This is a genomic window from Klebsiella sp. JN_Kp121 (genome assembly GCF_040062145.1).
Taxonomy (GTDB): Bacteria; Pseudomonadota; Gammaproteobacteria; order Enterobacterales; family Enterobacteriaceae; genus Klebsiella; species Klebsiella aerogenes.
The window spans coordinates 56,896-171,676 of sequence record NZ_JBEAHX010000001.1 but is presented as its reverse complement, the minus strand read 5'-3'; the positions used below and the strand labels follow the sequence as shown (position 1 = coordinate 171,676).

Here is a 114,781-nt window from a genome sequence, read left to right as displayed (position 1 = left end):
CTTGCGAGATCGCCAGTCAGATTAATATTTACGTCACCGGTTTGCGCAATAATACGGCCAGATTCGTTATTCAGGCTCTTAGCCGTAATATCAACCCCTTCACCGCCAATTAGACCGCCTTGCTGATTCCCATAGCCGAAGTATTGCCCCACATAGAAACCAAATTTGTCACTGTCAGTACTGGTTATTTTACCAACCGCATTAAGCGCTAGTTTTTCATCCGCAACCATCATTGTATATTTCGCATCAATATCAGTGCCTGAATCAATACTGATATTTTTAGCTTTGATCACCGAACTGTCTGTACTGACTGTATCGGCTTTGATAGTTACGTCACCGTTCACGGAAGTTATTACGCCCAGACGGCTATAATAGTTGTTAAGATCGATATTAACACCCGCCCCGCCATTGATACCCGATTGACTGGTATTCATGTTGCGACCAGTAATTGACACAGTCTTACTGCTTTCAATTTTACCCATATAGTTATCAATATCACTGGTGGTTTGGATGCTCACATCACCATCTGAGGCAATTTCGCCAGCCCAGTTAAATAAGTAGTCAGCAGCAATCTCGATGCCATTACCTGAGACGATACCCAAGGATTCACCGCCCGTGGTATCGGCCGATTTGTTGTCGTTGTTTTTAACTGCTTTGGTTGTCGTTAATTTTACAGCACCAGCACTGGAGCGAATCAAACCAGTTACGTTTTCAATATTCCCCGTACTTTCAACTTCAACATTTCCAGTTGAATCAATAGTGCCGCCATTATTAGTTAACGATGTATTTTTCAGGCCAACATAGCCAGCATGAATCTGACCGTTGTTATTATTAAAATCACCTGATTCGATTGCAACGACACCCGCCTCAATACCCGCCGTTTTAGCTTTTCCGGTATTGGTAAAAGTATTACCGCTAGTATTGACAGCCAGCGTTTGTCCGGCAGCCAGTTTACCATTGCTATTATCGAATTTACCGCTGGTAATATAGTTATTAGTGGTTGCTAAAATATTGCCACCGTTGATATTACTAACTTTATTACCCGCGGTATCAATGGCGATCATTTTGTCGCTGTTGATTTTCCCTGCGCTATTTTCTAAAACACCGTTGGTGTTCAGGGTGATATCACCACTGGATTGAATAACCGCATTGTTGTTAAGCAGTTTACCGTTACTGGTAATCTTAATACCGCTATCCCCGGCAGAAATCGTCCCCAGATTACGCACGCCTACGCCATTTTCTGTGCTGACAAGACTAATTTTATTCGCATACATACCACCAAGCTTAGAAACATCCACGCCGTAGGTACTTGCGTTACCGGTAGGCGTTACGGAGTCGGTGACCACACCGTCGGCGTTGACCGCATTACTCCCTGCGACAATCTTAAGCTCACTGGCTGAAAGCGCACCATTCACAACGACACTACGCGCCAGAATTTCGGTCGGTGATTCGCTCTGAAAGCCACTTACATTAATCGTTCCGCCATTAACGGAATAGCCATTTAACAGCCCATCCTCACCTAATTTTGGCGTACCTGTCGTCAACGTCCCTTTTTCAGCGTTGATGAACCCGCCTCCCTGAGTCGTGATGCCATTAGGGTTGGCAATGATTAAGTGAGCGGAATCCCCGGCAACTTCCATCATGCCATTAATGGTACTCGCATTCGTTGAAGTCACTTCGTTAAGAATAACCATCGCGCTGCGGTCCGTAAGGTTCGGGTTGGCCGCAATCTGCCCAGCCAGCACGGACTGCGCCGCGCTTGTCGCGTTGTTAAAGATCACCCCTTCAGCGCCAACGTTCAGGGTGTCATATACGTTATGCGAAAGACCATTGCTATTCGGTTTCGCGATATTGACAATCGGCACACCATTTGAGGCTTCAGTAACGCTGCCATTTTTAATAGAAATTTCCGCTTGCGCCACTACAGGCATCAGCAGTAATAATGATGCCGCAATTGGGTTTAATTTCACGGACCTTTTTTTATTTTCGTGATATTTCATATGAACCTTTCTAAGATAGTATTGATTGAGTGCAGCCAGAAAGAATAACCTGCGCTTATGCAGCGATATTCACCCTGACTATTTTAAGTACGCGTCATGCGTACAAAATCCCTGTGAAAAGCACGTAAACTCATCAAACGTTATATGCAGTTCTATTCAACAAATTAATATTAAATAAGTTAAAAATTATATATTTCAGATCGTTTACGCCGAATGCATATACCTACATGGCACAAAGAAAGTTGATTTAATTCATACGAAATATGAGACATCCCCTGTCCGTGCATCGAGCGTAATTCCTCGTTTAAGCGTTGTTGACTCATCATTTTTCAAGCGCTAAATCACCTGTTCTCGTGATGCGTAATAAATAATGCCACGTACAACACCATATCCTTACTCCGTTACAGTTTCCCCGATCAATATAATGAACAAAAAGTGAATTCTTTCTATACATATTCAATTTTCTTCACTTCATGATTGAGATCACGACCCTCGCCTCTTCTCTCCCAGGGATTATTCATCCTTCAACTTCATCATTCATGCGTGAATTCATCTTTATGAATTTGTATTTGAAAGCAGATGGGCACAATAAGCCTGCGGCGGGTAATGAAGCCGGCATGATGAAATGTCTTGTGAAGGATTAAAAAGAAGTTCAGAAGAGATAGGTTATGAGGACTTAATTTGCCGGAGAGAGGCTTAATGCCTTCTCCGGCCTGGATATCAACACAATGCCTGAATCGCTTTGCGTTTTAATCGCGGAAGTTTTTGAACTGGAATGGCTGGCCAAGATCGCCGCCGCGAACCAACGCCATAACCGACTGCAGATCGTCACGGGATTTGCCAGTGACGCGAATTTCTTCGCCCTGAATCTGCGTCTGTACTTTGAGTTTGCTGTCTTTAATCAGTTTAACGATTTTCTTCTGTATCGCGCTCTCAATACCCTGCTTCAGCTTAGCTTCAACAAACCAGGTTTTTCCGCTGTGTACGAAGTTTTCCGGCACGTCAAGCGAGCTTCCCTCAATACCGCGCTTGAGTAGCTTTGCACGCAGGATGTCCAACAGCTGATTGACCTGGAAATCAGACTCGCTCAGCACCTTGATGGTTTTACTGGTTTCGTTCAGCTCAAAGGTGGCTTCAACATTACGAAAATCAAATCGTGACTCGACTTCGCGGCTTGCGTTTTCGACCGCATTACGCGCTTCCTGAAGATCGACTTCAGAGACAATATCGAAAGATGGCATCTTTTCCTCTCCTTCCGTTTCTTTTGCGTTGCATAATACCCACAACGCGGCATAACTCAACTTGTTATCCCGGAAGCTTAGCTGATAACGCTATACTTTAGCTACAAGCGCCTGGGAAGTCGCAGGTGAGGAGGAATAATGAAAGTAACCGTACTGGGATGCGGTGCATTGGGGCAACTATGGTTAACCGCGCTGTATAAAAACGGACATGAGGTTCAGGGCTGGTTACGCGTCCCGCAACCATTTTGTAGCGTTAATCTCATTGAGACTGACGGTAGTAATTTCAACGAATCAATGACCGCTAACGATCCTGATTTTCTCGCCACCAGCGATTTACTACTGGTGACGCTAAAGGCATGGCAGGTTTCCCAGGCAGTGAGAAATCTGGCTGCTATCTTACCGGCTTCTGCGCCTATCTTGCTCATTCATAACGGCATGGGCACTCTTGATGAATTAAAAAGCGTTAAACACCCACTGCTGCTGGCGTCCACCACTCATGCCGCCCGCCGCGATGGCAACGTCATCATTCACGTCGCGCAGGGAACAACTCATATTGGACCAGCCAAAAGCTATAGCGAAGATTACAGCGGTCTCGCCGACATTCTGCAAAACGTCCTGCCGGATGTCGCCTGGCACGACAATATTCACCCTGCTCTTTGGAGTAAGCTGGCCGTCAACTGTGTGATTAATCCCCTGACTGCGCTGAAAGATTGTAGAAACGGCGATCTGCGAGATTTTCCGCAAGAGATCGGCGCAATCTGTCATGAAGTCGCAGCGGTAATGCAACGTGAAGGCATTCATACATCTGCGGAAAACCTGTTATTGTATGTAAATCAGGTAATTGAAAGTACAGCAGACAATATCTCATCTATGTTGCAGGATATTCGCGCGCAGCGGCATACGGAAATCGACTACATCACCGGTTTTCTGCTTAATCGCGCCCGGGCCCATGGTCTGTCAGTGCCAGAAAATGCCCGTTTATTTGAACAGGTAAAGCGGAAGGAGAATACTTATGAGCGCGTCGGCACTGATTTGCCTCGCCCCTGGTAGTGAAGAGACCGAAGCGGTCACCACTATCGATTTATTAGCGCGCGGCGGCGTGAAAGTGACTACCGCCAGCGTCGCCAGTGATGGCAATCTGACCATCGTTTGCTCGCGCGGCGTGAAGCTACTTGCGGATGTGCCGCTGGTCGAAGTCGCTGATGGCGATTTTGATATCATTGTTTTACCTGGCGGTATTAAAGGCGCCGAGTGCTTTCGCGACAGCCCTTTGCTGGTAGAAACCGTGAGACAATTTCATTTATCCGGGCGCATCGTGGCGGCTATCTGCGCCGCGCCAGCGACCGTTCTGGTGCCGCATAATCTGTTTCCTATCGGCAACATTACCGGTTTCCCGGCGCTAAAAGAGCAAATCCCCGCCGAACAGTGGCAGGATAAGCGCGTCGTCTGGGACCCAAGGGTTAATCTGTTAACCAGTCAGGGTCCGGGAACCTCTATTGATTTCGCGCTAAAAATGATTGACCTGCTGGTCGGTCGCGAAAAAGCATACGAAGTGGCTTCGCAGTTGGTCATGGCTGCTGGCATCTATAATTACTACGAATCCTGATAGCCGGTCCGCGCAGCGGGCTGGTTTCCCCCTTATTGAGGAGCCGTAGCATGTCCCGTAGCGCAACCGATTCTCGTGACCTCGTCATCAGCCGCCTACTCAGCGCCCCCACGACAGCCCTCTGGCGCGCGTGGGCCGACCCGGCTTTACTCAAAACCTGGTGGTGTCCTAAGCCATGGTATACCGACGTTCTGGCCTTTGATTTGCGTCCCGGAGGGGCTTTTCACACCGTGATGCACGGCCCTGACGGTGAACGTAGCGATAATCCCGGCTGCTTTCTTGAAGTCATTCCGCAGCAAAAATTAGTCATGACCTCAATGCTGACCGCAGACTTTCGCCCTGCCGTTTCCCCGTTTGCCATGACGGCTATTATCACCTTTGCGGATGAAAACGACGGCTGTCGCTATACGGCAACGGTACTGCATGCAGATGATGAAACCCGCGAGCAACACGAAAAGATGGGATTTTTTGAAGGCTGGAATATCGTTATCGATCAGTTGAATGCCCTGGCGATGACACTACGCTAAACCCAGATGTAAAAAAGCCTTCCCTAAGGGAAGGCTTTTTCATCAGTACAGGTGAATTACGGGCGATACACTTTCACGTTAGTAAAGCCCTGCTCACGCAGGTACAGCGCCTGCAGACGGCTCATTACGCCGCGCTCACACCACAACAGCCAGGTTTTGCTCTGATCGAGGTTGCCGAATTGGGTGCTCAGTTTATAGAACGGCAGCGAAACAACATCGACGCCTTCCACTTTCAATGGCTTATCATCCTGCTCATCGACAGAACGAATATCGAGAATCACGTCGTTCGCGCTGAAGCCGCTGACGGTTTCGACTTCCACCACGTCCTGCTGCGTTTGCTGAGCGATGTCGCGAATGTCGATGTTATTCGCTTCCTCAACCACTTTATCCAGAATGCTAAAATCGAAGTTTTCTTCTTCCGCTTCGATCTTCGCTTTTACCGCTTTTATGGTTGGGCTCTTCGAGATAACGCCGCAGTATTCCGGCATGGTGCGGGCAAAATCTTCAGTGCCGATTTCGCGCGCAAGATTGATAATGTGTTCTTTATCGTGAGAAATCAGCGGGCGCAGGATCAGCGTGTCTGAGACATTATCGATAAGACGCAGGTTAGTCAGCGTCTGGCTGGATACCTGGCCCAAGGCTTCGCCGGTCACCAGTGCCTGCACGCCATAACGCTCAGCGACTTTCGATGCCGCACGCACCATCATACGTTTGAGCACCACGCCCATCTGGCCATCCTCAACTTTCTCAAGGATTTCGCCAACCACTGGCTCGAAATTGATTGCCACGAAGCGAACGCGATGGGAGCTGCCGAAGCGGTTCCACAAATAGTGCGCCACCTGACGAACGCCAATTTCATGCGCGGCGCCGCCGAGGTTGAAGAAGCAGTAGTGTACGCGGCAGCCGCGACGCATCAGCATATAGCTGGAGACGCCGGAGTCGAAGCCGCCGGAAATAAGCGACAGCACATCTTCCTGAGTACCAATGGGGAAGCCGCCAATACCTTCATAGCGCCCTTTCACCAGCAACAGACGATCGTTTTCGATTTCCAGGTTAACCGTCACGTCCGGATCGGTGAGCTTCACGCGCGCCGATTCGATATGCTGGTTCAGGCCGCCGCCAACGTAGCGCTCAACCTCAATTGAGGTGAATTCATGTTTACCCCGGCGCTTCACACGCACGCAGAAGCTTTTGCCTTCGAGCTGTTCGCGCCACAGCGGTAGCGTCTGTTCAAAAATGTTATGCAGAGAAGTGAAAGGTACGTCCTCCACTTCCAGAATATGATGAATGCCAGGGATACGGGTCAGCGCATCGCGAATAACCGGCCGCTGGTTTTCGTCTTTCGCGCGAACTTCGATATGATCCCAATGACGAACGACGGCGAGCGTCTCATCATAGTTTTTGAGAACGTTACGAATGTTCCCGGTTAAGATTTTAATAAAGCGCAACCGCACAGATTGGCTTTTGATGGTGATTTCCGGGAACAATTTAATGATAAACTTCATGGCGACAATAGTTCGTTGGCAAGCCCGACGGGGCTTTAAGCAAAAAAGTTGTACAGGCGCGATTCAGCGTCTGCATCCAGGGCGCGGAGTATACCATCATTGTTCGCTTTTCGCCTGGCATTGCGCATTTTCGCAAAAATGTATCCGTAGGGTGAATGCCGCGAGTTTGCTTAACCGCCCGACTCCGTTACCATACTGATAGCCATCGAGACATAACAAGAGTCTATATTCACTATGCCAAAGAAAAATGAGGCCCCGGCCAGCTTTGAGAGCGCTTTAGGCGAACTCGAGCAGATCGTTAATCGTCTGGAAAGCGGCTCACTACCGCTGGAAGAAGCGCTCAGCGAATTTGAACGCGGCGTGCAGCTCGCGCGCCAGGGCCAGACGAAACTGCAACAGGCCGAGCAGCGTGTCCAAATCCTGCTGGCCGATAGCGAAGATGCGCCGTTGACTCCCTTTACGCCGGACGCTGAATAAATGGACTTCCCGCAACAATTACAGACCTGTGTCACCCAGGCCAATGACGCGCTGCGCCGTTTTATCTCTCCGCTGCCATTTCAGAACACTCCGCTGGTTGAAGCCATGCACTATGGCGCATTATTAGGCGGCAAACGCCTGCGCCCTTTCCTGGTTTACGCCACCGGCGAGATGTTCGGCGTTAGCCGTTCCACGCTGGATGCCCCAGCCGCTGCCGTCGAATGCATTCATGCCTACTCGCTGATGCATGACGATCTGCCGGCGATGGACGACGACGATCTGCGCCGCGGTCAACCCACGTGCCACATCAAGTTTGGCGAAGCGAACGCTATTCTTGCCGGTGACGCCCTGCAAACGCTGGCATTTTCTATACTGAGTGATACGCCGATGCCGGAAGTACCGGATCGCGACCGTCTGGCGATGGTTTCCGAACTGGCCCAAGCCAGCGGCGTCGCCGGAATGTGCGGCGGTCAGGCGTTGGATCTCGAGGCGGAAGGCAAGCAGGTCGATCTACAGGCGCTGGAGCGAATTCACCGCCATAAGACCGGAGCGCTTATTCGCGCGGCGGTTCGTCTTGGCGCGCTGAGCGCCGGCGAGCGTGGCCGTCAGGCGCTGCCAGCACTCGATCGCTTTGCGGAGAATATCGGTCTCGCCTTCCAGGTGCAGGATGACATTCTGGATGTGGTAGGTGATACTGCGACTCTTGGCAAACGTCAGGGTGCCGACCAACAGTTAGGCAAAAGTACCTATCCGGCGCTTTTGGGTCTTGAGCAAGCCCAGCAGAAAGCGCGCGATCTGATTGCCGACGCCCGCCAGGCTTTAGATGAACTGGCTGCGCAATCGCTGGATACCACGGCACTGGAAGCGCTCGCGAATTACATTATTCAGCGCGATAAATAAACAATAAATGAGTCTCTGATGAGTTTTGATATTGCCAAATACCCAACCCTGGCGCTGGTAGATTCCACCCAGGAGTTGCGCCTGCTGCCAAAAGATAGCCTGCCCAAGCTTTGCGATGAGCTGCGCCGCTATCTTCTGGACAGCGTGAGCCGCTCAAGCGGCCATTTTGCCTCTGGCCTTGGCACGGTTGAACTGACCGTGGCGCTGCACTATGTCTACAATACGCCGTTCGACCGCTTAATTTGGGATGTCGGCCACCAGGCTTACCCGCACAAAATTCTCACTGGCCGCCGCGACAAAATCGGCACTATCCGCCAGAAAGGCGGGCTGCATCCGTTCCCGTGGCGCGGCGAAAGCGAATATGACGTACTGAGCGTTGGCCACTCTTCTACCTCTATCTCCGCGGGTATTGGGGTCGCTATTGCCGCCGAAAAAGAAGGCAAACAGCGGCGCACCGTTTGCGTCATCGGCGATGGGGCTATCACCGCCGGGATGGCGTTTGAGGCGATGAACCACGCGGGGGATATCAAACCAGACATGCTGGTGGTGCTGAACGACAATGAAATGTCGATTTCAGAAAACGTCGGGGCGCTGAATAATCACCTGGCGCAGCTGCTGTCCGGCAAGCTGTATTCCTCGCTGCGTGAAGGCGGCAAAAAAGTCTTCTCCGGCGTACCGCCGATTAAAGAACTGCTTAAACGTACCGAAGAGCATATTAAAGGTATGGTGGTGCCCGGCACGCTGTTTGAAGAGATGGGCTTTAACTACATCGGCCCGGTAGATGGCCACGATGTGCTGGGTCTGGTTAATACGCTGAAGAATATGCGTGATCTGAAAGGACCGCAGTTCCTGCATATCATGACCAAAAAAGGCCGTGGATATGAACCGGCGGAAAAAGATCCCATCACCTTCCACGCGGTACCGAAATTCGATCACACCAGCGGCGTGCTGCCGAAAAGCAGCGGCGGCCTGCCTTCCTATTCGAAAATATTTGGCGACTGGCTGTGCGAAACCGCGGCCAAAGACGACAAACTGATGGCCGTCACCCCGGCGATGCGTGAAGGATCCGGGATGGTCGAGTTCTCGAAAAAATTCCCCGATCGCTATTTCGATGTCGCGATTGCCGAACAGCACGCGGTGACCTTTGCCGCCGGGATGGCGATTGGCGGCTATAAGCCGATCGTGGCGATCTATTCCACCTTCCTGCAGCGCGCTTACGATCAGGTGATCCATGACGTCGCCATTCAAAAGCTGCCGGTGCTGTTTGCAATCGATCGTGCGGGCATCGTCGGCGCCGACGGTCAGACCCACCAGGGAGCGTTCGATCTCTCCTTCCTGCGCTGCATTCCGGAAATGGTGATCATGACCCCGAGCGACGAAAATGAATGTCGCCAGATGCTCTACACCGGATACCACTATAACGATGGCCCTAGCGCGGTACGCTATCCGCGCGGCACAGGTACCGGCGCGGAACTAGAACCACTGGCGCCGCTGCCGCTCGGGAAAGGCGTGGTGAAAAGAAACGGCGAGACGCTGGCGATCCTTAACTTCGGGACTTTACTGCCGGAAGCCGCTCAGGTTGCGGAAAAACTCAATGCGACGCTGGTCGATATGCGTTTTGTGAAACCGCTTGATGAGGCGCTGATCCTGCAGCTTGCCGCCGATCACGAAGTGCTGGTCACCCTTGAAGAGAACGCTATCATGGGCGGCGCTGGCAGCGGCGTAAACGAGGTGCTGATGGCTCATCGCCGCATGGTGCCGGTGCTGAATATCGGTCTGCCGGACTTCTTTATCCCGCAGGGGACTCAGGAAGAAGTTCGCGCCGACCTCGGCCTGGATGCCGCCGGTATCGAAGCCAAAATCCGCGACTGGTTGGCATAATTGCCCATACCGCTCCTGCTATGCTTAAAGGATACCTTTTAAAGTAGCAGGAGCGTCTTATGCACTACATTCCTCTTGGCGATACCCATCTTCGCGTTTCCCGACTCTGTCTCGGCTGCATGACCTTCGGCGAACCTGACCGCGGCAATCATGCCTGGACGCTGCCAGAAGAGAGTAGCCGTCCGCTGATTAAACGTGCGCTGGAAGGCGGAATTAACTTCTTCGATACCTCGAACAACTACTCCGACGGCAGCAGCGAAGAGATCCTCGGCCGCGCGCTGCGGGAGTATGCTCGCCGCGATTCGGTGATCGTCGCCACCAAAGTTTATCATCAGGTCGGCGATCTGCCGCAGGGGTTGTCTCGCGCGCAAATCATGCGATCCATTGACGATAGCCTGCGTCGCCTGGGAATGGAGTACGTCGACCTGTTGCAGATCCACCGCTGGGATTACTCCACGCCCATCGAAGAGACGCTGGAGGCGCTCAGCGACGTCGTACGCGCCGGGAAAGCGCGCTATATCGGCGCATCATCAATGCATGCCCGCCAGTTCGCCCAGGCGCTCGCCCTGCAGGAACAGAACAATTGGGCACGCTTCGTCACCATGCAGGATCACTACAACCTGATTTATCGCGAAGAAGAAAACGAGATGCTGCCGCTCTGCCAGCGCAAAGGGATTGCGGTCATGCCGTGGAGCCCGCTGGCGCGCGGCCGACTAACACGACCATGGGGAGAAACGACCGCGCGTCTCGTCTCCGATGAATTCGGCAAATCGCTGTATAGCGCCACCGACGCCAATGATGAGCAGATAGCACAGAAGCTGGAGGAGGTGGCTGAAGAATTAGATGCCAACCGCGCGCAGGTGGCGCTGGCCTGGCTATTAAGCAAGCCCGGCGTGGCTGCGCCGATTATTGGCGCCTCACGGCAGGAACAGCTGGATGAGCTCCTGCATGCCGTCGATTTAACCCTGACGCCAGAACAGATCGACAAGCTGGAGGCGCCCTATCGGCCCCACCCAATCGTCGGCTTCAAGTAACGCCGCAATTTAAACCCCGGCCGCGCCGGGGTGCAGATTTAGAGCAGACCTATCGGCCAGTGGTGGCCAATCAGATACAGTACGCCGGCGGAGATCACCCCGGCGACGATATCGTCGACCATGATCCCCATTCCACCATGGATGTTGCGGTCGAACCAACGAATTGGCCACGGCTTCCACATATCAAAGATGCGGAAAATAACGAAACCGGCGGCCACCCACTGCCAGTCCATCGTCGGTAACGCCATCAAAGTGATCCACATCCCGACAAACTCATCCCAAACGATGCTGCCGTGGTCATGAGTGCCCATATCTTTAGCCGTACGGTGACAAAGATAGACGCCGATACAGATGCTCATCATCACCACCAGCGAATAGAGCTGCCAGGGAAGAAAGGTCATCAGATACCAGAACGGAATCGCCGCCAGAGACCCCATCGTTCCCGGCACCACCGGACTCAGCCCACTGCCGAACCCGGTCGCCAGCAGATGCCAGGGATTGCGCATATTGAGGCGGCTTTTCGCCTCGTCTCTACTGCGTGCCAAAATGATCGTACCCCTTTAAATCCAATTTAATCGGCTTACCCTCACGGGTAAACTGCAGTCCATCCGCTTCCGCCACGATCTGGCCGATACAGGTAAAGCGTGCGCCAAGCTGACCAATCGCGACATCCAACGCTCCGCGGTTCAGCTCGGGAACGGTAAAGCACAATTCATAATCTTCGCCGCCGGCGAGCGCCCAGCGTAGCGCCTGTTCAGGATCAACCTGGCGCAGCATGGCATCGGAATACGGCATCGCATCGAGATCGATACGCGCGCCGCAGGCGCTGGCCTTGAGAATATGACCAAGGTCAGAGATAAGACCGTCAGAGAGATCGATCGCTGAATTAGCCAGATCGCGCAGCGCCTGCCCCTGCAGCACGCGGGGCATTGGACGCAAATGGCGCGCCAGCAGATAATCGGCATCCGCTGGCGAATCAACCGTTAGCCGGTCCTGTAAAAGCGCCAGCCCGGCGGCGCTATCACCGGGCGTGCCGGTGACATAAATCCAGTCGCCAGGCCTGGCCCCGGAACGCTTCATCGCGCGGCCCGGCGGCACAAAGCCGTGGATACCCAGCGTCATCGACAGCGGCCCACGGGTGGTGTCGCCGCCGATCAGCTGCATATCGTAATAGTTAAGCTGGACAAACAGACTGTCGCTAAAGGCTTCAAGCCACGCTTCGTCTGCTTCCGGCAAAGTGAGGGCCAGCGTCAACCATGCCGGTTCCGCCCCCATCGCCGCCAAATCGCTCAGGTTCACCGCCAGCGCTTTATACGCCAGGTCAGCAGGGTCGATGTCGGCTAAAAAGTGGTTGCCCGCCACCAGGGTGTCGGTGCTGATTGCCAGCGTTTTTTTCTCGGGGATATTCAGGAGCGCGCAGTCATCGCCGATGCCGGTTTCAACATCAAGGCGGGCGCTTTTAACGCGATCAAAATAACGGGCAATCAGGGAAAATTCGCCGCATGCCATACGTTATGCCTCAGCAAAGAAAAGAATAAGGCCGGGTTCGCAGGATCAGATCCTGCAAAGCCCGGCCTGCAGTTTACTTTTTGCGGGGACGGATTACCGGGGCCGCTTTATCCAGCACGCCGTTGACGAACTTGTGGCTATCTTCAGCGCCGAAGGTTTTCGCCAGCTCGATAGCTTCGTTGATAGCCACTTTGTACGGCACGTCGTCACGCTTCGACAGCTCAAACAGCGCAATACGCAGTACCGCTTTTTCTACCTGCCCCAGCTCTTCCAGCTGACGTGACAGGTATGGCTTCATCAGACCGTCGAGATACGCGCTGTTAGTCGCCACTCCGGACAGCAGTTCACGGAAATACAGAATGTCTACATCTTTTACATCCTGTTCCGCCAGGAACTGGTATTCAACATCAGCGATGTCGTTCTGGGACAACTGCCAGGAGTAGAGCGCCTGGACGGCACACTCACGGGCGCGGCGACGAGCAGCAGGTTTCACGGAATTCCCCTTACAAAAAATCAGGCCTTGATGGCTTTCAATACGTTAATCATTTCCAGCGCGGTCAGCGCGGCTTCTGCGCCTTTGTTACCGGCTTTAGTGCCAGCGCGTTCGATGGCTTGTTCAATACTTTCAGTCGTCAGAACACCGAAGGCTACCGGGATTTCACTGTCCTGAGCGACGTGCGCCAGGCCATTGCTTGCACCGCCAGCCACATATTCAAAGTGGGCGGTACCGCCGCGAATCACCGTACCCAGCGCGATTACCGCGTCATATTTACCGGTTTTTGCCAGTGCGCCAGCCGCCAGCGGCAGCTCATACGCGCCTGGTACCCAAACAACGGTGATGTTTTCATCTTTTACCTGACCAATGCGCTTGAGGGCGTCAATCGCGCCTTCCAGCAGGCTGTCATTGATAAAGTTGTTGAAACGCGCAATGGTGATGGCGACGCGAGCGTCCGGGGTAGCAACGTTAGCTTCAATAATGTTCATACTCTTCCTTCGGGTTCATGTGCCCCGCAAGGGGGGCGGATTTTATCATAATATTCTGGGCGCTGCTTCCTAATATTAGGAATACATCACGCAGTCGTTAAATGCAGGCAGACATCGGGCCCGACCTGACGTATCTCGTTGAATTTGAAATGGGGGGCCTGGCTCAGTTTCTCAAGCCCCGGCAGCGCGCATAAACCGCGCGCGTCACTGCCTAACAGTTTAGGCGCAATATAGACGATAAGCTCATCCACCAGCCCGGCCTGTAGCAAAGCGCCGGCCAGCGTCGGCCCCGCTTCCACCCAAATGCTGTTCACCTGCTGTTTACCGAGCTGCATCATTAGCAGCACGAGGTCGAGATGGCCGTTATGCTCCGGCACCAGCAGGGTACGCACGTTATCAGGCCAGGCACGTTCATCGGCATGGGTGCGAGCGAACAAGGTTTCACCTTGCTGCTGGATAATTCGATGCTCCGGCGTGACGCGGTTTTGGCTATCGATGACGATACGCAGCGGCTGACGCAGGTTCTCCTGCGGATAGAGCGCCTGCGTATCGGCGCTCAGCTCCTGCCAGCGCACGGTCAGCGCCGGATCATCCGCCAGCACGGTCGCGCTGCTGGTGAGAATAGCGTGGCTCTGCGCGCGCAGGCGCTGCACGTCGCGTCGCGCCTGTGGCGAGGTGATCCACTGACTTTCACCGCTGGCCATCGCCGTACGGCCATCAAGCGAAGCGCCCATCTTCAGCTGGATCCACGGAAAACCGGTGCGCATCCGCTTGAGAAAACCTTTATTCAGCGCTTCCGCTTCATTCATCATCAGCCCATGGCTGACGTCAATGCCGGCCTGCTGCAGGCGGTACAGGCCGCGACCGGCCACCTGTGGATTCGGGTCCTGCATTGCCGCTACCACGCGAGCCACGCCTGCGGCGATCAGCGCGTCGCAGCACGGCGGCGTGCGACCATGGTGGCTACAGGGCTCCAGGGTGACGTAGGCGGTCGCGCCTTTGGCTTTATCGCCGGCCATACGCAGCGCGTGCACTTCGGCGTGCGGCTCGCCGGCCCGATAGTGGAAGCCCTCGCCGACGATCTCGCCGTCTTTTACAATCACACAGCCGACGTTGGGATTAGGATGGGTAGTAAAGCGTCCGCGCGCGGCAAGCTTCAGCGCTCGCGCCATGTACATTTCGTCCTGCATGGCTTAGTCCTGTAAACGGGCGATTTCTTCGCCGAACTCTTTAATATCTTCGAAACTGCGATAGACGGAAGCGAAGCGAATATAGGCGACCTTATCGAGCTTCTTCAGTTGCTCCATCACCAGATTACCGATCATTTTACTCGCTACTTCACGCTCACCGGTGCCGCGCAGATGGGTTTTAATGTGATTTACCGCCATTTCGACGTCATCGGCGCTGACCGGGCGCTTTTCAAGCGCTTTCAACATCCCGCTACGCAGCTTGTCTTCGTTGAAAGGTTCGCGCACGTCGTTGCTTTTTACCACCCGCGGCATTACCAGCTCAGCCACTTCAAAAGTGGTAAAGCGTTCATTGCAGACCAGACACTGCCGACGACGACGCACGGAGGAGCCTTCGCCGACCAGGCGAGAATCGATGACTTTGGTATCCACGGCGAAACAGAAAGGGCAATGCATGGCGCGTCCTGACAGGTAGTTAATCTGAAGGATAGTTTACCCTGAAGTCAGCGGACTACAAAGAAAGAGCTTTTGAGACAAAGGATCTATGGTAGGTCAATTCAGTTTAGCTACCATTAATCATCCTCTGTAAACGGAATCCTGACCATGACAAGACGTTACCTACAACTGGCTATCATCGGCAGCCTGTTCACCCTTACCGCCTGCGCCCAGCAAAGCGAAGTTCGTCAGATGAACGAGAGCGTCAGTACGCTGAGCAAAGAGATGACCCAACTGAATCAGCAAACGATAAAAATCACCCAGCAAAACGCACTGAATGCTAAATCAACCCGCGGCGTTTATCTGCTGCCGGAGGCCAAAACCCCCGCGCGGCTGGAGAGCCAGATCGGCACCCTGCGCATGTCAGTGGGTAGCATTACGCCAGATGGCGACGGTTCGCGCCTGACCTTACGCATCCAGGGCGAGTCTAACGATCCGCTCCCGGCCTTCACCGCGACCGTCGCTTCCGGACAGATTACCGGCACCACCCACAGCTATCAGGAAGTCAACGTCCAGGATCAGCTGATTAGCGCCCCGGCCAGCATCCTGGCGCCCAGCGATGTGGATATCCCGCTGCGCCTGAATGTGACGCCTGATAAAGTCGGCTTTATTCGTATCCACGATATCCAACCCGCCAGCGCGCAGTAAGCGCTCACGCCGGGCAAAACGGCCCGGCGCCCGCTTTTCATCTATCGAAGTTATCCATTTACAACTTTTCATAAGAGTTCATTAGAAATCGCTCCTGAAGGCGATTTTCAGTAGCATTTTGTCAAGAAATGCATAGAATCGTGAACGCAATCGATTACGCATGTTCTGGTTATGTGAAACAACACGTATTTTTGTGAGCAATGATTTCTATAATAGACCCCCACAGAAAGACGAAATATTTAGCAACGCTTCGGCAATTTTCTTAACGCCTTTTGGCTTAATTTAAACAGTGGCATCAACATGAAAAAAACATTACTGGCAGCGAGCGCTGTTGTGGCGCTTTCCGCTTCTTTCACCGCTGGCGCGGCAGAAACTGAAAAACCGCAGTACCTGTCTGATTGGTGGCACCAGAGTGTGAACGTGGTCGGTAGCTACCACACTCGTTTTGGACCGCAGATCCGTAACGATACCTATCTGGAATACGAAGCGTTTGCTAAAAAAGATTGGTTTGATTTCTACGGCTATATTGATGCGCCGGTCTTCTTCGGCGGCAACAGCACGGCGAAAGGTATCTGGAACAAAGGCTCCCCGCTGTTTATGGAGATCGAACCGCGTTTCTCTATCGACAAGCTGACCAACACCGACCTGAGCTTCGGGCCGTTCAAAGAGTGGTACTTCGCGAACAACTATATCTACGATATGGGCCGCAACGACTCTCAGGAGCAGAGCACCTGGTATATGGGTCTGGGTACCGACATCGATACCGGTCTGCCGATGAGCCTGTCGCTGAATATCTATGCTAAATACCAGTGGCAGAACTACGGCGCCTCCAACGAAAACGAGTGGGACGGCTACCGCTTCAAGGTGAAATACTTCGTTCCGCTGACCGACCTGTGGGGCGGTTCGCTGAGCTATATTGGCTTCACCAACTTCGACTGGGGTTCTGACCTTGGCGACGACAACTTCTACGATATGAACGGTAAGCACGCGCGTACCAGCAACTCTATCGCGTCCAGCCACATCCTGGCGCTGAACTATGCGCACTGGCACTACTCTATCGTCGCGCGTTACTTCCATAACGGCGGCCAGTGGGCTGATGATGCTAAGCTGAACTTCGGCGACGGCGACTTCAGCGTTCGCTCTACCGGCTGGGGTGGCTACTTCGTTGTCGGTTACAACTTCTAATTGCTGATACAGCAAGACAGCGCCCGGGACGCGTTTTACGCTTACCGGGCGTTTTTTTATCGCTCCTCACATCTCACCTTACGTAAGAAATCGCTCAGTGAACGGTCGGCGCACTCGCTGAAACGACGTTCGATCACCTTCACCTCCAGACAACGATCGAGACGAAAGTTACGATAATCACTGCGCAGTTCGCACCAGGCCACCAGCAGCCAACGCTCCCCCCAGAAAAATAGCCCCAGCGGCAGCACTTCACGCCGCGTTACCTGACCGGATTCATCCTGATAGTGAAGCTGCAACACCTGCTGATTGGATACGGCCTGATGGATAACGTCAAAATGGGTTTTAGCATAACGATGCGCGCCAAAGTCAGGGGCAAACAGCCGGGTCTGCTCCGCTTTGCGCCGCCGGTCTTCCGGCAAAATCGCCAGCATTTTTTCCTGAGCTGACTCCAACGACTGCGAAAGCGCATCTCCGCCCCAGGTCTTCAGTAGTCGAATCGCGGCGATTAGCGCTTCGGATTCTTTGCTGGTCAGCATCAGCGGCGGCAGATCATAGCCCGCCAGCAGACGATAACCGCTCCCGGCCTCGCCCTCAACCGGTACACCGGAGAGCGAGAGGTCGCGGATATCGCGATAGACGGTTCGCTCCGACACGCCCAACCGCTCCGCCAGCAGCGCCGCGGTGGTTAGCCGCCTGCCGCGCAGGATCTGTACAATCTGAAATAAACGGTCGGCGCGTCGGGTCATTTCTCGTTTCGCTAAATAGTCAGGTTAAACCGGTTGATGCAAACCTACGCGGTTGCCTTCGCTGTCGGTAAACAGGGCGATGGTGCCAATATCATTCGGCAGCGCCAGCGGGCCAAATACGCACGCTCCTCCCGCCGAGGCGATACGATCCAGCGTGGCGGCCAGGTTGTCGGTATGCAGATAAATAATAGCGCCCTGCGGCGATGGCGCGATACCGTCAAATTTAGCCAACGCGCCGCCGGGGGCCGGATCCTGATGCGGGAAGACGGCCAGGTCCGCACAATCCATGGTTTCACGACGCAGCGTCACCTGCATTACCGGCTCATAAAACGCGACGGCGCGATCCATATCAGCGACCGGAATTTCAAACCAGTTAATCACGTTGTTCATACTTCCTCCTGCTCGTTAGTGAGTTCAGAAGCAGTGTACGAGAGGGCTCCTGACAGCATACTGTCAGCAGGTTTCAGGCAGGCAAAAAAATCCCGGCCATCGAGGCCGGGATTGCTTTATATCAACTGAACCGTATTACGGCAGAATGGACGGCTGATCCGCCCCTTCTTTTTCGACTTTCTGCTGGATCAGATGCTCGCGCTTCATGCCCAGTTTCAACGCCAGCGCGGACGCGACGTAGATAGAAGATGCCGTACCGATGGATACACCGATCAGCATGGTCAGCGAGAAGCCTTCCAGAATCGGGCCGCCGAAGAGGAACAGCATCAGGATCACCATCAGGGTGGTACCGGAGGTGATCAAGGTACGGTGCAGCGTCTGGGTCAACGACACGTTAAAGATTTCGTACGGCGTACCGCGACGGATCTTACGGAAGTTTTCACGGATACGGTCCGACACCACGATACTATCGTTCAACGAGTAACCAATTACCGACATCAGTGATGCGACGATGGTCAGGTCAATCTCGATGTGGAACAACGACAGCACGCCCATGGTAATGACTACGTCGTGCGCCAGTGCAATAACGACCCCTGCCGCCAGTCGCCATTCAAAGCGGAAGCCGACATAGATAAGGATACACACCAGCGCCGCAATCAGCGCCAGAGCGCCGGTTTGCGCAAGGTCCGCGCCCACGCTCGGGCCAACGAACTCAATACGTTTCACCGTCGCGCTTTGGCTGGTCGATTCGTTAATCACGTTAACGACTTTGCTGCCCAGCTCCTGGCTGCCGTTGGCATCGTGTACCGGCGGCATACGCACCATGATGTCGCGGCTGCTGCCGAAGTTCTGCAACTGCGGCTCCTCAAAGCCCGCTTTCTGCAGCGAATCGCGCAGCTGGTCCATATCAACCGGTTTTTCGAGGGTAATTTCAATCACCGTACCGCCGGTGAAATCGAGACCCCAGTTAAACCCGCGGACGCCGATGATGGCGATCGACACAATCAGCAGAAAACCTGAAATGCCGAAGGCCCAGTAGTCCCAGCGCATAAAGTCCCAGACTTTACGGCCGTGGTTCAATTGTTCAACAGTATATTCCTGTGCCACAACGCACTCCTCAGATAGACAGCTTTTTCACGCGCTTGCCGCCGTACAGCAGGTTCACGATGGCACGGGTGCCGACGATAGCGGTAAACATTGAGGTCGCGATACCGATACCGGTAGTAATCGCAAACCCTTTAATGGCACCGGTACCGACCGCGTACAGGATGATAACCTTAATTAGCGTCGTCACGTTGGCGTCGAAGATAGAGCTAAATGCGCCCTTATAACCTTCGTCAATCGCCTGCTGAACGGTACGTCCGTTGCTCAGCTCTTCTTTGATACGCTCGTTAATCAGTACGTTAGCATCGACCGCCACCGCAAGGGTTAAGACGATACCCGCGATACCCGGCATGGTCAGCGTTGCCCCAGGAATCAGGGACATAATGCCGACAATCAGCACCAGGTTAGCAATCAGCGCGGAAGTCGCAATCAGGCCGAACTTCTTATAGAAGAAGATCATGAACAGGATAGAGACCACCAGACCGGCCAGACACGCTTCCAGGCCCTGCTTGATGTTCTGCATACCCAGAGTTGGGCCGATAGTACGCTCTTCAACGATCTGAATCGGCGCAATCAGGGCGCCCGCACGCAGCAGCAGAGAAAGCTGACGCGCTTCGGTCGGGTTGCTGATACCGGTGATACGGAAGCTATTGCCAAGGCGAGACTGGATATTGGCGATGTTAATCACCTCTTCCTCTTTCGCAAGGATAGCGCGACCGTTGGCATCTTTCTTACCGCTGTCTTTGTACTCCACGAACAGGGTCGCCATCGGTTTACCGATATTGTCCTTGGTGAAGTTAGACATGATGTTGCCACCCGCGCTATCGAGCGAGATGTTAACCTGCGGCTGGTTGTACTCGTCCATGCTGGAAGTGGAGTCAGTGATATGGTCGCCGGTCAGGATCACGCGCTTATACAGCACCACCGGACGGCCTTCACGGGTATCTTTCACTTCCGAATCGCCCGGTACGCGGCCAGAAGCGGCTGCGGACTGATCGACGTTGGTGTTCACCAGACGGAATTCCAGCGTCGCGGTCGCGCCAAGGATTTCCTTCGCACGCGCGGTATCCTGGATACCCGGCAGTTCAACCACGATACGGTCGGAACCCTGACGCTGCACCAGCGGTTCGGCCACGCCGAGCTGGTTTACACGGTTACGCAGAATGTTGATGTTCTGCTGAACGGCGTATTCACGGGCTTCTTTCAGACGTTCGTCGGTCATCACCGCTTTCAGCGCATTGTTCCCCTGGCTTGAAATAACCAGATCGCGATGGCGCGGGCTGAGATAAGAGATAGCCTGGTCGCGCGCCGCGCTGTCGCGGAAGACGATGCTCAGACCGTAGTTGTCTTCCTTACGCACGGTAGAGTAAGGAATGCCTTTGTCACGCAGCTCGCTGCGCAGGCTATCGATGTTTTGTTCCTGCAGTTTGCCTAATGCGGTGTCCATGTCCACTTCCATCAGGAAGTGCACGCCACCGCGCAGGTCAAGACCCAGCTTCATCGGCTCGGCATACATCGCCGCCAGCCAGCGCGGGGTAGCAGGAGCAAGGTTTAGCGCCACGACGTATTTGTCACCCAGCAGGTTAACCAGCGCTTCACGCGCTCGCAGCTGAGTGTCGGTGGTGTCGAAGCGCGCAAGAATTGCGCCCTCTTCCAGTGCCACAGACTTCGCGGTGATTTTTTCTTCTTGTAAAGTTTTCTGGACCTGGATCAGCGTTTGCTCACTGGCGGCGACGCCGCGCGCGCCAGTGATTTGAACAGCCGGATCCTCACCATACAGGTTGGGAAGCGCGTAAATCAGGCCGACGATAATCACGACGACCAGCATCACGTACTTCCACAAAGGATAACGGTTTAACACGGCAGTTCCCTTAGGGAAAATGGTAATTACAGCGCCTTCATGGTGCCTTTCGGCAGAACGGCAGCTACGAAGTCACGTTTGATAACCACTTCGGTGGTATCGTTCAGCGCGATAGCGATGTAGCCGTTTTCCGCGACTTTAGTCACGCGACCAACCAGACCGCCGTTAGTCAGGACTTCATCACCTTTGGCGATGGAGTTCATCAGATTCTTGTGCTCTTTAGTACGTTTCTGCTGTGGGCGCAGGATCATGAAGTAAAAAATCAGACCGAACACCACCAGCATCAGAATCAGAGACATTGGGCTGCCCTGCGCCGGCGCGCCGGTTGCTGCTACCGCATCAGAAATAAAAAAGCTCATTGAAATTCCCTCATTATTAAAATTAATCAACGTTCAAAGGAGGAACGGAACGCCCCTGACGTTGGTAAAAATCGGTCACGAAGCTCTCTAATTTACCCTCTTCGATAGCCTTGCGTAAACCAGCCATTAAACGCTGATAGTAGCGCAGGTTATGAATGGTATTGAGGCGCGCGCCCAATATTTCGTTGCAACGATCAAGATGATGCAAGTAAGCACGTGAATAATTGCGACACGTATAGCAATCGCACTCGGCATCCAGCGGCGATGTATCGCTTTTATGCTTCGCGTTGCGGATTTTCACTACGCCATCGGTCACGAACAGATGGCCGTTACGCGCATTGCGCGTCGGCATAACGCAGTCAAACATATCGATGCCGCGACGTACCCCTTCCACCAGGTCTTCCGGTTTCCCGACGCCCATCAGGTATCGCGGTTTATCTGCCGGGATCTGCGGGCAAACGTGCTCCAGGATACGGTGCATGTCTTCCTTCGGCTCGCCGACAGCCAAACCGCCGACAGCGTAGCCATCAAAGCCAATCTCTACCAGACCTTTCACCGAGATATCTCGTAAATCTTCGTAAACGCTACCCTGAATGATGCCAAAGAGCGCGTTTTTGTTGCCGAGGCCATCGAAACGGTCGCGGCTGCGCTTGGCCCAGCGCAGAGACATTTCCATCGAACGCTTAGCGTAATCCCAGTCTGCCGGGTACGGCGTACATTCGTCGAAGATCATTACGATATCGGAACCGAGATCGTACTGAATCTCCATCGATTTTTCCGGATCGAGGAAAATCGGATCGCCGTTGATCGGATTGCGGAAGTGCACGCCCTGCTCGGTGATCTTACGGATATCGCCAAGGCTGAAGACCTGGAAACCGCCGGAATCGGTGAGGATCGGCCCTTTCCACTGCATGAAATCATGCAGGTCGCCGTGCAGCTTCATGATTTCCTGGCCCGGGCGCAGCCAGAGGTGGAAGGTGTTGCCGAGGATGATTTGCGCGCCGGTGGCTTCAACTTCTTCCGGCGTCATCCCTTTGACGGTGCCGTAGGTACCAACGGGCATAAAGGCTGGCGTTTCAACCACGCCGCGATCAAACACCAAACGGCCGCGACGCGCGCGGCCATCGGTGGTATCAAGTTCAAATTTCATTATTGCTCCTGCGTCAGAAAAACAGTCCGACGTTTAAATACTCGCCACGGAATGATTCCGTGGCTAAAAAATGCGTCAAGGCGTCAGAAAGCCGGCGTGCCGGCCTTTTTAGGGACGCTCAGAAATAGCCTGCGGATTGTACGTGATAAACATCGCGTCCCCGTAGCTAAAAAAGCGATATTTTTGTTCTACCGCAGCCTTATAGGCGTTCATGGTGTGCTGATAGCCAGCGAAAGCGGAGACCAACATAATCAGTGTGGATTCAGGGAGATGGAAGTTAGTCACCAGCGCATCGATGACTTTGTACTGATATCCCGGATAGATAAAGATCTGCGTATCGGCAAAGAACGGCTCAATCAGGCCATTTTTAGCCGCCTGCGCCGCGCTTTCCAGCGAACGCACGGAAGTGGTGCCGACGGCGATGACGCGGTTACCGCGCGCTTTCGCCGCCAGAACCGCATCAACCACATCCTGCGGCACCTCCGCATATTCTGAGTGCATGATGTGCTCTTCGATGCTGTCGACGCGCACCGGCTGGAAGGTCCCCGCGCCAACGTGCAGCGTCACAAACGCCATCTCAATGCCTTTAGCGCGCAGTTTTTCCAGCAGCGGGTCGTCAAAATGCAGGCCGGCGGTCGGCGCGGCGACCGCGCCCGGCTTGGTGCCGTAAACTGTCTGGTACAGCTCGCGATCGGCGTCTTCGTCCGGGCGGTCGATATACGGCGGCAGCGGCATATGACCGATGCTGTTCAGAATATCGAGCACCGGGCGCTCATCGTTGAACTCAACTTCAAACAGTGCGCCGTGGCGCGCCAGCATTGTGGCGTTAATGCTTTCATCATCGCCTAACAGCAGCTCCGCCCCCGGTTTCGGCGCTTTAGAGGCGCGAATATGTGCCAGAATACGTTTATCATCCAGCATGCGCTCAACCAGCACTTCAATCTTGCCGCCGCTGGCTTTACGGCCAAACAGACGCGCCGGGATCACCCGGGTGTTGTTAAAGACCAGCAGATCGCCAGGGTTGAGCTTATCGAGCAGATCGGTGAAAGTACCGTGCGTCAGCGCGCCCGTCGGCCCGTCCAGCGACAGCAAGCGGCAGCTACTGCGCTCCGGCTGCGGATAGTGAGCAATCAGGGATTCAGGTAATTCAAAGGAAAAATCGGTAACGCGCATGACGATGACTCAGACTAAATAAAGAGGCGGGTAGTCTAGTGCCGGGCGGGTCTTCCTGCAACCGTTACCCTATTCAACGCTGGATATAATAGCGGAATATCATGATTAACCAGCAAGAACGGCATGACCGTGTGAAGGATTGAAGTCGATATGAATTTTCTCGCGCATTTACACCTCGCCCATCTTGCGGATAGCTCGCTGCCGGGCAACCTGCTGGCCGATTTTGTCCGCGGTAACCCGCAGGGCGAGTATCCTGCGGATGTGGTTGACGGCATTTATATGCATCGGCGTATAGATGTAATGACCGACAATCTGGCGGAAGTTAAAACGGCGCGCGAATGGTTTCGCCCCGAGACCCGCCGCGTCGCGCCAATTTCCCTCGACGTCATGTGGGATCATTTCCTGTCGCATCACTGGGCGCAGCTGTCGCCGGATCTGCCGCTAAACGAGTTTGTGCGCTACGCCCACGCGCAGGTAGCGCAAATTCTGCCGGATTCGCCGCCGCGCTTTGTTAATCTCAACGAATATATGTGGTCCGAGCGCTGGCTGGAACGTTATCAGGATATGGAATTCATTCAGCGCGTCCTGAACGGTATGGCCAGTCGCCGCCCGCGCCTCGATGCGCTGCGTGATTCATGGTACGACCTTGATAACCACTATGGGCAACTGGAGCAGCAATTCTGGCGTTTTTATCCGCGAATGATGGAGCAGGCGAAAAAGAGAACGCTGTAAAACCTTGCGCTTTCTCACAAAACGATTATTCTGAAAGCGCTATTGAATAATTATCAATAGGCAAAACCTATCTCATCGATTGTCAGCGCCGCATTGAGTTCCTGCCCGCCTCTGCCTATACTGGCCCGCGTTGCGTTCCAATTAACCTTAGTAATAACAGGAGAATCATATGGTTCTGGTTACTCGTCAGGCTCCGGACTTTACCGCTGCAGCAGTATTAGGTAACGGCGAAATCGTTGAGAAATTCAACTTCAAACAGCACACCAACGGTAAAGCTACCGTCCTGTTCTTCTGGCCAATGGACTTCACTTTCGTTTGCCCGTCTGAACTGATCGCTTTCGACAAGCGCTACGAAGAATTCCAGAAACGCGGCGTAGAAGTGGTTGGCGTTTCCTTTGACTCCGAGTTCGTTCACAACGCATGGCGTAACACCCCGGTAGACCAGGGCGGTATTGGCCCGGTTAAATACGCGATGGTTGCCGACATCAAACGTGAAATTCAGAAAGCTTACGGCATCGAGCATCCGGACGAAGGCGTTGCGCTGCGTGGTTCCTTCCTGATCGACGCTAACGGCATCGTTCGCCACCAGGTTGTTAACGACCTGCCGCTGGGCCGTAACATCGACGAAATGCTGCGTATGGTTGACGCGCTGCAGTTCCACGAAGAGCACGGTGAAGTTTGCCCGGCTCAGTGGGAAAAAGGAAAAGAAGGTATGGCCGCTTCTCCGGAAGGCGTAGCTAAATACCTGACCGAAAACGTATCCAGCCTGTAATCGGCTAGACGTTTCCATAAAAAGGCTCGCAAATGCGAGCCTTTTTTGTGCCTGTTATATTCGCTGTGAGCCCGATAAGCGCAGCGCCACCGGGCAAAAGTATCAGAACGCGAAGCAAGAACAGCCTAATACGCCCCAGAAAGCCTGCTCATCCGCCACCGGAATCGACGACTTGCGCGCAATATCATGCTGATGTCCGTGCACGCCGCAGCTGCCGCAGCACTGGTGCATCTGCACCACCGCGCCAATCTTCGCGGCCGCAGGCGGCGCCGAGCGATAATGCCCTGGCACTTTTACCACCGGCGACCACTCCGGCAATACCGGAATTGGCGGCGGCGCCAGCGGCGAGAAATGGCCGGCCGCGTACACCACCTTGCCATCAACGACGGTCAATACCGACTCAATACCTTTAATTTCCTCTTCCGCAACGCTGAAGTAGTCTTTTGACAGCACCACCAGGTCAGCCAGTTGCCCTTTCTCAATGCGTCCTTTTTTACCCTGCTCGCTGGAGAACCATGCGCTACCGGCGGTCCATAGCTCAAGGGCGACGTCGCGCGGCAAACGGTTGTTATCGTCGTACATCGCCATGCCGCCGACGGTACGTCCGGAAACCAGCCAGTACAGCGCGGTCCACGGGTTATAACTGGCGACGCGGGTCGCATCGGTACCCAAGCCTACCGGTACGTCCAGTTCCAGCATTTTCGCCACCGGCGGCGTATGTTTCACCGCCTCTTTGCCGTAGCGATCGACGAAATACTCGCCCTGGAAAGCCATCCGGTGCTGCACCGCGATACCGCCGCCTAGCGCCTTCACGCGTTCAATATTACGTTCGGTGATGGTCTCGGCGTGATCGAAGAACCAGTGCAGGCCGTTAAACGGAATATCGCGGTTCACCTTCTCGAACACATCCAGCATTCGGCTAATCGACTCATCGTAGGTGGCATGCAGACGGAAAGGCCAGCGGTGTTCCACCAGATGACGCACCACCCGCTCCAGCTCATCTTCCATGCCTTGCGGCAGATCCGGCCGCGGCTGCAGGAAATCTTCAAAATCCGCCGCCGAGAAGACCAGCATTTCACCAGCGCCGTTGGCACGGTAGAAATCGGTGCCCTGCCCCGGCTTCAGCATGTCGGTCCAGCGCTCGAAATCTTCCAGCTCCTGCTTCGGCCGCTGGGTAAAGAGGTTATAGGCGATACGCACGGTCATCTGCTCTTTGGCGTGCAGTTGCTCGATAATTTCGTAATCTTCCGGGTAGTTCTGGAAACCACCGCCGGCATCGATGGCGCTGGTTAATCCTAAACGGTTCAGTTCGCGCATAAACTGGCGCGTGGAGTTGACCTGCAGCTCAAGCGGCAGCTTCGGTCCTTTGGCCAGCGTCGCATACAGGATCATGGCATTAGGCTTGGCGATCAGCATCCCGGTCGGGTTGCCGTTGTTATCGCGAACGATCTCACCGCCCGCCGGGTCCGGCGTCTCTTTGGTATAGCCAACGGCTTTCAGCGCCGCGCGGTTAAGCAGCGCGCGATCGTACAGATGCAGCACGAATACCGGCGTGTCAGGCGCCGCTTCATTCAGCTCTTCCAGCGTCGGCATGCGGCGTTCGGCAAACTGGAATTCGCTCCAGCCGCCGACCACCCTCACCCACTGCGGCGACGGCGTACGATCGGCCTGATCTTTTAGCATACGCAGCGCATCCGCCAGCGATGGCACGCCTTCCCAGCGCAGCTCGAGGTTATAGTTCAGGCCGCCACGAATCAGGTGCAGGTGGGAGTCGTTAAGACCTGGGATCACCGTATGGCCTTTAAGATCGACAATTTGCGTCCCCTCGGCGGCGAACGTCATGATTCGATCGTGGCTTCCGGTCGCGAGAATTTTTCCATCGGCGATGGCCACGGCTTCCGCCAGTGGGTTCGCGCGGTCGAGTGTATGAATCTGACCGTGGGTCAGAATCAGTGTGGCAGTTTGCGACATAACGCACTCCTTTAAGCGGGTTGAGCTAGTTTTTTTTCAACCAACCGGCAAACAGACGGGTCACGATAGGCATCCACAACCAGACCACCAACGCGACCACCAGGGCATCGTTAATCAGATGCAGTAACAAGCTTCCCCGTAACTCCGGTAGCGCCATGCCGGTCAGCCATGGTACCAGGTTGGTACTTGGGAAGATGACCAGCAGGGTTATCAGGAACTGTTTCCAGCGCAGCGGCTGGCGAATATTGGCCGCAGGCGGGGTAAACCAGAACGCCGGTTCGGTGCGGATTTCGGTACGATCGCCATCATTGAGAAACGGCGCGATTTCCGCGACTAATTCACGACGGGTTTCCGACTGCGTCCAGGCGTAGAGATGTTCAATGGTGTCGAAGCGAATTATCACGCTCCAGAGATTTTGCCCGGCCGCCGGACGGATCACGTTGGCGCCAAGATGGCCGGGAAACTCCGCCGCAACCGGCATGATTTTGCCCAACCATGCTTCATACCGCTGGCCGTTTTGTGGATCGAGATGATGACTGATGACCAGCGTCACTGATTTCTGTTGCGCCATTAAGAGTTCCTTGCTTCAGGAGAATGACGGGATTTCTCCCGCCATCAGCCATAAATGACAATACACAAAATCATTCATGCCGCATTGAGGCGGCAAGATTGCCCGCCCTCGAGCGCTGACATCAGCCAGTGACCGGGGCGGGCAAGCGAAGCCAACAAAGAGGCAGCTTGCAGGATGAAGTGTTTTAGGCTTTACGTTCCGGCGCGCCGTGCACCATGGTATAAGCATAATCCACGCCCATACCGTAGGCGCCGCTATGTTCACGAACCAGATCCATCACCGCGTCATAAGTCTCTTTACGTGACCAGTCGCGCTGGTACTCCAGCAGGACCTGCTGCCAGGTCACCGGTACCGCGCCGGCTTGCACCATACGGTCGATGGCGCGCTCGTGAGCGTCAACGGAGGTACCGCCGGAGGTATCGGTTACCACGTACACTTCATAACCTTCTTCCAGCGCCATCAGCGCCGGGAAGGTCAGGCACACTTCAGTCCACAGCGCGGAAATAATCAGTTTTTTACGTCCAGTGGCTTTCACCGCATTAACAAAACCGGCGTCTTCCCAGGAGTTCATAGAAGTACGTTCAATCGGTTTCACTTCAGGATGAACCGCCAGCAGTTCTGGCCAGATATAGCCGCTGAAGCTTTTGGTTTCGACAGAGGTATAAATAACCGGAACGTTAAAAATCTTGCCCGCTTTGGCCAACGCGACGGTGTTATTTTTCAGCGTCTGGCGATCGATATTGGCCACACCAAAAGCCATTTGCGGCTGGTGGTCAATAAAAATAAGGGTGGAATTAGACGGATCAATCAGTTCACGAATAGACATAACACATCCTATTAATCAATTAGTTAGGAAGATAATACACTGCCGTTGTGCTGTGCTGATTGTGGCCAATAACGCATGATGAGTATAGTCAGTAATTTCTAACGAGTTATTAAAGAAATCTTTCCGTTTTAATTCACTTGAGTAAAAATAGTGACCGTTTGAATAATTAAAAAAAGACTAATCAAAAAATTAATGGGAACTGTTCTAATTTATTCACTGGAATTGAACATCGGCCTTCGGTAAAACAACGTTATTATTAGACTGGCGGATCGAGACTAATGCGTTTAAACCTTGATGTACTTTTGATTCTTGATGCTCTGGATAGGCATGGCTCGTTCGCGCTGGCGGCGGAGTCGCTATTTAAAACCCCCGCCGCGCTGAGCTATATGATCCAAAAACTGGAAAACGATCTAAACATCAGTCTGCTGGATCGTTCCGGACACCGGGCGAAATTTACCGATACCGGTAAAATGATGCTGGAAAAGGGGCGCCTGCTGCTCAATGCCGCCAACGATCTGGAAAAACAGGCGCAGCTGCTGAGTTCCGGCTGGGAGCGGGATCTGGCGATTGCGCTGGACGACTCTTTTCCTTTCCAGGCCCTATTGCCGCTGATTGAAAAGTTTTACGCGCAATATCCGCAAACCCGGCTCAACTTTACCCACCATACCCTGGCGGGCTCATGGGAAGAGCTGACTCACAACGGCGCGGATATTATTCTTGGGGCGATTAACGAACCGCCGACTTCAGCGGAATGGTCGTGGAAAATGCTCGGCGCGATGGACAACGTGTTCGTTGTCGCGCCCGGCCACCCGCTGGCGGCAACGACCCAGCCGCTGACCAACAAACAACTCAGCCTGCATCGCGCGGTGGTTATTAGCGATAGCGCCCGCTACTGTCATCCACTGAACAGCAACCTGCTCGATGAGCAGGAGCAAATCCGGGTAGATGATTTCGCCACCAAAGTCGCGCTCCTGCGCGCCGGTTTGGGATGCGGATTCCTGCCCCGCCACATCGCCCTCCCGTGGCTGGAGAGCGGTGAGTTGCTGGAGAAACCGGTGATTTCGAGCCGTGAGAAAGATATAACCTATATGGCCTGGCGTAGCGGCAATAACGGTCTGGCTCAGCGCTGGTGGCGAGAGGCTATTCTCGAAGATAGCTGTCTGAGCCAGCTCTACCGTTAACGGCTACACCAGACGCTTGCGGAAATCGCGGGCAAACTCAGCACATCATCGTGCATCTCGCCCGCGCCTTCTTTTCGCTGCCACGTTTTCCCCTCCAGCAAAGGCGATGCGTCGATTACCACCTCGCAGGCATGACCGCGGTTTATCGCCACCAGCACCCGCTGCTGTTTGTAAACGCGAACAAAGACCACCACGTTATCTTCCGCATAGATGACCTGGCAGCCGCCATAGCGCAGCGCCTGATGCCCCTTACGCAAGGTGGTCATACGCTTATATAACGCCAACAAGTTTTCATCCTGCAGCGCCGGATCCCATGGAAAGGGTTTACGGCAGAAGGGATCGTTGTTGCCATCGACGCCGACTTCGTCACCATAGTAAATACACGGAACGCCCGGCCAGCAGAACAGCCAGACCACCGCCAGCGGCAGTCGCGCCACATCCTTACCCAGCAAGGATTTAAAACGCGCGGTATCGTGGCTGTTCAGTTGGTTAAACATCCGCAATTGCTGCTGATGCGACAGCCCGGCGCGATAGTTGTCCATCCACGCCATACAGGTTTGCGCATCGATGTGCTGCGGATCGTAGGAAATATCGGTATTGGCGAGGAAGCCCCACAGCGGGAAGGTAAAACCGCGATAGTTCATCGCCGCGTCTTCGGCATCAGCCTGCAGCCACTGACGCGCATCGCCAAAATGTTCGCCGAATACAAAAGCCTCCTGCTGCTCCCGCTTCGCCGCCTGGGTGATACCAGCAATATGACGCAGGTTATTACGCGCGCCGCCATCCTCGCCCAGCATATGCACCACATCCAGCCGCCAGCCGTCCATACTCCACGGCGCTTTTAACCAGTGGCGCACCACGCTGTCTTCGCCCGCATAGATTTCGTTAACCAGGCTCGATGAACGGTAGTCAAGTTTTGGCAGACTGGCGTAACCCAGCCAGTTATGCGCCACCCCGTCCGACGAAAAATTAAACCACTCACGCCACGGGGAATCCGGCTGATGGCAGGCGCCGTTGCTCGCCTGCTGGTGGCGATCGAACCACGGGTGCGAATCACCGGTATGGTTAAACACGCCGTCGAGGATCAGGCGCATCCCTTCACGCTGCGTATTGTGGCGCAGGCGCAGCAGCGCGGCATCACCACCGAACTGCGGATCGACACGGCGGTAATCAGCGGTATCGTATTTATGTACGCTGGGCGCGACGAATACCGGATTGAGATACAGCGCAGTCACGCCAAGCTGCTTCAGATAAGGAAGCTTCTCGCTAATACCGTCGAGGTCGCCGCCATAAAAGGTCGAACCGCCCGCCTCGCCGGTTAACGGCTCATCCCACGCTTTTAGCACAATATCCTGGCCGGCCGCATGGTGGTAATAAACCTCGTCCTGCCCGGCTTCTCGCGCCTCGCTACGGGCGAAACGATCGGGGAAAATTTGATAAAAGACCTGATCGGCGACCCACTGCGGGCCGCTATCCGGCACATCAACCGCAAACTGCTCCAGCCTCGCGGGCGGGAAACGCTGGAATCCCTGCGGCGTAAACCACAACTGACGGTCCGCCCACAGCAGCTTAAAGCTATAGCGGCGGCGCGGCTGGCCGTTCATCAGGTTTATCTCTCCACGCCAGGCGACGACATCGGCGTGTGGGGATTGGCGCAGGCGCTGCATGGGCAACGACAGCTCTTCATTGTCTTCTTCCGCGCGCAGCGTAATTCGCTGCGGCATTGTTTCGCCGCTTAGCCACAATGTGATAACGAGTCGTTCCTGCTGCTCTTTAATAAAAGGAGCAACCGGCAGGTGCCAGGCCTTCAACATCATCATTCCTCTTTTTGCGTAATGGCCACACCTTGCCACAGTGAACAGGCGTATAACTCATCATCAATAGAATAATTGGGGGAGGAGAAAGGAGGAGGATGTGATTTTCCGGGCCGCGGCAAAGCCGGACCCGGAAGAGTGGAGAATTACTGCGCCTGCGCTAACTGGCGATCGCGGCGGGTCTTAATTTTCCAGCCAACCAGCAGCAGCACGATCCACGCAAAGCCGACGTACAGCGAAATGCGGGTATCCGGATGGTAGCCGATAAGCGCGATGATAAAGACCAGGAACAGCAGGCCGACCACAGTGGTGGCCACGCCGCCCGGTACTTTAAACTTCAGCGCTTTCACCTCTTCCGGCGACAGGCGGCGACGGAAAGCGATTTGCGACAGCAGGATCATAATCCACACCCACACCGTGGCGAAGGTCGCCAACGACGCAATCACCAGGAAGACGTTTTCCGGCATGATGTAGTTGAGATAGACCGCAAACAGCAGCGCCACGGTCATCACCAGCACCGTCACCCACGGCGTACCGCGACGCGACGTTTTGGCGAACACTTTCGGCGCGCTCCCCTGCTCGGCCATTCCGTGCAGCATACGGCCAACGCCGAATACGTCGCTGTTAATCGCCGATAGCGAGGCGGTTAACACCACGAAGTTCAGGATGCCGGCGGCAAAGGTAATTCCCATATGCTGGAAGGTCAACACGAACGGGCTGCCGTTAGTCCCCACCAGGTTCCAGGGATAGATAGACATAATGACGAACAGCGTCCCCACGTAGAACACCAGGATACGCATCGGCACCGAATTAATCGCCCGCGGAATGGATTTTTCAGGATCCTTCGCTTCACCGGCGGTGATACCGATAATCTCAATCCCGCCGTAGGCGAACATCACCATCTGCAGCGACATCACCATCCCCAGCCAGCCGTTACTGAAGAAGCCGCCGTTACTCCATAAGTTATGAATACCGGTTGGCTGACCGCCGTTGCCGATACCCCAGATGATGATGCCGAAACCGGCAAGGATCATGATGATAATCGTGGCGACTTTAAAGAATGAGAACCAGAACTCCAGTTCGCCGAACACCTTCACGCTCATCAGATTGACGGCGCAGATAATCAGCACCACGCTTAGTACCCATATCCAGTGCGGCACCGCCGGGAACCAGACGCCCATATAGATACCGAAGGCGGTCACGTCGGCAATCGCGACGATCAGGATTTCAAAACAATAGGTCCAGCCGGTGATATAGCCGGCCAGCCCGCCGAGGTTCTCCTGCGCATAACGCGAGAAAGAGCTGGCGGAAGGGTTATGCACCGACATTTCGCCCAACGCGCGCATGATGATATACGCCGCCACGCCGCCGATAATGTATGCCAACAATACGCTCGGCCCCGCCATTTTAATGGCGTCTGCCGAACCATAGAACAGGCCGGTACCAATAGCGGAACCAAGGGCCATAAAGCGAATGTGCCGGGTACTTAGCCCGCGCTTAAGCTTGTTACTACTTTCCATCGTGTTCCATGCCGTTTTTCTCGTTTGTGCTTTGCGGGGGCAAAACGCAAAAGGGAATGACCAAAAAAACAAAAAACCACGGGACCTTAAGTCCCGTGGTTAAACACCTGCGTAAAGCATCGGTTAGTGGGCTTTTGAGACCACCGGGCTACCCGCTGCGCGATCGATGATCGCGGCCAGCACAGCCATCACCGCGGTTGGCAGCAACCATGCCAGACCTTGCGCTGCCAGCGGCAGGCTCGCGGTCCATTGCGGCAGGATATCTGCAAACGCCGATGCTTTAACACCGTCAATGATACCAAACATCAGGCTGATAAACATTGCCGGCGCGATAACGCGGGAGGAATTATGCCACCAACCGCGGGTAAAGCTTAATACCACCAGTGCGATACACGGCGGATAAATAGCGGTTAACACCGGAATCGAGATCTGAATCAGATGGCTGAGCCCCAGGTTAGAAACCGCCATGGAGAACAGGCCGAGAATAAACACCAGCGAACGATACGACAGCGGCAGATACTGCGCGAAGAACTCAGCGCAGGCGCAGGTCAGGCCAACCGCGGTGACCAGACAGGCGATAAATATCAATGCCGCCAGCAGGAAGCTGCCCGCGCCGCCGAAGGTATGCTGCACGTAGGAGTGCAGAATAGCCGCGCCGTTTGCCGACTGATCGACCAGCGTCGCGCTATCGGAACCCAGGCGGAACAGCGCCAGGTACAGCAGCGTCAGGCCCACGCCGGCCATCAGACCAGCCCAGACGGTGTATCGGGTCAGCAATCGGGCTTCGCTAACGCCGCGGGAACGCGCGGCATTGACGATAACGATACCAAAGACCATCGCCCCCAGCGTGTCCATGGTCAGATAGCCATTGACGAAACCATTAGAAAACGGCGCGGTACGATAGGCTTCCATCGCGTCGCTAATCGGGCCGGCCGGCCAGATAACCGCGGCCACCGCGAGCACGACCAGGGCGATAATTTTCAGCGGCGCCAGGAAATTGCCGACGGTATCCAGCAGTTTGCCCGGATAGAGGGAAACCAGAATCACCAGCGCGAAATAGATAACGCTATAGATAAGCAGCGGCAGCGCGCCGTCGCCGGTCAGCGGAGCAATCCCCACTTCAAATGAAACGGTGGCGGTACGCGGGGTCGCGAACAGCGGCCCAACCGCCAGGTAGCACACCACGGCCAGCAAAATGCCCGCAACTTTGCCGATTGGCGAGCTCAGACGCTCAACGCCGCCGCCGACTTTCGCCAGCGCGACTACCGTTAGCACCGGCAAACCCACGGCGGTAATCAGGAAGCCAATGGCTGCGGTCCAGACGTGTTCGCCGGCCTGTAAGCCAACCATCGGAGGGAAGATAATGTTGCCTGCGCCAACGAACAGCGCGAAGGTCATAAAGCCCAGCGCGATGATGTCGCGAGATTTTAACTGATGGGTCATAAATTCATTACTGCCTGTGGATGTGGTGTTGTAAAAAACGGAAAAATACCGTGCCTTCCTTTCGGGATGATACAGCGGCCATTGCCTGTAAACTCAGCGAGATATGCTCTCGAAGCGGCGTGGAAAAGAATTGTTTTTTGAATTACCACGCAAAAGCAGTCTTACCGGGACTGCATAGGGGGCAATTTAAACGCTTATAACGTTTTAAAGCAAGGTGGGATCGTAAAACCAGATGATTATGCTAACTATGATTTTGAACCTGGATTAATTGACCATGACGACGCAAAACGCGTGGCTAATCATGCGAACAATAAATAACCAGGCGTTCGTTTAATACGCAACGTAAAGTTGACTGCAAATGAAAATGACCAGCCGAAGCTGGTCATTGGCAAGGAAAGCTGACAGACGCCGCTTCAGGCGACATTTTTGGCAATTAAACGTTCCGGCAGCAGGAAGCTAAAGCGCGTTCCCTTCCCAACCGTACTTTCGATTTCCAGCCGGCTTTCGTGATGGCTAACCGCATGTTTCACAATAGCCAGCCCTAAACCGCTGCCGCCGGTTTGCCGGGAGCGCGCCTTGTCGACGCGGTAGAACCGCTCGGTCAACCGGGGGAGATGTTCAGGCCCGATGCCAGGACCGTTGTCCTCAACGCTAAACAGCGCGCCGTGTGGCGCCCGCTGCCAGCTAACGTGAATCTCAGTTCCCGCTGGCGTATGGTTAACGGCGTTGTACACCAGATTGGAAATCGCGCTGCGCAACTGCTCTTCGTTGCCCATCACCTGGAGCGTTTCGTCGACGCTAAAGTGCAACTGATGCTTACCCTGGCTGAGGGTTTGCGCCTCGCGCTCAACCACCCGCAGCATCATCGGGACGTCGATTTTATCATTCATCGCCAGCACCGGCGCGGCTTCAATACGCGAGAGCGTCAGCAACTGCTTCACCAACCCTTCCATCCGCTGCGTTTGCTCACGCATGGTGTGCAGCGCTTTTTCCCGCGTCGGCCCTTCCAGCACCTGCTCCTGCATCATCTCGAGATACCCCTGCAGTACGGTGAGCGGCGTGCGCAGCTCGTGGCTGACGTTGGCGAAAAAGTTGCGCCGCGCGCCTTCCAACTGGTGCATTTGCGTGACATCGCGCGCCACCATCAACCACTGTTTATCGCTATAAGGCATCACGCGAATTTCCAGATGACGGGCGTTATTGAGCACCAGATTAAGGGGCTTGGTGAAATCACGGTTTTTCAGATAGTTAGCAAACTCTGGGTAGCGCAGCAGGTTGAGGATATTCTGCCCGCTATCGTCCGGCCAGCGTAGATTAAGGATTTGTTGCGCCAGGCCGTTACACCAGAAGATGGCGCCCTCTTCGGTGGTCAGCACCACCGCATCGGGTAAGGACTCCGCCCCGCTGCGAAAGCGCTTGATGAGGCTTCCCAGTTCGCGACGACGTTTTTTATTACGCATCTGCATTTGATGCAGACCATACAGCAGCGGTTCCCAACTGCCGCTTCCCGGCGGCGGCGTCATACTGCGATCGACCCACAGCCACCACGACAGACGTAACAAATTCCAGAAATGCCAAATAAGCAATCCGGTCACCGCCGCCAGTAAAAACCACGGCAGATGACCGAAAAACGCCCCGAGGATCAGGGCCGGGATACAACATAAGAAAAGCTCAAGCGCCAGCCTTTTCCATGACAGCCGTTCCAGCACGGGTCACACTCCTGTCAAAATTCAGAAACGGGCGGAGAAACGATATCCCGTGCCGCGAACCGTCTGTACCATCCGGTCATGGCCGCTATGTTCCAGCGCTTTGCGCAGGCGGCGAATATGCACATCCACCGTCCGGTCTTCAACGTAAACGTTGGTTCCCCAAACGTGATTCAGCAGCTGTTCACGGCTGTATACGCGTTCCGGGTGGGTCATAAAGAAGTGTAATAATTTAAACTCGGTCGGCCCCATATCCAGCGGGTTTTCACCAGTCATGACACGATGCGAGGAGGGATCCAGGCTCAGCCCCTGCATCTCAATCACCTCTTCGACCGCCATTGGCGAAATACGCCGCATCACCGCCTTAATTCGCGCCACCAGCTCCTTCGGCGAAAACGGTTTGGTAATGTAATCATCCGCACCGGTTTCCAGACCGCGAACGCGATCTTCTTCTTCGCCGCGCGCCGTCAGCATCACCACCGGAATATCGCGGGTCATCGCTTCGCGCTTAAGCTGTTTAATAAACTGTAGCCCCGATCCGCCCGGCAACATCCAGTCAAGGAGAATCAAATCGGGCCAGGGTTCATTGAGTTGATTCACCGCACTGTCAAAATCTTCCGCCTCAACGGGCTGAAAGCCGTTTTGCTCCAGAACAAAGCAGACCATTTCGCGGATTGGAGCTTCATCTTCAACGACCAGAATTCTTCTCGCCATTATTTACCCTGTGTTTTTTAGCCATCAGTATAGAAGTGCGCGGCCATTATGCGTCAGATTTGTGACAGATTTATGAAAAAATGACCGTCTGATGAATGCGGATTTTGAATGATGACACGCACTTAACGCATCCAGTCTCGCGGTAATAGGGCAAAAGGAATACGGGCGGCGGGATCAACGTTATAATGGCCGCCTGGCTTTTATCGCAACGGAATTTTTATGCGCATCCTTCATACCTCCGACTGGCACCTCGGCCAGAACTTCTATAGCAAAAGCCGCGCGGACGAACACGCCGCCTTTCTCGACTGGCTGCTGGCGCGCGCGCAGGAACACGAGGTGGATGCCATTATCGTCGCTGGCGATATTTTTGATACCGGCTCTCCGCCGAGCTACGCCCGCGAACTGTATAACCGTTTTGTCGTTCAGCTGCAGCAAACCGGCTGCCAGTTGGTGGTGCTGGCGGGCAACCACGATTCGGTGGCGACGTTAAACGAGTCGCGCGAAATACTCGCCTTCCTGAAAACCACCGTGGTCGCCAACGCCGGCCACGCGCCCTTTATCTTGCCGCGGCGCGACGGCGCGCCCGGCGCGGTCTTCTGCCCGGTGCCGTTTTTGCGCCCGCGCGAACTGGTGGTCAGCCAGGCTGGCCACTCCAGCGGCGAAAAACAGCAGCAGTTGCTCACCGCCATCAGCGACTACTATCAGCAGCAATATCAGCAGGCCTGCGATCTGCGCGGCGAACGGGCACTACCGATTATTGCCAGCGGCCACCTCACCACCGTCGGTGCCAGCAAAAGCGACGCGGTCCGTGAAATCTATATCGGCACCCTCGACGCCTTCCCGGCCAACCGCTTTCCGCCCGCCGATTACATCGCGCTCGGCCATATTCATCGCGCCCAGTTGGTTGGCGGCTGCGAGCATATTCGCTACAGCGGTTCGCCGCTGCCGCTGAGTTTTGATGAAACCGGAAAAAACAAAAGCGTTAATCTGGTCTCATTCAGCGAGGGCAAGCTCAGTGAAGTCACCCCGCTAACGGTGCCGATCACCCAGCCTCTGGCGGTACTGAAAGGCGATTTCGCCAGCATCACCGAACAGCTTCAGCAGTGGCAGGATAGCTCGCAGCAGCCGCCGGTCTGGCTGGATATCGAAATCACCAGCGATGAATATCTGCACGATATCCAAAGAAAAATTCAGCAGCAGACCGAATCGCTGCCGGTGGAAGTGTTGCTGGTGCGTCGCAGTCGCGCCCAGCGTGAACGCATTCTGGCCGGCGTTCAGCGGGAAACGCTGAGCGAACTGCAGGTCGAAGAGGTGTTTGCCCGCCGCCTGGCGCTGGAAACTCTTGATGCTCCACAGCAACAGCGGCTGGAGCAACTGTTTACGGAAACGCTGCATAGCCTGAACGGTGAGGAACGCCTGTGAGAATCCTGAGCCTACGCCTGAAAAACCTTAACTCGCTGAAAGGCGAATGGAAAATCGACTTTACCGCTGAACCGTTCGCCAGCAATGGGTTATTCGCGATTACCGGGCCGACCGGCGCCGGGAAAACCACCCTGTTAGATGCTATCTGTCTCGCGCTGTACCACGAAACGCCGCGCCTGAGCAGCGTATCGCAATCGCAAAACGATCTGATGACCCGCGACACCGCCGAGTGCCTGGCGGAAGTTGAATTTGAGGTCCGGGGCACCGCCTATCGCGCCTTCTGGAGCCAGAACCGCGCCCGCAACCAGCCGGATGGCAATCTACAGGCGCCGCGCGTTGAGCTGGCGCGCTGCGACGACGGGAAAATTCTTGCCGACAAGGTCAAAGATAAACTGGAGCTGACGGCATCAATTACCGGCCTCGACTATGGGCGCTTTACCCGTTCAATGCTGCTTTCGCAGGGGCAATTCGCCGCTTTCCTCAATGCCAAACCGAAAGAGCGCGCCGAGCTGCTGGAAGAGCTGACCGGGACTGAAATTTACGGGCAAATTTCCGCGCAGGTCTTTGAAAAACATAAACTCGCCCGCATTGAGCTGGAAAAGCTGCAGGCGCAGGCCTCCGGCGTCGTACTGTTAAATGATGAGCAGCAGCAGGCGTTACAGCAAAGTTTGCAAGTACTTACTGCTGAAGAACAGCAGCAGCTTGCCGAACAGACCCGCCAGCAAAATGGCCTACAGTGGCTGCGCCGCCGTCAGGAGCTAAACGCGGAAGCCACCCAGGCTCAGGCTGCTTTACAGCAGGCGCTGCTGGCGCAGGAAGCCGCCGCGCCGCAGCTGGCGGCGCTACAAACCGCGCAGCCGGCAGAGCAACTGCGTCCATTATGGTCGCGGCTGCAGGAACACAGTAGCGCGCTGGCGCAAACTCGCCGTCAGGTTGAGGAAGTAAATACTCGCTTACAGCACAGCCTGCGCCGTCGCGCCGGGATCCGCCTGGCTGCCCAACAACGTCTGGCTCAACTAGAATCCAGCCAGCAATCGTTAAATGAGTGGCTTAAAGCGCACGAGCGATTCCACCAGTGGAGCACGGCGCTGGCAGGCTGGAAAGCCACCTTCCAGCAGCTTAACCGCGACGCTCAGCAAGAGTTGACGCTACAGCAGCGCCTGCAGGATGCCAGCCGTAAGCTCGGCGAATTGCCGGCCACTGCGCTGACTCTGGATGGAGAACAGGTTAGTCGCGAGCTGACACAGCATGCCGCTGCCCGCCCGCTGCGTCAGCAGCTCTCAACCCTCCATCGCCAGCTGCAGCCGCTGTTCCTGCGTCTGCGGCAGCTACAGAGCGCGGAAAACGCCTCACAGCAGGAAAAAGAGAAGCTTGAAGCCGCGCTACAACAGCGCCGTCAGGCGTGGAAGGAAAAAAATCAACAGCTCAGCGATGTAAAAGCCATCTGCGAACTGGAAGCGCGTATCGCCGGGCTGGAAGCCGAGCGCGCCCGCCTGCAGCCTGGCGCGCCTTGTCCACTGTGCGGTTCTGAACATCATCCGGCGGTCGCGGAATACCAGGCGCTGGTGCCCGGCATCAACCAAACCCGCCGCGACGCGCTGGAGCGTGACGTGCGACAGCTGGCGGAAGAAGGCGCGCAGCTGCGCGGCCAGCTTGAAGCACTGCTTAAACAACAACAAAAAGACGCTGACGAGAAAACATCGCTTCTGCAGCAGGAGCAAGCGCTCACCTCTCAATGGCAAGCCACCCTCACGGAATTAGCGATTACGCTGACGCCGCAGGATGATATTGCTGGCTGGCTGGATAGCCAACAGCAGCATGAACAGCAGCTGTATCAGCATCAACAACGGCTGGCCTGGCAGGCGCAACAGCAGGAGAGCCAGCTGCAGCTGCAGCAGTTACAGCAGGATCTCGAACAGCGCCGTCGCACGCTGCAGGCGGAGCTGGACGTTTATACCCTGGCGCTGCCGCCTGCCGCGGAGGCTAACGACTGGCTGGCCCAGCGTGAAGCCGAAACCCGCGGCTGGCAGGCGAAACAAAATGAAGCCGCCGCGCTGCAGGAACAGCGCCAGCAGCTAACGCCGCTGCTGGAAACCCTGCCTGAGTCAACGGAAGCCGCGGATCCCGCGCCGCTGGAGGGCTGGCGGCAGGTGCATGATGATTGCCTGGCGCTACAGAGCCAGTGGCAAACGCTGGGCCAGCAAGAAAGCCAGCAGCAGGCACAGGTGAAGGAAAGCGAAAAGCAGTTTACTGCCGCGCTGGCCGCCAGCCCGTTTGCCGACCAAGCGGCCTTTCTTGCCGCTTTGCTTGACGAGGCAACCCGCCAGCGGCTGGAACAACTCAAGCAGACGCTGGAAAAAGAAGTTCAGCAGAACCAAACGCTGGCCCTGCGGGCGCAGACGTCGCTTGAACGCCATCAGCAACAGCCGCCCGCCGATATTGATATTAACCAGCCGCTGGAGCAGCTAGAGAATAGGCTGGAGCAACTGGCACGCCAGTTGCGGGAAAACAGCGCCCGTCAGGGTGAGATCCGCCAGCAGTTGAAGCAAAACAGCGATAACCAACAGCGCCAGCAATCATTACGTCAGCAGATGGAACAAGCCGCGCAGCAGGTCGAAGACTGGGCCTGGCTGAATGCGCTCATCGGTTCAAAAGAAGGCGATAAGTTCCGTAAATTCGCCCAGGGGCTGACGCTGGATAATCTGGTGTGGCTGGCTAACCAGCAGCTCAACCGCCTGCATGGCCGCTATTTGTTGCAACGTAAAGCCAGCGAGGCGCTGGAGCTGGAAGTGGTGGACACCTGGCAGGCCGACGCGGTGCGCGATACCCGCACGCTTTCCGGCGGCGAAAGCTTCCTTGTGAGCCTCGCGCTGGCGCTGGCGCTATCTGACCTGGTGAGCCATAAAACGCGGATTGATTCGCTATTCCTTGATGAAGGATTCGGCACCCTCGATAGCGAAACGCTGGATACCGCGCTGGATGCGCTCGACGCGCTTAACGCCAGCGGCAAAGTGATTGGCGTGATTAGCCACGTCGAGGCGATGAAAGAGCGCATCCCGGTGCAGATTAAAGTGAAGAAGATAAACGGTCTGGGATACAGCCGGTTGGAAAAAGCGTTTGCGGTGGAGTGAAGTCTTCCCCTCATCCTAACCCTCTCCCCACAGGGGAGAGGGAATGAGATCACAGCGGCCACAGCCATGCCGCGCCGCGTACGCCGCTGGAATCGCCGTGCATCGCCCGGCGAATCGGCGTCTCGCATTCTCCACCGAACACCCACTGCTTCACCAGCCCCGGTACCGTTTGATACAGGCGTTCGACATTGCTCATCCCGCCGCCTAACACAATGACATCCGGGTCGAGGATATTCACCACATGCGCCAGCGATTTCGCCAGCCGCTGCTCGTAGCGGCTCAGCGCCAATTCGGCCTTTTCGTCACCTTCACCCACCAGGCGCATAATCTCGCTGCCGGTTAACGGGTTTCCGCTTAGCCGCTGATAGTCGGTGGCGAAACCGGTGCCGGAAATAAAGGTTTCAATACACCCCTGCTTGCCGCAGTAACAAGGCACTTGCTGACGATAGCGCAGCTCATCTTCATCCATCCACGGCAGCGGGTTGTGCCCCCATTCGCCGGCGGTGCCATTGCCGCCGATATGCGCGCGCCCGTTCAACGCCACCCCCGCGCCGCAGCCGGTACCGATAATTACCGCAAACACGGTTTGCGCACCAGCGGCCGCGCCATCGACCGCCTCCGAAACCGCCAGGCAGTTGGCGTCGTTGGCAAGCCGGACCTCACGATTGAGGCGCAGGCTGAGATCTTTATCGAAGGGCTGGCCGTTCAGCCAGGTCGAGTTGGCGTTTTTCACCACCCCGCTATACGGCGAAATCGAGCCGGGGATGCCCATACCGACGGTGCCGCGCTGCCCGGTCGCCTGCTCGGCCATCTCCACCAGCGAGGCAATCGTCTCGATGGTCTGGCGATAATCCTCCCGCGGGGTTGGCAAGCGGTGGCGAAATAACTGCTGGCCCTGCTCACTCAGGGCGATGACTTCTGTTTTTGTTCCACCTAAATCAATACCAATACGCACAGTCTGCTCCTCACCCCGATTAACAATGCAAGCATAGCGACAATTCGCTATCATGCCCGCCTGATTTAACGACAAAGCCGTGGAAATTATCATGCTGTGGTTCAAAAATTTAATGGTTTACCGTCTGAGCCGCGATATCGAATTGCGCGCCGAAGAGATGGAAAAACAGCTGGCCGAGCTGACATTTACCCCTTGTGGCAGCCAGGATATGGCGAAAACCGGTTGGGTATCGCCGATGGGATCGCACAGCGACGCGCTGACGCATACGGCAAACGGCCAGATCGTTATCTGCGCCCGTAAAGAAGAAAAGATCCTGCCGTCGCCGGTGATCAAACAGGCGCTGGAAGCAAAGATCCTCAAGCTCGAAGCCGATCAGGGCCGCAAGCTGAAGAAAACGGAAAAAGACTCGCTGAAAGATGAAGTTCTGCACTCGCTGCTGCCGCGCGCCTTTAGCCGCTTCAGCCAGACGATGATGTGGATCGATACCGTCAACGGCCTGATCATGGTGGACTGCGCTAGCGCGAAGAAAGCGGAAGATACGCTGGCGCTGCTGCGTAAAACGCTGGGCTCGCTGCCTGTAGTGCCGCTGACGCTGGAAAATCCGATCGAGCTGACGCTGACCGAATGGGTGCGCTCCGGTAGCGTGGCTCAGGGCTTCCAGCTGCTTGACGAAGCCGAATTGAAAGCGATGCTGGAAGATGGCGGCGTGATCCGCGCGAAGAAACAGGATCTGGTGAGCGATGAGATCGCCGTACATATCGAAGCGGGTAAAGTGGTCACCAAACTGGCGCTCGACTGGCAGCAGCGTATCCAGTTTGTGATCTGCGACGACGCATCGATTAAACGTCTGAAGTTCTGCGACGAATTACGTGACCAGAATGAAGATATTGACCGCGAAGATTTTGCGCAGCGTTTTGACGCCGACTTTATCTTGATGACCGGCGAACTGGCGGCATTGATTCAAAGCCTGGTTGAAGGACTGGGCGGCGAAGCCCAGCGCTAACGCGCCACCTTCCTGCCGGGCCCGGAAAGTGGACGCGGCAGGAAGGCGCTTAAATTACAGATAACGGCACAGGTAGGAAGTCGGTTCCGCCACCTGCAGGTGGAATTCGCTATTACCCGGCACGTTAAACACTTCGCCTGCCGCGTAAACTTTCCATTCAGTTTCACCCGGCAACAGCACGTTCAGCGCACCGCTGACCACGGTCATCTCTTCCGGCTGGGCGGTGCCAAAGGCGTATTCACCCTCTGCCATCACCCCAACGCTGGCGCGGCCGGTACTGCTGCTGGTGAAGCCGATAGATTTCACTTTCCCTGAAAAATACTCATTGCTTTGAAGCATAAACAAGACCTTATCATCGTTGGTTGAAGCTTCAATATAGGGGGCGCTCCTTGCCCCTGTCACGCAAAATTAATCGATAACGTCGGGTTAAACTAATAGTTCTGCCGCCAGTCGCGAAACCAGCACATTTGACAATAATACCGGGACATCCAGCGCCTTTTGTAATACGTCGCGGTGATGCTGATGATAGCCAAGACAGTCGAGCACCAGTACATCCGCCCCCTGTTCGACTAAACCTCTTCCTGCATCCAGCAGATCGCTGTCGCTGCCGCCCATCGGGTTCGCCAGCGCATAATAAGGCGTATTTTCTAAAGTGAGCCACTTTTGCCGCTGCATGGGCAGGACTTCTTCAACGGGTACAATCACGCCCACCTGATGGCCATCGACGATCGAGGCCACCAGCGGCGGAATAATCCGTTCAGGCTCAAGAAGGATAGCGTTGTGCGTCGCCAGGCCGCTCAACTGTTCGGAACTGAGAAGAAGAATGACATCATATTCCTGCCGATCCAGCATCTCGATAACGCAGCGCAGATCGCGCTCCACCTTTTGGCGGGAGACTTCCACCAGTTGGTTATCATTGAGTAAGGTCAGCAGCCCCTGGTCGCCGGATTCCACGGCATAATCTTCCATAACGTCTTCACGCGTCATTTTACCTAACAGGCTAATATGGGTGATCTGCTCTTCCCTGATATGTTCGGTTAACAGCGGCAAAACTTCCGCCACCGGCGCCACGCCAATGGTCAAAATTGCCATCGTTGCACTCATATCATGTACCTTTTCACTACCACTGCTTCAACACAGGCTTTTCACACACGACATCCGCCCCCCTGGTGAGTAAAAATCAACCGTCGAGAAGCGTAGCAGCTCAGCGCCGCTGCGGAATGTAAAGATTCCAGAAGCTTCAGAGTCGCTCCTGAAAAATCCGTGTGTTAGGTATTCATTAGTACCATTGATGAATTAAAAATGTGAGCTGGGCCCGGTATTGCCATCTTCATGACGCAAACCGGGCCGGGGGATTAGGTTTTTTCGGGATCTTCGTAACGCCGTTTGGCGTCTAACGCTTCCTGCTCGGAGGGATGCTCGCTGATCAGCGAATCGGGTGTCGGGTAATCCGCACGCAGCTGATACCAGGTGACCGTCTGACCCGCGGCGCCTTTTTCAACGGCGACAACGCGGGCTTGTCTCGGATAAGGAGGTCTGTTTGGCATTGTTCTTCCTTTTTCGGCTGTCAGAACAATTAAGTATAGGCCCCGCTTTCTTCCCTGACCCAGGTAAAATCCTAACTTACCGTCACATCGCACAGCATGGTCATAATCTGTTCAACCACCGCATCCGGCGTCGCGGTGGCGTCTACGGTATGATGGGCGGTTTCGCGGTACAGGGCCTCCCGTTGCGCCAGCACTTCGCCGACTTCCTCACGGACAGGCTTACCGGTCAGCGTTGGGCGTTGTTCCGCCTGCGGATAAGCTTCCAGCCGCTCAATCAAGGCGTTAACAGAAGCCTGCAGATAAATCACAATGCCATTTTCACGCATATACAGACGATTGCGTTCAGCAAGAATAATCCCTCCGCCGGTCGCAATCACCGTATCCGGCAGCGTAACGGCTTTCAGCGACAGCGTCTCCAGTTCACGAAAGCGCTCCCAGCCCTCTTTCTGCACAATTTCCGCTACCGTGCGTTTCTCATGGGCCTGTAAACGATGATCGGTATCGGAAAACTGGAAATGCAGCGCGCGCGCCAGGGCATGGCCGATCGTCGTTTTACCGCAGCCTCGCGGCCCGATGAGAAAAATTGGTTGTGTCATTACCGAAGACCCCCTGGTTCCGCGTGTCGCGGAGAAATAAAGGCGAAAAGTACGCCATGATACCTGCAAATGTCTGCCACGATAACCGTAAAATAATCGTTACATTTTTTAGGGAACCCTATTTACCACAGAGTTTGAATGGATTCCGCATGTAAACTTATCATTGCATTTAGTGTTATGCCAGCTTTACTTAAAGGCGAAGGATTATTTTTTATCCATCGTTTGCCGTAAACGGTAACACATTTCTGCACAGCTTTACGCTGCAACATATTTACAACACCGGCAGACCGTCGCACTCTGACGGTAAATGACCCGTGTGACAGAGGAATGTATCATGCAATCTGAAGAACAACGCCTTATTGATGGCCTGTTTTCCCGTTTAAAAGAGGCCGAGACGCACAGCGCATCGCGCGACGCCAGCGCCGAGGAGCGGATTGCCCAGCACGTAACCCAACAGCCGGCGGCCCCATACTATATGGCGCAAACTATCCTGATTCAGGAAGCGGCGATCAAACAGCTTAACGACCGCATTCAGGCGCTGGAGGCGCAGGTTAGCCAGCTGCAGGCGGCAAAACCGAGCAGCGGCGGTTTCCTGTCGGGCCTGTTCGGTGGCGGCCAGTCCCGCGGCGCCGATCCGATCCCAGGAGCCGAGCAATATGGCCGCCCGCAGACGAATAACGCGCAACCGCAGTATGCGCCACAGCAAAACTATGCCCCGCAGGCGGCAGGCCGCAGCGGCGGCGGCTTTATGGCGGGCGCACTACAAACCGCGGCCGGGGTGGCAGGCGGCGTGGTGCTGGGCAATATGCTGACCAATATGTTCAGTGGTTCACATCCGCAGGAGATTGTGAACATCATCGATGAACAGCAGCCGCAGCAGCAACAAGATGTCAGCCCGACGCTGGATAATAACGCCGCCGAGGATCCGTTCCGCCAGCAGGACGACCCTTTCCTGGCGGACAATAATACCTTCGACTCCGATTTCGACGCCGGCTTCGGCAATGACGATGATTTCGGTAGCGATGATGACAGCTGGGTTTAATCCTGCTGGCGTTTAACCGCAAGCAGCCACTTCTCCAGCTCGGCGGCGAATAACTGCCGATCGCGCTGCGATAAACTATCCGGGCCGCCGGTCTGTACGCCGCTGGCCCGCATCGTCTCCATAAAATCACGCATCGTCAGGCGCTCGCGAATGGTCGCCCCACTGTAGCGCTCGCCGCGCGGATTCAGCGCCGCACCTCCTTTCGCCAGCACTTCCGCCGCCAGCGGGATGTCAGCGGTGATCACCAAATCGCCCGGTTCACAGAGACGGACAATCTCGTTATCGGCAACATCAAAACCCTGCGCCACCCGTAGCGCGCGGACGTAGCGCGACGGCGGAACCCGCAGCGACTGGTTGGCGACCAGCGTCAGCGGCGTCTGCGTGCGTTCGGCGGCGCGGAACAAAATTTCTTTAATGACATTCGGACACGCGTCCGCATCTACCCAAATCGCCATTTCGGCTCCTGTCGTCGGCAAAGGTTGCGACATTGTCGCCTGCTTTTCTCCCCCAGAAAAGCGCCAGGATGATAAGCTAGTGAGATCGTAACGAAAAATGCAGAGGGGAAAGGTAATGGATAAGAAAATTGGCTTTATCGGCTGCGGCAACATGGGTAAAGCCATTCTCGGCGGCCTGATCGCCAGCGGACAAGTGCAACCGGCGCAAATTTGGGTCTATACGCCATCGCCGGACAAAGTTGCCGCCCTGCATGACCAGTACGGTATTAATGCGGCGGAAAGCGCGCAGGAAGTCGCTCAGGTCGCCGATATCGTCTTCGGCGCGGTGAAGCCGGGGATCATGACCAAGGTGTTAAGCGATATCGCTTCCAGTCTGAACAAAGATTCGCTGGTGGTCTCGATAGCCGCAGGCGTCACGCTGGATCAGCTGGCGCGCGCGTTGGGCCACGATCGCAAAATTATTCGCGCCATGCCGAACACCCCGTCGCTGGTGAACGCTGGGATGACCTCCGTGACGCCAAACGCGCTGGTCAGCACGGAAGAGATCGCCGAGGTGTTAACCATTTTCCGTTGCTTCGGCCAGGCGGAAACCATCGCCGAACCAATGATTCATCCGGTGGTTGGCGTCAGCGGTTCCGCGCCAGCTTACGTCTTTATGTTTATCGAAGCCATGGCCGATGCCGCCGTTCTCGGCGGTATGCCGCGCGCGCAGGCCTACAAATTCGCCGCGCAGGCGGTCATGGGGTCAGCGAAGATGGTACTGGAAAGCGGCGAACATCCGGGCGCGCTGAAAGATATGGTCTGCTCGCCAGGCGGCACCACCATTGAAGCGGTTCGCGTACTGGAAGAGAAAGGTTTCCGTTCCGCCGTTATCGAAGCGATGGCGAAGTGTATGGAAAAATCAGAGCAACTGAGTCGTTCCTGATAAGCCTGAAAGAGACTACGGGTGAGGCGCCACCGCCCCACCCGTCATCTTATTTCTTCAGGCAGGTACTCATAAACTTATTACGATCGTCACCCTTCAGCGATTTCGACGACGCTTCTTTGCTACAAGCGCTCATCTTCTGCTGTTGAGGCGTCAGCGTCTTGCCGGCCGCTGGCGCATCTTTCTTCAGGCAATTGCTCATAAAGGTTTTACGTTCATCCCCCTTCAGCGACTTTGACGCCGCTTCGGTATTACATGCGCTCATTTTCTGCTGCTGAGGCGTTAACGTTTTATCTGCGGCACTCACCGCGGCAACAAAGACCAAACCAAAAAGTAGGGTTACCAGAAATGTTATTTTCATCACACCATCCCTCTGTTAGTGGATCCCTGTAAGTCTGGTCGCTATCAGCAAAAAAACCAGCCGGTAACGTAAATTCATTACCGGCCACGGGTTATTTCAGGCCCAGCGCGTCTTTCATGGTGTAAAACAGATCGGTCTGGTCGGTGAGACCCACCACGTTGCCCGCATGCGGGCCATAGGCGGCAATTCGCAGTTGGGTGCCGGTGTGTTCCATCGACTCTTCTTCAGAGTTGCCATAGCTCATCACCATTACCGCGCCATCTTTGGTCGTCAGCGCCTGGGTCAGGCCCGGCGCTTTCGTGTCTGCCGGGATAATCTGGCTGGAGTGGGCGTGATCTGCGGTGACGATCACCAGGGTATTACCCTCTTTTTTGGCAAACTCCAGCGCTTTCTGTACCGCTTCATCGAGGTCGACGGTTTCGCCAATCTGGCCGCAAGGGTTTGCCGCGTGGTCCTGTTTATCGATAGACGCCCCCTCAACCTGCAGGAAGAAACCTTTCTCGTTGCGGCTAAGGAGATCAATCGCTTTTTCGGTCATCTGCGCCAGCGTCGGTACGGAAGCATCGCGTTTCGGATTTGGGGTACAGGTTACCGGCGGTTTGTCGATATTGCCGTGATAAGAGGCTTTCGGGCCTTCCCACCGCACCGGCATATTGCCGTCGGAGAACAGACCGAGCAGTGGTTTACCCTGATTTGCTTCGCTGATAGCGGCGAGTGAAGCGGCGTCGGTCACAATCTGATAGCCGCGAGCGACCGCCTGCTCATGCAGGGTTTTCCCCTGCCACTCCCCTGCGGTCGCCGTTTCAGCAAAGGTCTTCGCCCCGCCGCCTAAAGAGACATCCGGACGGGCATTCAGCAGTTGTTCGGTGATAGAGCCCTTGCCGCCTTTTTCCAGCGCGTTGCTGGCGCATTTTTCGCTGGTCACGCTAGGGCCATAGCATTTACGCGAGGTCACATGGGCCACCTGCGCCGCCGGCGTCGCATCCTGCAGTTCAGCCGTCGAGACATTGCCGGTCGCAAGACCCGCGGCTTTCGCCAGCTCAAGGATGGTCTGATGATCTTTTTCGTGGATATCAACGCCCAGCGCGCCGTTATAGCTTTTCACGCCGGTGGTCCACGCGGTTGCCGAAGCGGCGGAATCCGTCACGTAATCCGGCTTGCCGGTTTTTTTATCCAGAGAATAATGGGTGTATTGGCCCGTCAGCGGCAGGGCATCAATACCTTTAAAGAAACCGCCGGCGCCTTCGGCATAATTTCGTGCGGCGGTAATTTCTGAATCACCCATGCCATCGCCAATGAGCAAAATAATATTTTTCGCCGGCTTATTGATTAACGAAGCGCGCAGCGCTTCGGTCTGATCGCCCGTTAAACGGCGCGCCCCGCCTGGGGTCGTGATATCGCCCTGCGCCGCGCGATTTTCCAGCACCGGCGAAGAAGTTGTTTGTGCATGAATAACCGGGGGAGCCAGCAGCGGTAACAGGGCAATAAAGAGGGCAGATAATTTCACTTTGTCGTCTCCATGTAAAAAATACTTAAAAAACAAAACGAGGGAGACTTTATAAAAGTGGTGTGACAGAAAAATGACAGCATCCTTACTGGTCACATGATTAGTTACGAGGATGCCGGAGCAGCTTTTTTATATATTGCTGCAGAAGCTGGGTGTCACGGTCGTCCACCAGCGGCCCGGGCTTGACCTGCTCCATGGCAGTTTCGATATCCTGAATCAAACGTTGCTGCGCATCCTCAGCCATATGGCGCAGCAACGCGGTGACGACAATTTCCAGCGCCTCAACCTGTACCGTCAGCTCTTTTGCCTCTTCTTCTTTTTGCGCCAGATTGACCAACAGCTCAGCAATGAGATTTTTCATTACGCATTATCCTTAAGCAACATCCATAATGGCCTAGTTATGTCATACATCGGCATATCGATACCAGAATTATTTTCAAATAATAGGGTTATTCCTGCAATAATATTCAGCGAAACGTTTTTATTACCGCCGAACAACAAAGGGAAAGCTCCTATAATTAATAGCTAAAAGATAATTCTATAACCAAATTTAATAGTAAATAATAAAATGGAATATGCGTCGCACTATTTAAGGATAACTAAAGGTAATGGTTAATAGCTATATCAGCTGATTAATATAAGGCGCCCTTATGAGCGCCCAATATTTTTATTTAAACGGCCGCGCGGCGGCTTCGGCGTAACATAATCGCCAGTTGCCAGATATTAATCAGGACAATCAACGCAGTGGCAATAAACACCCAGCGGAAACCCGCCATTGCCGAGACCGAAGCGCCAATGAGCGGCCCGGCGACATTACCCAGATACATAAATGACTGGTTATAACCGAAAATACGCCCGGTGACGTTATCGCTGCAGTATTTCAAGAGCAGCGTCTGGACCGCCGGTAACATCGCGCCGTCGGCAAAGCCCAGCAGGAAGCGCAATACCCCGAGCTGCAGCGGCGAAGTCACGAACGACATCGCAAAGAACATCACCACTGCGCAACATAACGTCGCCAGCAGAATACGCGACGTCCCGATGCGATCGCCGAGTTTCCCCAGCCGAGGCGCGGAAATCAACGCCGAAATCCCCGGTACGGCGGCAATCATCCCCGCAAGAAACGCGATGTTGTTACTATCCGGCGCCATCGACTTGATAAATAACGCCAGAATCGGCCCGATAGAGCCGTTACACAACTGGATAACCAGGGTGGTGAAAAACAGGCTAATCACCAGCCCCGGATGGGTCAATGAAGCAAAGACCGCTTTACCGCTCAGGCGTTCAGCTTTGCTCATTTGCGGCCGGGCGCCCTCTTTAATCAGAAACAAGGTCACGAGGAAGCTGACAGTCAGTAAAATCGCGGTAATGAAAAATACCGCCCGCAGGCCGACGTGGTCGGCAAGAAAACCGCCAAGCAGCGGGCCGCCGATCACACCGCTTATCTGCGCCGTCGAGAGCGTACTTAGCGCCCAACCGCTGCGTTCACGCGGCACCTGCGAGGCCACCAGCGCCATGGCGTTGGGTATATAGCCTGAGGTTAGCCCCATTACCGCACGCAAAATAAAAAGCTGCCAAACGTTGGTCGCAAAAGCCTGTAGCAAAATCGCTATCGCCATGCCAAGGGAGGCGCGCAGCAGCATCAGTTTGCGCCCTTTGCGGTCTGCCAGGCTCCCCCACATCGGCGAGACAATCGCCGACACCAGGAAGGTGACGCTAAAGGTCAAGCCCGACCACATCGACAGCGCTTCATGTGAGGTAACGCCCAACTGAGAGACATACAGCGGTAAGAAGGGCAGAATTTGACTGATGGCGAGTCCGGTGAAAAAACAGCCGAACCAGACAGAAATGAGATTAACCTTCCAGGATTCCATAACTACGCGTATTCATTAGTGTTTCGTTAATTATTACCTAGCTTAGCAATTTCCGTCTCCGCACGTAGCACCAGAGATGCGCATGCCGCGAGTTTGGTGTTTTATCGCCCTGACCGCGGAGTAGACAAACATAATCGAAGATAACCGCATTCTCGTCAGTGCGATGTGCTGAGGCTCATCGGCGGATAGCGACGAATGCGCAGCATTTAACCCTCTGCAGCATAGGGTAAAGATTCAGGCAGCCATCTCGCTAAAACACATGCTATGTTATGTGTTTTGATGTAATCAGGATGGAAGTTGAAATGGCTAAAATGAGGGTTGGGATCGTTTTTGGCGGTAAGTCGGCAGAACATGAAGTGTCGCTGCAGTCAGCCAAAAATATCGTCGAAGCAATTGATAAAACGCGCTTTGATGTTGTGCTGCTGGGAATCGATAAACAGGGGCTTTGGCATATCAACGATGCCAGCAACTATCTGCTGAACCCGCAGGATCCCGCCCATATCGCGCTGCGCCCATCAGACGTGACGCTGGCGCAAATTCCCGGTCGCGATGCCCATCAGTTGATCAATGCCGATAGCGGCCAGCCGCTGGCGGCCATCGACGTTATCTTCCCGATTGTTCACGGCACCCTTGGCGAAGATGGTTCGCTGCAGGGGATGTTGCGGATGGCGAATTTGCCGTTCGTCGGATCCGATGTGCTGGGCTCAGCCGCCTGCATGGATAAAGACGTCACTAAACGCCTGCTTCGCGATGCCGGTCTGTCAATTGCGCCGTTCATCACTCTGACTCGCGCCAACCGCCAGCAGTTCAGCTTTGCCGATGTCAAAGCGAAGCTGGGGTTACCGCTGTTCGTGAAGCCCGCGAACCAGGGTTCTTCCGTCGGCGTCAGCAAAGTGAAGAGCGAAGAAGAGTACCTGCAGGCCGTCGCGTTAGCCTTTGAATTCGACCATAAAGTGGTAGTTGAACAAGGGATTAAGGGCCGTGAAATCGAGTGCGCGGTGCTGGGCAATGATTATCCTCAGGCCAGCACCTGCGGGGAGATCGTTCTCAATAGCGAATTCTATGCCTACGATACCAAGTACATTGATGATAAAGGCGCGCAGGTGGTGGTTCCGGCAGCCATCGCCCCGGAGATCAACGACAAAATCCGCGATATCGCCGTCCGCGCTTACCAAACGCTCGGCTGCAGCGGAATGGCCCGCGTGGACGTCTTCCTGACGGAAGATAACGAGGTGGTGATCAACGAAATCAACACGCTGCCTGGCTTTACCAACATCAGCATGTATCCGAAGCTGTGGCAGGCCAGCGGCCTGGATTACACCAGCCTAATAAGCCGCCTGATCGAGCTGGCGCTGGAGCGCCACGCCGCCGACCGCGCGCTGAAAACCTCAATGAGCTAAGCCTCTTTCCCGGGTAGCGGCGTACCGCCTTACCCGGGCTACCGCGGTGCCGTTATTTTGTCGGATGGCGGCTAACGCCTTATCCGACCTACGGTCCGTGCGGCCTGCTGTTAATTTCTTCACCACGCTGGCTGACACTACTGGTGCTCTCAACCCCCGGTGGCGCTGCCGCTTACCGGGGCTACAGCGCTTTGCGATTTGGTAGCCCGGAGAAGGCGCAACGCGCCGCGTCCGGGAAAAACCCTTAAAAAGTTGCAAACCGATAACAGTATCTACGCCGGCATGTGATCTGTAGGCCCGCGCAAGCGTAGCGCCGCCGGGCAATAACCGCGGGTAAAAAGCCACTTTCGCGCCGGATGGCGGCGGCGACTGGCCGCCCTCTGTGCGCTCCCTGCGCCATGAGAGACATAACGCAGAAGAATTATCGGGAGCGCAATGTGCCTGGAAACAGCACAGAACAACCGTTTTTCCAGGTCGAAACGATCGCAAACCGATAATAATAACTACCACGTCTTGCCGGGGATATTACGCCTCTTCTGCCGGACGGCGGCGAATAACAAATCCCGCCAGCCAGAAGCTCACGACCCACGTCGCCAGACCGACGGCATAAGATTGCCACCCCTGCGCGTCAAACCCCAGCAGCCCCACCACGCCATTCAAAATAAAAATTAACCCCAGCGCGAACGCGTAGTAGTGCCAGTCACGGCGGATTTTGTCGGTCAGCTTCATAACGACTCCTGCAGAAAAAAAACATCATCGCATAGCCGCCCGCCGCGCCAACAAGATTGTTCGCACAATGCGAAGCCGCTCTCCCTTTTGTGCAATGCGGGCCCGCCGACAGTTTTGTCAAAACAGGATTATTCCTGGCAGAAATTACCAGCAATCTGATACAGGGAAACGCCCGCCGCTGCCAGAATTCCTGTCTATAGAGCTGGGGGAAAACCAGCGGAACAGGTGTTGCGGAGGTTTATATGGCTGAATTTACGTTTTCAAAGACGCTGATGGGGAGCAACAAAAAGAAGGTATCGATCACCAGCGGTAACATTGCCTACGCGCTTTTTGTTCTGCTGTGCATCTGGGCCGGCGCGCAAATGTTGAGCATGCTGGTACACGCGCCTGGCGTATTCGAACATCTCATTCAGATTCAGGATACCAATCGCCCGCGTATTGAAATTGGGCTCGGCGTCGGTACCCTGTTCGGTTTAATTCCGTTCCTGTTTGGTAGCCTGCTGGTCGGCGCGCTGGGGCTTATCCTGCGCTGGTACCATAACCGTTAACGACGCGCCATACAGCTGGCGCGGCGATCGTCGACCCGCTTAGCAAACCACGCGGTGGTGAGATTGCGGGTGATTTTCGGGCTTTCCAGTTGGATCCCTGGCAACATCTCGCGCGGAAGTGTTTTCCCGGCCTTTTTCTCGGCGATTTTGAATATTTTCTTATACAAATCGCTCTCTTCAAACGCCAGGCTATCCCCCTTCTTCAGTTGACGATGGATATCGCCATCGCTCATCCCCAACTGCCCGGCTAAACGGCGCACCGCCAGCTCAGTCGTTCCGGGCTCATCGCTGTCATAGCGAATAAGATCGCCATCCAGCGCCAGCTTAACGCCGGTGGCTTTAACCACCGCATTCTGGAAGGCGGCATTACGGCTGGCATACCAACCGGCATTGAAATCAGCAAAGCGGTACAGCGGCACGCTGTAGTTAGCCGGGTAGTTGAGCAGATGATAGGTGCCGAACCACAACCCGCCACGTAGACTGAAAACCTCCTGGCGCACGGTGCCGTCCATTTTCCACGGATAACCATCGGTGTGCTGCTGGGCAAAGGCGATGCTTACCTGCATTGGCCCGCCGGTATGCACCGGGTTGAGAGAGCCGAACAGCTTCTGGCCCATCGGCACCATGCCAATGAAGTCATCAAAAATCGCGCTCAGCTGCTTTTCCGTTTTGACGTTATCCAGGCGATCGCTGTAACTTTTACCGTTTGGTGAGGTGATTTTCAGCGCGGTATGCACCAGAAATACCGGGATATGCATTTTTTCCGCCCGGCGGTCAATTTCCTGCCAGGCGATTTTATTCAGGCCCGGCACCGCCGGATCGGCCTGATAGTTTGATTCCTGCTGCGCGACCGCCAGCACCGAACAGACGTTTTCTTCCGTCGGCGCCAGCTTCTGGCTGTCAAAGGTTTTGGCAATCGCCTGCGCCCAGGCCTCGCGGTCTTTGACGCTGGCGGGCATTTTTTGCCGCACCACGGCGGCAACATCCACCGGCTTCTCGCCTTCTTTCAACTTAGGCGCCTGCTGGCTGGTACAGGCGCTCAGCACCAACCCGGCCAGCAGCGTAAAAGAGAGTGAAACACCGCGAGAAACCTGCGCCATAAACCTTCCTTGCATTTATTAATTAACGGTTGAAGAGACTTCCTGCAGCCCTTTGTTATCCAGTTCGCGCTCAAAGCTGCGCAAACGTTTATAGATGGACATCAGTTCCACCAGCGTGGTCCACGAACTTATCAGATACTGGAACGAGCCGCGTACCTGGCCGAACACGTTGGTGATCTGGGTCATCAGGCCGAGCGTAATCGTACCGGCGACAATCGACGGAAACAGCAGGAACAAGCCGAAAACGTTATCCACCTGCAGGTAAAGAATACGGGCGATATTGAAATACATATAGTGGAAATAGAGACGGAAGTAGTTGTGGCGCACCGCGTTGAACAGTTCGCGCACGGTCGGCGGCGTGGCGCGGTTGGCGTCATCCTCGCCATACACCAGCTCTTTACGATAGGCGGCTTCTACCCGCTGGTTTTTAAATTGCAGGCCCGGCAGCTTGATCCCGACCACCGCCAGCAGCCCGGTTCCCATTAGCGACCACACAATAGCGGCGATCACCAGTCCATACGGTAAATGACCAACGATCGGCAGGTCCGGCACATGCGCCGACAGCGAAACCAGCACCGGCAGGAAGGCAATCAGCGTCATGACCGCATTAATAAAGCTTACGCCCATGTCTTCAAGCGTCGCGGCGAAGCGCATGGTGTCTTCCTGCACACGCTGAGCTGCACCTTCAATATGGCGCAGATGCTGCCAGTGTTCCATATAGTGTTCGTTCATCGCGGTACGCCAGCGGAACACATAGTGGCTGACGAAGAAGTTATTCAGCACGCCAATCACCACCGCAATCAGCGCGATGCCGAGAAAAATGCCAATCTCGTGGTAGAACTGACTGATGCTGACCTTGTGCGGCGTGGCCAGCGCGCTCTGAATCAAATCATAGAACGGCGCATACCAGGCGTTGATCGCCACCCCAACTTCCACCAAAAACCAGGTGACAAAAATAATCAACGAGGTGCCGAGAATCGACCAGTATTGCCAGCGATGCGGGCTATAGATAAACCAGAACAGCGCAAAGGCGCCGACGCAGAACAGGTAATACGCGTAAAATACCAAATAGTTGAGCGACCAGAACCGCGCCGCGCTGATGGCGACATCTTGCGATGCGCCGGTTATCCGCAGCAGCCAGTCGCCGCCGCCCGCCTGCCAAAAGATCACCGCCAGCAGCGACCAGATAAAGGCAGAAATAAAAAACGGCCCCGGTTTGGGGAAAAAAGCTTTAAACATCGTACTCTCCTGCTAACTTCTTATCGTTCTGTTTTTGCTGTGTACCACACGTACGCCCGCCGCCACGCGCGGCGGCGAAGTAAAGCGGACCCATGATGAGACCGGATATCAGCGACTTAGTTCGTCTGCCATTCGGCAAGAATTGTTTCTACGGGTTTCACGCGTAAAGGATTATCGGGAAGGGTGAAAGTCCGCCACACCTCGTTATAGTGAGCGATCAGCGTTTTGGCCTCGGCGGCGGCACGGTTGGCGGTGGTATGGGCATCTTCGGCGATGGTGATGGCGTAGCCGCGGCTGGCGCCGTTTTTGATGGTGGTATCGACGCAATAATCGGTCGCGCAGCCGCAGATAACAAAAGCGTGAGTTCCGATCTCGCGCAGCACCTGTTCAAGTTCGGTTTTATAAAACGCATCGCAGGCCGTTTTGGTGACGTAGCGCGCCCCGGCGGGTTGCGCCAGTTCAGGCAGCAGCGCAAACCCCTCGCTTCCCTCTTCCAGCCCACCCGCTTCAGCGTGCTGAATGAAAATAACGCTATCGGCAGCGTGAATCAGGCGATTGATTTGCGCCACGCAGCGTTCGCGATCGACACGCGGCGTCTCGAATACGCCGTTTTGCATATCCACTACCATCAGAACCCGTTGAGATGCCATCACCACTCTCTTTTATAAGATGAATAAGAGCTTAATCATACGCGTCAGGCGGAAAAGCAGATATCTGAAAGCGGAAAAAAGTCATTTTTACGCACCGTTACGCTTTTCTGTGAATATTGTCGTTATTCCCACTTTGTTCGCTGCGACTTCGTAGTATAAATACAGTGTATATTCCCCTAATAAACGATGGATGCCTCCGTTGAAACGTAGTTTGCTCATTTTTGCTGCGCTGTGCGCGGCGTCGTGGACCTCAGCCCAGGCGGTTCAGCCGAGCGTTGATCCGGTATTTACTTCTGATGTGGTCGACCGCTTCGCCGAACATATTTATTACGGCAGCGGCGCCACCGGCATGGCGATGGTGGTTATCGACGGCAATCAGCGCGTATTCCGCAGCTTCGGCGAAACGCGCCCCGGTAACAATCAGCATCCACAATTGGATTCCGTTATCCGTATCGCCTCTCTGAGTAAGCTGATGACCAGTGAAATGCTGGTGAAACTCCTCGATCAGGGCGTGGTTAAGCTTGACGATCCGTTGAGCAAATACGCGCCGCCTGGCGCACGGGTGCCAACCTACCAGGGCGTACCGATTACGCTGGTCAACCTCGCGACCCACACCAGCGCCCTGCCGCGCGAGCAGCCCGGCGGCGCGGCGCATCGCCCGGTTTTCGTCTGGCCGACCCGCCAGCAGCGCTGGAACTGGCTGTCGACGGCTACGCTTAAAACCACGCCGGGTTCGCAGGCGGCCTATTCCAACCTGGCCTTCGACCTGCTGGCCGATGCGCTATCGACCGCCGCCGGTAAGCCCTACCCGCAGCTGTTTGAAGAACAAATCACCCGTCCGCTCGGCATGAAGGACACCACCTTCACCCCATCGCCGGACCAGTGTCAGCGCCTGATGGTGGCGGAGAAAGGCGCCAGCCCGTGTAATAACACCCTCGCGGCCATCGGCAGCGGTGGCGTGTATTCGACGCCGGGCGATATGATGCGCTGGATGCAGCAGTTCCTCTCTTCAGATTTCTATACCCGCGGCCAGCAGGCCGATCGCATGCAGACGCTGATTTATCAACGTACCCAGCTCACCAGAGTGATCGGCATGGATGTACCGGGTAAAGCCGATGCGCTGGGTCTGGGCTGGGTGTACATGAAGCCGAAAAACGGCCATCCGGGCATTATTCAGAAAACCGGCGGCGGCGGCGGATTTATTACCTATATGGCGATGAACCCGCAGGCAAACGTCGGGGTCTTTGTGGTGGTGACCCGTTCCGCGTTAACCCGTTTCAGCGCCATGAGCGACGGCGTCAACGATCTCGTCAGCGCCTTAAGCGGCGTGCAGCCGAATATGGAAACCGCCAGCCAGTAATCGTTGCGGGATGTTTTGCCACTGATTGTTAAGGATCGTTTTGGCGAAACATCCCGCTGTCGTTTGCGGTACACTACCTTCTTTCATTTCACAAAATCAGGCAAACCATGACAGATTTAATCACTCGCCCACGCCGCCTGCGTCAATCCGCCTCGCTGCGCGCCATGTTTGAAGAGACAACACTGAGTTTGAACGACCTGGTGTTGCCGATCTTTGTTGAAGAAGAAATTGACGATTACAAAGCCATCGAAGCGATGCCTGGCGTCATGCGTATTCCGGAAAAACATCTGGCGCGCGAAATTGAGCGCATCGCCAACGCCGGTATTCGTTCAGTGATGACTTTTGGCATCTCCCATCATACCGACGCGACCGGTAGCGATACCTGGAACGAAAACGGTCTGGTGGCGCGCATGACCCGTATCGCCAAACAGGCGGTGCCGGAAATGATCGTCATGTCCGATACCTGCTTCTGCGAATACACCTCGCACGGCCACTGCGGCGTGCTGTGCGAGCACGGCGTCGATAACGATGCGACTCTGGAAAATCTCGGTAAGCAGGCGGTGGTCGCCGCGGCCGCCGGCGCTGATTTCATCGCGCCATCCGCCGCGATGGACGGTCAGGTGCAGGCGATCCGCCGTTCGCTCGATGCCGCGGGCTTTACCAATACCGCGATTATGTCTTACTCGACCAAATTCGCGTCATCGTTCTACGGCCCGTTCCGTGAAGCCGCCGGTACCGCGCTGAAAGGCGATCGTAAGACCTATCAGATGAGCCCGATGAACCGTCGCGAAGCAATTCGCGAGTCGCTGCTCGATGAAGCCCAGGGCGCGGACTGCCTGATGGTGAAACCAGCTGGCGCCTATCTGGATATCCTGCGTGATATCCGCGAGCGCACCGACCTGCCGCTCGGCGCTTATCAGGTCAGCGGCGAGTACGCGATGATCAAATTTGCCGCGCAGGCTGGCGCAATCGACGAAGAGAAAGTGGTGCTGGAAAGCCTTGGCGCAATTAAACGCGCGGGCGCGGACCTGATCTTCAGCTATTTCGCTCTCGATCTGGCCGAGAAAAAAATCCTGCGTTAAACCTTCCCTCTCCCCGGTGGCGCTGACGCTTACCGGGGCTACCAACCGAATGCCAAATCGTAGCCCGGATAAGGCGTTAGCCGCTATCCGGGGATCCTCCCCGGTGGCGCTGACGCTTACCGGGGCTACCAACCGAATGCCAAATCGTAGCCCGGATAAGGCGTTAGCCGCTATCCGGGAATCAGATTTTGCGTGCCGTTTTCCATCTTCCGTGATGGCTCCTTGGCGAACCTTCTCTTCTCCTTTAACGTCTTAAATCACATTATAAACGCTGCCTACCAGGAGAAGCTGTGGTTGCTTATCGACGTTATTACATCAAGGGGGGAACCTGGTTCTTTACCGTTAATTTGAAAGACCGTAGAAGCAGGCTTCTGACTGAAAGAATTGCATTATTTCGCTACTCCATCTCCGTTGTAAAACAACGTCGCCCTTTTATCATTAATGCTTGGGTGGTATTGCCTGAACATCTCCACTGTATCTGGACACTTCCCAATAATGATGACGATTTTTCTTCACGCTGGCGCGATATCAAAGGCTGCTTTAGCAGAACATTAAAACGACAACATATCTGGCAACCTCGCTTCTGGGAGCATGCCATACGTGATGAAGAAGATTATCGCCGCCATGTTGATTACATATATATCAATCCATTAAAACATGGCTGGGTTACGCAGGTTATAGATTGGCCATTTTCAACCTTTCATCGAGATGTCCAACGCGGGCTATATCCTGCAAACTGGGCTGGCGAAAGCTTTGAGCTTAGCTGCGGCGAACGCCGATAGCCCCTCCCCGGTGGCGCTGACGCTTACCGGGGCTACCAACCGAATGCCAGATCGTAGCCCGGATAAGGTGTTAGCCGCTATCCGGGGATCCTCCCCGGTGGCGCTGACGCTTACCGGGGCTACCAACCAAATGCCAAACCGTAGCCCGGATAAGGCGTAAGCCGCTATCCGGGGCCCCTCCCCGGTGGCGCTGACGCTTACCGGGGCTACCAACCAAATGCCAAATCGTAGCCCGGATAAGGCGCATCGCGCCGCTATCCGGGAAACCTCGCCTGCTGAGACCGAATCTTCACCGAATTGTAATCTGAACGACATCTGCGCCTTCTACTGTCTGGGCAGGACAGAGGAGGAGTCACTATGTTTAGTCTCGACAACGTTCTCGATGACCTGTGGCCTCAGGCGAGGCCCGCCCCCTGGCAGAAAAAGGTGTTGAAAAAGCTTCTGTATGAAGAAGAGTTCCAGCAATTTGCCGCCCGCCATCGTCACCTGAAAGGACTGGATACGGTCGAACAGGTCCTCGAACATCTCAATATCCGCTGCGCTATCCCGGCGCATGACCTTGAACAAATCCCCGAACATGGCCCGCTGGTGATTATCGCCAACCATCCGACCGGCACGCTCGATGGACTCGCTCTGCTCTATGCAGTCTCCCGCGTACGGCGCGATGTCAAAGTCGTCACTAACCGCATGCTGACCCATCTTGAACCGCTGAGCTCGCTGTTTATTCCGGTGGATAATATCAACGGCCGTACCGCCAAAGCAGCGCTGCAGCAGATGGACCAACAGCTTCAGCAGGGCGGCGTGCTGATCTTCTTCCCGGCGGGGGAAGTCTCGCGTCTGACCCGCCGCGGCATCCGTGATAAAAAATGGCATCCCGGCTTCATCAAGCTGGCGGCGAAATACCGCGCGCCGCTGCTGCCGGCCTGGATCCGCGCCCACAACAGCCCGCTGTTCTACGCCAGCGCCCTGCTCTCCGATAATCTGCCGCTGCTGCTATTAATGCAGCAGATGTTTCGCCGCCGCGATAGCAGCTTGCCGTTACGCATTGGCCAGCAAATCGCGTGGTCATCGTGGCATCAGCCGCCGCTTTCCGTCCGCGAACTGGCGGACCGCTGCTACCGCCACGTCGAGCTCCTCGGTAAAGGACACCCCGGCCTGTTTAAAAGCGAAAGCGCGATCGCCCGCCCGGAAGACCGCGCGCTGCTCAAACGCGAGCTGGCAAAAACCGAATGTCTGGGCAAAACCGCGGACGGTAAGCTGATTTATCTGTGGCAGCGCAACGGCCAGGAAGAGGCGCCGCTGCTACGCGAACTGGGCCGTCTGCGGGAGATCGCTTTCCGGGCGGTCGGCGAAGGCAGCGGCAAACGCCGCGATATCGATAGCTACGATGATGACTATCTGCACCTGATTTTATGGGATGAAGAGGATCTGGAGATCGTCGGCGCCTATCGTTTTATGCCTACCGCCATGCAACTGGAGAAACGAGGACTGGAGGGCATCTACAGCTACAGCCTGTTCCACTACGACGCACGGATGGACGATATTCTGCAGCACGGGATTGAACTGGGGCGCAGCTTCATTCAGCCGCGCTACTGGGGGCGCCGCGGGCTGGATTATCTCTGGTCAGGCATCGGCGCCTGGCTGGCGCGAAACCCGCACTATCGCTATCTTTTTGGCCCGGTCTCAATTTCAGGCGGACTGCCGCCCGATGCCCGCGATTTGCTGGTCGCCTTCTACCGCTTATGGTTTCCGGCGACGCATCCGCTGGCCAAATCCCGTCGCCCCTACCCAGCTTCGCTACCCGAGGTGCTGGCGCAGTTTGGCGGCGAGGATTACACCGAAGACCTGACGCGGCTGAAGTCCCTGCTCGGCAACCTCGGCTGCGGCATCCCGCCGCTGTATAAACAGTACTCGGAAGTGTGCGAGCCGGGCGGCGTGCAGTTTATCGATTTCGGCAGCGACCCGGACTTTAATCACTGCGTCGATGGGCTGGTGCTGGTGGATTTAACCTACCTGAAAGCCAACCGCTACCAGCGCTACATCGGCGCGCATCTCTAGCCGTTTATCCCGCCCGGTAGAACGGCTTATCACCAAGAATTGTCGCGCGGTGCATGATGCGCCGCTGCGGCAGATAGTCGGCGTTGGCGTAATGCTGCGTCACCCGGTTATCCCAAATCGCCACATCGTTCGGCTGCCAGCGCCAGCGCACCTGGAATTCCGGTTTTGTGACGTGAGCAAACAAGAAATTCAGCAACGCCTCGCTCTCTTTCTCGCTGACATCCACAATACGGGTGGTAAACCCTTCATTGACGAACAGCGCCTGCTTACCGGTTACCGGATGGGTACGTACCACCGGGTGCAACAGCGGCGGGTTCTTCGCCACCGCCTCGCGCCAGCGCTGATGCTCCGCTTCCGTCTTGTTGTACTTGTACTCCTGGAACGATTTGCGGAAATCGTGCTCCGCGCGTAACCCGCTCAACAGCTGGCGAAACGGTTCAGAGAGCGCTTCCCAGGCGGCAATACCGCTGGTCCACAGGGTATCGCCGCCGGTAGAAGGTAACTCCTTCGCCGCCAGAATCGCCCCCGCCGGCGGCGTATCGATAAAGGTCACGTCGGTATGCCAGTTATCGTTGTCCGGCGGATTATCGTTATGGGTATCCAGCACGATAATTTCATCCACGCCCGGCGCATGCGGATAGACCGGATGGATATGCAAATCGCCAAAACGTAACGCCAGATCGCGCTGCTGTTGCGGGGTGATATTTTGCTCGCGCAGGAACACCACCTGATGGCGCAGCACCGCGTGGTATAGCTGCTCAAACTGATTGTCGCTTAACGGACGGGTCAAATCGGCTCCGGCCACCTGCGCGCCAATATACGGTCCCAACGGGGTAATGCTCAGACGTTCACTCATTGTACTTCTCCATGCCAGGGCGTCAGGCGGCGCTGCAACGCGCGCAGTCCCAGTTCCAGAACAAATGCGATTATCGCAATCACCGCGATCCCGGCTAACACCACATCGGTCGCCAGGAATTCACCGGCGGATTGCACCATAAAACCTAAGCCGCGAGTGGCGGCAATCAGCTCCGCCGCCACCAGCGTCGACCAACCGACGCCAAGGCCAATGCGCAGGCCGGTAAGAATTTCCGGCAGCGCGCCCGGCAGGATCACCAGCCACAGCACCTGAGCGCGACTGGCCCCTAAAGACTGTGCGGCGCGAACGCGGACCTGCTGCGCGCTTTTAACCCCCGCCAGCGTCGACATCACTACCGGAGCGAAAATAGCCAGATAGATCAGTAAGATTTTCGGCGTTTCGCCAATGCCGAACCAGATGATCACCAGCGGCAGCCACGCCAGCGGCGGTACCGGACGATACAGTTCGATCAGCGGGTCGAGGATCCCGCGTACCGTTGGGCTCAATCCCATGGCGATCCCCACCGGTACGCCAACGATCGCCGCCAGTACCAGCGCGATGGCGATACGCGTCAGGCTCGCCGCCAGATGCTGCCACAGGGTCGCGTCCATAAAGCCTTGCGGCCCGGCAATGGTCAGTAGCTTCTGCAATACCTGCCACGGCGAGGGTAAAAACAACGGGCTAATCAGCTGCAACGCGGTCACCGCCCACCAGATAGCCAGCAATACTGCCAGCGTCGCTACGCTAAGGGTCAGCTGCCGTGAAAGCGGCCAGCGCCATTTCAGCGCGCGCTGGCGCGGTTTATCATTGAGGACCACGCTCATGAGAAAGCCTCCCGTTGTTCGAACACCCTGCTAAGCACATATTCGCGCTGGGCGATAAATTGCGGATCCGATTTAATGCTGCGGCAGGATTCACCGGCGACAAAACGGCGGCCAAACTCCAGCGGCAGGCGTTCCTGCACCCGCCCCGGCCCCGGAGACAGCAGCACCAGCTCGCTGGCCATAAATACCGCTTCTTCGATATCGTGGGTAATCAACAGCACCTGCTTGCCGGTTTCATGCCACAGGCGCAGCAGCAGGGTTTGCATTTGCTCGCGAGTAAAGGCATCCAGCGCGCCGAAGGGCTCATCCAGCAGCAGAAGCTGCGGATCCGCCGCCAGCGCGCGCGCAATACCGACACGCTGGCGCTGGCCGCCGGAAAGCTGCCAGATAAAGCGCTTTTCCGCCCCCTGCAGGCCGACTTTTTTCAACATTTGCGCGGCGATTTCCCGGCGTCGGGTCTTTTCAACTCCCGCCAGCTGTAATCCCAGCGCGACGTTATCCAGCACGTTGCGCCACGGCAGCAGACCTTCATTTTGAAACACCACGCCGCGATCGGCGCCCGGCCCGTCGATGCGACGGCCTTCGAGAGTGATGCTGCCGTGCTGGTAAGGCACGAATCCGGCAATCAGGTTCAGCAGTGTGGTTTTGCCGCAGCCGGAAGGGCCCAGCACCACCAGCAGTTCGCCTCTGTCCAACGTCAGGTTGATATCCGCCAGCGCTGGTTTACCGCCATAATCAGCGGAAAGATGCGAGATTTGCAGCATCAGAGCCTCCTTTTATTTCACGAAACGGTCGGTAACGAACTGGCTATAATCGGTTCCTGCGGCCGGCACTTTGCCCTGCTCTTTGAGGAATTTCGCGGTATCGATAATCGCCTGGTTCACCGGGCCGTTAAGCTCCTGCGCCTGCTGGGCGGCGGTAAGATAGGTATTGCCTTTGACTAACACCGGCACATCCGCCTCCGGCACGCCGCTCAGTCGCGACAGCTTGCTGAGATTTTCCGGCTGCTTCAGCCACGCATCCGGGTTGGCGATATAGGGCTGCTGCGCGTCGATGGCGCTTTTGGCGAAAGCTTTCACGATTTCCGGATGCTGCTCGGCAAAGTCTTTACGTACGACCCAGACATCCAGCGTCGGCGCGCCCCATTGCCCCACCTGCGCGGAGTCGGTCAGCACCTTGCCCTCTTTTTCCAGTTCGTTAACGGCTGGCGCCCACACGTAAGCGCCATCGATATCGCCGCGCTGCCAGGCGGCAATAATCGCCGGCGGCTGCAGGTTGATAATCTGCACCTGACCCGGTTTGATTCCCCAATGTTTCAGCGCGGAAAGCAGGCTGTAGTGGGTGGTCGAAATAAACGGTACCGCAATGCGTTTGCCAATCAGATCTTCCGGCTTAGTGATATCTTTTTTCACCACCAGCGCTTCGGAATTCCCAAGCTTTGAGGCCAGAAGGAACACTTCAATCGGTACTTGCTGAGTGGCGGCCACCGCCAGCGGGCTGGAACCGAGGTTGCCGATTTGCACATCGCCTGAGGCCAGCGCGCGTACGATGCTGGAGCCGCTGTCGAATTTACGCCAGTCAACGGTGGCGCCGCTGGCTTTGGCGAAGGTGTTATCCGCCTGGGCGACTTTCGCCGGTTCAGCGGAGGTTTGATAGGCGACGGTGACGTTAACCGCCTGCGCCTGGAAGGCAGCGAAAGCCAGCGCCGCCAGAAGAGTAATTCGCGATGTGAATGCCATAGTGTCTGCTTCCCCTTAGTTGTTATGGGTGCAGTATTTCCGGCATCAGCGTGGAGATGAAGTAATTAAAAATTCTGCCTAATAGCGAATCGTTTTTAGAAGAAAAGCGGGATTAGATAGTTAAAAACAGGGATTAAAGAAATGGGTTCCCCCGGCTCGCGGTACTGGTAGCCCGGATCAGGCGCGGAGCGCCGCCATCCGGGGGGAAAGAAATACAGGTGTTAGCGGCCCTCCGCCAGCGCGGCGATATCCTGCGGCGTGGTGCGACAACAGCCGCCAATCAGCCTGGCGCCAGCCGCCAGCCACTGCGGCAAATAGGCCGCAAGCGTCGCGCAGGCTTCACCGTGATGATGCCAGGTCTTGGTCAGCGCATCATAGTGCTCGCCGGAGTTAGGATAGACCACCAGCGGCAGCGACGTCAGGCTGTGCAGATGCTGCAGCGCGGCGGTGGTATTTTCCAGCGCGATACAGTTAATCCCCAGCGCCAGCACCTGAGGATTATCGGCCAATACCGCAACAACCTCGCGCAGCGGCGTGCCGTCACTGAGATGTTCGGCATCGCGCAGGGTCAACGAGAACCAGGCGCGGGCGCGCGGGTAGTCACGCAGCAGCGCCGCCAGGGCCGTGATTTCGGCAAACGACGGCAACGTTTCACAGGCCAGTAGATCCGCCCCGGCATCCAGCAGCGCTTCGACGCGCGGACGGTGGAACGTCTGAAACGCCTCCGCGCTGCGCTGATAATCGCCGCGATACTCAGAGCCATCCGCCAGATAAGCGCCATACGGCCCGACCGACCCGGCCACCAGCAACGTTCCCGCCTGCGGGTTTTCCGCCAGATACGCCTCTCGGGCTTTACGCGCCAGCTCGACGCTTTTACCTATCAGCGCCTTCGACTGCGCCTCATCCAGCCCGCGGGCGGCAAAGCCTGCCGGCGTTGCCTGATAGCTGGCGGTGATCGCCACCTGTGCGCCAGCGCGGAAATAGTCGAGATGCACATCGCGGATCAGCTGCGGATTCTCCAGCAGTACCTTCGCCGACCATAAACTATCGGCCAGATTGCAGCCGCGCGCTTCCAGCTCCGTCGCCATCGCGCCATCCAGCAGCACGAACGGTTGCGTTTCAAGGATGGCGGTTAGCGGATTATTCTGCGGCATGTTGCGGCTCCTGAATTAATTTCCGTGTACGAGTCAGATAGTAAGCACCATAACACAGCGCGACGAACGGGATCCCGCACCACAGCGCAATACTCTGGCTTGGGTCAAAGGCCAGCCCCACGCAGGCCACCAGGCAGAGGACAAACCCCAGCACCGGCACCAGCGGATACCACGGCGCGCGATAGTGCAGCTCGCTTAACGCTTTGCCCTGTTGCAGATGGCGGCGGCGGAAGACAAAATGCGACGCGCAGATGCTCAGCCATACCGCGACCACCGCAAAACCGGAAATCGCCGACAGCGCGACAAACACCGTATCCGGCGCGACTACGCTGGAAAACAGCGCCAGCACGCCGCCCAGCATGCTTACCGACAGCGCGGTTAGCGGCACGCCGCGTTTATTCACTTTGGCAAAGCAGGCTGGCAACGTCTTCTCATTTGATAGCGACCACAGCATCCGTCCGGAGGCATACAGGCCGGAGTTGGCCGCCGACAAAATCGCGGTCAGGATCACAAAGTTAAAAATATCCGCCGCATAAGGAATGCCGACCTTTTCAAACACCAGTACGAACGGGCTTTTTTCCACCCCCGCCTGCTGCATCGGGATCAGCGCCGCGAGCACGAAAACGGTGCCAATAAAGAAAATAATCAGCCGGGCAATAGTGGTGCGGATTGCGACCGGAATCACCTGATGCGGGTTTTGCGTCTCGCCGGCGGCGATGCCGATAAGTTCGGTGCCCGAGAAAGCGAAGTTCACCGCCACCATGGTCATCAGGATCGGCAGGCCGCCATGAGGGAACCAGCCTTCGGCGGTGATGTTATGCAGCCCCGGCGCCGGTGAACCGTCGGTCAGCGGAATAAAGCCGAAGATGGCCGCGCCGCCGAGAATAATAAAAGCAATGATGGTGATCACTTTGACCAGCGAGAACCAAAATTCGCCTTCGGCAAAGAAGCGGGTAGAGATAACATTCAGGGCGAAAATCACCGCGCAGAAAATCACGCACCAGACCCACACCGGCACCTGCGGGAACCAGTACTGCATACAGAATCCGGCGGCGGTAAAGCTCGAGCCGAGCGCCACGGTCCAGGTCAGCCAGTAGAGCCACGCCACGGTATAGCCGGTCGCCGGGCCGAGATAACGCGCGGCATACACGTGAAAGGCGCCGGTTTCCGGCATCGCCACCGACAGTTCGCCAAGACACTGCATCACCAGCCAGACCACCAGCGCGCCGATCAGATACGCCAGTAGCGTGCCCGCCGCGCCGGTGGTCGAGATAATATAGCCGGTATTGAAGAATAACCCTGTGCCAATGACGCCGCCCAGCGAGAGCATAATCAGGTGGCGCGTTTTCATGGTGCGCTTAAGTTGCCCACCTTGTTGTTGTGATGTTGTTTGCATATTGCCTTCTTTATGTATGGACGTCTAAACATCCAAATGAAGGTCATTTATACCGTGACGGCGGGGAAATTGCAAAACGGGGATGGGAAAAAACAGGGCGAACAGGAGTAGGAGCATGGGTTTAAAGCTGCTTGGGCTGCGGAGCCTCTCCTTTTTACCGCAACCGCAAGCAGCCTTCGGCTACACAGAGCACACCTCGTTCCAGTAGGCTTCGCGCGTCCAGCGCCGCTCAGTATGTTTTGTCATGGCGAAACCACCGGGTTTCCACGTTGCCGAGATCCACGCCATACAGGCTGGCGACCGGCAAGATCGCCTCCATCATCCGTTGACCATCTTGCTGCCCGGCTTCTCCGTTAGATAAAAAAGCCAGCCAGCCGGTAATCCGTTGCCACAGCGCTACTTTCATTTCTCCTCCATCGGTCGGGTTTGCGTTGTTGTTATTTCAACCACAATCGCCGACGGGCGGGAAATATCAATTCCGAATTTGTAATCCTGGAAGATGCATATTCGCCGCTGCGCTTCGGTGACTAACCCCTTCCTGTAAAAGCGATTTGATTAACAGCAATATCCCCATTTTTATTAAGAGATTTTGGTTATAGATAAGAATTTTTTCTTCTTTGCCGGACGAGGCGCTTTTGTGGGAGCGTGATAAACACAAAACAAAACAGGGATTCAGGGGAATGATGATGCATAAAACTTATACCAAAATCGCTTTTGCGCTGGGCGCGCTGCTGCTGACCGCCCAGGTTCAGGCCGACCAGTTAGCCGATATCAAAGCCGCCGGGGTGGTGAAGGTCGCCACCTTCGACGCTAACCCGCCGTTTGGTTCCGTGGATGCGAAAACCCATCAACTGGTGGGTTACGACGTCGATTTCGCGCAGGCGCTGGCGAAATCTCTTGGCGTCAAGCTTGAGCTGGTGGCCACTAACCCGGCTAACCGTATTCCGCTGCTGCAGTCCGGTAAGGCCGACCTGATCGTCGCCGATATCACCATTACCCCGGAGCGCGCGCAGGTAATTGATTTCTCAACGCCCTACTTTGTAACCGGCCAGCAGTTCCTGGTTCCGTCTAAGTCGCCGGATAAACTGGATGACTACAGCAAAGCGCGCATCGGCGCGGTAAAAGGCACCACCGGCGAACAGGCGCTGCACCAGCGCTTCCCGCAGTCGCGGGTGCTCTCCTATGACGATATTCCATTGGCGCTGACCGCCCTGCGAAACGGCAACGTGCAGGCGATAACCCAGGACAGCACCATTCTCGCCGGGCTGCTGGCGGGCGCGCCGGATAAAGCCAACTTTAAAATTCTGCCGGATTTGCTGAGCAAAGAAGAGATTGGCGTCGGCGTGAAAAAAGGCGAACCGGCGCTGCTGAAAGCGGTAAACGACGAGCTGGTTAAGCTGGAAAAATCCGGCCAGGCGGCGAAAATCTACGACACTTGGTTTGGCCCTGGCACCGCCTCTCCGCAGCCGCGCGCCTTTACCATAGAAGCGAAATAACCCAGATGTTTTCCGCCTTATTTTCACGCTCCGCGGCTTCGGCCGCGGATTTCTCGCATCTGCAGCAGGCCAGTATTACCTTTCGCGACGTGGTTAAACGCTACGGCGATCATCAGGTACTAAACGGCGTTAATTTAACGGTCAATCCCGGCGAAGTGGTGGCGATCCTCGGGCCATCAGGATCGGGTAAATCAACGCTGATCCGCCTGATCAACCAGCTTGAATCGTTAAGCGACGGCGAGATCCTCATCGATGGCAAACCGACCCGCCGCCTGACCGGCAGCGCGCTGCGCCAATTGCGCAGCCGGGTCGGCTTCGTTTTTCAACAGTTCAATCTCTACGCTCACCTGACGGCGCAGGAGAATATTACCCTCGCGCTGGAGCGCGTGCACGGCTGGCAACACGATGCCGCCCAAAAGCGGGCGCTGGAATTACTCACCCAGGTCGGTCTCACGGATAAAGCGCGGCAGATGCCCGCTCAGCTTTCCGGTGGCCAGCAGCAGCGCGTCGCCATCGCCCGCGCCCTTGCCTCCTCGCCGCAAATCATCCTGTTTGATGAACCAACCTCGGCGCTGGATCCGGAGATGATCGGCGAAGTGCTGCAGGTGATGAAAGCCCTGGCCCACAGCGGTATCACCATGGTGGTGGTCACTCACGAGATGCAGTTTGCCCGCGAAATCGCCGATCGGGTGGTGTTTATCGACGGTGGCGAAATCCTCGAAACCGCGCCGCCGGCGGAATTTTTTGCCCGCCCGCAGCATGCCCGTACCCGCCGTTTTCTGCAGAAGGTGCTCGACCCGCTGCATCAGGAGAGCATTGAGTGATGGCGATTCTCGACTGGCATGGCGTGCTCAGCGGGCAGCCGCTGCAGTGGATTATCTCCGGTTTTCTCACTACCGTCTGGGTCAGCGTGGCCGGGATACTGCTGGCCACCGCGCTGGCGGTGCTACTGCTGGCGCTGCGTCTCGGCGGCGGAGGCCCCGGCCGCTGGCTGGTGGCGGCGTGGGTATCGCTGTTTCGCAATACGCCGCTATTGGTCCAACTGCTGTTCTGGTATTTCGCCGCCTGGAACCTGCTGCCGCTGGCAGCGCGCGATTTTATCAACGACTCCCATAGCTGGTCGATTCTACCGGGCGACGTCTGGTGGCTGACGCCGGAATTTCTCTGCTCAATGTGGGGGCTCGGCGTATTTACCTCGGCATTTCTGGTGGAAGAGATTGCCTCCGGGTTGCGCGCCGTCAGCCACGGCCAGCGCGAAGCGGCGCTGTCGCAGGGATTTAGCCCGTGGGGTGAATTACGTTTTATTCTGCTGCCGCAGGGGCTGGCCAACGCCTGGCAGCCGATTGTCGGCCAGTACCTGAACCTGATGAAACTCTCTTCGCTGGCCAGCGGTATTGGCTTCGCCGAGCTCACCTACCAGGTACGGCAAATCGAGAGCTATAACGCCCATGCGCTGGAGGCCTTTGCTGTCGGCACCGCACTATATCTTGCGCTGGGGATCGTTATGGGGCTGGCGCTGACGCGCTTCGGTCCAGGATATCGTCAGCCACGGAGCGCACAACATGAACGCTAACCTCGCGGTGATCGCCGACAACCTTGATTATCTGCTGTGGGGACGGCTGGCGGAAGGCCAACCCGGCGGCGTGGCGCTCACCTTACTGATGGCCATCGGCGCGACCGCGCTGGCGCTACCGGGCGGTATTCTGCTAGCCTGCGCCGCCTGGCGCTACGGCGGAGCGGTCCGTCGTCTGCTATTCCTGTGGGCGGAAATTATTCGCGGTATCCCGCTGATCTTCGTTATTTTCTGGCTGTGGTATCTGCTACCGATGCTGACCGGCGGCGATCTGCCGGGCGCAGTAACGGTCACCCTGGCGCTGGCGTGGTTCACCGCCGCCTCGGTGATGCACTCGGTGCTGGCGGGGCTGCGCGCCCTGCCCAGCGGCCAGCATGAAGCGGCGCTGACGCAGGGCTTCACTCCTGGCCAGACGTTACGCTTAATCCTGCTACCGCAGGCGCTGCGCAACGTCCAGCCGTCGCTGGTCGGCATTTTTATCGGCCTGCTGAAGGACACCTCGCTGGCGTTTATCGTCAACGTGCCTGAACTCACTACCGTCGCCGGGCAGGTCAATAACCGGGTGCAAATCTACCCGCTGGCGATATTCGTCTTTACCGGCGCGGTTTACTATTTACTGTGCTGCGCCCTCAGCCAGCTGGCGAGCCGCCGTTTTACCAGGCGTAGCGCTGACAGGCGCTTCGCAGCCGATTGAGAAACAGCCGGGCATTGGCGGTGAGCGCCGATTTTTGCGACCACACCGCGCAATACTGCGCCGCCGGGAGCGTGGATACCGGCAGCGTGACCAGCTTTTCGCCAAGCTGCAGCGGCTGGTTCATGGCGCGCGCGACGATGGTCAAATAATCGGATTCCAGTACCATCTGCAAACCGACAATGACCGAGTCGGTGCGCAGCGGGGTAATCGACACCTGGCGATAAAAGTGGATCAGCTCGTTTTGTAACTGCTGGTAGTAGCCCATCGGCGACTCCGGCAACAGCCAGCGGGCTTTACGCAGCGCCAGCAGATCGCTCTCTTGCGCCAGCGGATGCCCCTTGCGCGCGATGACGCAGAACGGCGCGGTAAACAGCGGTTCCAGCATCACCCCTTCCGGCGGATGCATCGGGTCGACCGATCCGATCGCCAGGTCTATCTCTCCGCTGCGGACGCCCGGCAGCAGCGACGAAAGCTGCCCCTCTTTCACCGTCATCTGCACCTGCGGCAGCGCCTGCTTAAACCCTTCGGCCACTTGAGGAAATACCGTCAGGGCAATCAACGACGAAAAGCCGACCGTCAGCCGACCGTGGGTGACATGGTTAATCTGTTCCACCTCATCCGCCGCGCGCCGCAGCTCCTCCAGCACCCACTCCGCGCGCTGTAAGAAAGCGATTCCCGCTTCGGTCAGGGCGACGCCTTCTTTACTGCGCAGAAAAAGTTGCGTACCGAGGATTTGCTCCAGCTCACGTAATGTCCGGCTCAGCGCCGGCTGCGATTGCCCCAGTTCACGCGCCGCCGAGCGGATGCTGCCGCTACGCGCCACCTGCCGTAGCGCCTGCAGCTGGTTTAATTTGGGAAGATATTTCACCGCTCACCCCTATCAGAAAAAAGCATCACCTATAGAAAAATTATATCTTCCCGCCGCGCGGGTAAAGCCTGAGGATGCAGTAGGGGATTCCCCCACGACAACACATGCAACCATGAGACACCGGGCGGAAAAAAATGAAAAGTCAGTCTCAGATGATCTTCTTACTGTTTATCGGCTACGTGGTCGTTTATATCGACAAAACCGTCACCGGCTTCGCGCTGCTGCCTATCGAAAAGGAGTTCGGGCTCAACGCCGAACAACTGGGCTACATTACCGGCATCTTTTTTCTCGCCTATTCGCTGTTTCAGGTGCCGGCGGGCTGGCTTAACGATCGTATTGGCTACAAAACGATGCTCGTGCTGTCGCTGGCGGCGCTGGGGATATTCGCGCTGTGCTTTGGCCTGCTGGGAGCGAGCTTCGGCCTGCTGCTGCTGTTCCGCTTTCTGTCAGGCGTCGGCCATTCAGGCTATCCCTGCTCCTGCGCCAAGGCGGTGGTAAGCAACTTCACTCTGGAACAACGTACCTTCGCCCAATCGATATTGCTGTCGTCAGCGGGACTGGCGATGACCATTGGGCCGATTATCGCCGTTAACGCACTGGCGCAGCTCGGCTGGCATCTGTCGTTCACCGTACTGGGGATCGTGGCCTGCGCCATCGCCCTGCTGATCGCCCTGCGCGTGCCGCGCCGGCAACCGACGGCGGTGGTCGCGAAACAGAGCGCCGCCGGCGCCGCCCTGTGGCGTAACCCCACGGTAATCCTGCTCTTTCTGGCTATCTTTTGCGTCAATATTCCCAGCTATGGCCTGATGGCCTGGCTACCGAAGTTTTTTGTTCAGAGTATGGGGATGTCGCTGTCTGCATCCGGCTACGTGGTGGCCGCGGGCGGTCTGGGGATCTGGATCTCATCGCTGGGTACCGGCTGGCTGGTGGGTAAATATTTTCTCAATCGCGAACCGCTGGTCATCGCGATTAGCGCGCTAATCAGCGCCGTGGCGATCTTCGCTATCTTCCATGCCCGGACGCCGCTGACCGCCAGCCTGCTGCTGTTTATCGGCGAAATTTTCCTGATGTCGACCTTCGTCACCGCCTTTACCCTGCCGATGAAGCGCCTGCCGGAAAATATGATGGGCTCGGCCATCGGTCTGATTAATACCGGCGGTACTCTCGGCGGCTTTGTCTCGCCTATCGTCATTGGCTATCTGGTGGAGAAAACCCACGGTTACGCCAGCGCTTTCCTGTTTCTTTCACTGGCGATGGTTTGCTCCGCGCTGGCGGTGCTGCCGCTCATGAAACGTAAAACCGTCGTTAGTCAGCCCGTTATTGATTGAAGGAGTCACTGATGCATCACGCCACTGAACAATTAATTTCCGCCGCGGCCGAGGAAGCGCTGCGCTGGCGTCGCCATATCCACGCCCATCCGGATCTGTCGTTTAACGAGAAGCCGACCGCCGATTACATCGCCCGCGAGCTGGCGCTATTTTCCGGCCTCGAGATAAGCCGCCCGCTGGGAAATAGCGTGATTGCCGTACTGCGCGGCGCGCATCCGGGCCCGATGTGGGCGCTGCGGGCCGATATCGATGCCCTACCGCTCCAGGAAGAGAGCGGTGAAGCATTCTGCTCAACGAAGCCCGGCGTAATGCACGCCTGCGGTCACGACGCGCATACCGCGATGCTGATGGGGGCGGCGAAAGTCTTGTGCCAGCTTCGCGAACAACTGCACGGCAGCATTAAATTCATCTTCCAGCCCGCGGAAGAGGTGCCGCCGGGCGGCGCGCGTGAGCTGGTTGAATTGGGTGTGGTTGACGACGTTGAACATATTTTCGGCCTGCATGTTTTCCCCACCAGCCCGGTTGGCGTGATTACCCTGAAAGAGGGAGTGTACGTCGCTTCCAGCGATAACTTTGATATCACCATTCGCGGCAAAGGCGGCCACGGCTCGATGCCGCAGCACTGTATCGATCCGGTGACCATCGGCGCGGAAGTGGTCGGCGCGCTGCAGCAGATCGTCGCCCGCCATATCGATCCGGGCAACGCGCCGGTGCTGACTATCGCCACTTTTCAGGCCGGCGATAGCTATAACGTGATCCCCGACAGCGCGCGCCTGGCCGGGACGCTGCGTACCCATAACCAGCAGGTACGCGAGGCGGTGCCGCCGCTGATGGCGCGGATTATCGACGGCATCACCGCCGCCCACGGCGCCAGCTACGAAATCAAATGGCAGCAGGGCTATGCGGTGGGAAACAACCACGACGCCACCAATCATATCGCCCGTGAAGCCATAGCCCGCCATTTCCCGGCAGGCACGCTACAGCTGCAGGATAAGGCGCTATTCGGCAGCGAGGATTTCTCCTCCTATCAGGAGAAAATCCCCGGAACCTTCCTGTTTATCGGCTGCGGCAATGCGCAAAAAGGGGCGACGTGGAACGTGCACAACCCGCATTTTCGCATCGACGAAGATGCGCTGGCGGTCGGCATTAAGACCCATATCGCGCTGGTGAGTGAGTTGCTGAACGAGGAATAATTCAGGCGATTGCCCGGCTATTTCACCGGGCAATCATTGCTGATTTTAATAAATTTCTCGTTATAGATAATGTAGTGGTTGCCGGGCTTACGCAGCGACGGCTGGCGAACGACATCGCCGGGGCGCAGATACCAGGCGTCACCCTCCTCTTCCGTGGTGTCGCATCCCGGTTTTATCAGCAGCTTAAACCAGGTATTGCCGGTATTACTGACGCTCCCCGCCGCTTTATCGAACGCCCATTTAAACTGAACCTGCCGCGGGCGTACCACCAGAATGGTATCCATCACCACCACCGGCTCCATGCTGATCTGCCCGCCCGCCGGGGCGCGCATCACCAGGTTGCGGGTGGGAATTTCACGAAACGAGACCCGATAGTAGCGTTCGCGGTTATCCTTCGGCCCGTGATAATAGAACTTAAAATATTCGCTTTCACCCGCCTGCAGCGTCAGCTGGCGCGGGGCGAACAGCAGTTCGCCGTCCGCCGGGCGGGCACGAACCTCATGGCCGCCGGGCCGGTCGATACCCACCACCGACACCCGATATAGCCGCGCGCTTTTATTGTTGTTAATCACCCTTTTCGCCGCAAACTCAGCGTCAGAGGCCAGCGAAAAGGTCAGATTACCGACAGAAATCGCCTGCGCCAGCGGCGCGGCCAGCAGCCACAGGCTCGCCAGCGTCAGCTTAATTAATGTTACGCCACGTCGCCTGGACATGAATCTCTCCTGAAGCGCTGACCTCGCCAAACCAGCCGTTGTCGGTGATGGTGCGCAGCGAGATAGGATCGTCCATGGCAATCGAAAAGCGCACCGTTGTTTTATCCATCTGCCCCACATCGCCGGAAATATCAGTCCACGGCGTGGTCAGCCATAGCGCATCGGTCATGTCGTGCCAGCTATTGTCGCAGCCGGCGTCGTAACTTTTCGTCGCCCCGCTTTGGGTAATGAAAGAGAGCGACGCCGGGAATGGCACCTGCGCGGTACCGTCCGCCGAGCTGAACAGGCAATACGAGCGCCCGCTAATCGCCTGTGACGGGCCGGTAACTTTAATCAACACCTCATCGGCGGCGGTTTTGCCGCTGGTGGTGACGATGTAGCCGAAATCCAGCGCCGGTTCGCCGCTGCCGACGTAACCCTCACGTGACGGCGCCGAAGTGTACTCATCGGAGATAATGCTGATGCTGAAATCACGCGGTTTGATAATCAGGCTATTGGATGTCGAGAATTCATACCAGCCGGATTCCGGTGAAGTGGTGTTATAAAAACGGAAGTTAAACAAGTCTTTGGTGTTGATGTCACTAATACCCAACGCCACCATCTGCTTGAAAAAGTTACTCGAGAAAAAGACGTAAATAGAATCAGAGCTCTTCATCTCGTTGAAAGTGTAATACTGCAGAATGCCGTTGACCGGTTTCCATGAGTTACCGTCAAGGCTGAACTGCATATCGTAGTTACCTACCGCCGATGCCAGCGCAGAGTTACTGATAGCCGGGAAAATGTGAATCGAACTGTTGCTTAACCCATTAGTTTGCAGCGTATAGTTAACCATTTTGCAGCTTAAACCGGAACGAGAACCAATCGTTTGTGTACGGCAATCGGCATTGCCTTCGCCCAGCGTGGGCACGCCGTCACTATTGATAAACACTTCCGCCAGTGAGTGGGTGTTTATCAGGCGTAAGTGCCCCGCTTTGGTATGGGTTACGTCGCGGATATACCAGGTACCTGACGCCTGATCTTTGCAACGCTCGCCTTTGCTCGCATCGTAAGCGACCGATGTCTGGCAGGAATTAATCGTCATCGTAAAACTACCGCCGATCGGCATCTGCTGCAGGTATTGATAAAAGGCATCGGACATCATCCCGTGACGCCATTTCGTCCCGCTCCCCGTTGAGACGCCGTAAAATCCATTAGCATCGGTAGACTGGGGTAAAATCAGGCTGGTTGCCAGGTCGCATCCCGAGTACCAGTTAATACACCGTAAACCCAGTAAAGGGTGAGAGACCGGCGCATTATCCAGCCACATATCAAACCGATAGTTAGCGGTGATCCCATGGTTGTGACCATCATCGATATAACCCAGACTGACCTGACGGTACGCGGTATCACCAGAACCGGTTGATTTTAACCCGGTCCAGCGGTTTGAGCCGGTCAGGCGGGGATCCAGCGCGCCGCCAGGGGTGACAAAGAAGTTGTCATCAGAGTTGTTCTCGACAAAGACAAATTCACGCGCCGGAGCAGCGGCTTCAGAATATTTTGTCACCGCCGCATCAGCGTTCATCGCCAGCGGCGCGATCGTCAGCGTCGCCAAAGCGAGTAGCCACTTAGCTTTCATTACCTTCTCCTGTCTGCTGCACCGCCGCCCATGAAGAGAGACCGCTACATACTACGTCCCCTACCCACACCGCGCCGCGCGCCTGGCTGAGCTCCAGCGCCACTTCACAGGTTTTATTTCCGCCGTAGCTAAAATCAATGGTGGGATATTTTTTATCGACATCCATGACAAATTCACCGTTCTCATCGGTGCGGGTGCGCCCGATATGGTTATTAATGCGCGCGTTCGCCAGCAGCGTGCCGTCTTCGGCGCGGATGCGCCCGGAGACGGTGACCATTTGCTTCACTTCCGGCTCGATCACCGCCACGTTACCGGGATAAAGCGTCAGGTGACTCTTACGACCGCTGACAATGTCGTAGCTGTCGAGCGAGTTTTTACTGTTCTGCAGTTCGACTTCATAGCGGCTGTACGGCGACAACGGCAGGTAGTTGCGTTTACCGCTGAGCTGCACGATGCGCCCGTTAACCTTAGCGCTGAGCTTGCCGTCGTCTTCCAGCCCGGTATTGAAGATCACTCCGGCGTTGCCGTCGGTTCGCCCGCTGGCGGCGATATTTTTCCCCTGCCAGCCGACGCTGCCGCTGGCGGTCAGGTTGGTGTTCACGTAGCCGTCGGCGCCGCTGTTGACGTTCAGCGTGCCGTTGGTGTAGCGCGTTTCGAACTGCGTATAAGCGCCGCCGCTTAAGGTTTTGTCGTCGCCGGTATCGCCGGAAATCGCCCGCGAAATATTGGCGCCGACGGTTCGAATCGCCCCTTCATTAAACTGCTTACGCGCCGAAATGTTGGCCATGGTATAGCCGTTCTGATGGGTCATCCCGGCGCTGAACCAGTTGCCCAGCGGCAGTGATAAATCGAGGGCGATATATTTCCCGGTGTTGGCGTTGCTATCGCCGTTGTTATAGCGCTGTAAGCCCGCGCGCAGGCCTAGCGAGCCAAAAGAGCCGCTATAAATCGTCTGGTAATAATCCGCCGTGTAGTAATGGCTGTTGTAGCGGCGGTCATCGTTGTAGCTGATGCTAAAAGTGCCTAGTTTTGACCACAGGGCGTTCAGGTTCAGCGTGCCGCCGATCGCCCGGTTGTCGGCATCGCTGCGGCGCAGCTTATCGCCGATAACGGTCTTTTCCTGGTTAATCCACAGCGAGCTAAAGCCGCCGGGTAAGGTGGCGCTGACGCTGCCGATGCTGCTCCAGGAGCTGTCGCTGGCCAGCATGTTTTGCAGGTTGATATTCACCGCCTCGGTCAGCGGCAGCGTGATGCGCGTTTCGCCGACGGCATTGTTATCATAACCGTAGCCGGTGGCCGCCCAACTGAGCGTGCTCAACGATCCGGAAGCCGATGCCCCCGCCAGCCAGCTCTCTTTCGCCGGCTGCGTCTTTTTACCGCTTTCCGACCAGCGGTCCATATGGAAACTGCCGCCCCAGATTTGCCAGGCCAGCGGCGCGCCCGCGCCGCGTCCGCGAGTAAACAGCTTGTTGACGCGTTGGGTGCGTTTGCTGACCACTCGTCCGTTGACGATAACTTCGACGTCAACGTCGTAAATACCGTACGGCAGGCCTCGGGTATCAACTTCATGATTCCCCATAACGAAGTTCTGCACGCTTAACAGGCGCCCGTCACGCATCAGGTGGACCTCGCCTGCCGCCGGTAAGAATGCCACCACCGGCGTCGCCGACTGGCTGTTATCAAATACCGTCGAGCTGGCCTGGTTGCCCCACGACGCGCCGTAGATTTTACCGGCCGAAATCGCGGTCATCGGCCCCAGCGATTGTAAGTTCCAGGTATCCAGCATTCCGCCGGCAAAACGGTGCCCGGCGAAGTCGCGCTCGTACATCGCTTTATACAGTTCGTTGTCCTGGTGGCTGGTGCCGATGCCGTACAGCGAGCCGTCGAGCACCACGTGATGCTCGCGCAGCGCGCTAACGCTATTGAGTGACAGATAACTGGAGGTATTACTGCCACCGCTACGCATCTGGTTGTTGTAGACCCCGAGGTTGTAGGTAAGGTTATTACTGAAAGTTTTAACGCTCGACTGGCCAATATCCTCGCTGCGCGACCGCAGCACGGTTCCCAGCGCCTCACGTTTCACCACCAGTTGCAACAGCAACTGGCGCAGACTAAGTTGTAGCTGCGCGGCATCGGTTAAGGGGATCTTCAGCGCGTCGTTGAAAGCCTCATTGGATAAACGTCTGAGCTGTTGACGTGTCTCGTCGCTGACGCGAGCGTTGTCATCGCCCTCTTCAAGGGTGATTTGCCGAACCCGCAGCACGTCGCCATCAAGCCAGATATACGCGGCGCCGATACGCTGATCGTTCTGATTATCGCGGCTGCCTTCAAGATGAATAAACAGAGGAATGCTCATGCCGTCCTGCAAAGCCTGGCTGAAAGCCTGCGGGATAATCACGCCGCCGATTTGCTGCACGCGCTCGGCGGCCATGCTGTCGCTATATGGCGCCAGCAAAAGAACCATGCCGGAGGCAAGCAGCGCGTTCAGTCCAGGGGTGATCCGTCGTAAAGGCATAGTCTTAATCCATCAGCACACATGTCTATTTCACGGGAACAAACTGCTCGCCCTGCCAGAGCGCGACCCGTCCTTTTTTGTCAGCAATATTGACGCGCGTGAAGCGACGCGATTTCCCCGGCATCAGGTAGTAATTTTCTTTGCACTCTTTGCCATCGGCGATTTTCAGACACGGGCCGTAGGCGATGATGCGCAGGGTGGCGTTACCGGTATTGGTCAGCGTGTCGCCGGCAAACTGGTAGCGAAAATTAGCCTGACGCGGCGCCACCACCAGAATGGTGCCGATGCGGGCTGAAGCGGTGGCCACCGCGCTGCGCTGGGAGCCATTGCGCTGGGCATCGCTTAAGGCCTGATCGAACCAGACAATGCGGTAGTAGCGCTCTTTATCATCCGCCGGGCCTTTGTAGAAAAAGCGCACCACTTCACTGGCCTTTGCGGGCAATAACAAGCTGGCGGGGGTCAACAGGACTTCATCCTGTTTATCCATCGGGATCACTTTGCCGCCATCCAGCGGTGAAGAGAGACGTTCCAGATGAATGTTGATTAAGCGGCCGCTGTCGGTGGTATTTTTAATCTCTTTACTCAGCGTGCTGCTGCCGCTGTTCATAAAGGAAGAGATATCGCCGACATCCAGCGCCAGCGCGGGATTCGCCAATCCCAGCAGCAGGCCAATGGCCAGAAGATGTTTTTTCATAAGCGTTCAGTCCATGAAGAGGCAGGGGTATTCCCCCTGCCCGGTGCTACGAGAAAATCAGCTGGTCCAGGTTGCGTCGAACTGCACGCTCACGTCACCGCTCCAGATCCCTTCCGGCAGCGTGCTGTAATCGGTTACCGCGGTGGTGCCGTCGGTGGTACCGCTGATGATGGAGAAGTTAAAGCCGTCCTGCGCGGTGGTGCGGCCTGCGGTGTTGTAGCCGTTAGACAGCGCGCTGAGGTTGCCGCCCAGTACGCCGTTAGCGGTGTCGATCATGATGGTGTCAGCACTCTTTTCTACCGCGGCGCCGTTATAATCCACGCCCACGCTCAGCGTTGAGCCGGAGGTATCCAGCTGAGTCAGAGTGTTAGTAATAAGACGTGAAGTCAGTTTGAAGGCAGTCGCCGTGGTATCGCCTTCAACAGCAACATCAAACAGACCTTTTTGTGAGTTAAAGCCTTTAATCCCTTCGGCATACTGGAAAGCCAGGCTGCCAAGCGGGGTAACAACCAGTTTGCTGGAAGTGTCTTTTTTCGCGGTTGCAGACCAGGTAGCAACGGCCTGAGCAGTGACATCAGCAGCCTGAGCAACACCCATTCCAGCAAACGCCGTTACCAGAGCAATAGCAATAACCTTTTTTTTCATAGCTTTTTCATCCTGAGTTTAATTAAGGACAAGTCGTCCCGGTGTACCACTAAATAAACGTTACATAACTAATTTATAAATTTTTGAATACAGCTTGGCCTCAGCATTTCGCCGATGGGTATAAATAGTTTTCACACTGCAATTTTCAATTCTGGCGATAGATTTCGGATGCATTCCCTGGGCCGTCATTCTGATCACCGTCATTTCCCGGTCAGTAATTTTTTCTTTCTTAATATCTTTACGCAGAAACCGACCATTAATTACATAGGCCAGATCTTTTCTTATATCGCGCGCGAGGTCGACATACACCACGCCGCGAATATCACCGTTGTAATACCAATAATTGGCTAACGCTTCTGACTTTCTCGCGGCAATCAGAATGATTTGTTTGCCCTTGGCCTTGGCTAACCAGTCGTTGTCATAGCGAATAAAGTAATTTAATGCATTGGTACTCAGATTGATAAACAAAAAGTCCTTACATATTTTATCCAGTGACAAATAAATAAGTTCTTCGATATCTAAGATGAGTTCCGACAAGCCTTTTAAAAAATAAGTATCATGTGCTGGCCAAATACACTTATCAAGGGAGCATTGATCGTCCATATACTGTTTATCCTCTTCATCCTGGAATACTACCTTTCACCCCATCGCCGATAGCCAGGCCTGCAGAGATTAAACCTGCAAATTACCCCTGTTTAAATTGGTTATAATAAAACACCAGCGGCATTATTTAATCATTAATAATGTCGAAATCATTTATCGATTTATATTTTTTTGTTGGATTCAAATTTAGGTTTTTTCTGATTAAGTGTCAACAAGCAGGATGTGAAGCTAATTCTCATTTATGTCAATTTTTTGCTTTTTGCAGAAATCCTATTTTTTGCTCAAAAACAAAAAACATTTAATTTCATGTGGTTATTGATCGAAAATTCCTACAATCCGAATCGATTATTATATCATCCAGGATCATAACCCTAATTCATTAGGAATATTCTTAATGGATGAGATAAATGAAGTTGCGAAAAATCTTAATAACACATAAAAGTAAGAAGATAATACCGCAAAATAGCCATTTACAAGACGATCCTCCCAATCATAAGCTGCGTGAATGGTTTTAAGCACCGCACAAAATGCCTAAACATAAACATAAAAACCGCTTGCAGAGGACTATTAGTCCCATGAAAGAATGATATCTAAGAGAATGAGATTAGTTCTCATATTTCTTTCTTATTTGCTCTCATTTTCATTAGTGTAGACCATCACGCTATGATTGCCGCTGGCATGTTTCTTTTACCTTGCAGGTAAGCGTTTCATCACGCTTTCATTATTTTTTCGCCTTACCGTCATCGAAAGTTCACACAAAACGCGATTAATAGTGACCAGTTTATGACGAACCAGGACACTCTTATGAACAGCTCTCTTGCCGCGGTGGCGGAAACCGAATTTTCGCTAATTACGCCCATCGCCCCAACCCGGCAGCGGAAAGTCTTAAGCGTGCGCAACCTGAGTAAATCTTATAATGCGCAGCAAACCGTGCTCGATAACATCAGCTTTGACCTCCATGCCGGCGAGCTGGTGGGCGTGATTGGCCGCTCGGGAGCCGGGAAATCCACACTGCTGCATGTCCTGAACGGCACTCATAGCGCCACCGGCGGTGAAATACTCAGCTTTCCGGAAGTGGGTATGCCCCATGATGTTTCACGCCTGAAAGGACGCGCGCTCAATGCCTGGCGCAGCGAATGCGGCATGATTTTCCAGGACTTCTGCCTTGTGCCGCGCCTTGATGTGCTGACTAACGTACTGCTCGGCCGCCTGAGTCAAACCTCAACCCTGAAGTCGCTGTTTAAGGTTTTCCCCGACGCCGACCGGGCGCGCGCGATTTCCCTTCTCGAGTGGATGAACATGTTGCCGCACGCCCTACAGCGGGCGGAAAACCTCTCCGGCGGCCAGATGCAGCGCGTAGCAATTTGCCGTGCGCTGATGCAAAACCCCGGGATCCTGCTGGCGGATGAACCCGTCGCCTCGCTCGATCCCAAAAACACCCAGCGCATCATGAATGTACTGCGGGAAATCAGCGACCAGGGGATTAGCGTGATGGTCAACCTGCATTCGGTCGAACTGGTCAAAGAGTACTGCACCCGGGTCATTGGCGTCGCCAAAGGCCGCATCATTTTCGACGATCATCCGGCACAGCTAACTCAGGATGTCCTGCATCGGTTGTACGGCGATGAAATTAGCCAATTGCATTAATTTCCTTTAGTTAAAAACACACAGGCAAAATAATGAACAAACACATTAATGGCGCAGTTCGTTTATCCGCAGCAATCGCAGCTCTGTTACTGACGTGGCAAGCGAGCGCCGCTGAACAGCCGAAGGAATTAAATCTGGGGATCCTCGGCGGTCAAAACGCCACGCAGCAAATTGGCGATAACCAGTGCGTGAAACAGTTCCTTGATAAAGAGCTGAAGGTCGATACCAAATTACGTAACTCATCCGATTATTCTGGCGTCATTCAGGGACTGCTGGGCGGGAAAGTCGATGTCGTATTAAGTATGTCGCCTTCTTCTTATGCCTCGGTCTATATCAATAACCCGAAAGCCGTCGATATTGTCGGTATCGCCGTTGACGATAAAGATCAATCCCGCGGCTACCACTCGGTGGTCATCGTCAAAGCTGACAGCCCGTATAAAACGCTGGACGATTTAAAAGGCAAAGCTTTTGGCTTCGCCGACCCGGATTCCACTTCCGGTTATTTAATTCCAAACCACGCCTTTAAACAGAAATTCGGCGGCGACGCGGATAACAAATACAATAACTTCTTCTCCAGCGTGACCTTCTCCGGCGGCCACGAACAGGACATTCTCGGCGTGCTGAACGGCCAGTTTGCCGGCGCGGTCACCTGGACCTCAATGGTCGGCGACTACAACAGCGGCTACAGCGTGGGCGCTTTCAATCGCCTGATTCGCATGGATCATCCGGATCTGATGAAGCAAATCCGGATTATCTGGCAATCGCCGCTGATCCCGAACGGCCCGATCCTCGTGAGCAATGCGCTGCCGGCGGACTTCAAAGCCAAAGTCGTCACCGCGCTTAAAAAACTGGATACCGACGATCACGCCTGTTTCGTGAAAGCGATGGGCGGTACTCAGCACATCGGCCCGGGCAGCGTGGCCGATTTCCAGCAGATCATCGATATGAAACGCGAGCTGGTTAGCGCGCGTTAATCCCGCACCGATGCCGCCGTCCGCGACGAGATGCGGACGGCGGCGCTACGTTAAAGACCTTTTCGCCGCATGAATAATACCCATACCGAATTTGAACGTTATTACCAGCAGGTCAGGACACGGCAAAAGCGCGATACCTTCGGCTGGTCGTTGGTGCTGCTGGCGCTCTACTTTGCCGCCGGGCACGCCGCCGAGTTTAATCTGCCCACTATCTGGCACTCGTTGCCAAACTTTCTCGACTATATGTTCGAGACGCTGCCGACGCTGCATCCGGGCGTTCTGTTAGCCGATTCACATACCAAAGGCTCGCTGGCGTACTGGGGCTATCGCCTGCCAATTCAGCTACCGCTGATTTGGGAGACGCTGCAGCTGGCGCTGGCCTCCACGCTGGTGGCGGTCGCGGTAGCGACAATACTGGCTTTCCTCGCCGCCAATAATGCCTGGTCACCCGCGCCGCTACGCTTCGCCGTTCGCGTGCTGGTGGCCTTTTTACGCACCATGCCTGAGCTGGCCTGGGCGGTCATTTTCGTCATGGCGTTCGGTATCGGCGCGATCCCCGGCTTTCTGGCGCTGATGCTGCATACGGTCGGCAGCCTGACCAAACTGTTCTACGAAGCGGTGGAAAGCGCGCAGGATAAACCGGTGCGCGGGCTGGCGGCCTGCGGGGCATCGGCGCTGCAGAAGGTGCGCTTTGCCCTGTGGCCGCAGGTGAAACCAATTTTTCTCTCCTACGGCTTCATGCGCCTTGAGATCAACTTCCGCTCATCCACCATTCTTGGCCTGGTAGGGGCCGGCGGGATCGGCCAGGAGCTGATGACCAACATTAAGCTCGATCGTTACGATCAGGTCAGCATGACGCTGCTGCTGATCATTATTGTGGTGTCGCTGCTGGATATGCTTTCCGGCCGCCTGCGCCAGTGGGTTCTGGAGGGGAAAAAATGAGCCAATGGCAACATCAACCGGATATCGCCGCCAGCCGCCGCCAGCATCAGGCGCTGTATAAGACCCAGGGGCGATACCTGCGCTATGTCGGCCTGCTGGCGCTGGCGAGCGTACTTTATTACGTCTGGTTCTTTATGCAGTTCGGTATCAGTAGCGAACAACTGGCGACCGGTCTACAGCAGATGGGGCGCTATCTGCTGCGGATGTTTGTCTGGCACGACTTCTGGAACTGGCCGTTTGCCTATTACTTCACGCAAATCGCCATTACGCTTGCCATCGTCTTCGCCGGGACGATTACCGCGACGGTCATCGCGCTGTTGCTGTCATTCCTGGCGGCGCGCAATATTATGCGCGGCGTGATTCCCGGCATTATCGCCGTGTTGATGCGCCGCTTGTTTGACATGCTGCGCGGTATCGATATGGCTATCTGGGGTCTGATTTTCGTGCGCGCCGTAGGGCTCGGGCCGCTGGCGGGGGTACTGGCGATTATTATGCAGGATACCGGCCTGCTGGGCCGCCTGTATGCTGAAGGCCACGAGGCGGTAGACCGTTCGCCGGGCCGCGGCCTCACCGCCGTCGGCGCTAATGGTCTGCAGAAACACCGCTTCGGCATTTTCACCCAGTCGTTCCCGACTTTCCTGGCGCTAAGTTTATATCAGATTGAATCCAACACCCGTTCCGCCGCGGTGTTAGGTTTTGTCGGCGCGGGGGGGATTGGCCTCATTTACGCGGAAAATATGCGTTTGTGGAACTGGGATGTGGTGATGTTTATTACCCTGTTGCTGGTCGCGGTGGTCATGGTGATGGACACCCTCTCCGCCTGGCTGCGCCGCCGTTACATCGGCGGCAGCGTAGTGCCGTTGTATCAAAGTCCGCAATAACCCCCTCTCCCCGGTGGCGCTACGCTTACCGGGGCTACCAATCAGGGAAAACGTCTCGTTATTCGATCCGCCACGCCAGCACTGGCCAGCCGTACCGGGCGTTGGCTGCCTGCAGCTGCGGACACGGGTTGACCAACCGCACGCGATCCGCATGCAGGCACAGGGGCAGGTCGTTTATCGAATCGGTATAAAAAGTGACTTCGCCAGTATAGTCAGGATGCGCCTCCCGCCACTGCGCCAGGCGCGTCACTTTACCCTGCTGATAGCTCGGGGTACCGGCAATCACACCGCTGTAGCCGCCATCCGCCATTTCAACATCAATACCCAACGCCTGTTCAATTCCCAGCTCGGCGGCTATCGCCTGCACCAGCAGCGTTACCGAGGCGGAGATCACCAACATTTTCTCCCCTCGCGCCTGTAAAGTACGAATAACGTCCCATGCCTGCGGGTAGACCCGCGGCAACACCTTTTCGCGCACAAACCGCGCCACCAGCGTATCCACCTGTGCCTGCGGGATGCCGATCAGCGGCGCCTGAATCAGCGCAACATAATCGGCGATATTCATTTCCCCGCGGTCGTAATCCGCCATCAGCTGCGCCTCGCGCGCCAGATATTCCGGATCGCTCACCCAGCCTTCGCGCACCATAAACTGGCTCCACAGCGTACTACTGTCCCCTTTAATCAGGGTGTTATCCAGATCGAAAATCGTCACAGCATTAGACATCGGTCATTTTCCATAATCAGTAATATAAGCCTGCGAGAGCATGTATAAAGAAGATGACAGGAGCATGATCCGCCAGCGCTTTCAGCCCACCCCGCCAAAGCACATCGCCAGCAGCACCAGTAGCAATAGTAGCGGGTAGATCCGCACGTGCCAGCGATCGGGGAGTTTTGCCAGCCAGCGCGATGCGCCCCGCAATCCCAACCAGCTCCCGGCCACCAGCAGCCCGGCCGCCAGCCACCAGATATTACCGATGAAACCGGAGGGCAGCGCCGCCATCGGCGCCATCAGCAGCCACGTCAGGCTGGCGGTCGCCGCCAGCGGCAGCGTCAGCAGGTTGGCCATTGCCGCGGCCTGCGCCATCGTCGCGCCACGCCGGCGCATCAGCGGCACGGTCATCACGCTGCCGCCAACGCCAAGGAAGGCGGCAATCAGGCCAATCCCGCCGCCAAGGATAGTCTCGCGCCCTGCACTCGACGGTGCGCAAGCCGTCGACGGCGCCATAAAGCCGGGGCGAACGTAGCAATCCACCATGGTCACCGCCAGGTACAAAATGAACAGCCAGCGGATCCACTCGCCGTTGACCCTCAGCGCCAGCGACGCGCCGGCAATACCGCCGATGGCGATGCCGCTAAGTATCGGCAGCAGGGAGCGCCAGTGAACCGTTCCGGCGCGCAGGTGGCGGCCGCTTGCCAACAGCGACGTGCACAGCATCACCAGCGCCGACGTCGCTACCGCTATTTGCATCGCCTGACCGCCGACTGCGCCCTGATGGCTCAGCAACAGGTAAAGCAGCGGCACGGTAACAAAGCCGCCGCCGAAGCCAAACAGCCAGGTGGTTACTCCGGATAACAGTCCACAAACAAAAAGCCCAAATATCATATACCGTTCCTCCATTCAGGGAGGTAACGATATAGAATAGCGGAATGGCTGACTTACGATTAAAAGCCAATATATTACGATTTTCAGCCAGGAGAGTACGCATGCGCAATATCGCGATTAATGATGTCGATCATCTGCCGCGCCGGGTATTAGGCCTGGGTAGCGATTATCCGCCTGACACCCTTTTACCGCGCCATCATCACCGGCGAGCGCAGTTTCTCTATGCCGTGAATGGCTTGATGAAAGTCGAAACCGATGACGGTCAGTGGCTGGTGCCGCCGTTCAGCGGCGTATGGATACCCGCTAATAAACCGCATCGCGTCTGGATGCCGGGCGTGAGCACCCATAGCCTGTATATCGAACCGCAGGACGCGCCGCGCGCCGGGGTACGCTGCGAAGTATTGCAGGTTTCGCCGCTGCTACATCAACTGCTATTGGCCGCCTGCCAGTTGCCGCTGTTGTATGAAGAGAGCGGACATGATGCGGCGCTTATCGCCCTATTACTGTTTGAACTGCAGGCCGCCCCGCCGCTGCCGATGTTTACGCCGCTACCGCAACATCCGCGGCTGGCTGAACTATGCAGCGCGTTTCTCCGCCAGCCGGAGATTCACAGTACGCCGGAGCTGTGGGCCCAAAAGATGAGTCAAAGCCTGCGTACCTTCAACCGCCGCTTTTTGCAGGAGACCGGGATGGCGTTTCGCGACTGGCGTCATAAAGCCTGCCTGATGTACGCTCTCACCGCCCTGCGAGAAGGACGAAGCATTACCGACGTGGCGTTAAGCCTTGGCTATGAGCATCCGGCGGCATTTACCGCCATGTTCCGCAAAGCGATGGGCTATGCGCCAGCCTCTTTTATCCGCCATCTTAAAGGAGGCACGCCTGTCTCTCGCGTCAGATAAATAAGAACATCCTGATTCTGGCCTGTTATATTTTGATTTAGATAGTAAACATTTATTAATAAATAAAATCACCGCGTTTACTATCTGAAAAATGTGCTTATTACGGTACCGGCGAATTTATGCCTGCGGTACGTAAGTTTTCGTAAATTTTGCGTTTCATCATTCTGACGTTTCCCTGAATACGCTATAAATGGCGACGGTCGATCCCTAACATGAAAATAACGACATGAAGCCCAAACTCACCCACGCTTTATTACTTGTTCCTTTATTGATTTTGGCAGGATGTTCATCTTCCCCAAAAAAACCGCCCAAGGCGGTGGCGCAGCATCATTATGAGCCGATCGACAGCGGCTCCGACGATCTGATACCGGTGCTGGCAGCCCTGCACGATCAGATGCACACCTGGGACGGCACCCCTTATGAATGGGGCGGCACCGACCAGAGCGGCGTCGACTGTTCCGGCTTTGTCTGGCGTACGCTGAAGGACCGCTTCAATCTGCCAATGGACCGCGTGACCACCGGCGATCTTCTGCATATGGGGGTGCGCGTTAGCAAGCAGCAGTTGCGACCTGGCGATTTAGTCTTCTTCCGCATTCACGGCGGCATGCACGTCGGTTTCTACGATACTGACCACAACTTCCTGCACGCCTCCGCCAGCCAGGGCGTCATGCGTTCGTCTCTGGATAATCCGTACTGGAACCGCGTCTTTTATCAGGCGCGGCGCTTGCCGAAGGAATATAACGCGCAGATCACCATGAATAACGACGATCTGCATCTGGCGAAAAACCGCTAATCCTGACAAATAAAAACCGCGGCGTTCAGGGCCGCGGTTATATTTTTATTACGCTCAGTTTTATCAGAACTGATAGGTCATCCCCAGCGCGACGATGTCGTCATCGTTAATACCGAGCTTATTATCGCTCTTCAGCTGGTTAATTTTGTAATCCACAAAGGCGTTCATGTTTTTGTTGAAGTAGTAGGTCAGGCCGACGTCAATATAATTGACCAGATCTTCGCTGCCGACACCTTCAATATCTTTGCCTTTCGACAGTACATAGCCCAGAGACGGACGCAGACCGAAATCGAACTGATACTGGGCGACCGCTTCAAAGTTCTGCGCTTTATTAGCAAAACCACCGCTGATCGGGGTCATTTTGCGGGTCTCAGAGTACATTGTCGCCAGGTAGATATTGTTGGCGTCGTACTTCAGGCCGGTAGCCCAGGCTTCCGCTTTGGAGCCCTGGCCGCGCGCCAGCAGGTTCTGATCGTTGGTACGGTCAGAACTGGTATAAGCCGCGCTGACGGCGAAATCACTGCCGCCGAAATCATAGCTTAAAGAGGTGCCGAAGCCGTCGCCATTCTGTTTTTTCGCTTCACGGCCTTCGTTTTTGCCCTGATATTGCAGGGTCATATTCAGACCATCCACCAGGCCGAAGAAATCAGTGTTGCGGTAGGTCGCCAGGCCGCTGGCGCGTTTGGTCATGAAGTTATCGGTCTGCGCGGAGGAGTCGCCGCCGAACTCCGGGAACATATCGGTCCAGGCTTCAACGTCGTACAGCGCGCCGAGGTTACGACCATAGTCAAATGATCCAAACTCTTTTAACTTCACGCCGGCAAACGCCAGACGGGTTTTCTGCGAGGAATCGCTTTCGGTTTTATTGCCGGAGAATTCGGATTCCCAGCGGCCATAACCGGTCAGTTGATCGTTGATCTGCGTTTCGCCTTTGATACCAAAGCGAACGTAGGTCTGGTCGCCATCCTTGCTGTCATAATCGCTGAAGTAGTGCATGGCTTTCACTTTGCCGTACACGTCCAGTTTATTGCCGTCTTTATTGTATACTTCCGCTGCCTGTGAAGCCGAAGAAGCAACAAAACCCATCATCATTAATGCCAGTGAACGCTTTTTCATTATGTGGTCCTGGTGATTTATTTACACGCGCTTATCAATTCCGGGCGAAGGCCCCGTCAAAAACTGGAGGTTTTTTAACGCTGTAGTGTTAAATATTTATGACGAAATGGAACTTTTTATAAAAAAGAATGTTTAAATATTTCCGTCATAAATATGTCACCTTGCCTGCGCAGAATGCCCGATCCGCGCAATAAAATGGCTTGACCAATACGCCAGCAGTTGGCAAGCGGCCTGACTCCTGTTACAACATCAGCTCGATCTCGATATTCCTTTTGAACGGCAGAAAATCATGAGTGATAGCCAGACGCTGGTGGTAAAACTGGGCACCAGTGTTTTAACGGGCGGATCCCGACGCCTGAACCGCGCCCATATCGTTGAGTTAGTGCGCCAGTGCGCGCAGCTGCATGCCATGGGGCACCGCATTGTGATTGTGACTTCCGGGGCCATCGCCGCCGGACGTGAACACCTCGGCTACCCTGAACTGCCCGCCACCATTGCCTCAAAACAGCTGTTGGCGGCAGTGGGCCAAAGCCGTCTTATCCAACTGTGGGAACAGCTTTTCTCTATTTACGGCATTCATGTCGGCCAGATGCTGCTGACCCGTGCCGATATGGAAGATCGCGAGCGGTTCCTCAACGCCCGCGATACCCTGCGCGCGCTGCTGGATAACAATATTGTGCCGGTCATTAATGAAAATGACGCCGTCGCCACCGCTGAAATCAAAGTCGGCGACAACGATAATCTTTCCGCCCTGGCGGCCATTCTCGCCGGCGCCGATAAACTGCTGCTGTTGACCGATCAGCCGGGACTCTTTACCGCCGACCCGCGCAGCAATCCGCAGGCCGAGCTTATTAAAGATGTCTACGGCATCGATGACGCGCTGCGCGCCATCGCAGGCGATAGCGTTTCCGGCCTCGGCACCGGCGGCATGGGCACCAAACTGCAGGCTGCGGACGTCGCCTGTCGCGCAGGCATCGATACCATTATCGCCGCCGGCAACCGCCCGGACGTTATCGGCCACGCGATGGAAGGCCTGCCGGTGGGCACCTGTTTCCACGCTCAGGAATCACCGCTGGAGAACCGCAAACGCTGGATCTTCGGCGCGCCGCCGGCCGGTGAAATCACCGTCGATGCCGGGGCGACCCAGGCTATTCTGGAAAGAGGAAGCTCATTGTTGCCAAAAGGCATCAAAACCGTCAGCGGGAATTTCTCCCGCGGCGAAGTTATCCGAATCCGCAGTAGCGAAGGCCGCGATATCGCTCACGGCGTAAGCCGCTATAACAGCGACGCCCTGCGCCTGATCGCCGGGCAGCACTCGCAGCAAATCGATGCCATCCTCGGCTATGAATACGGCCCGGTGGCCGTCCATCGCGACGATATGATTACCCGTTAAGGAGCTGAAAATGCTGGAACAAATGGGCATTGCGGCCAAAGCGGCCTCTTACCAACTCGCGCTGCTTTCCAGCCGCGAGAAAAATCAGGTTCTGAACAAGATTGCTGATTATCTGGAAGCGCAGACCGAAGACATCCTGCGCGCCAACGCCGAAGACCTCAGCGACGCCCGCGCCAATGGCCTGAGCGACGCGATGCTCGATCGCCTGGCGCTGACGCCGGCGCGCCTGCGCGGCATCGCCGATGACGTGCGTCAGGTGTGTAGCCTGGCGGATCCGGTCGGCCAGGTGATTGACGGCGGTCTGCTGGATAGCGGCCTGCGTATCGAACGTCGCCGCGTGCCGCTGGGAGTAATCGGCGTGATTTATGAAGCGCGGCCGAACGTAACCGTCGATGTCGCCTCTCTGTGCCTGAAGACCGGCAACGCGGCTATTCTGCGCGGCGGTAAAGAGACCTGGCGCACCAACGCCGCGACGGTGAAAGTGATTCAACAGGCGTTGCAGGAGTGCGGCCTGCCGGCTGCCGCGGTGCAGGCAATCGAGAGCCCGGATCGCGCGCTGGTCGGCGAAATGCTGAAGATGGATAAATACATCGATATGCTGATCCCGCGCGGCGGCGCAGGCCTGCATAAGCTGTGCCGCGAGCAATCCACGATCCCGGTGATCACCGGCGGTATCGGCGTGTGTCATATTTTCGTCGACGATTCGGCAGAGATCGCACCGGCGTTGAAGATCATCGTTAACGCCAAGACCCAGCGCCCGAGCACCTGCAATACCGCCGAGACGCTGCTGGTACACCGTAATATCGCCGATACCTTCCTGCCTGCGCTGAGCAAACAGATGGCGGAGAGCGGCGTGACGCTGCACGCCGACCCGGCCGCTCTGCCCCTTCTGCAGAATGGTCCGGCGAAGGTGGAGCCGGTGAAAGCGGAGCAGTACGACGATGAGTATTTGTCGCTGGATCTGAACGTGAAAGTTGTTGCCGATCTCGATGAGGCGATTGCCCATATTCGTGAACACGGTACCCAGCATTCCGATGCTATTCTGACGCGTACCCTGCGCCATGCGAATCGCTTTATTAATGAAGTGGATTCGTCGGCGGTATACGTTAACGCTTCTACCCGATTCACCGACGGCGGCCAGTTCGGCCTCGGCGCGGAGGTGGCGGTCAGCACCCAGAAGCTGCACGCCCGCGGGCCGATGGGCCTGGAAGCGCTGACTACCTATAAGTGGATTGGTTTCGGCGACGATACCATTCGTGCTTAACGCTAAGCGGGTGATGCAAAAGTAGCCGTTTGATTCGAAAGGGCATTGACGCATCACCCACTTAGTTTTAACCTTCTACCCCGTGCTTCACGCAGGTGAACGCGTCCTTTCAGGGCCGATATAGCTCAGTTGGTAGAGCAGCGCATTCGTAATGCGAAGGTCGTAGGTTCGACTCCTATTATCGGCACCATTTCAACTTCCCCAAACGTCCGTATTTATCCATAAATACTCTGATTTATAACAATTTTATTGCATATTAGTCCGTCACTGTCCGTAACCATCCAGTAGAATCCGATACGGAATGTGTATAGGATTGTGTATATGTTCCTGTTCGGTCTTGGATTCCTATACACATGCCTTTAAACGATTTGCAGATTCGCCGTGCTAAGCCTGAAAATAAACCCTACACGCTTGGGGATAGGCAAGGCTTGTCATTGCTCATCGAACCTAATGGAAGCAAGAATTGGCGGTTCCGTTATCGCTATGCAGGCAAACCCAAAATGATCTCGCTTGGTGTTTACCCAACGATCACCCTTGCCGATGCTCGTTCCCGTCGTGATGAAGCTCGAAAACTTGTAGCAGAAGGAAAGAACCCTAGTGAGGTTCGAAAAGAGCAAAAGCTGGCTCTGCAAACAGAGTCAGAGAACGCCTTCGAAAAGATAGCCAGAGAGTGGCATCAACTTAAATCTGCTAAATGGTCGGCGGGATATGCACCAGACATCATGGAAGCGTTTAAGAACGACATTTTTCCTTATGTCGGAACAAGGCCGGTGGGAGAGATTAAGCCGTTAGAGCTGTTAAATGTGCTGCGTAAAATTGAGAAGCGCGGGGCATTAGAAAAGATGCGTAAAGTGGGCCAGCGTTGTTCCGAGGTCTTTCGTTATGGGATAGCCACAGGCAGGGCTGAGTATAATCCTGCGGCAGATCTCTCCAGCGCTCTCGAAGTACATCAATCCAATCATTTCCCGTTCCTAAAAGCTGAAGAAATACCTGATTTTCTACGTGCCTTAGAGGGTTACACCGGGAGTAAGCTTGTCCAGATAGCAACGAAATTACTGATGATTACGGGCGTAAGAACCATCGAATTACGGCGCGGCATCATGGTCAGAATTTGATCTGGATAACGCTATTTGGGAAATTCCTGCCGAAAGAATGAAAATGCGCAGGCCGCATCTTGTTCCATTATCGACTCAAGCGTTAGATTTACTCCATGAACTCAAAGTCATGACAGGAAACTATCGTTATGTTTTTCCGGGGCGGAACGATCCGAATAAGCCAATGAGTGAGGCTAGTGTCAACCAAGTGATTAAACGAATTGGATTCGGAGGGAAAGTCACTGGGAACAGTTTTCGACATACTCTTTCTACAATCCTCCATGAGCAAGGCTTTGAAAGTGCTTGGATTGAACTCCAGTTGGCTCATGTAGATAAAAACAACATTCGAGGAACTTATAACCATGCAAATTATATATCGAATCGAAAGTGCATGATGCAATGGTACAGCGATGAAATTTTACACTAAGGTTTAAATAAAATGAATAAACTAAGCATGCTAATGGATAGAATCCTAAATACTTATGATAATGAGTATTTTGTAATTATAGGTAAGAATGGAGAAGGTAAAAGTCAATTGTTATTGGATATTATTAAAACTATTTCTGCTTCTGATCTTCATTTTAAAAATTTAATCTCTGTTTCTACAAGTGCATTTGACCGTTTTCCATTGAATGTAAGATCTCCTAAGAAATATGAACCAATGACTTATTCATATGTGGGTGTTAGAGGTGGATCTAGTAGTAATGTTCTATCATTGATGAGTTCCGTTTCAACAGGTTTTATATCGAAATACGTTTCATCCCCTAGAGATTTACATAGATTTAGTATAGTTTTAGAAGAAATTGGGTTTTCAACCAATTTCGAGTATGTGTATAAGTTAATTGTTAACCCTGATAATTTATATCGACAAAATATGCTAATCGAAGATGATTACTATATAGTTGATGGAGACAAAAGGATAAGGTTAGATTGTAATGAGGAAGAGTTTGAGGAAATTATGAGTTTCCTTCAATATGTTAAAGGTATTTGTGATAAAAATAATAACTTTAGATTGTCAGTGAACCCAATAAGTGATTACCTTAATGATAATAACTCAATGGGAAATATGGACTTTTTCCACTACATATTTAAGATGATCTCTCTTGGGATTGTCAAATTAATCGATCTAAGAATGGAAAAATACTCCAAAGGAGTTATCTCATTACGAAGAGCAAGTTCCGGGGAACAATGTATATTACTTTCATTGTTGGGTATTGCTGCAAATATAACTGATAATTCAATTATATTGATTGATGAGCCTGAAATTAGTTTGCATCCAGAATGGCAACAACGTTATATCAACTTATTGATGAATACATTTGAAGGATTCTATAACTGTAAGTTTATAATAGCTACACATTCCCCTTTGGTTATATCAAACTTAAAGTCTTCAAATTGTTATATTTTACCTATGGCTGACCCTGAGATAATAAATGCTAAAGATTATAATAATCGTTCTTCTGATTATCAACTAGCAGAGCTGTTTGAATTCCCTGGCTTCCAAAATGAATATATCTTAAGAACAGCAATAAATTTGTTTGCTAAAATTCGGGCCAATAAATCATTCGATAAAGATGATGAAAAAACATTAAAAAGGCTTTCTGGCTTCAAATACAATTTAGAAGAAACAGATCCAAACTATGATTTGATTAATGCCTTGGAAAACATGAAGGTGATGTATGGCTGATATTAATGAGGCGTATTCTTATGCTGATGAACAGCTCGCAGTAATTGAATCTCTCAAAGCGGAGGATGGATTTTCGCATTTGTATTGGTCTCATGATGATTTTACGAATATTAAAAGCGAAATAAGAGAGTTCTATCGAATCCAACAAGGAGGGCTTTGTGCTTTTTGTAAAAACCCATTGTCTTTACAAGCAGCAGCCAATTGCACTGTTGAACATATAATCCCTAAATCAAAAAAAGTCGATTATATGTATACCCCCAAAAACCTTTGCGTAATTTGTGCTGACTGTAACGAAATAAAAAGAGCGCAAGAAGTAATTAACGAAGACCATGAGGTTTTAAATAATCCTGAAATAGCCATGTATCCACGTTCGAGTGGTGCATTTATCATAGTTCATCCTCACTTTGATAATTGGCATGAACATATTCACAAAGTCGGTGCGAGAATATACATAGATAAAACTTTAAAGGGTATCAATACAATGAGGGTTTGCAAGCTAAACCGATTTTTTCATAGGCTTGGCGTATCTGATGAGTATGTAAATGATGGGGAGTTAACTTCATTAATGAGTGAATATGTAGAGTCAAATAATTTTATTAGGAAGGCAGGCATAATTAACAGGATTAGAGAGATTCTCATTGCGTGAGATTTATTTGTTAATCACTAAATGCGCGCAATGCTCTCCCCGCCACGCCTGCCCACTTAAGGGGCCGCTTTTGATGCAGGTGCAAAGGTGGGCTCAGGTCGCGCCGCGACTGGCGCTGGTCGGGAATGCCAACATCATTCCGCGTCAGCCGCGCCTGTATCTGTATCATGCTTATCTGGCGTATATGGAGGCCCACGGCTACAAAAACACACTCAGCCTCACCATGTTCGGGAAGGGATTGCCAGCCATGCTGAAAGAGTACGGGCTAAGATATGAGAAGCGCCGTAAAAATCAGGGCATACAGACCAATCTGGCGCTAAGAGAAGAAAGCAACGCCGACTGGTTGCCGAAATGTGATGACCCCATAACGAAATAACCTAACCAGACCGGCAATAGCTGGTCTTTTTTTGCACTCTCAATCCAGACATCAGGCACAATTAAAGATACAGTTCTAAATGAGAATTGATTCAATGCGATGAAAAAGCCGTATGATTGCATGACAATGAAGAAAATCGCTATACTTCATTTATCATGGTTACTTTTTCCAGATTAATAGTATTTACAGGTGGTTATTAAATGATAAATTTCAATCATCAAGAAAGTATAATGGAACTATACACAGGCAGCTCCGATGAAAAAGATGCAAGCTATCTAATTTCTTATTTGAATGATGTTTTAAATCCAGCATCTGATGAGTTTTTCACAATACTAAACAACAATACACTACAGCTTCACCATGTGTTTTCATTTAATACAATACTGGCTCATGTTGTTGATTATATGATATTTATTGCAAAGAAGAAAACTAAAATAACCAGAGCTGATTTCATTAAAAGCTTCGATGAACGATATGAAGTGGATGGAAGCAAGCACATTAGCAATAAATTTTCTCTTTTGGATGCGATTAACAACTCATTCAAGCATGTTGAACTGGATAAAAAAAGATATAAAGAACTTATAGAAAAATATGGGGATTTGTCGTTTCACAGTCTTAAAGCCGATGGTGGTAAGGTTTTCTTTGAAATGCCTCTATACAAATTTGATTATGCGAGGGTAGTTCTTAGACCTATATCAAACATTTTCAACTGCCAGTTAATAAATATTAGTGACATTGACGATTTCATAAATGGAAGAATTTATGGCAGTAGTGGTTATGGTCATTTCGACTACGAATATGAACCTTGGGATGCCATTGATAGGATGATAGATTACTGTAATTCAGAATGCATGGACTGCGGCGAAAGTGACAGCAATTGTGATTGTCAAAATTTCATTTATGAAAGCAAAAATGGTCAATATAATCCAGATACAGATCCAAGATTCAACTTCGACGATGTGATGTCTAATATCAGTGGAACAAGAGAGTGGCGAAAATGACCACAAGTCCTTAAGGAAACGTATGATAATCCTCTGTGAACTAGTAAAGTGAACAGTAGAGTGTTCACTGTTCACGGACTATTCATCTTGTATCATATTGAAAATTAATAAAATTAATAGCAGATCAACAGTGTGAACAGTTTTTGGTAAAAAAGTTTTTTCGTAGTTTGAGATTGAGTAAAAAATGAACACATCCGCCAATGTGTATAGATGTGTGTATAGGTTTATTCTTCTATTTTAATTTATTTAATAAAATCAATGCACTGATCTTGCTTGTCGACTCCTATTATCGCACCACCTAATAAAATCAATGAGTTATGTTAAAATCCCCAAGAGATCGTATCTTCTAAAATCACACCCAAACGCCTGTGTTGTACTGGCTTTGGTATCGTACAACCTATGGGCAGGTAGTTACCGTGCTCAACCCTGTACAGTTATCTATTTGAAGCCGGAAGACGCCCAGCGACTCTAATCCTCATACCACAAATTTCCGCGCTTCGTGCGGCGCTCAATGATTCTTAGTCTGCCTTTAGTCCCTGTAAGAGGTAAGATTAATTACCTCCGCGCAACCAAAGACACAAGTCCTCTATCTCTCGTTTTCCGTAAAGTGTTCACAGGCTCTTTTGAAAAACGTAAAAAGACACTTACTATTAAGTCGATACTCCGCAAGGATTGCGGCATACACTACCAGTATTAGCGGCTACATTAGACTAGACGTTGGGTGGATTGGTGTTGTGTTTACTGTTTACGATATTGGTGTCATTACTAATAATGTTGTTCACCGTTATCGATTAATTACGGGGAAATAGGTATGGATATCGATGCTACTGTTCACGGACTGATCGAAAAGCACTTTTGGAAGATGGACAATGATACATCACTAAGTGATGGTGATCATGTAGTGCTTCCAGAGGATATGAACTCATTTCTAAATGATTACTCTGAATCATTGAATGTTGATATCGAGAGTTTTAACTTTCGTCGCTATTTTCCCAATACGGGTATTTGGTTTCTTCCAAACGCCATTCTTCCTGAATACCTCAAAACAGACCACCACAAACCGGAACCATTGACGGTACAAATGTTTATTGAAAGTGCTAAAGCCGGGCGCTGGCTCTATGACTGATCGTCCGTGTTAAAGGTTTTGGCATAAGGGCAAGAGCCTTTAGTTGTAAGTATCCCGCATAATCGTGCCATTCCCTTTTAGAGATCTTCCGGCATACTGATTATGTCCCTGATAAGATCGGCCACAATAAGGACAACACATCATGACAGTAATCTTCATGCCTCCATCGGAGTTCTTATCGACCCAAGCGTTAGATAGTGTCTGCCGCAAAGTTTTGGCTGGCTTACAGTAAATTCCATCAGTATGATTGTTTGCACAATCAGCTAGTGAGAAACAACTTTCTGCGAGATAAAGGATGATAGGATATGAAAGTGACTGATGAGGCTTTATTACATTCTGGGTTTACACCATCAGATTTGCAGAAGATAAAGAACAACATTGAAAGCTACGGCGGAACGTTAGGGGAAGCGATCCAAGATCTGGCAAATCGATTCAGGGTTATTTTATGGATAACATCATCTTGCCTGATGGTTTTTATCATTTTAGTGCTATTTTCTGCGAAAGAAACCGTAGTTGGTGGTGGAATATCAATTCTGATCGCTATCGTCATTGTTCTATTTATACAGCCGCTAGTCCTGTCTTACAAATCCTGGCGGTTCTTGAGAAAAAATAGAGTTTAATGGTATGGCGCTTCTGTGGAAAACAAGTCAAAAATAACTTTAGCCTTGAGTCCATAGCCTACTATTTTCATTGTTAATTTTGGTCGACTCATCGTATCAACCTGTCGATAGAAATCACGAGGCATCCATCTAAAAAGCCTCCACGCTTCAGGTTTGCTTGCTAATCCGAAGATGCTATAAACACTCGCACTTAATGTAAGTGTGTTATAAAGGGCGAGTCCTGTTTCCGGCTTGAACCCCATAAAGTGAGCCATTTCCATAGCACCATCAGCTACAAACCCTTGTGTCTTAAATTCCTTGCCATAAATACCAGGAATGATTTCTTTTGAGAGACCATTGATTCCATCCATTACAAGGATAGCTCCTGCCAGCATACCTATAGGCGTCATTGTCGAAACCATCAAAACACCGCCAGCAATAGCCATTCCAGAAACCACAACTTGAATGGCTGAAATCACATATCCGACGATTTTATTATTTTCCCTAACGAACTCGATCTTTGCATAAAGCTGCGCGACTCTGGTTCTTAACAGGCGTCCTTGTTCTTCCAGGTTATTTGTTTCAGCGCGCAGATTTTTGATGCATGCGACACATTCCTCGTCTGTTTTGGCCCGCCGTGCTGCTGCAAATTCTTTTTCTACGACCTGTTTTATCTCTTCAACGAACTTTATCCGTGTCAGGCCATCATGCAGATGGAATGCTGACAGCCTGTTTGCTGTTTCTATAAGTTTCCGGGCTTCCAAATTCACCATTGTATCTGACCAGGTTCTATTCCAGCCCCTGTTAAACAGCGTGATATCCATAATGCTTCCTCACCACACATGTGGTTGTTTTATTTCCGATTTCTTTTACCCATCATTTTCACGCAACACTGGAATATATCTAAGACATTTATTCCATGTTCTCATAATACACAGGTGACATCCTGACGGCTGTAATCGTACTTGAAGTACAAATCCCCCCGAACAACTGCACTATTGATTTCAATCGACTCTCTCTATTAAATACCAACAAAGCAAACCAACATCAAATTTATTTTCCAGAAAACCATTAATACTCCCCCTACCACTTTAACTAATACAAAAACCATTAATTTATAGGATGGATACGGGTCACTTCGATAAATATGTATCATCAATATCGGGATATAGTTTCCACCTAACTTTTATGAAACACTTTATCCCGGTTACTGACAAAAACTCACCCCACCTGATACGCCGCTATCATTCGCGTCGTTCTGGTCAGGCTATCCGCCACCTCCACTTCCGCAGTCGTAATCGCCATTCCCGCAGAACGCAGCGCCGAAATATCCGCGGCGATACGCTGGATGCCAAACCAGAACAGCCCATCCAGCGCATTGACCTGCAAACCACTTTCCAGCGCCAGACGTAATCGCTCGCGCGGCGCCTTTATCTCTTTTGCCAGCTGCTGATAGGGCGCGGCGGAGAGCGCATCCGGTCCGCTGCGAATAATCCGGCTCACAAAGCGATAACGAAACTCATCCGGAACGGCGCTGAGATCGGCTTTCAGGCTGTAAACGCAGCCGCGCTTCTTACCATTAATCACCACGTTCTTTTGATTCAGCGCCAGCGCATGGCGTAAGCGATCCACCAGCTGCGGGGCGCGGATAAGCAATAAACGAAACGGCAGTTCGAAGCTGGTGGCGTAGTCGACATTCAGCAATGCAGTACGCAAACGCGTTTCACTGTTCGCCTTTTCCTGCTGACATTCAGCAATAACTTCCGCCCACTGGCGGGTAATACGCGGAGATTCGTTGCGCTCGATGAACTGAAATTTTTCAATCTGGTAGTCGATACGTCCAGCCATTGCCGTTCCCTGTGGTTCGCCATCTCGCTGTTAGTTTTCAGCAGATTGCGTCCATTCGCAAGTAGCAGTTCGCTTTAAATCATCATGCACTAACTTCACCAGGGAATATTAGCTGAACAAATAAAAATAGATGAGAAAAGAAATTTTTATTAATTGATTAAATGATTTAACAGAACATTTAATAAGAGCTATTTTTCAGAAAACGTTTATATCAACAGTTATTGTTCCCAATAAACCAGGCAGCTACATTGCGTAAAAATAGCATTACTGGGATATAAAAATGGACACAACAGAACAAGTTAATGGAACATATTATTACAATGGCAAGTCAAACCTCTCGTCCCATGAACTTCTTTTTTGGATTTTTCTCGATACTGCAGCCATTCATTTTGGAGTAGATGACATCATGACCATTGCGTTAATCATGCTTGGTCAACCTATAAAAAATACCCGGACAAAACCAGGCGGAGCGACTAAAGGGACGAGCATTTTGAGCCATGAGTTACGGAAGGTTTTCCACAATGATTTAAAAGTCAGGCTCCCGACGTTAACCAACCAATCCATCCGTAATCTTAGATGGAGCTATGTCACCAATCTGGGAGCATTCGTTGGACGCTGGATACCCATCCTCGGGATTATTTACCTGACAGGGGATGTAATTTATGTATCAATAAAAGCAACCACTAGATACAACGCCATTGCCAGAGGTGACGATAAATTATGGTAGATCAAGATAATATCGCAGCAGCCGTTCTGGCATGGTATGAAACACAATGGAACAAGCCGACACTTACCGGCAAAAAGCAGCAGGTGAATGCGGATTTATCACTCAATACGGGCGATTATCCCTGGGCCAGAGAAAGTGGCGATGACATCATGAAATCCTATTTCCGTCAGTTTAATGTGAAGCAAGATACATTTGATTTTTTTAATTATTGGCCTCCCGAACAAGGTTTCCTCCCTAATTTCCTATTACCGAAATCCAAACGCATTTCTCCGCACAAACCGGAGCCGTTAACACTCGCGATGCTCATTGCGTCAGCACAGGCTGGGAGATGGCTGTATCGTTAGTTGTTTGAAAATAAAGTGGCCCTGTCCCGGATAGCGGCGCGCTGCGCCTTATCCGGGCTACCGGTTAGTGCCAACCCGTAGCCCAGGTAAACGCAGCGCGACCGTCCTTACTGCAGCGCCTCAAGAATATGATACGCCGCCTTCACCCGCTCCGGGTTGGGGTAGCTTTTGTTCGCCAGCATCACGATGCCGAGATCCTGTTGCGGAATAAAAGCCACGTAGCTGCCGAATCCGCCGGTGGAGCCGGTTTTATGTACCCAGGAGGCTTTCACCGGCGGCGCGGGCGGATTGACCGCCGTTACCGGCGTCGCGGCAAGCGCTACCTTATTATCACTGCCGTTAATCAGCACCTCGGCCGGCACCGGCCAGTTCAGCATCTCCCAGCCGAGCCCCTGATACATCTCCCCAGCCCGCCAATAGCGCGACTGCGCCAGCTGGATCCCCTGCCGCAGATTTTTATCCTGCACCGCCTCGCGGTTCATATTCGCCAGCACCCAGTGCGCCATATCCTCAATGCTCGACTTCACGCCGTAAGCCTCAGCGTCCAGCTGCCCCGGCGAAACATGTACCGCTTTACCGTCACGATAACCCCAGGCATAGTCCTTGCTCTGGGCGGACGGTACGTTAATCCAGGTGTGACTCAGTTTTAACGGCCGCAAAACCCGCTGTCTCATCGCCTGTTCAAAGCTCATGCCGGAAGGTTTCACCGCCAGCGCGCCGAACAGGCCAATGCTGGCATTGGCGTACAGCCGTTTACTACCCGGCGCCCACTGCGGTTGCCAGTTCTGATAGTAACGCAGTAATGCCGCTTCATCCGTCACCTCGTCCGGAACCTGCAGCGGCAGACCGCCTGCGGTATAGGTGGCGAGATGCAGCAGCGAGATCTCCTGCCACTGCTGGCCGGTGAGTTGCGGCCAGTACTTCTGCGCCGGATCGCTGAGCTTAATTTCACCGCGCGCCACCGCATCGCCGCCCAGCACGCCGGTGAAAGTCTTACTAACAGAGCCCAGCTCAAACAACGTCTGTCGCGTCACCGGACGCTGCCCGGCAACATCGGCCTGGCCCCAGGTGAAATAATAGGGTTTGCCGTGATAGATCACCGCCACCGCCATGCCCGGTATCGCCTGTTCTTTCATTAACGGGGTGATGGTCTGATTGACCAGTTCACGCAGCTGCTCCGCCGTTTGCGGCGCGGCAAACGTCGAAAATGAGGCGCCCAGCAGCAGTACGCCTGTAAGGGATTTTTTCATCATGAAGTATTTTTCCATTATCGGTTCTCGCTCAATATCCACTCTCGTCCGGGCCCTTCAGACGCGCTCAGTGTCGGTGTTTTGCTCTGCGCTGACAAACTGTTAAATTTAGCAGCAGGCTTTAGTTTTTCTAACGGATAATGTTATGACGCGCAGCTACCTTCCTCTCAATTCACTACGGGCCTTTGAAGCGGCCGCCCGGCATCTCAGTTTTACCCGCGCGGCGATTGAGCTCAACGTCACCCACTCCGCCATCAGCCAGCATGTGAAGACGCTGGAGGAACATCTTAACTGTCAGCTGTTCGTTCGCGTGTCGCGCGGCCTCAAGCTCACCACCGAAGGAGAAGGCCTGTTACCGGTACTCAATGAGTCGTTTGAAAGGATTGCCGGGATGCTAGACCGTTTCACCGGTCACCAGGCGCAGGAGAAGCTCAAGATCGGCGTAGTCGGCACTTTCGCCACGGGTGTGCTGTTCCCGCTGCTGCCAGCCTTCTGGCGCGAGTGTCCGCATATCGATTTGCAGATATCCACCCATAATAATCGCGTCGACCCCGCCGCCGAGGGGCTGGATTATGTGATTCGCTTTGGCGGCGGCGCCTGGCATGATACCGCCGCGCAGTATCTGTGCGCCGCCCCACTCTCCGCTCTGTGCGCCCCGTCGTTAGCTGCCCGGCTAAATACACCGAAGGATATTTTGCAGTTCACGCTGCTGCGTTCTTATCGCCGAGACGAATGGTCGGCGTGGATGCAGGCAGCGGGAGAATTGCCGCCTTCGCCAACCCATCGGGTTATTGTCTTCGACTCATCCGTGACCATGCTGGAAGCGGCGCAGGCAGGCTTAGGCGTGGCTATTGCCCCGGTAAAAATGTTCAGCCATCTGCTGGAAGAAAAACGCATTGTGCAGCCGTTTAAGATTCATATCGATCTCGGCAACTACTGGCTGACACGTTTGCAATCGCGTCCGGAAACGCCGGCAATGTTGCATTTTTCCCGCTGGCTGGCGGAGGCCTTAAAAGGGGGTTAATTCGGCGGAGTAATGCGCCATCAGAAGAGCTCCCGAAGGAAATAGGAAACATTTGGAAATAACGCTTACACATTATGCATAGCGCTGGATTATGCAGCGTTTTTAATTTGCCCTTGCCTGCGCAGAAACGTTTTCCCCCTGATAAACAAAAACAATAAAAAACTTTAAAAACAACATTTTAATTAATTACCCGTCCCCATGACATCCTCTCCAGCCACTCGCTGACCATAAAATTATTATGGTTGCCAATATCAGATAAGTCCGATCAAGTGCATCGTTTATGTCTATTAATTTTCTGTAATTAAGTCACCGAAGCAATCAAAACGCGAAAACTGTTGCTGTATATTTCATCGCGATCAACACGCCAACATAGGTTATCTGGATACCCATCTGCACGGTATTCGCTTGCCGTGTTTGATTACCACTATGGTTATCCCCTTAAGTACATGGAGTTAAAATGAATAAGAAATTACTGCCTGTTGTAGCACTGATCCTGTCCGCGTCCGCCACCAGTGCTTACGCAGTTAACGGCAAGGTCAACTTCACCGGTGAAATCATCCAGTCAACCTGTACTGTGACTTCTACCGACCAGAACAAAGACGTTTTCATCGGTAAATACCCGACTACCGCGTTCAACGCTGTTGGCGATGTTACCGCTTCTAAAGCGTTCACCATCAACCTGGAAAAATGTGAAGCCGGTGATTACTCCCTGCGCTTCGACGGTGCGACCGTTGCTGGTAACCCGAACCTGCTGTCCGTTGATAACGCGAAAGGCGTAGGTATCGAAATCCTGACCAACGACGAAAAAATCGTCCCGATCAACCAGAGCGCAGACGACAACTCCCCGTGGGTTAACGTTGCAGCGTCTGACGACAACAGCGGCACTGCGGTATTCAATCTGAAAGCTCGCTACAAATCTTTCCTGAAAACCGTGGAAGCTGGCTCTGCTAACGCAAACGCCACCTTTACCATCGAGTACAAATAATTACGGATAAATGTTTTTGGCCATGGATGGCCGGTACCATTATTTGGAACGTGAAATGAAAAAGTTATTAACCGCTTTATTGTTATTTGTCTCGCTGGATACTTTTGCGGGTATTCAGGTCGATCAGACTCGGGTTATTTATAACGGCGGGGAAAAATCTGCGGCGTTATCCATTCACAATGATACCGATGAAACATGGATGGTTCAGACCTGGCTTGATACCGGTGACGCCACCGCAACGCCAACCAATTTACCGATGCAGGCTATTCCGCCGATTTTAAAACTGGCGGGCAATAAAGACGCTATTTTGCGCTTTGTTTATTCCGGCAGCGGATTACCGACCGACCGCGAAACCGTGTACTGGATTAACGTGCAGGAAATTCCGCCTTCGGCGAAACAAGAAAACGTACTGCAGATTGCGATCCGTACCCGCGTGAAGCTGTTCTACCGCCCTACCACGCTGAAAACCACCTTGCAAAAGGAAGCGCAGGCCCTGACCTGGCGTAAGCAAGGTAACGATCTGGTCGTGACTAACAAAGGTCCGCTGCACGTGACTTTCGGCGTACTGACGCTGAAGAGCGGCGCGAAGACCTGGAAAGTGAATGCTGACATGGTTAAACCCATGGACTCTCTGAACATCAAATTGCCAGCCGGCGCGGCGGCAGCGGATCAGATGTCATTCACTTTTATCAATGATTTTGGCGGACATACGGAAATTAAAGATATCCGCATTCAGTAAGAGAGCAATACAATGGCTAGCCATAATAAAATAAGGACGATCCCTGGATGTCTGGCGCAGCACGTTCGCTTTGCTGTTTACGCCTCGACAATGTCATTACTGGCGACACCATTTGTCAATGCCGAAGAGCAATTCAATACCTCTTTCATCCGCGGGGCGAATAACGCCTCGCTGGTGCAAAACCTCTCTACCGGCGACGATATTTTACCAGGTAAATATGCCTTCGATATTTACCTGAATAAAAATCGCGTCGATCACCGGGAAATCGAATTTAAAAAAGATACGCCTAACACCCCGGGCTATTTCTGTTTAGATGCCGACAGTTACCGTTCATACGGCGTTCTGGTACCGGACACCGCCGGCAGTAGCGCCTGCTACGATCTGGTAAAAAATATTCCAGGCAGTAGCGTGAGCTGGAACGCCGCGCTGCAGGAGCTGAACATTTCCGTACCGCAAACCGAACTCGAAGCGCGACCACAGGGCGAGATTTCGCCGCTGGTCTATGACGACGGCATCAACGCCGGTTTCGTTAACTACGCTTTCAGCGGCAGCCACTCCCGTTTCTCCAGCGGCAGTAGCAAACAGGACAGCGACTACTACTTCCTGACCCTCAATAACGGCCTTAACGTCGGCGCGTGGCGTTTTCGCAACAACTCTTCCCTGTCAAAACAGACCGGGCAAAAAGAACAGTGGAACCCGATTTCCACCTGGGCGGAAACCGATATCGCCTCCTGGCGCAGCCGTATTCAGATTGGCCAGAGCAACACCAATAATAACGTGTTCGATAGCTTCCAGTTCCGCGGCGCGCAGATTTCCAGCGTCCCGGAAATGCTGCCGGACAGCCGTCGCGGCTACGCGCCGGTCGTACGCGGCGTCGCCAATACCAACGCCCGCGTCGAAGTGCGCCAGAACGGCTATACCGTCTACAGCACCGTGGTGCCGCCGGGACCGTTCGCGCTGACCGATATTTCGCCAAGCACCCTCAGCGGCGACTTAGCCGTGACGGTTATCGAGGCGGATGGCTCGCGCCATAGCTTCACCCTGCCTTACTCCTCCGTGCCGAATATGCTGCGCGACGGGATCTGGGAGTATCAGGTGACCGCGGGTAAATACCACGATGGCACCAATAATTATCAGCCGCAATTTATCCAGGGCACCGTGGCCCACGGCGCCGGCTCCGACTATACGCCATACGGCGGGATTATCATGGCCGAGCACTATCGCTCCGGCGTGGTCGGGCTGGGTAAAAACATGGGCGAATACGGGGCGGCCTCCGTTGACGCCTCATGGTCTGATACCGATCTGGCTTCCGGCGAGAACAAACGCGGCGCCAGCGTACGCTTCCTCTATTCCAAATCGCTCAACACCCTCGGTACCGACGTGCAGATCGCCGGCTACCGTTATTCGACGTCGGGCTTCTATGACTTCTCCGACGCGGTAGCTGAACGTAACAACTGGCAGAACGGTTTCTACCACACCCAGTATTACGATCAGAGCGACGATAAAACCGGCGCGCCGGATTGGGCGACGCAAAACCAGCGCCGTCGTTACTACGACTCGCAGCAGTACAACAACAAACGCCAGCGCGTCGAGATGACGGTCAACCAGCACATCGCCGGCGCTTCGCTGTACGCGACCTTTATCCGTCAGAACTACTGGAACACCTCCGCATACGACCGCACCATCCAGACCGGTTTCAACACCACCTGGAATCGCGTCAGCGTCGGCGTGTTTTACCAGAACAGCCGCAGTAACTACGGCTATAGCGACAACAGCGTTAACCTCAACGTCTCGGTGCCAATCAACATCTTTGGCCCGGACCACGAAAGCACGGTTAACTTTAACGCCTCTAACAGCAAGCAGAGCGGTAGCGGCTACAGCGCCGGGATGAGCGGCACGCTGCTTGATGACAACCGTATGAATTACTTCGTACAGAGCGGCCACACCCAGCACGGCGGCGATACCAGCCTGGTCAACCTGGGTTATCTGGGCAGCATGGGTAACGTCGATCTCGGCTACAGCTACAACAACAACTATCAGCAGACTTCGCTGAACGTCTCCGGCGGCGTGGTCGCGCACTCCGGCGGCGTCACCCTGTCGCAGCCGCTGCAGAACACCTTTGTGGTGGTGAAAGCGAAAGGGGCGCAGGGCGTGCGTCTGGAAAACCAGCCAGGGGTAGCGATTGACCGCTTCGGCTACGCGGTGCTCACTTCTGCGATGCCGTATCGCCACAACCGCGTCGCGCTGCGTACTTCGGATATCGGCAACGGCCTGGAAATTCCGCTGGCGGCGAAAGATATCGTGCCGACTGAGCGCGCCATCGGCCGCGTGACCTTTGAAACGCATCTCGGCCAGAGCCTGCTTATCCACGCCAAACTGGCGGACGGCAGCGTGCCGGTGATTGGCGCCAATATCTTCGGCCAGAACGGCGAACATGTCGGCGTGGTCGGTACCCGCGGCGAAGCCTACGTTTCCGGCGTTCAGAGCGGCGACCGTCTGCAGATGAAATGGGGCGACGATGCTGACGCCTCCTGCAGCCTGACGGTGCCAGAGTTACCTGCTATTCAAGCCGATCAACCCGGTGGTTATCAGGTCGTCTCCCTGACCTGTAAATAACATGAAAGGACAATTAGTTATGTCGAAATTTAACCTCTTATCCCGCACCGGGCTGACGCTGCTGGTACTCTCAAGCGCGCTGTTCTCCACCAGCAGCTTCGCGCTGAGCTGTAAGAAGAACGGTACCGAAGTATCGCAGACCATCGCGCTCACCGATCAGATTAACGTTTCGACCGCTAACCTGAAGCCGGGTACCCTGCTGTGGCGTTCGCCGACATTTACCTCCACCTTTACCTGTACCGATACGGATCACATGCCCAATGGTGAAGATGCGTATCTGTACTGGGATCCGGAAACCCGGATGCAGAATATCCACAACTCGCTGGAAGTCGGCGTTACCTATCTCAGCACCGATATTAAACCGGTAAAAGGTCAGAAAACGGATATCGGGCCAGGTACGCTCTGCCGCCGCAACCGTCCCGGCGGTGCATGCCAGTCTCCGGCGACCCCGCAGACCGTCACGGTGACCTACTCGGTTTATATTAAAGCCACCGGCAATCCGCCACCGTCAAACGGCGTGATTAACGACACCAACCGCTACGCTATCTTCCAGGTTGACGGTGTTGGCGGCCTCAACAGCCGCCCGAATAGTAACTTCCGCGCGTGGGTCACCGGGCTTGGTAATATTCGCTTTATCGCCTGCAACCCGAAAATCACCGTCTCGGCGAACAATGGTTCAACGGTCAACTTCGGCAGCATCCCGGCGCGCAATGCCGTGGTCGGCGCCATTGAGAAACAGGTTCCGTTCAGCGTCCGCGCCGACCTGACCGGCGCCGGCCAGGATTGCCAGGGTCAGACCTTAATGGCCAGCTTCAGTACCCAACAGCCGACTCAGGACACCAACACCATTCTGCCATCCAACGATAGCGGTTTTGGCATCCTGCTCTCGCGCGCCGATGCGCCGACAACCTGGCTTTCCATGAATACCCCGACGCAGTTGGGCATGATTAACGGCAGCGTGGTAGAAAGCAACTTCCTGGCCAGCCTGAAATGGCTAAGCGTTAAGCCCAAAATCGGCACCTTTAATGCGACGGCCAATATCGACGTTACCTTTAAATAGTGAAGCAAAATGCCGCTGACCAACACCGAACCGACCGGGTTACGCTATGTATTTCAGCCGATGTTCAACCGCGAAGGCAAAATGATCGCGGTAGAATGTTTGACCCGGTTTGCTCATCACGAGCCTGCTAGTCCGCAAGATATAGAACGGTTTTTCAGTGAGGCATCGGAATCACTGCGCGCCCGCATCCTGCTCGAACAAATTGAGCTGGTCAGGCAGCATCAGCAGTGGTTCCGCCAGAACGACGTCATGGTCACGCTCAACGTCGACGAGTCGACGTTGCATATGCTGCATGATGATTTTATCGCCGAGTGTGTGAAAACCATCGGCTGCCTGCATTTTGAGGTTAATGAATTTTCCAACACGCTGGTGAAACGCACCCCGACCATCGACGCCCTGACGGACAAATACTCCTTCTGGCTGGATGATTTTGGCGCCGGTTACGCCGGGTTCGCCGCCCTGACGGCGCAACCCTTTCGTTTTATCAAGACCGACAAGAACCTGTTATGGAGCCTGCTGGAAAAGAAAAACGGCCAGCAGCTGATGGACTCGCTGCTGCACTATTTTCAGGCGAATCAGTATCAGGTGATCGTCGAAGGTATTGAAACCGAAGCCCATCTTCAGTGGCTGGAAAACATGCCGTGGTTTGCCCTGCAGGGGCTTCTCTGGCGGGAACAAACCATTGAAGCCCTGGTGGCCAGCGTCGAGAAATAACCCCCGCTTTTCCCCGGATATCCACTCCCCCGCTATCCGGGCTGTCCGTTCTCTCTTCAACTTATTCATTTTCTGGCATTTTTCTTTTCCTACCTCGTCTGTCCTCGCCTCTCATATTGTTAACTTATTGTTGCTAGTGATCACAAAAATTAAACAATATGGCTATTTCATACGCATTTTTCAAAAATGTAGATATTTTTAATTTATGGCTACGAAATGAGCATCACCCCGACTCTCTGACTCTACCCGAGGAATGATTCTGATGAATGCACTGACCGCCGTAAAACCTCATGCTGATGATTTGGCCCACAGCTACACCGGTTTTTCCTTCGCTCCCTCTGCGCAATCGCCGCGTCTGCTGGAGCTAACGTTCACCGCCGAAACGACCGCGCAATTTCTTCAACAGGTCGCGCAGTGGCCGGTACAGGCGCTGGAATATAAATCCTTCTTGCGCTTTCAGGTCGGCAAGATCCTCGACGATCTGTGCGGCAACCAGCTGCAGCCGCTGCTGATCAAGACGCTGCTCAATCGCGCGGAGGGCGCGCTGCTGATCAACGGTATCGGCATTGACAACGTCGCCCAGGCCGATGAGATGGTCAAGCTGGCCACCGCCGTGGCGCATTTGATCGGACGCTCCAACTTTGATGCCATGAGCGGCCAGTATTACGCCCGTTTCGTGGTGAAAAACGTCGATAACTCAGACAGCTATCTGCGCCAACCGCACCGCGTGATGGAGCTGCACAATGATGGTACCTATGTCGAAGAAATTACCGACTACGTGCTGATGATGAAGATCGATGAACAGAACATGCAGGGCGGCAATTCACTGCTGCTGCATCTGGATGACTGGGAACATCTCGACGAATTCTTCCGCGATCCGCTGGCCCGCCGTCCTATGCGCTGGGCCGCGCCGCCGAGCAAAAACGTCAGCAAAGATGTCTATCATCCGGTTTTCGACGTCGACCAGCAGGGTCGCCCGGTAATGCGCTATATCGACCAGTTTGTGCAGCCGAAAGATTTCGAAGAAGGCACCTGGCTGAGCCGCCTCTCCGATGCGCTGGAAACCAGTAAAAACATTCTTTCCGTACCGGTGCCGGTGGGGAAATTCCTGTTGATAAACAACCTGTTCTGGCTGCACGGTCGCGACCGCTTTACACCGCATCCGGATTTACGTCGCGAACTGATGCGCCAGCGCGGCTACTTTGCGTATTCCACGAATCATTACCAGACTCATCAATAAAGATTCTCAGGCGAAGGAATTGAGCGGATGTATGATTTCGTGATTATCGGCGGCGGCATTATCGGCATGTCGACCGCCATGCAGTTAATTGAGATTTACCCGGACGCCCGCATTGCCCTGCTGGAAAAAGAGTCCGCTCCGGCCTGCCATCAGACCGGTCACAACAGCGGAGTGATCCACGCCGGCGTTTACTATACTCCCGGCAGCCTCAAGGCGCAGTTTTGCCTCGCCGGCAACCGCGCCACTAAAGCCTTTTGCGAGCAGAATGCGATTCGCTACGACGTCTGCGGCAAGATGCTGGTTGCCACCTCGCCGCTGGAGATGGAGCGGATGCGCGCGCTGTGGGATCGCACCGCCGCTAACGGCCTGCAGCGCGAATGGCTGAGCGCGAGCGAGCTGCGCGAACGCGAGCCGAACATCAGCGGACTGGGCGGGATCTTCGTTCCTTCGAGCGGCATTGTCAGCTATCGTGAAGTAGCGGCGGCAATGGCGAAGATCTTCGAATCCAAAGGCGGAACGATCGTTTACGATGCCGAAGTTAGCGCCCTGAAAGAGCACGCCAGCGGCGTGGTCGTCCACACCCGCCAGGGCGGTGAATATGAGGCATCGACGCTGATCACCTGCTCCGGGCTGATGGCCGACCGGCTGGTGAAAATGATCGGCGTCGATCCCGGCTTTATCATCTGCCCGTTCCGCGGCGAATATTTCCAACTGGCGCCGCAGCACAACCAGATCGTTAATCATCTGATCTATCCGATCCCCGATCCGGCGATGCCGTTCCTCGGCGTCCACCTGACCCGCATGATCGACGGTAGCGTCACCGTCGGCCCTAACGCGGTGCTGGCGCTGAAGCGCGAAGGCTATCGCAAGCGCGATATCTCGCTGACCGATACCCTTGAGATCCTGACCTCGCCCGGCATTCGCCGGGTACTGCAAAACAACCTACGCTCCGGGCTTGGCGAAATGAAGAATTCGCTGTGCAGAAGCGGCTATCTGCGGCTGGTGCAGAAATACTGCCCGAGCCTGACATTAAGCGATTTGCGCCCGTGGCCTGCCGGCGTGCGGGCACAGGCGGTATCGCCGCAGGGCAAGCTGATCGACGATTTCCTCTTTGTCACTACCGCGCGTTCCATCCACACCTGTAACGCGCCGTCGCCGGCGGCCACGTCGGCTATCCCGATCGGCGCGCACATCGTCAGCAAGGTGCAAACCCTGCTGGCAAGCCAGAGCAATCCCGGACGCACGCTGCGTGCGGCACGTAGCGTGGAGACACTACACGCCGCTTTTACTCGTTAACCCCTTAAGACAGGAA

At 54.5% G+C, this 114,781-nt stretch carries 111 protein-coding genes, 1 tRNA gene and 2 pseudogenes (1 of these 114 cut by a window edge); 56 read left to right on the top strand and 58 right to left on the bottom strand.

Annotated elements, in window-relative coordinates:
- Positions 1-2,000 carry the 5' portion of a filamentous hemagglutinin N-terminal domain-containing protein gene (locus ABLU86_RS00860; RefSeq protein WP_348796051.1) on the bottom strand. 661 nt of this gene lie to the left of the window's left edge, so only the first 2,000 of its 2,661 coding nucleotides appear in the window; its start codon is at positions 1,998-2,000; the stop codon falls past the left edge of the window.
- A gap of 749 nt (positions 2,001-2,749) precedes the next feature.
- Entirely contained in the window at positions 2,750-3,241 is a 492-nt protein-coding gene (locus tag ABLU86_RS00855) for a YajQ family cyclic di-GMP-binding protein (protein WP_015367982.1), read from the bottom strand.
- Positions 3,242-3,379: 138 nt separating this feature from the next.
- On the opposite strand from ABLU86_RS00855, the gene panE reads away from it, so the two are divergent.
- Genes panE through ABLU86_RS00840 form a run of 3 tightly spaced genes read left to right on the top strand, consistent with a single transcriptional unit; the run spans position 3,380 to position 5,374 of the window.
- Entirely contained in the window at positions 3,380-4,291 is a 912-nt protein-coding gene (panE, locus tag ABLU86_RS00850; RefSeq protein ID WP_015704565.1) for a 2-dehydropantoate 2-reductase, read from the top strand.
- The gene (gene yajL / locus ABLU86_RS00845) at positions 4,254-4,847 is read left to right on the top strand and encodes a protein deglycase YajL (protein WP_047042397.1); all 594 of its coding nucleotides are present in this window, start codon (positions 4,254-4,256) and stop codon (positions 4,845-4,847) included. The genes panE and yajL overlap by 38 nt, the downstream gene beginning before the upstream one ends.
- Before the next feature lie 50 nt (positions 4,848-4,897).
- Positions 4,898-5,374 (top strand): SRPBCC family protein, encoded by a 477-nt coding sequence (locus tag ABLU86_RS00840; RefSeq protein WP_015367985.1) that lies wholly within the window; start codon positions 4,898-4,900, stop codon positions 5,372-5,374.
- Positions 5,375-5,430: 56 nt separating this feature from the next.
- Here ABLU86_RS00840 and thiI read toward each other — a convergent pair whose 3' ends face one another.
- The gene (gene thiI / locus ABLU86_RS00835) at positions 5,431-6,879 is read right to left on the bottom strand and encodes a tRNA uracil 4-sulfurtransferase ThiI (RefSeq protein ID WP_015367986.1); all 1,449 of its coding nucleotides are present in this window, start codon (positions 6,877-6,879) and stop codon (positions 5,431-5,433) included.
- Positions 6,880-7,113: 234 nt separating this feature from the next.
- On the opposite strand from thiI, the gene xseB reads away from it, so the two are divergent.
- The 4 genes from xseB to ABLU86_RS00815 are packed head-to-tail and all read left to right on the top strand — an operon-like array spanning position 7,114 to position 11,171.
- Positions 7,114-7,356, top strand: coding sequence for an exodeoxyribonuclease VII small subunit (gene xseB, locus ABLU86_RS00830; RefSeq protein WP_015367987.1), 243 nt, complete (start codon positions 7,114-7,116; stop codon positions 7,354-7,356).
- Positions 7,357-8,256 (top strand): (2E,6E)-farnesyl diphosphate synthase, encoded by a 900-nt coding sequence (gene ispA, locus ABLU86_RS00825; protein WP_015367988.1) that lies wholly within the window; start codon positions 7,357-7,359, stop codon positions 8,254-8,256. It begins immediately after the preceding gene.
- Positions 8,257-8,274: 18 nt separating this feature from the next.
- Positions 8,275-10,137 (top strand): 1-deoxy-D-xylulose-5-phosphate synthase, encoded by a 1,863-nt coding sequence (dxs, locus tag ABLU86_RS00820; protein ID WP_047038842.1) that lies wholly within the window; start codon positions 8,275-8,277, stop codon positions 10,135-10,137.
- A 59-nt stretch (positions 10,138-10,196) separates the two neighbouring features.
- Positions 10,197-11,171 carry an aldo/keto reductase gene (locus ABLU86_RS00815; protein WP_015367990.1) on the top strand — a complete coding sequence of 325 codons (975 nt, stop codon included), beginning with the start codon at positions 10,197-10,199 and terminating at the stop codon, positions 11,169-11,171.
- A 38-nt stretch (positions 11,172-11,209) separates the two neighbouring features.
- On the opposite strand, the gene pgpA is transcribed toward ABLU86_RS00815, so the two are convergent.
- From pgpA to nrdR, 6 genes are all read right to left on the bottom strand, one after another.
- Positions 11,210-11,722 carry a phosphatidylglycerophosphatase A gene (pgpA, locus tag ABLU86_RS00810; RefSeq protein ID WP_257393917.1) on the bottom strand — a complete coding sequence of 171 codons (513 nt, stop codon included), beginning with the start codon at positions 11,720-11,722 and terminating at the stop codon, positions 11,210-11,212.
- Positions 11,703-12,680: a thiamine-phosphate kinase gene (thiL, locus tag ABLU86_RS00805; protein WP_015704562.1), complete on the bottom strand. Its 978-nt coding sequence runs from the start codon at positions 12,678-12,680 to the stop codon at positions 11,703-11,705. The genes pgpA and thiL overlap by 20 nt, the downstream gene beginning before the upstream one ends.
- A gap of 73 nt (positions 12,681-12,753) precedes the next feature.
- The gene (gene nusB, locus ABLU86_RS00800) at positions 12,754-13,173 is read right to left on the bottom strand and encodes a transcription antitermination factor NusB (protein ID WP_063443369.1); all 420 of its coding nucleotides are present in this window, start codon (positions 13,171-13,173) and stop codon (positions 12,754-12,756) included.
- Positions 13,174-13,193: 20 nt separating this feature from the next.
- Positions 13,194-13,664 (bottom strand): 6,7-dimethyl-8-ribityllumazine synthase, encoded by a 471-nt coding sequence (gene ribE, locus ABLU86_RS00795; RefSeq protein WP_001021161.1) that lies wholly within the window; start codon positions 13,662-13,664, stop codon positions 13,194-13,196.
- Between the two features lie 86 nt (positions 13,665-13,750).
- Positions 13,751-14,854 (bottom strand): bifunctional diaminohydroxyphosphoribosylaminopyrimidine deaminase/5-amino-6-(5-phosphoribosylamino)uracil reductase RibD, encoded by a 1,104-nt coding sequence (gene ribD / locus ABLU86_RS00790; RefSeq protein ID WP_015704561.1) that lies wholly within the window; start codon positions 14,852-14,854, stop codon positions 13,751-13,753.
- Positions 14,855-14,857: 3 nt separating this feature from the next.
- Positions 14,858-15,307: a transcriptional regulator NrdR gene (gene nrdR, locus ABLU86_RS00785; RefSeq protein WP_002890417.1), complete on the bottom strand. Its 450-nt coding sequence runs from the start codon at positions 15,305-15,307 to the stop codon at positions 14,858-14,860.
- A gap of 147 nt (positions 15,308-15,454) precedes the next feature.
- Between nrdR and ABLU86_RS00780 the strand changes: the two genes are divergently transcribed.
- A complete protein-coding gene (locus tag ABLU86_RS00780) occupies positions 15,455-15,994 on the top strand; it encodes a DUF3251 domain-containing protein (RefSeq protein WP_015367995.1) in 540 nt (179 codons plus the stop codon).
- Between the two features lie 300 nt (positions 15,995-16,294).
- Positions 16,295-17,179 carry a nucleoside-specific channel-forming protein Tsx gene (locus ABLU86_RS00775; RefSeq protein ID WP_015367996.1) on the top strand — a complete coding sequence of 295 codons (885 nt, stop codon included), beginning with the start codon at positions 16,295-16,297 and terminating at the stop codon, positions 17,177-17,179.
- Positions 17,180-17,235: 56 nt separating this feature from the next.
- On the opposite strand, the gene ABLU86_RS00770 is transcribed toward ABLU86_RS00775, so the two are convergent.
- The 7 genes from ABLU86_RS00770 to queA all read right to left on the bottom strand — a co-directional run bounded on the left by ABLU86_RS00770 (position 17,236) and on the right by queA (position 23,962).
- On the bottom strand, positions 17,236-17,925 hold the full coding sequence (locus ABLU86_RS00770; RefSeq protein WP_020079501.1) for a YafY family protein: 690 nt from the start codon (positions 17,923-17,925) through the stop codon (positions 17,236-17,238).
- 24 nt (positions 17,926-17,949) lie between these two features.
- Entirely contained in the window at positions 17,950-18,315 is a 366-nt protein-coding gene (locus tag ABLU86_RS00765; protein ID WP_015704559.1) for a VOC family protein, read from the bottom strand.
- A gap of 135 nt (positions 18,316-18,450) precedes the next feature.
- Complete coding sequence (gene secF / locus ABLU86_RS00760; RefSeq protein ID WP_015367999.1) at positions 18,451-19,422, bottom strand: protein translocase subunit SecF; 972 nt, start codon at positions 19,420-19,422, stop codon at positions 18,451-18,453.
- Between the two features lie 10 nt (positions 19,423-19,432).
- Positions 19,433-21,280: a protein translocase subunit SecD gene (gene secD, locus ABLU86_RS00755; RefSeq protein ID WP_015704558.1), complete on the bottom strand. Its 1,848-nt coding sequence runs from the start codon at positions 21,278-21,280 to the stop codon at positions 19,433-19,435.
- A gap of 26 nt (positions 21,281-21,306) precedes the next feature.
- Complete coding sequence (yajC, locus tag ABLU86_RS00750; RefSeq protein WP_003859109.1) at positions 21,307-21,639, bottom strand: preprotein translocase subunit YajC; 333 nt, start codon at positions 21,637-21,639, stop codon at positions 21,307-21,309.
- A 22-nt stretch (positions 21,640-21,661) separates the two neighbouring features.
- Entirely contained in the window at positions 21,662-22,789 is a 1,128-nt protein-coding gene (gene tgt, locus ABLU86_RS00745) for a tRNA guanosine(34) transglycosylase Tgt (RefSeq protein ID WP_015368001.1), read from the bottom strand.
- Positions 22,790-22,897: 108 nt separating this feature from the next.
- Positions 22,898-23,962 (bottom strand): tRNA preQ1(34) S-adenosylmethionine ribosyltransferase-isomerase QueA, encoded by a 1,065-nt coding sequence (gene queA / locus ABLU86_RS00740; protein ID WP_015368002.1) that lies wholly within the window; start codon positions 23,960-23,962, stop codon positions 22,898-22,900.
- 150 nt (positions 23,963-24,112) lie between these two features.
- Between queA and acpH the strand changes: the two genes are divergently transcribed.
- Both acpH and ABLU86_RS00730 read left to right on the top strand, forming a co-directional pair.
- Positions 24,113-24,694, top strand: a complete 582-nt coding sequence (gene acpH, locus ABLU86_RS00735; RefSeq protein WP_015704556.1) for an ACP phosphodiesterase — start codon at positions 24,113-24,115, stop codon at positions 24,692-24,694.
- A gap of 169 nt (positions 24,695-24,863) precedes the next feature.
- Positions 24,864-25,466: a peroxiredoxin gene (locus ABLU86_RS00730; protein WP_015368004.1), complete on the top strand. Its 603-nt coding sequence runs from the start codon at positions 24,864-24,866 to the stop codon at positions 25,464-25,466.
- Positions 25,467-25,568: 102 nt separating this feature from the next.
- Here the strand turns inward: ABLU86_RS00730 and ABLU86_RS00725 are convergent, their stop codons facing one another.
- The 3 genes from ABLU86_RS00725 to ABLU86_RS00715 all read right to left on the bottom strand — a co-directional run bounded on the left by ABLU86_RS00725 (position 25,569) and on the right by ABLU86_RS00715 (position 28,834).
- The gene (locus tag ABLU86_RS00725; RefSeq protein ID WP_047466664.1) at positions 25,569-27,437 is read right to left on the bottom strand and encodes an amidohydrolase; all 1,869 of its coding nucleotides are present in this window, start codon (positions 27,435-27,437) and stop codon (positions 25,569-25,571) included.
- Between the two features lie 25 nt (positions 27,438-27,462).
- Positions 27,463-28,008, bottom strand: coding sequence for an antibiotic biosynthesis monooxygenase (locus ABLU86_RS00720; protein ID WP_015368006.1), 546 nt, complete (start codon positions 28,006-28,008; stop codon positions 27,463-27,465).
- 184 nt (positions 28,009-28,192) lie between these two features.
- Positions 28,193-28,834 (bottom strand): hydrolase, encoded by a 642-nt coding sequence (locus ABLU86_RS00715; RefSeq protein WP_020079504.1) that lies wholly within the window; start codon positions 28,832-28,834, stop codon positions 28,193-28,195.
- Between the two features lie 278 nt (positions 28,835-29,112).
- On the opposite strand from ABLU86_RS00715, the gene ABLU86_RS00710 reads away from it, so the two are divergent.
- Positions 29,113-30,015 (top strand): LysR family transcriptional regulator, encoded by a 903-nt coding sequence (locus tag ABLU86_RS00710; RefSeq protein ID WP_015704553.1) that lies wholly within the window; start codon positions 29,113-29,115, stop codon positions 30,013-30,015.
- Here the strand turns inward: ABLU86_RS00710 and malZ are convergent.
- The 5 genes from malZ to phoB form a co-directional block, all read right to left on the bottom strand.
- Entirely contained in the window at positions 30,012-31,829 is a 1,818-nt protein-coding gene (malZ, locus tag ABLU86_RS00705; protein ID WP_164514939.1) for a maltodextrin glucosidase, read from the bottom strand. The genes ABLU86_RS00710 and malZ overlap by 4 nt on opposite strands.
- A 146-nt stretch (positions 31,830-31,975) precedes the next feature.
- A complete protein-coding gene (gene proY / locus ABLU86_RS00700; RefSeq protein ID WP_015368010.1) occupies positions 31,976-33,349 on the bottom strand; it encodes a proline-specific permease ProY in 1,374 nt (457 codons plus the stop codon).
- A gap of 123 nt (positions 33,350-33,472) precedes the next feature.
- Positions 33,473-34,792 (bottom strand): branched-chain amino acid transporter carrier protein BrnQ, encoded by a 1,320-nt coding sequence (gene brnQ / locus ABLU86_RS00695; RefSeq protein WP_015368011.1) that lies wholly within the window; start codon positions 34,790-34,792, stop codon positions 33,473-33,475.
- 413 nt (positions 34,793-35,205) lie between these two features.
- The gene (gene phoR / locus ABLU86_RS00690; RefSeq protein ID WP_032707533.1) at positions 35,206-36,501 is read right to left on the bottom strand and encodes a phosphate regulon sensor histidine kinase PhoR; all 1,296 of its coding nucleotides are present in this window, start codon (positions 36,499-36,501) and stop codon (positions 35,206-35,208) included.
- 21 nt (positions 36,502-36,522) lie between these two features.
- Positions 36,523-37,212 carry a phosphate response regulator transcription factor PhoB gene (gene phoB, locus ABLU86_RS00685; protein ID WP_004099401.1) on the bottom strand — a complete coding sequence of 230 codons (690 nt, stop codon included), beginning with the start codon at positions 37,210-37,212 and terminating at the stop codon, positions 36,523-36,525.
- 219 nt (positions 37,213-37,431) lie between these two features.
- On the opposite strand from phoB, the gene sbcD reads away from it, so the two are divergent.
- Both sbcD and sbcC read left to right on the top strand, forming a co-directional pair.
- Entirely contained in the window at positions 37,432-38,634 is a 1,203-nt protein-coding gene (gene sbcD, locus ABLU86_RS00680) for an exonuclease subunit SbcD (RefSeq protein ID WP_032712723.1), read from the top strand.
- A complete protein-coding gene (sbcC, locus tag ABLU86_RS00675) occupies positions 38,631-41,765 on the top strand; it encodes an exonuclease subunit SbcC (protein WP_058676029.1) in 3,135 nt (1,044 codons plus the stop codon). The genes sbcD and sbcC overlap by 4 nt, the downstream gene beginning before the upstream one ends.
- A gap of 49 nt (positions 41,766-41,814) precedes the next feature.
- Here sbcC and mak read toward each other — a convergent pair whose 3' ends face one another.
- Complete coding sequence (gene mak / locus ABLU86_RS00670) at positions 41,815-42,720, bottom strand: fructokinase (protein ID WP_015704548.1); 906 nt, start codon at positions 42,718-42,720, stop codon at positions 41,815-41,817.
- A 91-nt stretch (positions 42,721-42,811) separates the two neighbouring features.
- Between mak and rdgC the strand changes: the two genes are divergently transcribed.
- Positions 42,812-43,723, top strand: coding sequence for a recombination-associated protein RdgC (gene rdgC / locus ABLU86_RS00665; RefSeq protein ID WP_015368016.1), 912 nt, complete (start codon positions 42,812-42,814; stop codon positions 43,721-43,723).
- A 54-nt stretch (positions 43,724-43,777) separates the two neighbouring features.
- Here rdgC and ppnP read toward each other — a convergent pair whose 3' ends face one another.
- The 4 genes from ppnP to aroL form a co-directional block, all read right to left on the bottom strand.
- Complete coding sequence (gene ppnP, locus ABLU86_RS00660; RefSeq protein WP_015368017.1) at positions 43,778-44,062, bottom strand: pyrimidine/purine nucleoside phosphorylase; 285 nt, start codon at positions 44,060-44,062, stop codon at positions 43,778-43,780.
- Positions 44,063-44,149: 87 nt separating this feature from the next.
- Entirely contained in the window at positions 44,150-44,827 is a 678-nt protein-coding gene (locus ABLU86_RS00655; protein WP_080957386.1) for an AroM family protein, read from the bottom strand.
- Positions 44,828-45,078: 251 nt separating this feature from the next.
- On the bottom strand, positions 45,079-45,270 hold the full coding sequence (locus ABLU86_RS00650; protein ID WP_015368019.1) for a YaiA family protein: 192 nt from the start codon (positions 45,268-45,270) through the stop codon (positions 45,079-45,081).
- 71 nt (positions 45,271-45,341) lie between these two features.
- The gene (aroL, locus tag ABLU86_RS00645) at positions 45,342-45,866 is read right to left on the bottom strand and encodes a shikimate kinase AroL (protein ID WP_020079510.1); all 525 of its coding nucleotides are present in this window, start codon (positions 45,864-45,866) and stop codon (positions 45,342-45,344) included.
- Between the two features lie 334 nt (positions 45,867-46,200).
- Between aroL and ABLU86_RS00640 the strand changes: the two genes are divergently transcribed.
- Positions 46,201-46,908, top strand: a complete 708-nt coding sequence (locus ABLU86_RS00640; protein ID WP_020079511.1) for a DUF2076 domain-containing protein — start codon at positions 46,201-46,203, stop codon at positions 46,906-46,908.
- Here ABLU86_RS00640 and ABLU86_RS00635 read toward each other — a convergent pair.
- The gene (locus ABLU86_RS00635) at positions 46,905-47,363 is read right to left on the bottom strand and encodes a YaiI/YqxD family protein (protein WP_047042404.1); all 459 of its coding nucleotides are present in this window, start codon (positions 47,361-47,363) and stop codon (positions 46,905-46,907) included. The two genes, ABLU86_RS00640 and ABLU86_RS00635, sit on opposite strands and share 4 nt — an antisense overlap.
- 115 nt (positions 47,364-47,478) lie before the next feature.
- Between ABLU86_RS00635 and proC the strand changes: the two genes are divergently transcribed.
- Positions 47,479-48,288 carry a pyrroline-5-carboxylate reductase gene (proC, locus tag ABLU86_RS00630; protein WP_015704543.1) on the top strand — a complete coding sequence of 270 codons (810 nt, stop codon included), beginning with the start codon at positions 47,479-47,481 and terminating at the stop codon, positions 48,286-48,288.
- Positions 48,289-48,337: 49 nt separating this feature from the next.
- On the opposite strand, the gene ABLU86_RS00625 is transcribed toward proC, so the two are convergent.
- The 4 genes from ABLU86_RS00625 to ABLU86_RS00610 all read right to left on the bottom strand — a co-directional run bounded on the left by ABLU86_RS00625 (position 48,338) and on the right by ABLU86_RS00610 (position 52,027).
- The gene (locus ABLU86_RS00625; protein WP_020079512.1) at positions 48,338-48,649 is read right to left on the bottom strand and encodes a PsiF family protein; all 312 of its coding nucleotides are present in this window, start codon (positions 48,647-48,649) and stop codon (positions 48,338-48,340) included.
- Positions 48,650-48,740: 91 nt separating this feature from the next.
- On the bottom strand, positions 48,741-50,156 hold the full coding sequence (gene phoA / locus ABLU86_RS00620) for an alkaline phosphatase (protein WP_015368025.1): 1,416 nt from the start codon (positions 50,154-50,156) through the stop codon (positions 48,741-48,743).
- 100 nt (positions 50,157-50,256) lie between these two features.
- Positions 50,257-50,517 (bottom strand): anti-adapter protein IraP, encoded by a 261-nt coding sequence (iraP, locus tag ABLU86_RS00615; RefSeq protein ID WP_015368026.1) that lies wholly within the window; start codon positions 50,515-50,517, stop codon positions 50,257-50,259.
- A 310-nt stretch (positions 50,518-50,827) separates the two neighbouring features.
- Positions 50,828-52,027 (bottom strand): multidrug efflux MFS transporter, encoded by a 1,200-nt coding sequence (locus ABLU86_RS00610; RefSeq protein ID WP_020079514.1) that lies wholly within the window; start codon positions 52,025-52,027, stop codon positions 50,828-50,830.
- A gap of 302 nt (positions 52,028-52,329) precedes the next feature.
- On the opposite strand from ABLU86_RS00610, the gene ddlA reads away from it, so the two are divergent.
- Complete coding sequence (ddlA, locus tag ABLU86_RS00605) at positions 52,330-53,427, top strand: D-alanine--D-alanine ligase (RefSeq protein ID WP_047058576.1); 1,098 nt, start codon at positions 52,330-52,332, stop codon at positions 53,425-53,427.
- 525 nt (positions 53,428-53,952) lie between these two features.
- Here ddlA and ABLU86_RS00600 read toward each other — a convergent pair.
- The gene (locus tag ABLU86_RS00600) at positions 53,953-54,156 is read right to left on the bottom strand and encodes a DUF2754 family protein (RefSeq protein ID WP_015368030.1); all 204 of its coding nucleotides are present in this window, start codon (positions 54,154-54,156) and stop codon (positions 53,953-53,955) included.
- 242 nt (positions 54,157-54,398) lie between these two features.
- On the opposite strand from ABLU86_RS00600, the gene ABLU86_RS00595 reads away from it, so the two are divergent.
- On the top strand, positions 54,399-54,704 hold the full coding sequence (locus ABLU86_RS00595; protein WP_015704540.1) for a DUF2755 family protein: 306 nt from the start codon (positions 54,399-54,401) through the stop codon (positions 54,702-54,704).
- Here ABLU86_RS00595 and ABLU86_RS00590 read toward each other — a convergent pair.
- The 3 genes from ABLU86_RS00590 to ABLU86_RS00580 form a co-directional block, all read right to left on the bottom strand.
- Complete coding sequence (locus tag ABLU86_RS00590) at positions 54,701-55,804, bottom strand: DUF1615 domain-containing protein (protein ID WP_020079515.1); 1,104 nt, start codon at positions 55,802-55,804, stop codon at positions 54,701-54,703. The two genes, ABLU86_RS00595 and ABLU86_RS00590, sit on opposite strands and share 4 nt — an antisense overlap.
- Before the next feature lie 18 nt (positions 55,805-55,822).
- Complete coding sequence (gene sbmA, locus ABLU86_RS00585) at positions 55,823-57,043, bottom strand: peptide antibiotic transporter SbmA (RefSeq protein ID WP_015368033.1); 1,221 nt, start codon at positions 57,041-57,043, stop codon at positions 55,823-55,825.
- Positions 57,044-57,159: 116 nt separating this feature from the next.
- Positions 57,160-57,672: an isochorismatase family protein gene (locus ABLU86_RS00580; protein WP_162182304.1), complete on the bottom strand. Its 513-nt coding sequence runs from the start codon at positions 57,670-57,672 to the stop codon at positions 57,160-57,162.
- Between the two features lie 220 nt (positions 57,673-57,892).
- Between ABLU86_RS00580 and ampH the strand changes: the two genes are divergently transcribed.
- The 5 genes from ampH to ABLU86_RS00555 all read left to right on the top strand — a co-directional run bounded on the left by ampH (position 57,893) and on the right by ABLU86_RS00555 (position 62,975).
- Complete coding sequence (gene ampH / locus ABLU86_RS00575; RefSeq protein WP_020079517.1) at positions 57,893-59,053, top strand: D-alanyl-D-alanine-carboxypeptidase/endopeptidase AmpH; 1,161 nt, start codon at positions 57,893-57,895, stop codon at positions 59,051-59,053.
- A gap of 107 nt (positions 59,054-59,160) precedes the next feature.
- Positions 59,161-60,135, top strand: a complete 975-nt coding sequence (gene hemB, locus ABLU86_RS00570) for a porphobilinogen synthase (protein WP_015704537.1) — start codon at positions 59,161-59,163, stop codon at positions 60,133-60,135.
- A gap of 290 nt (positions 60,136-60,425) precedes the next feature.
- Positions 60,426-60,917 (top strand): transposase, encoded by a 492-nt coding sequence (locus ABLU86_RS00565; RefSeq protein WP_020079518.1) that lies wholly within the window; start codon positions 60,426-60,428, stop codon positions 60,915-60,917.
- Positions 60,889-61,077, top strand: a complete 189-nt coding sequence (locus ABLU86_RS00560; RefSeq protein WP_139397399.1) for a hypothetical protein — start codon at positions 60,889-60,891, stop codon at positions 61,075-61,077. The genes ABLU86_RS00565 and ABLU86_RS00560 overlap by 29 nt, the downstream gene beginning before the upstream one ends.
- A 197-nt stretch (positions 61,078-61,274) precedes the next feature.
- Complete coding sequence (locus ABLU86_RS00555) at positions 61,275-62,975, top strand: GNAT family N-acyltransferase (RefSeq protein ID WP_015704534.1); 1,701 nt, start codon at positions 61,275-61,277, stop codon at positions 62,973-62,975.
- A 4-nt stretch (positions 62,976-62,979) separates the two neighbouring features.
- Here the strand turns inward: ABLU86_RS00555 and tauD are convergent, their stop codons facing one another.
- The 7 genes from tauD to ABLU86_RS00520 form a co-directional block, all read right to left on the bottom strand.
- A complete protein-coding gene (gene tauD / locus ABLU86_RS00550; protein ID WP_015704533.1) occupies positions 62,980-63,831 on the bottom strand; it encodes a taurine dioxygenase in 852 nt (283 codons plus the stop codon).
- Positions 63,828-64,655 carry a taurine ABC transporter permease TauC gene (tauC, locus tag ABLU86_RS00545; RefSeq protein WP_020079520.1) on the bottom strand — a complete coding sequence of 276 codons (828 nt, stop codon included), beginning with the start codon at positions 64,653-64,655 and terminating at the stop codon, positions 63,828-63,830. The genes tauD and tauC overlap by 4 nt, the downstream gene beginning before the upstream one ends.
- Complete coding sequence (gene tauB, locus ABLU86_RS00540; RefSeq protein WP_047042416.1) at positions 64,652-65,419, bottom strand: taurine ABC transporter ATP-binding subunit; 768 nt, start codon at positions 65,417-65,419, stop codon at positions 64,652-64,654. Before tauB ends, tauC begins: the two co-directional genes overlap by 4 nt.
- A gap of 12 nt (positions 65,420-65,431) precedes the next feature.
- Entirely contained in the window at positions 65,432-66,394 is a 963-nt protein-coding gene (gene tauA / locus ABLU86_RS00535) for a taurine ABC transporter substrate-binding protein (protein ID WP_047042419.1), read from the bottom strand.
- Positions 66,395-66,615: 221 nt separating this feature from the next.
- Positions 66,616-67,548, bottom strand: a complete 933-nt coding sequence (mmuM, locus tag ABLU86_RS00530; RefSeq protein ID WP_047077093.1) for a homocysteine S-methyltransferase — start codon at positions 67,546-67,548, stop codon at positions 66,616-66,618.
- On the bottom strand, positions 67,535-68,944 hold the full coding sequence (gene mmuP, locus ABLU86_RS00525) for an S-methylmethionine permease (protein ID WP_348796052.1): 1,410 nt from the start codon (positions 68,942-68,944) through the stop codon (positions 67,535-67,537). Before mmuP ends, mmuM begins: the two co-directional genes overlap by 14 nt.
- Positions 68,945-69,173: 229 nt before the next feature.
- On the bottom strand, positions 69,174-69,350 hold the full coding sequence (locus ABLU86_RS00520) for a hypothetical protein (protein WP_015368101.1): 177 nt from the start codon (positions 69,348-69,350) through the stop codon (positions 69,174-69,176).
- 277 nt (positions 69,351-69,627) lie between these two features.
- Between ABLU86_RS00520 and ABLU86_RS00515 the strand changes: the two genes are divergently transcribed.
- The 4 genes from ABLU86_RS00515 to ABLU86_RS00500 are packed head-to-tail and all read left to right on the top strand — an operon-like array spanning position 69,628 to position 72,707.
- On the top strand, positions 69,628-70,440 hold the full coding sequence (locus tag ABLU86_RS00515) for an ABC transporter substrate-binding protein (RefSeq protein WP_161798765.1): 813 nt from the start codon (positions 69,628-69,630) through the stop codon (positions 70,438-70,440).
- A 5-nt stretch (positions 70,441-70,445) separates the two neighbouring features.
- Entirely contained in the window at positions 70,446-71,264 is an 819-nt protein-coding gene (locus ABLU86_RS00510; protein WP_271031983.1) for an amino acid ABC transporter ATP-binding protein, read from the top strand.
- Positions 71,261-72,013, top strand: a complete 753-nt coding sequence (locus ABLU86_RS00505) for an amino acid ABC transporter permease (protein ID WP_348796053.1) — start codon at positions 71,261-71,263, stop codon at positions 72,011-72,013. The genes ABLU86_RS00510 and ABLU86_RS00505 overlap by 4 nt, the downstream gene beginning before the upstream one ends.
- A complete protein-coding gene (locus tag ABLU86_RS00500) occupies positions 72,003-72,707 on the top strand; it encodes an amino acid ABC transporter permease (protein ID WP_047042425.1) in 705 nt (234 codons plus the stop codon). Before ABLU86_RS00505 ends, ABLU86_RS00500 begins: the two co-directional genes overlap by 11 nt.
- Here the strand turns inward: ABLU86_RS00500 and ABLU86_RS00495 are convergent.
- Entirely contained in the window at positions 72,667-73,575 is a 909-nt protein-coding gene (locus tag ABLU86_RS00495; protein WP_015704524.1) for a LysR substrate-binding domain-containing protein, read from the bottom strand. The genes ABLU86_RS00500 and ABLU86_RS00495 overlap by 41 nt on opposite strands.
- Positions 73,576-73,709: 134 nt before the next feature.
- On the opposite strand from ABLU86_RS00495, the gene ABLU86_RS00490 reads away from it, so the two are divergent.
- Positions 73,710-74,903 carry an MFS transporter gene (locus ABLU86_RS00490; RefSeq protein ID WP_047042427.1) on the top strand — a complete coding sequence of 398 codons (1,194 nt, stop codon included), beginning with the start codon at positions 73,710-73,712 and terminating at the stop codon, positions 74,901-74,903.
- A gap of 11 nt (positions 74,904-74,914) precedes the next feature.
- Positions 74,915-76,096 carry an amidohydrolase gene (locus tag ABLU86_RS00485; protein ID WP_348796054.1) on the top strand — a complete coding sequence of 394 codons (1,182 nt, stop codon included), beginning with the start codon at positions 74,915-74,917 and terminating at the stop codon, positions 76,094-76,096.
- A gap of 17 nt (positions 76,097-76,113) precedes the next feature.
- On the opposite strand, the gene ABLU86_RS00480 is transcribed toward ABLU86_RS00485, so the two are convergent.
- The 6 genes from ABLU86_RS00480 to ABLU86_RS00455 are packed head-to-tail and all read right to left on the bottom strand — an operon-like array spanning position 76,114 to position 82,881.
- Positions 76,114-76,809, bottom strand: coding sequence for a fimbria/pilus periplasmic chaperone (locus tag ABLU86_RS00480; protein WP_015704522.1), 696 nt, complete (start codon positions 76,807-76,809; stop codon positions 76,114-76,116).
- The gene (locus ABLU86_RS00475; RefSeq protein WP_227503704.1) at positions 76,778-78,370 is read right to left on the bottom strand and encodes a hypothetical protein; all 1,593 of its coding nucleotides are present in this window, start codon (positions 78,368-78,370) and stop codon (positions 76,778-76,780) included. Before ABLU86_RS00475 ends, ABLU86_RS00480 begins: the two co-directional genes overlap by 32 nt.
- Positions 78,371-78,413: 43 nt before the next feature.
- A complete protein-coding gene (locus tag ABLU86_RS00470; protein WP_047056109.1) occupies positions 78,414-80,939 on the bottom strand; it encodes a fimbrial biogenesis outer membrane usher protein in 2,526 nt (841 codons plus the stop codon).
- Positions 80,940-80,964: 25 nt separating this feature from the next.
- Positions 80,965-81,633 carry a hypothetical protein gene (locus ABLU86_RS00465; protein ID WP_015368090.1) on the bottom strand — a complete coding sequence of 223 codons (669 nt, stop codon included), beginning with the start codon at positions 81,631-81,633 and terminating at the stop codon, positions 80,965-80,967.
- A gap of 57 nt (positions 81,634-81,690) precedes the next feature.
- A complete protein-coding gene (locus ABLU86_RS00460) occupies positions 81,691-82,278 on the bottom strand; it encodes a common pilus major fimbrillin subunit EcpA (protein ID WP_015704519.1) in 588 nt (195 codons plus the stop codon).
- A gap of 60 nt (positions 82,279-82,338) precedes the next feature.
- On the bottom strand, positions 82,339-82,881 hold the full coding sequence (locus ABLU86_RS00455) for a helix-turn-helix transcriptional regulator (protein WP_015704518.1): 543 nt from the start codon (positions 82,879-82,881) through the stop codon (positions 82,339-82,341).
- Positions 82,882-83,685: 804 nt separating this feature from the next.
- On the opposite strand from ABLU86_RS00455, the gene phnC reads away from it, so the two are divergent.
- The 4 genes from phnC (at position 83,686) to phnE (ABLU86_RS00435) (ending at position 87,325) form a co-directional block, all read left to right on the top strand.
- Positions 83,686-84,528 (top strand): phosphonate ABC transporter ATP-binding protein, encoded by an 843-nt coding sequence (gene phnC, locus ABLU86_RS00450; protein ID WP_047056111.1) that lies wholly within the window; start codon positions 83,686-83,688, stop codon positions 84,526-84,528.
- 32 nt (positions 84,529-84,560) lie between these two features.
- Positions 84,561-85,502 (top strand): phosphonate ABC transporter substrate-binding protein, encoded by a 942-nt coding sequence (gene phnD / locus ABLU86_RS00445; protein WP_015368085.1) that lies wholly within the window; start codon positions 84,561-84,563, stop codon positions 85,500-85,502.
- 69 nt (positions 85,503-85,571) lie between these two features.
- The gene (gene phnE / locus ABLU86_RS00440) at positions 85,572-86,444 is read left to right on the top strand and encodes a phosphonate ABC transporter, permease protein PhnE (RefSeq protein WP_045413074.1); all 873 of its coding nucleotides are present in this window, start codon (positions 85,572-85,574) and stop codon (positions 86,442-86,444) included.
- Entirely contained in the window at positions 86,441-87,325 is an 885-nt protein-coding gene (gene phnE, locus ABLU86_RS00435; protein ID WP_015704515.1) for a phosphonate ABC transporter, permease protein PhnE, read from the top strand. Before phnE (ABLU86_RS00440) ends, phnE (ABLU86_RS00435) begins: the two co-directional genes overlap by 4 nt.
- Positions 87,326-87,383: 58 nt before the next feature.
- On the opposite strand, the gene ABLU86_RS00430 is transcribed toward phnE (ABLU86_RS00435), so the two are convergent.
- Positions 87,384-88,049, bottom strand: coding sequence for an HAD family hydrolase (locus ABLU86_RS00430; protein ID WP_015368082.1), 666 nt, complete (start codon positions 88,047-88,049; stop codon positions 87,384-87,386).
- Positions 88,050-88,130: 81 nt separating this feature from the next.
- A complete protein-coding gene (locus ABLU86_RS00425) occupies positions 88,131-88,928 on the bottom strand; it encodes a sulfite exporter TauE/SafE family protein (RefSeq protein ID WP_047464798.1) in 798 nt (265 codons plus the stop codon).
- 101 nt (positions 88,929-89,029) lie between these two features.
- On the opposite strand from ABLU86_RS00425, the gene ABLU86_RS00420 reads away from it, so the two are divergent.
- Both ABLU86_RS00420 and ABLU86_RS00415 read left to right on the top strand, forming a co-directional pair.
- Positions 89,030-89,827 (top strand): helix-turn-helix transcriptional regulator, encoded by a 798-nt coding sequence (locus ABLU86_RS00420; protein ID WP_015368080.1) that lies wholly within the window; start codon positions 89,030-89,032, stop codon positions 89,825-89,827.
- A gap of 226 nt (positions 89,828-90,053) precedes the next feature.
- Positions 90,054-90,620: an NlpC/P60 family protein gene (locus tag ABLU86_RS00415; protein WP_026612390.1), complete on the top strand. Its 567-nt coding sequence runs from the start codon at positions 90,054-90,056 to the stop codon at positions 90,618-90,620.
- A 63-nt stretch (positions 90,621-90,683) separates the two neighbouring features.
- On the opposite strand, the gene phoE is transcribed toward ABLU86_RS00415, so the two are convergent.
- Positions 90,684-91,736: a phosphoporin PhoE gene (gene phoE / locus ABLU86_RS00410; protein WP_015368078.1), complete on the bottom strand. Its 1,053-nt coding sequence runs from the start codon at positions 91,734-91,736 to the stop codon at positions 90,684-90,686.
- Positions 91,737-92,025: 289 nt separating this feature from the next.
- Here phoE and proB point away from each other — a divergent pair, with 289 nt between their 5' ends.
- The 10 genes and pseudogenes from proB (at position 92,026) to ABLU86_RS00360 (ending at position 100,943) form a co-directional block, all read left to right on the top strand.
- Positions 92,026-93,129 carry a glutamate 5-kinase gene (gene proB / locus ABLU86_RS00405; protein WP_015368077.1) on the top strand — a complete coding sequence of 368 codons (1,104 nt, stop codon included), beginning with the start codon at positions 92,026-92,028 and terminating at the stop codon, positions 93,127-93,129.
- Between the two features lie 10 nt (positions 93,130-93,139).
- A complete protein-coding gene (gene proA, locus ABLU86_RS00400) occupies positions 93,140-94,393 on the top strand; it encodes a glutamate-5-semialdehyde dehydrogenase (protein ID WP_047063967.1) in 1,254 nt (417 codons plus the stop codon).
- A gap of 114 nt (positions 94,394-94,507) precedes the next feature.
- Positions 94,508-94,583, top strand: a tRNA-Thr gene (locus tag ABLU86_RS00395).
- 163 nt (positions 94,584-94,746) lie between these two features.
- A pseudogene (locus tag ABLU86_RS00390) lies at positions 94,747-95,914 on the top strand (integrase arm-type DNA-binding domain-containing protein).
- A gap of 12 nt (positions 95,915-95,926) precedes the next feature.
- Positions 95,927-97,174, top strand: a complete 1,248-nt coding sequence (locus ABLU86_RS00385; RefSeq protein WP_348796055.1) for an AAA family ATPase — start codon at positions 95,927-95,929, stop codon at positions 97,172-97,174.
- Positions 97,167-97,820 carry an HNH endonuclease gene (locus tag ABLU86_RS00380; protein ID WP_348796056.1) on the top strand — a complete coding sequence of 218 codons (654 nt, stop codon included), beginning with the start codon at positions 97,167-97,169 and terminating at the stop codon, positions 97,818-97,820. The genes ABLU86_RS00385 and ABLU86_RS00380 overlap by 8 nt, the downstream gene beginning before the upstream one ends.
- Before the next feature lie 118 nt (positions 97,821-97,938).
- Positions 97,939-98,196: pseudogene (locus ABLU86_RS00375) on the top strand (winged helix-turn-helix domain-containing protein); the annotation flags it as partial.
- Between the two features lie 200 nt (positions 98,197-98,396).
- Positions 98,397-99,197, top strand: a complete 801-nt coding sequence (locus ABLU86_RS00370; RefSeq protein WP_348796057.1) for a hypothetical protein — start codon at positions 98,397-98,399, stop codon at positions 99,195-99,197.
- A gap of 811 nt (positions 99,198-100,008) precedes the next feature.
- Entirely contained in the window at positions 100,009-100,323 is a 315-nt protein-coding gene (locus tag ABLU86_RS00365; RefSeq protein WP_032705469.1) for a DUF1493 family protein, read from the top strand.
- Between the two features lie 305 nt (positions 100,324-100,628).
- A complete protein-coding gene (locus ABLU86_RS00360; RefSeq protein ID WP_047740025.1) occupies positions 100,629-100,943 on the top strand; it encodes a hypothetical protein in 315 nt (104 codons plus the stop codon).
- Here the strand turns inward: ABLU86_RS00360 and ABLU86_RS00355 are convergent.
- The gene (locus tag ABLU86_RS00355) at positions 100,940-101,746 is read right to left on the bottom strand and encodes a DUF4225 domain-containing protein (protein ID WP_086557140.1); all 807 of its coding nucleotides are present in this window, start codon (positions 101,744-101,746) and stop codon (positions 100,940-100,942) included. The two genes, ABLU86_RS00360 and ABLU86_RS00355, sit on opposite strands and share 4 nt — an antisense overlap.
- Positions 101,747-102,143: 397 nt before the next feature.
- Entirely contained in the window at positions 102,144-102,770 is a 627-nt protein-coding gene (locus ABLU86_RS00350; RefSeq protein WP_348796058.1) for a helix-turn-helix domain-containing protein, read from the bottom strand.
- Between the two features lie 280 nt (positions 102,771-103,050).
- Between ABLU86_RS00350 and ABLU86_RS00345 the strand changes: the two genes are divergently transcribed.
- The gene (locus tag ABLU86_RS00345; protein ID WP_047046046.1) at positions 103,051-103,497 is read left to right on the top strand and encodes an STM2901 family protein; all 447 of its coding nucleotides are present in this window, start codon (positions 103,051-103,053) and stop codon (positions 103,495-103,497) included.
- Positions 103,491-103,841, top strand: a complete 351-nt coding sequence (locus ABLU86_RS00340) for a DUF1493 family protein (RefSeq protein WP_021466343.1) — start codon at positions 103,491-103,493, stop codon at positions 103,839-103,841. Before ABLU86_RS00345 ends, ABLU86_RS00340 begins: the two co-directional genes overlap by 7 nt.
- A gap of 107 nt (positions 103,842-103,948) precedes the next feature.
- Here ABLU86_RS00340 and ampC read toward each other — a convergent pair whose 3' ends face one another.
- Positions 103,949-105,094, bottom strand: coding sequence for a CMY2-MIR-ACT-EC family cephalosporin-hydrolyzing class C beta-lactamase (ampC, locus tag ABLU86_RS00335; protein WP_316502188.1), 1,146 nt, complete (start codon positions 105,092-105,094; stop codon positions 103,949-103,951).
- A gap of 142 nt (positions 105,095-105,236) precedes the next feature.
- Between ampC and ampR the strand changes: the two genes are divergently transcribed.
- The 8 genes from ampR (at position 105,237) to lhgO (ending at position 114,765) form a co-directional block, all read left to right on the top strand.
- Positions 105,237-106,115 (top strand): LysR family transcriptional regulator AmpR, encoded by an 879-nt coding sequence (gene ampR / locus ABLU86_RS00330; protein WP_015704503.1) that lies wholly within the window; start codon positions 105,237-105,239, stop codon positions 106,113-106,115.
- A 457-nt stretch (positions 106,116-106,572) separates the two neighbouring features.
- On the top strand, positions 106,573-107,100 hold the full coding sequence (locus tag ABLU86_RS00325) for a fimbrial protein (protein ID WP_015368070.1): 528 nt from the start codon (positions 106,573-106,575) through the stop codon (positions 107,098-107,100).
- Positions 107,101-107,155: 55 nt separating this feature from the next.
- Positions 107,156-107,839 carry a molecular chaperone gene (locus ABLU86_RS00320; protein WP_026612391.1) on the top strand — a complete coding sequence of 228 codons (684 nt, stop codon included), beginning with the start codon at positions 107,156-107,158 and terminating at the stop codon, positions 107,837-107,839.
- Positions 107,840-107,929: 90 nt separating this feature from the next.
- On the top strand, positions 107,930-110,455 hold the full coding sequence (locus ABLU86_RS00315) for a fimbria/pilus outer membrane usher protein (protein WP_047054991.1): 2,526 nt from the start codon (positions 107,930-107,932) through the stop codon (positions 110,453-110,455).
- 19 nt (positions 110,456-110,474) lie between these two features.
- The gene (locus tag ABLU86_RS00310; protein WP_015368067.1) at positions 110,475-111,515 is read left to right on the top strand and encodes a fimbrial protein; all 1,041 of its coding nucleotides are present in this window, start codon (positions 110,475-110,477) and stop codon (positions 111,513-111,515) included.
- Between the two features lie 9 nt (positions 111,516-111,524).
- Positions 111,525-112,229 carry an EAL domain-containing protein gene (locus ABLU86_RS00305; RefSeq protein ID WP_015704499.1) on the top strand — a complete coding sequence of 235 codons (705 nt, stop codon included), beginning with the start codon at positions 111,525-111,527 and terminating at the stop codon, positions 112,227-112,229.
- A gap of 262 nt (positions 112,230-112,491) precedes the next feature.
- The gene (glaH, locus tag ABLU86_RS00300) at positions 112,492-113,469 is read left to right on the top strand and encodes a glutarate dioxygenase GlaH (RefSeq protein WP_032707504.1); all 978 of its coding nucleotides are present in this window, start codon (positions 112,492-112,494) and stop codon (positions 113,467-113,469) included.
- Between the two features lie 27 nt (positions 113,470-113,496).
- Complete coding sequence (lhgO, locus tag ABLU86_RS00295; RefSeq protein ID WP_049033471.1) at positions 113,497-114,765, top strand: L-2-hydroxyglutarate oxidase; 1,269 nt, start codon at positions 113,497-113,499, stop codon at positions 114,763-114,765.
- Positions 114,766-114,781 lie beyond the last annotated feature (16 nt).

Excerpts from the sequence above, each read along its gene's own strand:
- ABLU86_RS00780 (WP_015367995.1), top strand. The coding sequence starts at position 15,455 with ATGACAAGACGTTACCTACAACTGGCTATCATCGGCAGCCTGTTCACC.
- ABLU86_RS00325 (WP_015368070.1), top strand. The coding sequence starts at position 106,573 with ATGAATAAGAAATTACTGCCTGTTGTAGCACTGATCCTGTCCGCGTCC.
- xseB (WP_015367987.1), top strand. The coding sequence starts at position 7,114 with ATGCCAAAGAAAAATGAGGCCCCGGCCAGCTTTGAGAGCGCTTTAGGC.
- ABLU86_RS00515 (WP_161798765.1), top strand. The coding sequence starts at position 69,628 with ATGATGCATAAAACTTATACCAAAATCGCTTTTGCGCTGGGCGCGCTG.
- ABLU86_RS00460 (WP_015704519.1), bottom strand. The coding sequence starts at position 82,278 with ATGAAAAAAAAGGTTATTGCTATTGCTCTGGTAACGGCGTTTGCTGGA.
- ABLU86_RS00360 (WP_047740025.1), top strand. The coding sequence starts at position 100,629 with ATGAAAGTGACTGATGAGGCTTTATTACATTCTGGGTTTACACCATCA.
- phnE (WP_045413074.1), top strand. The coding sequence starts at position 85,572 with ATGAATAATACCCATACCGAATTTGAACGTTATTACCAGCAGGTCAGG.
- iraP (WP_015368026.1), bottom strand. The coding sequence starts at position 50,517 with ATGAAAAATCTCATTGCTGAGCTGTTGGTCAATCTGGCGCAAAAAGAA.
- ampC (WP_316502188.1), bottom strand. The coding sequence starts at position 105,094 with ATGATGAAAAAATCCCTTACAGGCGTACTGCTGCTGGGCGCCTCATTT.
- ABLU86_RS00380 (WP_348796056.1), top strand. The coding sequence starts at position 97,167 with ATGGCTGATATTAATGAGGCGTATTCTTATGCTGATGAACAGCTCGCA.
- ABLU86_RS00510 (WP_271031983.1), top strand. The coding sequence starts at position 70,446 with ATGTTTTCCGCCTTATTTTCACGCTCCGCGGCTTCGGCCGCGGATTTC.
- tauC (WP_020079520.1), bottom strand. The coding sequence starts at position 64,655 with ATGAGCGTGGTCCTCAATGATAAACCGCGCCAGCGCGCGCTGAAATGG.
- ABLU86_RS00580 (WP_162182304.1), bottom strand. The coding sequence starts at position 57,672 with ATGGTAGTGGATATGCAAAACGGCGTATTCGAGACGCCGCGTGTCGAT.
- tauB (WP_047042416.1), bottom strand. The coding sequence starts at position 65,419 with ATGCTGCAAATCTCGCATCTTTCCGCTGATTATGGCGGTAAACCAGCG.
- phnD (WP_015368085.1), top strand. The coding sequence starts at position 84,561 with ATGAACAAACACATTAATGGCGCAGTTCGTTTATCCGCAGCAATCGCA.
- ispA (WP_015367988.1), top strand. The coding sequence starts at position 7,357 with ATGGACTTCCCGCAACAATTACAGACCTGTGTCACCCAGGCCAATGAC.
- thiI (WP_015367986.1), bottom strand. The coding sequence starts at position 6,879 with ATGAAGTTTATCATTAAATTGTTCCCGGAAATCACCATCAAAAGCCAA.
- dxs (WP_047038842.1), top strand. The coding sequence starts at position 8,275 with ATGAGTTTTGATATTGCCAAATACCCAACCCTGGCGCTGGTAGATTCC.
- ribD (WP_015704561.1), bottom strand. The coding sequence starts at position 14,854 with ATGCAGGACGAAATGTACATGGCGCGAGCGCTGAAGCTTGCCGCGCGC.
- ABLU86_RS00710 (WP_015704553.1), top strand. The coding sequence starts at position 29,113 with ATGCGTTTAAACCTTGATGTACTTTTGATTCTTGATGCTCTGGATAGG.
- mmuP (WP_348796052.1), bottom strand. The coding sequence starts at position 68,944 with ATGCAAACAACATCACAACAACAAGGTGGGCAACTTAAGCGCACCATG.
- brnQ (WP_015368011.1), bottom strand. The coding sequence starts at position 34,792 with ATGACCCATCAGTTAAAATCTCGCGACATCATCGCGCTGGGCTTTATG.
- yajL (WP_047042397.1), top strand. The coding sequence starts at position 4,254 with ATGAGCGCGTCGGCACTGATTTGCCTCGCCCCTGGTAGTGAAGAGACC.
- nrdR (WP_002890417.1), bottom strand. The coding sequence starts at position 15,307 with ATGCATTGCCCTTTCTGTTTCGCCGTGGATACCAAAGTCATCGATTCT.
- tgt (WP_015368001.1), bottom strand. The coding sequence starts at position 22,789 with ATGAAATTTGAACTTGATACCACCGATGGCCGCGCGCGTCGCGGCCGT.
- phnC (WP_047056111.1), top strand. The coding sequence starts at position 83,686 with ATGAACAGCTCTCTTGCCGCGGTGGCGGAAACCGAATTTTCGCTAATT.
- ABLU86_RS00625 (WP_020079512.1), bottom strand. The coding sequence starts at position 48,649 with ATGAAAATAACATTTCTGGTAACCCTACTTTTTGGTTTGGTCTTTGTT.
- aroL (WP_020079510.1), bottom strand. The coding sequence starts at position 45,866 with ATGACACAACCAATTTTTCTCATCGGGCCGCGAGGCTGCGGTAAAACG.
- ABLU86_RS00430 (WP_015368082.1), bottom strand. The coding sequence starts at position 88,049 with ATGTCTAATGCTGTGACGATTTTCGATCTGGATAACACCCTGATTAAA.
- ABLU86_RS00470 (WP_047056109.1), bottom strand. The coding sequence starts at position 80,939 with ATGCCTTTACGACGGATCACCCCTGGACTGAACGCGCTGCTTGCCTCC.
- ABLU86_RS00340 (WP_021466343.1), top strand. The coding sequence starts at position 103,491 with ATGGTAGATCAAGATAATATCGCAGCAGCCGTTCTGGCATGGTATGAA.
- glaH (WP_032707504.1), top strand. The coding sequence starts at position 112,492 with ATGAATGCACTGACCGCCGTAAAACCTCATGCTGATGATTTGGCCCAC.
- ABLU86_RS00310 (WP_015368067.1), top strand. The coding sequence starts at position 110,475 with ATGTCGAAATTTAACCTCTTATCCCGCACCGGGCTGACGCTGCTGGTA.
- ABLU86_RS00315 (WP_047054991.1), top strand. The coding sequence starts at position 107,930 with ATGTCATTACTGGCGACACCATTTGTCAATGCCGAAGAGCAATTCAAT.
- tauD (WP_015704533.1), bottom strand. The coding sequence starts at position 63,831 with ATGAGTGAACGTCTGAGCATTACCCCGTTGGGACCGTATATTGGCGCG.
- ABLU86_RS00485 (WP_348796054.1), top strand. The coding sequence starts at position 74,915 with ATGCATCACGCCACTGAACAATTAATTTCCGCCGCGGCCGAGGAAGCG.
- ABLU86_RS00590 (WP_020079515.1), bottom strand. The coding sequence starts at position 55,804 with ATGGCGCAGGTTTCTCGCGGTGTTTCACTCTCTTTTACGCTGCTGGCC.
- ABLU86_RS00655 (WP_080957386.1), bottom strand. The coding sequence starts at position 44,827 with ATGAGTGCAACGATGGCAATTTTGACCATTGGCGTGGCGCCGGTGGCG.
- panE (WP_015704565.1), top strand. The coding sequence starts at position 3,380 with ATGAAAGTAACCGTACTGGGATGCGGTGCATTGGGGCAACTATGGTTA.
- ABLU86_RS00770 (WP_020079501.1), bottom strand. The coding sequence starts at position 17,925 with ATGACCCGACGCGCCGACCGTTTATTTCAGATTGTACAGATCCTGCGC.
- ABLU86_RS00305 (WP_015704499.1), top strand. The coding sequence starts at position 111,525 with ATGCCGCTGACCAACACCGAACCGACCGGGTTACGCTATGTATTTCAG.
- ABLU86_RS00730 (WP_015368004.1), top strand. The coding sequence starts at position 24,864 with ATGGTTCTGGTTACTCGTCAGGCTCCGGACTTTACCGCTGCAGCAGTA.
- lhgO (WP_049033471.1), top strand. The coding sequence starts at position 113,497 with ATGTATGATTTCGTGATTATCGGCGGCGGCATTATCGGCATGTCGACC.
- ABLU86_RS00350 (WP_348796058.1), bottom strand. The coding sequence starts at position 102,770 with ATGGCTGGACGTATCGACTACCAGATTGAAAAATTTCAGTTCATCGAG.
- ABLU86_RS00610 (WP_020079514.1), bottom strand. The coding sequence starts at position 52,027 with ATGGAATCCTGGAAGGTTAATCTCATTTCTGTCTGGTTCGGCTGTTTT.
- ABLU86_RS00715 (WP_020079504.1), bottom strand. The coding sequence starts at position 28,834 with ATGTCTATTCGTGAACTGATTGATCCGTCTAATTCCACCCTTATTTTT.
- ABLU86_RS00365 (WP_032705469.1), top strand. The coding sequence starts at position 100,009 with ATGGATATCGATGCTACTGTTCACGGACTGATCGAAAAGCACTTTTGG.
- ABLU86_RS00415 (WP_026612390.1), top strand. The coding sequence starts at position 90,054 with ATGAAGCCCAAACTCACCCACGCTTTATTACTTGTTCCTTTATTGATT.
- ABLU86_RS00775 (WP_015367996.1), top strand. The coding sequence starts at position 16,295 with ATGAAAAAAACATTACTGGCAGCGAGCGCTGTTGTGGCGCTTTCCGCT.
- ABLU86_RS00600 (WP_015368030.1), bottom strand. The coding sequence starts at position 54,156 with ATGAAGCTGACCGACAAAATCCGCCGTGACTGGCACTACTACGCGTTC.
- phoE (WP_015368078.1), bottom strand. The coding sequence starts at position 91,736 with ATGAAAAAGCGTTCACTGGCATTAATGATGATGGGTTTTGTTGCTTCT.
- proY (WP_015368010.1), bottom strand. The coding sequence starts at position 33,349 with ATGGAAAGTAGTAACAAGCTTAAGCGCGGGCTAAGTACCCGGCACATT.
- queA (WP_015368002.1), bottom strand. The coding sequence starts at position 23,962 with ATGCGCGTTACCGATTTTTCCTTTGAATTACCTGAATCCCTGATTGCT.
- ABLU86_RS00385 (WP_348796055.1), top strand. The coding sequence starts at position 95,927 with ATGAATAAACTAAGCATGCTAATGGATAGAATCCTAAATACTTATGAT.
- ABLU86_RS00520 (WP_015368101.1), bottom strand. The coding sequence starts at position 69,350 with ATGAAAGTAGCGCTGTGGCAACGGATTACCGGCTGGCTGGCTTTTTTA.
- ABLU86_RS00725 (WP_047466664.1), bottom strand. The coding sequence starts at position 27,437 with ATGTCGCAAACTGCCACACTGATTCTGACCCACGGTCAGATTCATACA.
- ABLU86_RS00370 (WP_348796057.1), top strand. The coding sequence starts at position 98,397 with ATGATAAATTTCAATCATCAAGAAAGTATAATGGAACTATACACAGGC.
- ABLU86_RS00555 (WP_015704534.1), top strand. The coding sequence starts at position 61,275 with ATGTTTAGTCTCGACAACGTTCTCGATGACCTGTGGCCTCAGGCGAGG.
- proA (WP_047063967.1), top strand. The coding sequence starts at position 93,140 with ATGCTGGAACAAATGGGCATTGCGGCCAAAGCGGCCTCTTACCAACTC.
- ampR (WP_015704503.1), top strand. The coding sequence starts at position 105,237 with ATGACGCGCAGCTACCTTCCTCTCAATTCACTACGGGCCTTTGAAGCG.
- ABLU86_RS00720 (WP_015368006.1), bottom strand. The coding sequence starts at position 28,008 with ATGGCGCAACAGAAATCAGTGACGCTGGTCATCAGTCATCATCTCGAT.
- ribE (WP_001021161.1), bottom strand. The coding sequence starts at position 13,664 with ATGAACATTATTGAAGCTAACGTTGCTACCCCGGACGCTCGCGTCGCC.
- phoB (WP_004099401.1), bottom strand. The coding sequence starts at position 37,212 with ATGGCGAGAAGAATTCTGGTCGTTGAAGATGAAGCTCCAATCCGCGAA.
- thiL (WP_015704562.1), bottom strand. The coding sequence starts at position 12,680 with ATGGCATGCGGCGAATTTTCCCTGATTGCCCGTTATTTTGATCGCGTT.
- proC (WP_015704543.1), top strand. The coding sequence starts at position 47,479 with ATGGATAAGAAAATTGGCTTTATCGGCTGCGGCAACATGGGTAAAGCC.
- yajC (WP_003859109.1), bottom strand. The coding sequence starts at position 21,639 with ATGAGCTTTTTTATTTCTGATGCGGTAGCAGCAACCGGCGCGCCGGCG.
- ABLU86_RS00500 (WP_047042425.1), top strand. The coding sequence starts at position 72,003 with ATGAACGCTAACCTCGCGGTGATCGCCGACAACCTTGATTATCTGCTG.
- phnE (WP_015704515.1), top strand. The coding sequence starts at position 86,441 with ATGAGCCAATGGCAACATCAACCGGATATCGCCGCCAGCCGCCGCCAG.
- ABLU86_RS00640 (WP_020079511.1), top strand. The coding sequence starts at position 46,201 with ATGCAATCTGAAGAACAACGCCTTATTGATGGCCTGTTTTCCCGTTTA.
- ABLU86_RS00355 (WP_086557140.1), bottom strand. The coding sequence starts at position 101,746 with ATGGATATCACGCTGTTTAACAGGGGCTGGAATAGAACCTGGTCAGAT.
- malZ (WP_164514939.1), bottom strand. The coding sequence starts at position 31,829 with ATGTTGAAGGCCTGGCACCTGCCGGTTGCTCCTTTTATTAAAGAGCAG.
- ABLU86_RS00425 (WP_047464798.1), bottom strand. The coding sequence starts at position 88,928 with ATGATATTTGGGCTTTTTGTTTGTGGACTGTTATCCGGAGTAACCACC.
- hemB (WP_015704537.1), top strand. The coding sequence starts at position 59,161 with ATGACAGATTTAATCACTCGCCCACGCCGCCTGCGTCAATCCGCCTCG.
- proB (WP_015368077.1), top strand. The coding sequence starts at position 92,026 with ATGAGTGATAGCCAGACGCTGGTGGTAAAACTGGGCACCAGTGTTTTA.
- ABLU86_RS00815 (WP_015367990.1), top strand. The coding sequence starts at position 10,197 with ATGCACTACATTCCTCTTGGCGATACCCATCTTCGCGTTTCCCGACTC.
- sbcD (WP_032712723.1), top strand. The coding sequence starts at position 37,432 with ATGCGCATCCTTCATACCTCCGACTGGCACCTCGGCCAGAACTTCTAT.
- ABLU86_RS00595 (WP_015704540.1), top strand. The coding sequence starts at position 54,399 with ATGGCTGAATTTACGTTTTCAAAGACGCTGATGGGGAGCAACAAAAAG.
- ddlA (WP_047058576.1), top strand. The coding sequence starts at position 52,330 with ATGGCTAAAATGAGGGTTGGGATCGTTTTTGGCGGTAAGTCGGCAGAA.
- ABLU86_RS00455 (WP_015704518.1), bottom strand. The coding sequence starts at position 82,881 with ATGGACGATCAATGCTCCCTTGATAAGTGTATTTGGCCAGCACATGAT.
- acpH (WP_015704556.1), top strand. The coding sequence starts at position 24,113 with ATGAATTTTCTCGCGCATTTACACCTCGCCCATCTTGCGGATAGCTCG.
- ABLU86_RS00490 (WP_047042427.1), top strand. The coding sequence starts at position 73,710 with ATGAAAAGTCAGTCTCAGATGATCTTCTTACTGTTTATCGGCTACGTG.
- ABLU86_RS00320 (WP_026612391.1), top strand. The coding sequence starts at position 107,156 with ATGAAAAAGTTATTAACCGCTTTATTGTTATTTGTCTCGCTGGATACT.
- ABLU86_RS00855 (WP_015367982.1), bottom strand. The coding sequence starts at position 3,241 with ATGCCATCTTTCGATATTGTCTCTGAAGTCGATCTTCAGGAAGCGCGT.
- mmuM (WP_047077093.1), bottom strand. The coding sequence starts at position 67,548 with ATGCCGCAGAATAATCCGCTAACCGCCATCCTTGAAACGCAACCGTTC.
- ABLU86_RS00465 (WP_015368090.1), bottom strand. The coding sequence starts at position 81,633 with ATGAAAAAACATCTTCTGGCCATTGGCCTGCTGCTGGGATTGGCGAAT.
- sbmA (WP_015368033.1), bottom strand. The coding sequence starts at position 57,043 with ATGTTTAAAGCTTTTTTCCCCAAACCGGGGCCGTTTTTTATTTCTGCC.
- ABLU86_RS00480 (WP_015704522.1), bottom strand. The coding sequence starts at position 76,809 with ATGTCCAGGCGACGTGGCGTAACATTAATTAAGCTGACGCTGGCGAGC.
- ABLU86_RS00635 (WP_047042404.1), bottom strand. The coding sequence starts at position 47,363 with ATGGCGATTTGGGTAGATGCGGACGCGTGTCCGAATGTCATTAAAGAA.
- rdgC (WP_015368016.1), top strand. The coding sequence starts at position 42,812 with ATGCTGTGGTTCAAAAATTTAATGGTTTACCGTCTGAGCCGCGATATC.
- ABLU86_RS00650 (WP_015368019.1), bottom strand. The coding sequence starts at position 45,270 with ATGCCAAACAGACCTCCTTATCCGAGACAAGCCCGCGTTGTCGCCGTT.
- tauA (WP_047042419.1), bottom strand. The coding sequence starts at position 66,394 with ATGGCATTCACATCGCGAATTACTCTTCTGGCGGCGCTGGCTTTCGCT.
- ppnP (WP_015368017.1), bottom strand. The coding sequence starts at position 44,062 with ATGCTTCAAAGCAATGAGTATTTTTCAGGGAAAGTGAAATCTATCGGC.
- ABLU86_RS00420 (WP_015368080.1), top strand. The coding sequence starts at position 89,030 with ATGCGCAATATCGCGATTAATGATGTCGATCATCTGCCGCGCCGGGTA.
- ABLU86_RS00345 (WP_047046046.1), top strand. The coding sequence starts at position 103,051 with ATGGACACAACAGAACAAGTTAATGGAACATATTATTACAATGGCAAG.
- ABLU86_RS00840 (WP_015367985.1), top strand. The coding sequence starts at position 4,898 with ATGTCCCGTAGCGCAACCGATTCTCGTGACCTCGTCATCAGCCGCCTA.
- ABLU86_RS00475 (WP_227503704.1), bottom strand. The coding sequence starts at position 78,370 with ATGAACGCTGATGCGGCGGTGACAAAATATTCTGAAGCCGCTGCTCCG.
- ABLU86_RS00765 (WP_015704559.1), bottom strand. The coding sequence starts at position 18,315 with ATGAACAACGTGATTAACTGGTTTGAAATTCCGGTCGCTGATATGGAT.